Origin of the sequence: Thalassospira lucentensis (genome assembly GCF_011806425.1) — a bacterium.
In the GTDB taxonomy this organism is placed as follows: Bacteria; Pseudomonadota; Alphaproteobacteria; order Rhodospirillales; family Thalassospiraceae; genus Thalassospira; species Thalassospira lucentensis_B.
This window is the reverse complement of the sequence record NZ_JAATOV010000002.1, coordinates 863562-978904: the sequence shown is the minus strand read 5'-3', so window position 1 is coordinate 978904 and position 115343 is coordinate 863562. Positions and strand designations below refer to the sequence as shown.

The 115343-nt window shown below is 52.8% G+C and carries 101 protein-coding genes, 2 pseudogenes and 1 riboswitch (1 of these 104 only partly in view); of the genes and pseudogenes, 28 read left to right on the top strand and 75 right to left on the bottom strand.

All coding sequences use genetic code 11. From position 1 onward, the window contains the following. Positions 1 to 314: 314 nt before the first annotated feature. On the top strand, positions 315 to 476 hold the full coding sequence (locus tag HCZ99_RS20910) for a hypothetical protein (RefSeq protein ID WP_167446761.1): 162 nt from the start codon (positions 315 to 317) through the stop codon (positions 474 to 476). Between the two features lie 249 nt (positions 477 to 725). Further along, the gene (locus HCZ99_RS09965) at positions 726 to 2975 is read left to right on the top strand and encodes an ankyrin repeat domain-containing protein (RefSeq protein ID WP_167446760.1); all 2250 of its coding nucleotides are present in this window, start codon (positions 726 to 728) and stop codon (positions 2973 to 2975) included. 70 nt (positions 2976 to 3045) lie between these two features. Here HCZ99_RS09965 and HCZ99_RS09960 read toward each other — a convergent pair whose 3' ends face one another. Beyond that, complete coding sequence (locus HCZ99_RS09960) at positions 3046 to 4656, bottom strand: recombinase family protein (RefSeq protein WP_167446759.1); 1611 nt, start codon at positions 4654 to 4656, stop codon at positions 3046 to 3048. 488 nt (positions 4657 to 5144) lie between these two features. On the opposite strand from HCZ99_RS09960, the gene HCZ99_RS09955 reads away from it, so the two are divergent. From HCZ99_RS09955 to mcrC, 6 genes are read left to right on the top strand one after another with little or no spacing between them, the layout of a single operon-like run. Next, entirely contained in the window at positions 5145 to 7871 is a 2727-nt protein-coding gene (locus HCZ99_RS09955; protein WP_167446758.1) for a class I SAM-dependent DNA methyltransferase, read from the top strand. Beyond that, on the top strand, positions 7868 to 9160 hold the full coding sequence (locus HCZ99_RS09950; RefSeq protein ID WP_167446757.1) for a PD-(D/E)XK nuclease family protein: 1293 nt from the start codon (positions 7868 to 7870) through the stop codon (positions 9158 to 9160). The genes HCZ99_RS09955 and HCZ99_RS09950 overlap by 4 nt, the downstream gene beginning before the upstream one ends. Further along, on the top strand, positions 9161 to 11212 hold the full coding sequence (locus HCZ99_RS09945) for a DEAD/DEAH box helicase (RefSeq protein WP_167446756.1): 2052 nt from the start codon (positions 9161 to 9163) through the stop codon (positions 11210 to 11212). It abuts the gene before it with no gap. Then, positions 11205 to 12443, top strand: a complete 1239-nt coding sequence (locus HCZ99_RS09940; protein WP_167446755.1) for a GIY-YIG nuclease family protein — start codon at positions 11205 to 11207, stop codon at positions 12441 to 12443. Before HCZ99_RS09945 ends, HCZ99_RS09940 begins: the two co-directional genes overlap by 8 nt. Next, on the top strand, positions 12436 to 14295 hold the full coding sequence (locus HCZ99_RS09935) for an AAA family ATPase (RefSeq protein ID WP_167446754.1): 1860 nt from the start codon (positions 12436 to 12438) through the stop codon (positions 14293 to 14295). The genes HCZ99_RS09940 and HCZ99_RS09935 overlap by 8 nt, the downstream gene beginning before the upstream one ends. Before the next feature lie 11 nt (positions 14296 to 14306). Beyond that, positions 14307 to 15455, top strand: a complete 1149-nt coding sequence (gene mcrC / locus HCZ99_RS09930) for a 5-methylcytosine-specific restriction endonuclease system specificity protein McrC (RefSeq protein ID WP_167446753.1) — start codon at positions 14307 to 14309, stop codon at positions 15453 to 15455. A gap of 19 nt (positions 15456 to 15474) precedes the next feature. Here the strand turns inward: mcrC and HCZ99_RS09925 are convergent, their stop codons facing one another. The 19 genes and pseudogenes from HCZ99_RS09925 to HCZ99_RS09850 form a co-directional block, all read right to left on the bottom strand. After that, positions 15475 to 16329, bottom strand: coding sequence for a relaxase/mobilization nuclease domain-containing protein (locus tag HCZ99_RS09925; protein ID WP_254869541.1), 855 nt, complete (start codon positions 16327 to 16329; stop codon positions 15475 to 15477). After that, positions 16329 to 16601: a hypothetical protein gene (locus HCZ99_RS20690; protein ID WP_254869540.1), complete on the bottom strand. Its 273-nt coding sequence runs from the start codon at positions 16599 to 16601 to the stop codon at positions 16329 to 16331. Before HCZ99_RS20690 ends, HCZ99_RS09925 begins: the two co-directional genes overlap by 1 nt. Continuing rightward, positions 16598 to 16972 (bottom strand): plasmid mobilization protein, encoded by a 375-nt coding sequence (locus tag HCZ99_RS09920; RefSeq protein ID WP_167446752.1) that lies wholly within the window; start codon positions 16970 to 16972, stop codon positions 16598 to 16600. Before HCZ99_RS09920 ends, HCZ99_RS20690 begins: the two co-directional genes overlap by 4 nt. Positions 16973 to 16983: 11 nt before the next feature. Further along, on the bottom strand, positions 16984 to 17973 hold the full coding sequence (locus HCZ99_RS09915; protein WP_167446751.1) for a hypothetical protein: 990 nt from the start codon (positions 17971 to 17973) through the stop codon (positions 16984 to 16986). Then, a complete protein-coding gene (locus HCZ99_RS09910; protein WP_167446750.1) occupies positions 17960 to 18250 on the bottom strand; it encodes a hypothetical protein in 291 nt (96 codons plus the stop codon). The genes HCZ99_RS09915 and HCZ99_RS09910 overlap by 14 nt, the downstream gene beginning before the upstream one ends. Positions 18251 to 18325: 75 nt before the next feature. Then, positions 18326 to 18862 (bottom strand): toprim domain-containing protein, encoded by a 537-nt coding sequence (locus HCZ99_RS09905; RefSeq protein WP_167446749.1) that lies wholly within the window; start codon positions 18860 to 18862, stop codon positions 18326 to 18328. Positions 18863 to 18887: 25 nt separating this feature from the next. Beyond that, positions 18888 to 19361: a hypothetical protein gene (locus HCZ99_RS09900; RefSeq protein WP_167446748.1), complete on the bottom strand. Its 474-nt coding sequence runs from the start codon at positions 19359 to 19361 to the stop codon at positions 18888 to 18890. 37 nt (positions 19362 to 19398) lie between these two features. After that, a pseudogene (locus tag HCZ99_RS20905) lies at positions 19399 to 19521 on the bottom strand (DUF5710 domain-containing protein); the annotation flags it as partial. A 75-nt stretch (positions 19522 to 19596) separates the two neighbouring features. After that, positions 19597 to 20022: a zincin-like metallopeptidase domain-containing protein gene (locus tag HCZ99_RS09895; RefSeq protein ID WP_167446747.1), complete on the bottom strand. Its 426-nt coding sequence runs from the start codon at positions 20020 to 20022 to the stop codon at positions 19597 to 19599. A 216-nt stretch (positions 20023 to 20238) separates the two neighbouring features. Then, positions 20239 to 20886 carry a ThuA domain-containing protein gene (locus HCZ99_RS09890; protein ID WP_167446746.1) on the bottom strand — a complete coding sequence of 216 codons (648 nt, stop codon included), beginning with the start codon at positions 20884 to 20886 and terminating at the stop codon, positions 20239 to 20241. Between the two features lie 11 nt (positions 20887 to 20897). Beyond that, positions 20898 to 22007, bottom strand: a complete 1110-nt coding sequence (locus tag HCZ99_RS09885) for a Gfo/Idh/MocA family protein (RefSeq protein ID WP_167446745.1) — start codon at positions 22005 to 22007, stop codon at positions 20898 to 20900. Positions 22008 to 22022: 15 nt separating this feature from the next. Continuing rightward, a complete protein-coding gene (locus tag HCZ99_RS20975; protein ID WP_439654653.1) occupies positions 22023 to 22340 on the bottom strand; it encodes a TOBE domain-containing protein in 318 nt (105 codons plus the stop codon). 291 nt (positions 22341 to 22631) lie between these two features. Next, a pseudogene (locus tag HCZ99_RS20970) lies at positions 22632 to 22970 on the bottom strand (ABC transporter ATP-binding protein); the annotation flags it as partial. A 76-nt stretch (positions 22971 to 23046) separates the two neighbouring features. Then, a complete protein-coding gene (locus HCZ99_RS09875) occupies positions 23047 to 24669 on the bottom strand; it encodes a glycoside hydrolase family 43 protein (protein ID WP_254869538.1) in 1623 nt (540 codons plus the stop codon). Positions 24670 to 24673: 4 nt separating this feature from the next. Beyond that, positions 24674 to 25504 (bottom strand): carbohydrate ABC transporter permease, encoded by an 831-nt coding sequence (locus HCZ99_RS09870; protein ID WP_167446743.1) that lies wholly within the window; start codon positions 25502 to 25504, stop codon positions 24674 to 24676. After that, the gene (locus tag HCZ99_RS09865) at positions 25501 to 26445 is read right to left on the bottom strand and encodes a carbohydrate ABC transporter permease (RefSeq protein ID WP_167446742.1); all 945 of its coding nucleotides are present in this window, start codon (positions 26443 to 26445) and stop codon (positions 25501 to 25503) included. The genes HCZ99_RS09870 and HCZ99_RS09865 overlap by 4 nt, the downstream gene beginning before the upstream one ends. A 95-nt stretch (positions 26446 to 26540) precedes the next feature. Further along, positions 26541 to 27800, bottom strand: a complete 1260-nt coding sequence (locus HCZ99_RS09860; RefSeq protein ID WP_167446741.1) for an ABC transporter substrate-binding protein — start codon at positions 27798 to 27800, stop codon at positions 26541 to 26543. 148 nt (positions 27801 to 27948) lie between these two features. Further along, positions 27949 to 28980: a LacI family DNA-binding transcriptional regulator gene (locus tag HCZ99_RS09855; RefSeq protein WP_167446740.1), complete on the bottom strand. Its 1032-nt coding sequence runs from the start codon at positions 28978 to 28980 to the stop codon at positions 27949 to 27951. A gap of 184 nt (positions 28981 to 29164) precedes the next feature. Further along, positions 29165 to 30052: a hypothetical protein gene (locus tag HCZ99_RS09850; RefSeq protein ID WP_167446739.1), complete on the bottom strand. Its 888-nt coding sequence runs from the start codon at positions 30050 to 30052 to the stop codon at positions 29165 to 29167. Between the two features lie 302 nt (positions 30053 to 30354). Between HCZ99_RS09850 and HCZ99_RS09845 the strand changes: the two genes are divergently transcribed. Both HCZ99_RS09845 and HCZ99_RS09840 read left to right on the top strand, forming a co-directional pair. After that, positions 30355 to 31713, top strand: a complete 1359-nt coding sequence (locus HCZ99_RS09845; protein WP_167446738.1) for an RNA-directed DNA polymerase — start codon at positions 30355 to 30357, stop codon at positions 31711 to 31713. A 174-nt stretch (positions 31714 to 31887) separates the two neighbouring features. Then, on the top strand, positions 31888 to 32472 hold the full coding sequence (locus tag HCZ99_RS09840) for an SLATT domain-containing protein (RefSeq protein WP_167446737.1): 585 nt from the start codon (positions 31888 to 31890) through the stop codon (positions 32470 to 32472). A gap of 69 nt (positions 32473 to 32541) precedes the next feature. Here HCZ99_RS09840 and HCZ99_RS09835 read toward each other — a convergent pair whose 3' ends face one another. Beyond that, on the bottom strand, positions 32542 to 34554 hold the full coding sequence (locus HCZ99_RS09835; protein ID WP_167446736.1) for an SLC13 family permease: 2013 nt from the start codon (positions 34552 to 34554) through the stop codon (positions 32542 to 32544). 155 nt (positions 34555 to 34709) lie between these two features. On the opposite strand from HCZ99_RS09835, the gene HCZ99_RS09830 reads away from it, so the two are divergent. After that, positions 34710 to 35918: a winged helix-turn-helix domain-containing protein gene (locus HCZ99_RS09830; protein WP_167446735.1), complete on the top strand. Its 1209-nt coding sequence runs from the start codon at positions 34710 to 34712 to the stop codon at positions 35916 to 35918. A 103-nt stretch (positions 35919 to 36021) separates the two neighbouring features. Here the strand turns inward: HCZ99_RS09830 and HCZ99_RS09825 are convergent, their stop codons facing one another. From HCZ99_RS09825 to HCZ99_RS09795, 7 genes are all read right to left on the bottom strand, one after another. Beyond that, the gene (locus tag HCZ99_RS09825) at positions 36022 to 36792 is read right to left on the bottom strand and encodes an SDR family NAD(P)-dependent oxidoreductase (protein WP_167446734.1); all 771 of its coding nucleotides are present in this window, start codon (positions 36790 to 36792) and stop codon (positions 36022 to 36024) included. A gap of 71 nt (positions 36793 to 36863) precedes the next feature. Then, positions 36864 to 37880, bottom strand: a complete 1017-nt coding sequence (locus HCZ99_RS09820; protein ID WP_167446733.1) for an ABC transporter ATP-binding protein — start codon at positions 37878 to 37880, stop codon at positions 36864 to 36866. Positions 37881 to 37920: 40 nt separating this feature from the next. Continuing rightward, positions 37921 to 38751 carry a carbohydrate ABC transporter permease gene (locus HCZ99_RS09815; protein ID WP_167446732.1) on the bottom strand — a complete coding sequence of 277 codons (831 nt, stop codon included), beginning with the start codon at positions 38749 to 38751 and terminating at the stop codon, positions 37921 to 37923. 8 nt (positions 38752 to 38759) lie between these two features. Further along, complete coding sequence (locus tag HCZ99_RS09810; RefSeq protein ID WP_167446731.1) at positions 38760 to 39632, bottom strand: carbohydrate ABC transporter permease; 873 nt, start codon at positions 39630 to 39632, stop codon at positions 38760 to 38762. 162 nt (positions 39633 to 39794) lie between these two features. Further along, the gene (locus HCZ99_RS09805; protein WP_167446730.1) at positions 39795 to 41108 is read right to left on the bottom strand and encodes an ABC transporter substrate-binding protein; all 1314 of its coding nucleotides are present in this window, start codon (positions 41106 to 41108) and stop codon (positions 39795 to 39797) included. 197 nt (positions 41109 to 41305) lie between these two features. Further along, complete coding sequence (locus HCZ99_RS09800) at positions 41306 to 42256, bottom strand: sugar-binding transcriptional regulator (RefSeq protein WP_167446729.1); 951 nt, start codon at positions 42254 to 42256, stop codon at positions 41306 to 41308. Positions 42257 to 42451: 195 nt separating this feature from the next. Next, positions 42452 to 43477: an aspartate-semialdehyde dehydrogenase gene (locus HCZ99_RS09795; RefSeq protein WP_167446728.1), complete on the bottom strand. Its 1026-nt coding sequence runs from the start codon at positions 43475 to 43477 to the stop codon at positions 42452 to 42454. A gap of 462 nt (positions 43478 to 43939) precedes the next feature. Here HCZ99_RS09795 and HCZ99_RS09790 point away from each other — a divergent pair, with 462 nt between their 5' ends. The 4 genes from HCZ99_RS09790 to sigJ all read left to right on the top strand — a co-directional run bounded on the left by HCZ99_RS09790 (position 43940) and on the right by sigJ (position 47481). Beyond that, positions 43940 to 45175 (top strand): SAM-dependent methyltransferase, encoded by a 1236-nt coding sequence (locus HCZ99_RS09790; RefSeq protein ID WP_254869537.1) that lies wholly within the window; start codon positions 43940 to 43942, stop codon positions 45173 to 45175. A 239-nt stretch (positions 45176 to 45414) separates the two neighbouring features. Then, entirely contained in the window at positions 45415 to 45840 is a 426-nt protein-coding gene (locus tag HCZ99_RS09785; protein ID WP_175581445.1) for a hypothetical protein, read from the top strand. Between the two features lie 137 nt (positions 45841 to 45977). Further along, complete coding sequence (locus HCZ99_RS09780) at positions 45978 to 46412, top strand: carboxymuconolactone decarboxylase family protein (protein WP_167446727.1); 435 nt, start codon at positions 45978 to 45980, stop codon at positions 46410 to 46412. A gap of 130 nt (positions 46413 to 46542) precedes the next feature. After that, positions 46543 to 47481, top strand: coding sequence for an RNA polymerase sigma factor SigJ (gene sigJ, locus HCZ99_RS09775; protein WP_254869536.1), 939 nt, complete (start codon positions 46543 to 46545; stop codon positions 47479 to 47481). Between the two features lie 37 nt (positions 47482 to 47518). Here sigJ and HCZ99_RS09770 read toward each other — a convergent pair whose 3' ends face one another. The 5 genes from HCZ99_RS09770 to leuC form a co-directional block, all read right to left on the bottom strand. Next, positions 47519 to 49564: a hypothetical protein gene (locus HCZ99_RS09770; protein WP_167446725.1), complete on the bottom strand. Its 2046-nt coding sequence runs from the start codon at positions 49562 to 49564 to the stop codon at positions 47519 to 47521. A gap of 179 nt (positions 49565 to 49743) precedes the next feature. Then, entirely contained in the window at positions 49744 to 50847 is a 1104-nt protein-coding gene (gene leuB / locus HCZ99_RS09765; RefSeq protein WP_167446724.1) for a 3-isopropylmalate dehydrogenase, read from the bottom strand. A 91-nt stretch (positions 50848 to 50938) separates the two neighbouring features. Continuing rightward, entirely contained in the window at positions 50939 to 51550 is a 612-nt protein-coding gene (gene leuD, locus HCZ99_RS09760; RefSeq protein ID WP_167446723.1) for a 3-isopropylmalate dehydratase small subunit, read from the bottom strand. Between the two features lie 4 nt (positions 51551 to 51554). Further along, a complete protein-coding gene (locus tag HCZ99_RS09755) occupies positions 51555 to 51743 on the bottom strand; it encodes a hypothetical protein (protein ID WP_167446722.1) in 189 nt (62 codons plus the stop codon). Between the two features lie 11 nt (positions 51744 to 51754). Beyond that, positions 51755 to 53161 (bottom strand): 3-isopropylmalate dehydratase large subunit, encoded by a 1407-nt coding sequence (gene leuC / locus HCZ99_RS09750; RefSeq protein WP_167446721.1) that lies wholly within the window; start codon positions 53159 to 53161, stop codon positions 51755 to 51757. 673 nt (positions 53162 to 53834) lie between these two features. Here leuC and HCZ99_RS09745 point away from each other — a divergent pair. Next, on the top strand, positions 53835 to 55967 hold the full coding sequence (locus tag HCZ99_RS09745; protein ID WP_167446720.1) for a hypothetical protein: 2133 nt from the start codon (positions 53835 to 53837) through the stop codon (positions 55965 to 55967). An 88-nt stretch (positions 55968 to 56055) separates the two neighbouring features. Here HCZ99_RS09745 and rplS read toward each other — a convergent pair whose 3' ends face one another. The 12 genes from rplS to ccoG form a co-directional block, all read right to left on the bottom strand. After that, positions 56056 to 56466, bottom strand: coding sequence for a 50S ribosomal protein L19 (gene rplS, locus HCZ99_RS09740; RefSeq protein ID WP_175581444.1), 411 nt, complete (start codon positions 56464 to 56466; stop codon positions 56056 to 56058). A gap of 3 nt (positions 56467 to 56469) precedes the next feature. Beyond that, complete coding sequence (gene trmD / locus HCZ99_RS09735; RefSeq protein WP_167446719.1) at positions 56470 to 57186, bottom strand: tRNA (guanosine(37)-N1)-methyltransferase TrmD; 717 nt, start codon at positions 57184 to 57186, stop codon at positions 56470 to 56472. A 3-nt stretch (positions 57187 to 57189) separates the two neighbouring features. Continuing rightward, positions 57190 to 57864 carry a ribosome maturation factor RimM gene (gene rimM, locus HCZ99_RS09730; protein ID WP_167446718.1) on the bottom strand — a complete coding sequence of 225 codons (675 nt, stop codon included), beginning with the start codon at positions 57862 to 57864 and terminating at the stop codon, positions 57190 to 57192. 47 nt (positions 57865 to 57911) lie between these two features. Then, positions 57912 to 58322 (bottom strand): 30S ribosomal protein S16, encoded by a 411-nt coding sequence (gene rpsP / locus HCZ99_RS09725; RefSeq protein ID WP_167446717.1) that lies wholly within the window; start codon positions 58320 to 58322, stop codon positions 57912 to 57914. Positions 58323 to 58483: 161 nt separating this feature from the next. Continuing rightward, positions 58484 to 59971: a signal recognition particle protein gene (gene ffh / locus HCZ99_RS09720; RefSeq protein WP_167446716.1), complete on the bottom strand. Its 1488-nt coding sequence runs from the start codon at positions 59969 to 59971 to the stop codon at positions 58484 to 58486. Between the two features lie 231 nt (positions 59972 to 60202). Beyond that, positions 60203 to 61072, bottom strand: a complete 870-nt coding sequence (gene panC, locus HCZ99_RS09715) for a pantoate--beta-alanine ligase (protein ID WP_167446715.1) — start codon at positions 61070 to 61072, stop codon at positions 60203 to 60205. Between the two features lie 44 nt (positions 61073 to 61116). Next, complete coding sequence (gene panB, locus HCZ99_RS09710; protein WP_167446714.1) at positions 61117 to 61962, bottom strand: 3-methyl-2-oxobutanoate hydroxymethyltransferase; 846 nt, start codon at positions 61960 to 61962, stop codon at positions 61117 to 61119. Positions 61963 to 62210: 248 nt separating this feature from the next. Further along, positions 62211 to 62909: a cyclic nucleotide-binding domain-containing protein gene (locus HCZ99_RS09705; protein WP_167446713.1), complete on the bottom strand. Its 699-nt coding sequence runs from the start codon at positions 62907 to 62909 to the stop codon at positions 62211 to 62213. A 79-nt stretch (positions 62910 to 62988) separates the two neighbouring features. After that, positions 62989 to 63195 (bottom strand): cbb3-type cytochrome oxidase assembly protein CcoS, encoded by a 207-nt coding sequence (ccoS, locus tag HCZ99_RS09700; protein WP_167446712.1) that lies wholly within the window; start codon positions 63193 to 63195, stop codon positions 62989 to 62991. After that, positions 63192 to 65621, bottom strand: coding sequence for a heavy metal translocating P-type ATPase metal-binding domain-containing protein (locus HCZ99_RS09695; RefSeq protein WP_167446711.1), 2430 nt, complete (start codon positions 65619 to 65621; stop codon positions 63192 to 63194). Before HCZ99_RS09695 ends, ccoS begins: the two co-directional genes overlap by 4 nt. After that, on the bottom strand, positions 65618 to 66136 hold the full coding sequence (locus HCZ99_RS09690; RefSeq protein ID WP_167446710.1) for a FixH family protein: 519 nt from the start codon (positions 66134 to 66136) through the stop codon (positions 65618 to 65620). Before HCZ99_RS09690 ends, HCZ99_RS09695 begins: the two co-directional genes overlap by 4 nt. Before the next feature lie 36 nt (positions 66137 to 66172). After that, complete coding sequence (gene ccoG / locus HCZ99_RS09685) at positions 66173 to 67675, bottom strand: cytochrome c oxidase accessory protein CcoG (RefSeq protein WP_167446709.1); 1503 nt, start codon at positions 67673 to 67675, stop codon at positions 66173 to 66175. A gap of 354 nt (positions 67676 to 68029) precedes the next feature. Here ccoG and HCZ99_RS09680 point away from each other — a divergent pair, with 354 nt between their 5' ends. From HCZ99_RS09680 to HCZ99_RS09670, 3 genes are all read left to right on the top strand, one after another. Next, complete coding sequence (locus HCZ99_RS09680) at positions 68030 to 68575, top strand: RNA polymerase sigma factor (protein WP_167446708.1); 546 nt, start codon at positions 68030 to 68032, stop codon at positions 68573 to 68575. Between the two features lie 68 nt (positions 68576 to 68643). Further along, complete coding sequence (locus HCZ99_RS09675) at positions 68644 to 69579, top strand: FecR family protein (protein ID WP_167446707.1); 936 nt, start codon at positions 68644 to 68646, stop codon at positions 69577 to 69579. Positions 69580 to 69854: 275 nt separating this feature from the next. After that, positions 69855 to 72338, top strand: coding sequence for a TonB-dependent receptor (locus HCZ99_RS09670; RefSeq protein WP_167446706.1), 2484 nt, complete (start codon positions 69855 to 69857; stop codon positions 72336 to 72338). Between the two features lie 112 nt (positions 72339 to 72450). On the opposite strand, the gene ccoP is transcribed toward HCZ99_RS09670, so the two are convergent. From ccoP to ccoN, 4 genes are read right to left on the bottom strand one after another with little or no spacing between them, the layout of a single operon-like run. Beyond that, positions 72451 to 73323 carry a cytochrome-c oxidase, cbb3-type subunit III gene (ccoP, locus tag HCZ99_RS09665; protein ID WP_167446705.1) on the bottom strand — a complete coding sequence of 291 codons (873 nt, stop codon included), beginning with the start codon at positions 73321 to 73323 and terminating at the stop codon, positions 72451 to 72453. A 14-nt stretch (positions 73324 to 73337) separates the two neighbouring features. Beyond that, positions 73338 to 73499, bottom strand: a complete 162-nt coding sequence (locus HCZ99_RS09660; RefSeq protein WP_167446704.1) for a cbb3-type cytochrome c oxidase subunit 3 — start codon at positions 73497 to 73499, stop codon at positions 73338 to 73340. A gap of 12 nt (positions 73500 to 73511) precedes the next feature. Continuing rightward, positions 73512 to 74243 carry a cytochrome-c oxidase, cbb3-type subunit II gene (gene ccoO, locus HCZ99_RS09655; protein ID WP_167446703.1) on the bottom strand — a complete coding sequence of 244 codons (732 nt, stop codon included), beginning with the start codon at positions 74241 to 74243 and terminating at the stop codon, positions 73512 to 73514. A gap of 13 nt (positions 74244 to 74256) precedes the next feature. Beyond that, positions 74257 to 75714, bottom strand: a complete 1458-nt coding sequence (gene ccoN, locus HCZ99_RS09650; RefSeq protein ID WP_167446842.1) for a cytochrome-c oxidase, cbb3-type subunit I — start codon at positions 75712 to 75714, stop codon at positions 74257 to 74259. Positions 75715 to 76132: 418 nt separating this feature from the next. On the opposite strand from ccoN, the gene HCZ99_RS09645 reads away from it, so the two are divergent. From HCZ99_RS09645 to HCZ99_RS09635, 3 genes are all read left to right on the top strand, one after another. After that, entirely contained in the window at positions 76133 to 76669 is a 537-nt protein-coding gene (locus tag HCZ99_RS09645) for a hypothetical protein (protein ID WP_254869534.1), read from the top strand. A 230-nt stretch (positions 76670 to 76899) separates the two neighbouring features. Next, the gene (dapF, locus tag HCZ99_RS09640; RefSeq protein ID WP_167446702.1) at positions 76900 to 77745 is read left to right on the top strand and encodes a diaminopimelate epimerase; all 846 of its coding nucleotides are present in this window, start codon (positions 76900 to 76902) and stop codon (positions 77743 to 77745) included. A gap of 188 nt (positions 77746 to 77933) precedes the next feature. Then, the gene (locus HCZ99_RS09635) at positions 77934 to 79127 is read left to right on the top strand and encodes a phosphoglycerate kinase (RefSeq protein ID WP_167446701.1); all 1194 of its coding nucleotides are present in this window, start codon (positions 77934 to 77936) and stop codon (positions 79125 to 79127) included. A 90-nt stretch (positions 79128 to 79217) separates the two neighbouring features. Here HCZ99_RS09635 and HCZ99_RS09630 read toward each other — a convergent pair whose 3' ends face one another. The 9 genes from HCZ99_RS09630 to gpmI all read right to left on the bottom strand — a co-directional run bounded on the left by HCZ99_RS09630 (position 79218) and on the right by gpmI (position 88876). Next, positions 79218 to 80213, bottom strand: a complete 996-nt coding sequence (locus tag HCZ99_RS09630) for a phytoene/squalene synthase family protein (RefSeq protein WP_167446700.1) — start codon at positions 80211 to 80213, stop codon at positions 79218 to 79220. Positions 80214 to 80380: 167 nt separating this feature from the next. Continuing rightward, the gene (locus tag HCZ99_RS09625) at positions 80381 to 81226 is read right to left on the bottom strand and encodes an alpha/beta fold hydrolase (protein WP_167446699.1); all 846 of its coding nucleotides are present in this window, start codon (positions 81224 to 81226) and stop codon (positions 80381 to 80383) included. A 27-nt stretch (positions 81227 to 81253) separates the two neighbouring features. Next, positions 81254 to 82060, bottom strand: a complete 807-nt coding sequence (locus HCZ99_RS09620; protein WP_167446698.1) for a methyltransferase domain-containing protein — start codon at positions 82058 to 82060, stop codon at positions 81254 to 81256. A 76-nt stretch (positions 82061 to 82136) separates the two neighbouring features. Then, positions 82137 to 82328: a hypothetical protein gene (locus HCZ99_RS09615; RefSeq protein WP_167446697.1), complete on the bottom strand. Its 192-nt coding sequence runs from the start codon at positions 82326 to 82328 to the stop codon at positions 82137 to 82139. A gap of 84 nt (positions 82329 to 82412) precedes the next feature. Continuing rightward, positions 82413 to 82985, bottom strand: a complete 573-nt coding sequence (locus tag HCZ99_RS09610; RefSeq protein WP_167446696.1) for an RNA pyrophosphohydrolase — start codon at positions 82983 to 82985, stop codon at positions 82413 to 82415. Positions 82986 to 83034: 49 nt separating this feature from the next. After that, positions 83035 to 84600: a divergent polysaccharide deacetylase family protein gene (locus HCZ99_RS09605; protein ID WP_167446695.1), complete on the bottom strand. Its 1566-nt coding sequence runs from the start codon at positions 84598 to 84600 to the stop codon at positions 83035 to 83037. Positions 84601 to 84658: 58 nt separating this feature from the next. After that, complete coding sequence (locus HCZ99_RS09600) at positions 84659 to 85960, bottom strand: S41 family peptidase (protein ID WP_167446694.1); 1302 nt, start codon at positions 85958 to 85960, stop codon at positions 84659 to 84661. After that, positions 85957 to 87309 carry a murein hydrolase activator EnvC family protein gene (locus tag HCZ99_RS09595; RefSeq protein ID WP_254869562.1) on the bottom strand — a complete coding sequence of 451 codons (1353 nt, stop codon included), beginning with the start codon at positions 87307 to 87309 and terminating at the stop codon, positions 85957 to 85959. The genes HCZ99_RS09600 and HCZ99_RS09595 overlap by 4 nt, the downstream gene beginning before the upstream one ends. After that, positions 87287 to 88876: a 2,3-bisphosphoglycerate-independent phosphoglycerate mutase gene (gene gpmI, locus HCZ99_RS09590; RefSeq protein WP_368484248.1), complete on the bottom strand. Its 1590-nt coding sequence runs from the start codon at positions 88874 to 88876 to the stop codon at positions 87287 to 87289. Before gpmI ends, HCZ99_RS09595 begins: the two co-directional genes overlap by 23 nt. A gap of 292 nt (positions 88877 to 89168) precedes the next feature. Further along, a riboswitch (glycine riboswitch) is annotated at positions 89169 to 89263 on the top strand. A gap of 198 nt (positions 89264 to 89461) precedes the next feature. Between gpmI and HCZ99_RS09585 the strand changes: the two genes are divergently transcribed. Both HCZ99_RS09585 and HCZ99_RS09580 read left to right on the top strand, forming a co-directional pair. Next, a complete protein-coding gene (locus tag HCZ99_RS09585; RefSeq protein ID WP_167446692.1) occupies positions 89462 to 90904 on the top strand; it encodes an L-serine ammonia-lyase in 1443 nt (480 codons plus the stop codon). Between the two features lie 162 nt (positions 90905 to 91066). After that, a complete protein-coding gene (locus tag HCZ99_RS09580) occupies positions 91067 to 91603 on the top strand; it encodes a dihydrofolate reductase family protein (protein ID WP_167446691.1) in 537 nt (178 codons plus the stop codon). Positions 91604 to 91686: 83 nt separating this feature from the next. Here the strand turns inward: HCZ99_RS09580 and fabG are convergent, their stop codons facing one another. After that, positions 91687 to 92466 carry a 3-oxoacyl-ACP reductase FabG gene (gene fabG, locus HCZ99_RS09575; protein WP_167446690.1) on the bottom strand — a complete coding sequence of 260 codons (780 nt, stop codon included), beginning with the start codon at positions 92464 to 92466 and terminating at the stop codon, positions 91687 to 91689. A 278-nt stretch (positions 92467 to 92744) separates the two neighbouring features. Between fabG and HCZ99_RS09570 the strand changes: the two genes are divergently transcribed. Both HCZ99_RS09570 and HCZ99_RS09565 read left to right on the top strand, forming a co-directional pair. Beyond that, on the top strand, positions 92745 to 93746 hold the full coding sequence (locus HCZ99_RS09570) for a phosphotransferase enzyme family protein (protein WP_167446689.1): 1002 nt from the start codon (positions 92745 to 92747) through the stop codon (positions 93744 to 93746). Beyond that, entirely contained in the window at positions 93743 to 95092 is a 1350-nt protein-coding gene (locus tag HCZ99_RS09565) for an aspartate aminotransferase family protein (RefSeq protein WP_167446688.1), read from the top strand. Before HCZ99_RS09570 ends, HCZ99_RS09565 begins: the two co-directional genes overlap by 4 nt. Before the next feature lie 71 nt (positions 95093 to 95163). On the opposite strand, the gene HCZ99_RS09560 is transcribed toward HCZ99_RS09565, so the two are convergent. Continuing rightward, the gene (locus HCZ99_RS09560; RefSeq protein WP_167446687.1) at positions 95164 to 95934 is read right to left on the bottom strand and encodes a DeoR/GlpR family DNA-binding transcription regulator; all 771 of its coding nucleotides are present in this window, start codon (positions 95932 to 95934) and stop codon (positions 95164 to 95166) included. 40 nt (positions 95935 to 95974) lie between these two features. Next, positions 95975 to 97783: a methyl-accepting chemotaxis protein gene (locus tag HCZ99_RS09555; protein WP_167446686.1), complete on the bottom strand. Its 1809-nt coding sequence runs from the start codon at positions 97781 to 97783 to the stop codon at positions 95975 to 95977. Between the two features lie 421 nt (positions 97784 to 98204). Between HCZ99_RS09555 and HCZ99_RS09550 the strand changes: the two genes are divergently transcribed. Beyond that, entirely contained in the window at positions 98205 to 99140 is a 936-nt protein-coding gene (locus tag HCZ99_RS09550) for a TQO small subunit DoxD (RefSeq protein ID WP_167446685.1), read from the top strand. Between the two features lie 140 nt (positions 99141 to 99280). Here HCZ99_RS09550 and rlmH read toward each other — a convergent pair whose 3' ends face one another. The 4 genes from rlmH to HCZ99_RS09530 form a co-directional block, all read right to left on the bottom strand. Beyond that, the gene (gene rlmH, locus HCZ99_RS09545) at positions 99281 to 99739 is read right to left on the bottom strand and encodes a 23S rRNA (pseudouridine(1915)-N(3))-methyltransferase RlmH (protein WP_167446684.1); all 459 of its coding nucleotides are present in this window, start codon (positions 99737 to 99739) and stop codon (positions 99281 to 99283) included. A gap of 189 nt (positions 99740 to 99928) precedes the next feature. After that, positions 99929 to 100318: a ribosome silencing factor gene (gene rsfS / locus HCZ99_RS09540; protein ID WP_368484247.1), complete on the bottom strand. Its 390-nt coding sequence runs from the start codon at positions 100316 to 100318 to the stop codon at positions 99929 to 99931. Positions 100319 to 100375: 57 nt separating this feature from the next. Next, entirely contained in the window at positions 100376 to 100957 is a 582-nt protein-coding gene (locus HCZ99_RS09535) for a nicotinate-nucleotide adenylyltransferase (protein WP_368484246.1), read from the bottom strand. A 23-nt stretch (positions 100958 to 100980) separates the two neighbouring features. After that, positions 100981 to 102267: a glutamate-5-semialdehyde dehydrogenase gene (locus tag HCZ99_RS09530; RefSeq protein WP_167446682.1), complete on the bottom strand. Its 1287-nt coding sequence runs from the start codon at positions 102265 to 102267 to the stop codon at positions 100981 to 100983. Positions 102268 to 102512: 245 nt separating this feature from the next. Between HCZ99_RS09530 and HCZ99_RS09525 the strand changes: the two genes are divergently transcribed. Continuing rightward, entirely contained in the window at positions 102513 to 104378 is a 1866-nt protein-coding gene (locus HCZ99_RS09525; RefSeq protein ID WP_167446838.1) for an ABCB family ABC transporter ATP-binding protein/permease, read from the top strand. Positions 104379 to 104443: 65 nt separating this feature from the next. On the opposite strand, the gene HCZ99_RS09520 is transcribed toward HCZ99_RS09525, so the two are convergent. The 10 genes from HCZ99_RS09520 to HCZ99_RS09475 all read right to left on the bottom strand — a co-directional run. Beyond that, positions 104444 to 105400: an AEC family transporter gene (locus HCZ99_RS09520; RefSeq protein WP_167446681.1), complete on the bottom strand. Its 957-nt coding sequence runs from the start codon at positions 105398 to 105400 to the stop codon at positions 104444 to 104446. Positions 105401 to 105780: 380 nt separating this feature from the next. Beyond that, positions 105781 to 106887 (bottom strand): sensor domain-containing diguanylate cyclase, encoded by a 1107-nt coding sequence (locus HCZ99_RS09515; RefSeq protein WP_167446680.1) that lies wholly within the window; start codon positions 106885 to 106887, stop codon positions 105781 to 105783. Positions 106888 to 106998: 111 nt separating this feature from the next. Further along, complete coding sequence (locus HCZ99_RS09510; protein ID WP_167446679.1) at positions 106999 to 107451, bottom strand: MOSC domain-containing protein; 453 nt, start codon at positions 107449 to 107451, stop codon at positions 106999 to 107001. Between the two features lie 37 nt (positions 107452 to 107488). Then, on the bottom strand, positions 107489 to 109135 hold the full coding sequence (gene nadB / locus HCZ99_RS09505) for an L-aspartate oxidase (RefSeq protein ID WP_167446678.1): 1647 nt from the start codon (positions 109133 to 109135) through the stop codon (positions 107489 to 107491). A gap of 241 nt (positions 109136 to 109376) precedes the next feature. Next, entirely contained in the window at positions 109377 to 110351 is a 975-nt protein-coding gene (locus HCZ99_RS09500; protein WP_217701483.1) for an SAM-dependent methyltransferase, read from the bottom strand. A gap of 94 nt (positions 110352 to 110445) precedes the next feature. Beyond that, entirely contained in the window at positions 110446 to 111747 is a 1302-nt protein-coding gene (locus HCZ99_RS09495) for an esterase-like activity of phytase family protein (protein WP_167446677.1), read from the bottom strand. Positions 111748 to 111937: 190 nt separating this feature from the next. After that, complete coding sequence (locus HCZ99_RS09490) at positions 111938 to 112543, bottom strand: flavin reductase family protein (protein WP_167446676.1); 606 nt, start codon at positions 112541 to 112543, stop codon at positions 111938 to 111940. A gap of 106 nt (positions 112544 to 112649) precedes the next feature. Then, a complete protein-coding gene (locus HCZ99_RS09485) occupies positions 112650 to 113939 on the bottom strand; it encodes an amidohydrolase family protein (protein ID WP_167446675.1) in 1290 nt (429 codons plus the stop codon). A 90-nt stretch (positions 113940 to 114029) separates the two neighbouring features. Continuing rightward, positions 114030 to 114971, bottom strand: coding sequence for an ABC transporter permease (locus HCZ99_RS09480; RefSeq protein ID WP_167446674.1), 942 nt, complete (start codon positions 114969 to 114971; stop codon positions 114030 to 114032). Between the two features lie 11 nt (positions 114972 to 114982). Beyond that, positions 114983 to 115343 carry the 3' portion of an ABC transporter permease gene (locus HCZ99_RS09475; protein WP_167446673.1) on the bottom strand. Its footprint extends 710 nt past the window's final position, so 361 of the gene's 1071 nt are visible here — the last part of the coding sequence; its start codon lies beyond the right edge, outside the window; the stop codon is at positions 114983 to 114985.

The following is a 115343-nucleotide window of genomic DNA, read 5'->3' as shown; positions in this document are numbered from 1 at the left end:
TGGAAGCTAGCAATCGTTGTGTACAGGACGTAGCAAAGAACCATTTGTTGGTTGCGATCAGCCGACATGCCCTACAGTGGGGGCTCGTAACCGAAGGTATTTCCTGTCGAGCTATATAGCGAGCACACTTTCGGATAGCTAGAGAGCTATCTTTGTGAAACCAGTGCTTTATGGGTTCCAGGCAGGACAGTTTAGTCCGAAATACATTTTTCAGATTTTTTTTGCCATCGGCGCTGCCGAAAACATCGCGGATTGATGGCAAAAATATCAAGGTCGCAAAAAAATAGCGGCAAGTGAGAAAAATGGAGGACTAAATGGCAACGAAATCTACTTCAAAAAGTGCAAGCAAAAGCACGATGACCCAGAAGGATGCAGCGCGCATCCAGAGCTCTACAGCCAAAAATAGTGGCGGCCAGGTTTCCAAGGGTAGTTTCTCCAGTCGGGCTTCAAGTTCTGCAGCCAAAAACGGGAAATAGCGTTCGTGGGGTGGGAGTAAATGCTCCTGCCCCGTTGCGCAAGCGTTTATGAGGAGGCTAAATTGCTCTATTCAAATAACAAGGATCTCGCAAAAGTAGTAAAGCAATGTGTGCGAGTTGGCTGGAGCTTTCGGCGGAGGAAAAGACATGGAAAGCTGGTTGCCCCCAATGGGAAATGGGTTGTCGTTCCTTGCACTCCCAGTGATAGGCGCGCGTTGAAGAACTTTTTAGGGGATTTACGTCGCTGCCATGGATGAACAAGCAATCTCTTGCGAGCCCCCTTACCCGACGATAGGGGAAATCTGCCAACTGTTGTCTGCTGCTTTTGGTACTAAAGCGGCAGACCCTAGCGTCAGGAAGAAACTTGATCGTCTAGCCCGTGAGGGAGATTTCGATTGGAGCCTGCGGTCCGAAGTTATTGAAGCTCTTCTGGTTGGGCCGCTTAGGAATCTAGATCCTGAGTTTTCGGATGTTGTTTTGAGCTTTGCCAACTTTCACATTAACGAGCACATAAGTCTTCTTTCGAACGTTGGTCTTGATGCCCTGACAAGGAAGCATGCTTTTCCGGTCCTAATTGAAGCCGCTTATGCTGGGCGTTTAGCTAAGTTCATGATTTCAATTAAAGATCGTTTTGGAGGCCCTGAGCTGAATGGGTTTTTAATTGACGGCGTGAATCCCATCAATGTTGTTTTTACTTGGGCGGAGAAATCCCTCGGGCTCTCGGTAGCGAATACAGTTTATCCAGATGATAAAATTAAGCGTGACGAGATCGCTCGATGGCGACGTGGTTTCACCGTACCTGATTTCTTTGCATCAATCCTTCCGATAAAACGCGAACTGACTGCGAAGCTATCGAGCAACAAAAGGTCGAAGATTGACCTGTTTGTTAAATGGCTGGTTACTGCGCGTGCAATGGCGTGGCTTGATAGAGAAGCCAATAAGGCCGGGTATATACAGATACGTGCTCTAGTCCGTAAGGAGGTTTTGCTGGACTGTCCGATACGTGACATTGGCAAGGAGTTATCCCTTGCAAATATCGAGGCTGCAAAGGAACTGAGAGAATTATCGGAAACTGGATTGGCTCTTTTGCATGTTCAAATGGCACGGACTCATCACAAAGAAGCTAATGATCAAGTACATTCACGAATTGAACTTGATCGCTTTAAAGCACTGGCTACCAAGATGGATCCCGCCGGCAGAACGCAGTACTTCGTGAATTGGTGCGAGGGCAGATGGCATGTCCTTGCTGGTCAGGAAGAGGAGGCGCTGCCGTTTTATGAAAACGCAGCCAACCAATCTTTGTATCGAGCAGGAGAAAGCCAGAAACAGATTCTTGAGGAAGCTATTGTCCTAGCTGCGCATCTCAATGCCAAAACTGCGGTTAAGAGATTAAAACACCGAGGCTTGGCGATGAGGTTGTTTTCTGATGAGTTGTTGAGCGTAGTCGAGCATGCAGAAGTCGTGGCTGATTGGGAAATGGAGCAACTCGCGCAGACATATGGTTCGATGTTCCCCGTTTCTGCACGCTTTGAGGAAGTGCCGAAAACTAAGCTACTTATGAGCATTCCGTTTTTAGCCTTCGATCAGTCTGAAACAGATACAATGAAACCAGACTTGGTGAACCCTGATCGTGTTATCAGTGTTCGGATGAGCGATGGGTCGAAACTTCGTAAGCCGCAGCTTGTTTGGTTCGCATCTGAAGATAGGTCGGATGAAGTCGGCCAGCTTCTTGGTGCTGGTGCTGATGTGAATAAGCTAGACGCTCAAGGCGGGTCCGCATTGCTAAACTCTTTGCAGTGTGCCGAAGATGGGCGTGGTCGAGAGGTCTTGGATTTATTGATTCAGGAGCCGCATGATCGAAACACACTTAATAAGCTGACGGCAAAAAAACGTCTTTCACCACTTTATCTGGCTGTACAGCTAGGTGATCCGGAAGTTGTCGCGAAGCTCTTAGAAATGGGTGCTGACGCTAATATGAAATCAGGATATCCGCCTCAAAGTCCCTTGTATCAGTGTGTCTCTCGATTTTCTTACTATCGGGAGGGGTGGTTTGAGAAACAAATGTTGCGTCATATCGCTTCTCCCAGGCCTGCGGATCGAGAAGCATATCGCCGTTATTTAGGTGGGTTTGCAGGGGCAATGGGAGACAGGCTCTCTTTTTTAAAGGATTTGGACCCACAACACGCTGAAATAATGGCTGTTGTGGCTGAAGTTCACCTTGAAAATATCCGAGAAGTTCCGATTAAAAACTATCTGAGAATTGTCGATCTACTTCTTCAGACTGGTGCAGATCCAAATTTGAAGCATTCTTTACCAGGGCCGGGGCGAACGCCTCTTATGCTTGCCGCTGAAAATGATGCACTTGACGCATATCGCCTTATGATTGACGCGGGAGGAGATCCTTCAATAGCCGATGATCAAGGGAATGATTGCGAAACTCTTGCCGTTGGGTTTGGCAGTCAAAACGTGGTTCGCGAGTTAAAGCTGCGTTCTTGGTAAGGGGGGGCTGATTACATTCTGCGGCAAGCAAGATTAAATTTCTTACAACCGGCAGAACTCTGCCGGTAACTTAGGTAGTTTGGCTCTTTGCAATTATTGCGAGGAAATCGAAATCCGCATGGCAAGTTGGTTTACCAAGATCGTCCGGTGACGAGGTTAAGGTTAGCCGCTTAATGATTTGTCGCATCGGAATAACCGCCTCTGAATCACGGGACCACACAGCGAGTTTGGCAATCAGCTTTTGGTGGTGCTGAACAATGGCATCCAACTTACGTGGAGAAGCATTGTCTGCGAGTGCGCGTTTGTGGTGGGCAAGGTCGAGTTTTGTTCGTTGGATTTGTTCCGCTTTGTCGTCAAAAAATACACGTATCTCATTTGAACGGGCATCGGGACCAAGAGCGTCGATAACCTTGTTCATGCCAGCACGCAAATCTTCAAGTTGTGCCGTGAGGCGTGCTATTTCCTGTGTGTGATGAGCTCGAATGTTACGCAGTTCGTCGCCTTCAAAATGCTCGACAATCTTCGCTTCATCAAGGTTTGCTATGGCATCCAAAACAAGCTTGATGACTTCATCATAATGCAGGTTTCGGTTTGCGCATCCTTTGACTGGGCAGGAATAATGCTTTGCGTAAGTTGCAGTGATCTTTTGATCGTGCTCGCCGCAATAGAGCTTTCCACCGAAGACGGCATTGGCGCGTTTATTGCCGACTGCCTGATTGGGTCGCCATTCCCTAGAGCGACGAATTGATTTATCGCGCCTTTCCTCGTCGGTCATTACGGCGGGTATTAGCTTGCGCTGCATGTGCATGCTGGAGCGCTCATCCAGTGCCTTTTGAACCTTCAGGAAGGTCTCTTCTTTGAGGATGGCAAGTTCAGGAATTGGAACGGTTATCCATTCCTTTTCTGGGCGCACGATAGACAACCGTTTTCCGTTTTCAGGATGCTTTCGATACTGCAACTTGTTGAACGTGACGAAGCCGTTATAGAGCGTTTGGCGCAGCATTCCTGTTTGCCGGACGAACGATCCGACAAGGCTTGATGGTGCCCATTTCCCGCCTTTGGGAGAATCTATGCCCTGGCGGTTGAGGTCATCGCAAATGTGTTTGAGCTTCCGGCCTTCGGCATAGTATTCAAAAATTTCCCGGATGATTATGGCTTGTTCTTCATTGACTTTGCGCTTGCCGCGAATGGGTTCACCAAACTCATCGAGCGCGTGAACCAGGTCGTACCCGTAAAGCTGGCCACCAGGCACGCCGCCGCGTAAGACTGCGGCAACGACGCCTCTGTGTGTTTTGTCGGACAGGTCTTTGAGGTAGAGCGCATTCATGGTGCTTTTCAGATCAATATGCAGCTCATTGTTCAATCCATCGCTAACGGTTTCAACCGGCACACCGAGGAACACCATCTTTTTGAAGAAGTTGGCGGTGTCGGCTTGATCGCGGCTGATCCGGCTTAAGTCTTCGGCAATCACTCCTTCGAATTTCCCATCCAAAGCGGCGACCAAAAGCGCGCCAATACCAGGGCGGTTAGCAAGATGGGAGCCCGATATGCCTTCATCAAAGAATACATCAGCAACGTGATAGCCCTTTACGCTGCAATATTCGCGACAGCGCCGAATCTGGTCTTGCGTGCTGGTTTCCTGTTTGTCGGTGGAGTGGCGGGCGTAGATTGCTACATGCACTGATTGTGTCCTCGAAGGTTGAAACAAATTGATTACCGTTCGGGGTTGCTCATGCGCAAGGGTAAGACGCTGTCTTCTCGTAAGAATAGGTAATGAAAAAATGCTTCAAATACAAGGCACTGCATGTGATTGCATGAGAGTGCATAAGATTGCACGAAAATGCAGAAGAGTGCATGATGGTGCACGAGTTGGCACAACTTTCACCTGTCGTGCTGGGGGCAGGATAGGTTTGGTGGGCCCACCAAACAGCCCAAATGGGCTTCCTGCTTATTCGCATGGCGGTGACATGCTCAACGGACAAAGGAATAGGACAAACAGCATTCAGATTTGCTAGAACTCACGGGCATGATTCGTTGTGCGTGTTAAGGTTGGATAGGCGTCATTGAAATCGTGATGGGAATTAAGTTCTGTTGGTTGATCTGGGGGGAGAAGTTGCTGTTATCCCCCGCAAAAATAACAGACGTTAAAAAACGTCGGGGGAGAGGTGTATGAACGCGGTCGAGATTGAAGAAGCTATTTCCGCACTTGCGGCAGAACCGTTTGACGGTGATGAGTTTCCTTACGCCTTCCTTGAAGCCTTCGGGAACAAGGCCACGACCATCAAGCGCCTGCGCGCGGGCAGCTCGAACAAGTCGGACCTTGGTGGTGTCCTTCAGACCAGCAACATCCATATCAAGATCTGCGCCGCTGGCGAGGTAACTGAAACTCTGGCCGCGCTTCGGGCAAGCGGCGCGACCACCCGTGCAAAGGCCAAGTTTGTCCTTGCCACCGATGGCAACGAGTTTCAGGCGGAAGACTTGGCCAGCGGGGAAGTCGTTGTCTGCGGTTATCCCGACTTTCCCAATCATTTCGGCTTTTTCCTGCCGCTTGCGGGGATATCGACCGTTAAGCAAATCCGCGAAAGTGCGTTCGACATCCGCGCGACCAGCCGACTTAACCGGCTTTATGTCGAACTGCTAAAGGATAACCCCGATTGGGGAACTGCCGAACGCCGCCACGATATGAACCATTTTATGGCGCGTCTGATCTTCTGCTTCTTTGCAGAGGATACCGATATCCTTCATCCGAACTATGGCTTTACGCTGATGGTCGAACGGATGAGTGCCAGTGACTCGTCCAACACCCACGAGGTGATTGGCGAGATTTTCCGGGCAATGAACACCAAGACCGAGGATAAGGCGAAAGCAAATCTTCCGCGTTGGGTCGATGGCTTTCCTTATGTGAATGGTGGTCTATTCTCGGGCAGTACGGATGTTCCGCGCTTTTCCAGGATTGCACGATCCTACCTTTTGCATATAGGCAATCTTGACTGGAAACAGATCAACCCTGATATTTTCGGCTCGATGATCCAGGCCGTCGCCGATGATGATGAACGCGGTGCGCTCGGCATGCATTACACCAGCGTGCCGAACATCCTGAAGGTGCTGAACCCGCTTTTCCTCGATGATCTTCGCGAAAAGCTGGAGGAGGCTGACGACAACACCCGTAAGCTCCGCAACCTACGCAACCGCATGGCGCGGATCAGGGTTTTCGACCCTGCCTGTGGATCGGGCAACTTCCTTGTTATCGCATATAAGGAAATGCGGGCGATCGAAGCCGAAATCAACAAGCGTTGCGGTGATGCTGATCGTCGTACCGAAATCCCGTTGACGAACTTTCGCGGGATCGAGCTTCGCGACTTCCCCGCTGAAATCGCACGGTTAGCTCTGATCATTGCCGAGTATCAGTGCGACGTGCTTTATCGCGGCCAGAAGGAGGCACTTGCCGAGTTCCTGCCGCTTGATGCCATGAATTGGATTACCTGTGGAAATGCCCTCCGGCTGGACTGGCTGAGTATCTGTCCGCCCACAGGGACAGGTGTGAAGCATCATGCCGACGATCTCTTCATGTCGCCGCTCGACCAAGCGCAGATCGACTTTGAGAACGAGGGGGGAGAGACCTACATCTGCGGGAATCCGCCTTACAAGGGAAATGCAAGAAAGACAGAAGAGCAAAAGGACGATCTCAAGTTCCTTCTTGATGGAAAATTCGAGAAATGGGGGTTACTTGACTACGTTTGCGGATGGTTCGTAAAGGCCTATGAATTCTCTAAAATAACACCCACTAAGTTTGCCTTTGTTGCTACGAATAGTGTTGCGCAAGGTCAGCATGTCTCAAATTTTTGGAAGCCGCTGTTCGATGGTGGGTTACGATTTTTCTTTGCCGTAAGGTCCTTCAAGTGGGCGAATCTCGCTGCGCATGGCGCCGGTGTGACAGTTGTAATCATTGGCTGCGACCTTGAAAAAGGCGGGGCGATATTATTCGACGATGATGTCAAATTGGATACGGCCAACATTAACGGTTACTTGTTAGCCCAGCCTGACTTTTGGGTTACAGCTTCAACGAAACCTATTGCAGGCCTCCAGCCAATGATTAAAGGAAACTATTATGGGCTATCTGAGCATATTCTTATGGATCAGGCTAGGATGCTCGAGCTCAAACGAGACGGCTTGCCTGAGTGCTACATACGGAGATTTTATGGTTCTACTGAAGTAATTAACGCAAAGACAAGATATTGCCTTTGGTTCGTGGATGAGCCTGGAGAGGAAATCCTACAAATAGCGGACCTGCGAGAGCGAATACAGGCAGGGGTTGAAAAGCGTAAGAAATCAAAAGACGCAATCTCAAACGGAATGGTCAATAGACCGCATCAGTTTAGAGAGATGAATGCAGCTCGGTGTAACACAATTGCAATACCAGTGGTTTCTTCAGAAAATAGAGATTTTCTTCCGACGGATCTTCTTGGTAAAGGTGGCGTTCTCTCAAACAAATGCTTTGCGCTCTTTGACGCTCCGCTTTGGAACATGGCGTTGATCGCGTCGCGTCTTCATTGGGTGTGGATCGGAACAGTCTGTGTGCGGATGAGAACTGATTTCAGCTATTCCAACACCCTTGGCTGGAACACCTTCCCTGTCCCCAAGCTGACTGAGAAAAACAAGGAAGACCTGGCCCGCTGCGCTGAGGACATCCTCTTGGCGCGCGAGGCGCATTTCCCAGCGACTATCGCCGATCTCTACGACCCCGAAAAGATGCCCGACGACCTGCGCGCGGCCCATGATCGCAATGACGAGACCCTTGAGCGCATCTATATCGGACGCCGTTTCCGCAACGATACCGAACGCCTTGAGAAGCTTTTTGAGCTCTATACTAAGATGAGCAAGAAGGGGGCGGCATGACTGAGCACCCCTCCAATCCGAATGTTGAAGAGCTTGAAAGTCTGTTTGTAAACAATCCAGACCTTGATCAGCTTGACGCATATCTTAACCGTTTCAACCCAATCCGCATCATGCGGATGGAAGGTATGGAGCTCAGGCACTCAAACATTCTAGCATGGTTGCTTGATCCGCTTGAAAGCCACGGTTTGGGCGATCGGTTCCTTAAGGCTTTTCTTTCAGAAGCCTTGCGCGGTGAGAGTTCCAAGGGGAGCCCCACGGCGCTGGATATTACGCAAGCAGATATTCAAGACATCGAAGTGAGGCGAGAGTGGCTGCACATTGATATCTTCCTGCTTTCTCGTCGGAACAATTGGGCGTTTATCATCGAGAACAAGTTTCATGCGTCGCAATCCAAGGGGCAACTTCCGAAATATATCGAGAAAGCCCGTGCTGCATTCGAGGCAGAGGAAGGGGAACTCAATATTAGGGGTATCTTCCTGACGTTGCATGACGAGGAACCCGAAGATCTCAGCTACGCGACGATTGGCTATGATGCCATCTGTGACTTGCTGGGCCGTACCATGCAGGCCGAAGGTCAGTCTTTGGGCCGTGAGGTTCGTGTGTTTTTGGCGCACTATATCGAAATCATCAAGGAGGCTGCTGGTATGAGTGAAGAGCAAAAAAAACTCGAGCAACTTGCCCGATCACTCTATCGTCAGCATAAAAAAGTACTCGATTTCATTTCAGAGTATGGAGCATCGACCAACTTTTCGATGGCGTTAGACGATGCCTTTGGCGCGGGATGGGAGGGCAAAGAAGTCCTTGAAGTTGGCAAGCAGTCGATCATTTACTGTTGGAGTAGCGGGGACAAGTTCAGTTTTCTCCCGTCGGGTTGGTACGAAGCCTTGGGAAAGGATGACTACAATTGGCCAGGGTGCGAAAAGTGGTGGTCAGGCTACCCACTGATCTGTTGGATACAGATATTCATTGGTAACAAGGGAACTGAAGGTACGGTTCGTTTGTTTGCATCGGTTGGGCCACTCAACAATTTTGAAGCAAGAAAGACTTTGATTGAAGCGATTAAAGATATTGGTGCGCAGAAAAACTTTGAGTTCGGCTTTCAGAAGAAGGCAACGCAAGAGGGAACAAAATACTCAACGTTCTTGAAAAACAATACTGTCAAAATCAAGGATGTTCAGGATATTGACCAGATAAGCGAGGCCGTTTCCCTATTGGTAAGTAGATTTAAGCCTGTTTTCTCAGCACTTGTGCCGGTTCTGGAGCCTTTGACTGAATATGGTGAGAGATAGATGGCTGATCAACTGAACGTCCCGTCCGTATCCGTTACTTACGCGCAAACCGGCAATTCCACCAAGTCGAACGAGCTTGGGATGCGCCCGATGCAGGAGCGTGCCTATGAGAAACGGGGCGAGCCTTATCTCCTGATTAAGTCACCGCCTGCCTCGGGCAAGAGCCGTGCGTTGATGTTCATCGCGCTTGACAAGTTGCATAATCAGGGCCTTCGCAAGGCGATCATCACCGTGCCCGAAAAGTCGATCGGTTCCAGCTTTAATAATGAGCCGCTATCGAAGTTTGGTTTTTGGACGGATTGGCAGGTGGTGCCCAAATGGAACCTCTGCAATGCGCCGGGCGGCGACGAGGGCAAGGTGGGTGCGGTGAAGACCTTCCTTGCTAGCGAGGATCGCGTGCTTGTTTGCCCGCATGCCACATTTCGAAATGCTGTTGAAAAATTCGGGATAGAAGCCTTCGATGATTGCCTGATTGCGATTGATGAGTTCCATCATGTTTCTGCGAACCCTGCGAACAAGCTTGGCGTGCAGTTGGCAGAGCTGATCGCCCGTGACAAGATTCATGTCGTCGCGATGACAGGTAGCTATTTCAGGGGCGATTCAGAGCCTGTTTTGATGCCTCATGAGGAGGCAAAGTTCGATACCGTCACCTACACCTATTATGAGCAGCTCAATGGCTACAAATACCTGAAGGCGCTCGATATCGGGTATTTTTTCTATACGGGCGCTTATGCCAACGACATCCTGAAGGTGCTCGATCCGACCGAGAAGACCATCATCCATATTCCATCGGTCAATTCGCGCGAAAGCACGAAGGACAAGATCAGAGAAGTTGAGCACATCATCGAGGAGCTTGGCGAGTGGCAGGGCACCGACCCGACAACGGGTTTTCAGCTTGTCAAACGCGCTGACGGTTACGTGCTGCGCATTGCTGATTTGGTGGATGATGATGCTGGCAAGCGCGACAAGGTATCGGCAGCACTCAAAGACCCTGCCCAGAAGAACAACCGCGACCATGTTGACATTATCATTGCCCTTGGTATGGCCAAGGAGGGATTTGACTGGATTTGGTGCGAACACGCCCTGACAGTCGGTTATCGATCGAGTTTGACCGAGATCGTCCAGATCATCGGGCGCGCAACACGCGATGCCGAAGGCAAGACCCGCGCCAGGTTCACCAATCTGATTGCCGAACCGGATGCTTCCGAAGAAGCTGTGACCGAGGCGGTTAACGATACACTGAAGGCCATCGCCGCCAGCTTGCTGATGGAGCAGGTGCTCGCCCCGCGCTTCAACTTCACCCCGAAGGCGGCGGCCAATGGCCCGCAGGAGGGTTTCGACTACGGGGAAGGTGGGTATGATCCGAGCAAGTGTAATGTCGGTTTCAATGAAGATAGCGGCCAGTTCCAGATAGAGATCAAGGGGCTCGTGACGCCAAAGACCAAAGAAGGCGAACGGATTTGTCAGGAAGACCTGAATGAAGTGATCGCGACCTTCGTTCAAGATAAGCCAACAGTCGAGCGCGGGCTTTTTGACGAAGAACTGGTGCCAGAAGAGCTTACCCAGGTACGCATGGGCAAGATCATCAAGGACCGGTATCCTGAGCTCGACGATCACGATCAGGAAGCCGTGCGCCAGCACGCCATCGCCGCCCTCAACCTTACGCAGAAGGCAAAGGAAGCAGCACTCCAAGCTGATGTTTCTGACAAGGCTGGAAACAATGCTTTGATTCAGGGCGTGAGAAAATTCGCAATGGATGTGCGCGAACTCGATATTGATCTGATCGATCGTATTAACCCCTTTAGTGAAGCCTATGCGATCCTTGCCAAGGCAATGAGTGAAGAGAGTTTGAGGCAAGTTGCCGCCGTGATTTCAGCAAAGAAAGTTCAACTCACGCCAGAAGAGGCACGAGACTTGGCTAAACGCGCGCTGAAATTCAAGCAGGAGCGTGATCGGCTGCCATCCATCACGTCGCCGGATGCTTGGGAAAAGCGCATGGCCGAAGGTGTGGCATTCCTCGCTCGTATGAAGCAGGAAGCTTCCAATGGGTAAGACGTTTACTGATGACGATGATGCCCTTCTTGCCGAGCTCGGTGTTGAGGTCGAAACCAAGAAAGCGCCAAGCCGCACCCCGCGCGAAGAGCGTATTGTTGCTGGCTTCGAAGAAATCCAGCGCTTTGTTGAAGAAAATGGGCAGGCTCCGCAACACGGCGAAGACCGCGACATCTTTGAGCGTCTCTATGCTGTCCGTCTTGATCGTATCCGTGAGCAGGCTGATGCGCGTGCATTGGTCGAGGCGATTGATCATCAAGGGCTCTTGGCTGTTGGAGGTACTGCTTACGCCGTCGCCGAAGACGACCTCGATGATGATGCTCTTCTCGCGGAACTTGGTATCGACGTAGAAACGCCGCCGATCACCGAGCTCCGTCATGTTCGTTCGACCGCAGAGCGACGTGCTGCTGAGGAAGTCGCAAATCGGGACCGTTGCGAAGACTTCGACAAATTCAAACCCCTTTTTGAGCATGTTCAGAAGGAACTCGATACCGGTCTGCGTGAAACACGTCCTTTTGAGATGAAGGCCGAGATCGAAAAAGGTCGCTTTTTCATTGTTGGGGGCCAAAAAGCATATGTGGCCGAAAAGGGAGAAACGACGCTTACGGATCAGGGACGAACAGATGCACGCCTGCGGGTGATTTTCGATAATGGTACTGAAAGCAATATGCTTTTGCGCTCGCTTCAGCGTGCTCTTAACAAGGATGAGGCAGGCCGACGGATAACTGAGCCAACAGCGGGCCCCTTGTTCTCTGATCAGAAAATCGACGGTGATGAGGCAAGCGGTACAATCTATGTACTGAGGAGTAAGTCAGAGCACCCGCTTGTTGCTGAGAACCGCGACCTGGTTCACAAGATCGGCGTCACAAACATGAGTGTTGAGAAACGGATTGCAGGGGCTCAACTTCAACCGACATTCCTGATGGACAATGTAGAGATTGTTGCGACTTACGAGCTATACAATATCAACCGTACAAAGTTGGAAAACCTCATTCACCGCATCTTCGAGCCTGCCCGCCTTGAGATTGAGGTTAGGGACCGTTTTGGCAGGCCAGTGATCCCGCGTGAGTGGTTCCTTGTTCCGCTGTTTGTGATCGAGGAGGCTGTCGAGCGGATCAAGGATGGCACGATTTCAGGTTGCGTCTATGACCCGCAGCAGGCTTCTTTGATAAGGCGCGACACAAGCGCTTTAGCCGACGCCAAACCTAATGGAAAGGTCGGTCATGAATAAAACCTCTCAGGTGGATAAGCCTAGACAGAAAAAGCGTGGGCCGCGTTTCGTGCGGTTGCTAGGCCCTACACTCGATGCCCTACGTACATTCGGGGGCATAGCAGAACCCAAGCAGGTTTTCGAGGAGGTCGCAAAGAGTTCTGTCGTTTCAGAAGCTGATCTGAAGCTTACCAACAAAAACGGTCTGTCGAATTATGAGAACCAGGTTGGATGGGCGAAATTTTATCTGGGCAAGGCTGGACTGGTCACTAGTAAGAAGAGAGGCGTTTGGGAACTGACAAATGAGGGGCGAGAGACGCAGCTTGACCATGAGGCGGCGCTCGAACTGTTTGAGGATGTCCATGCTCGTTATAAAACCGCATCCGATGATGATGACGAGGATGCGCCTTCAGATGATTTAGGACACGATATCTTTGATGATCCGAAGCGACAATTTTGGTTTGTTGGCGCGGTTTGGAACGGTAGAGAGGATCAGCTGGAGCGTTTCCTCTCAGAAGGTGTTTGGCAAAACGGATATACGGACAGGCATGCTGGTCATGTCGCCCGCATGCGACCTGGCGATCGGATCGCGATCAAGTCCACCTATGTACAGAAATACAAGTTGCCATTCGTGAACCACGATAAGCCTGTCTCGTGTATGCGGATTAAGGCATTGGGCACCATTACGGAAGCCTCGACAGATCGCCGAACGGTTAAGGTTGATTGGCAACCTTTGGACCCGCCGCTCGAATGGTATTTCTTTACCTATCGCATCACTATTGTCAAAGCAGACGCATCAGATGAGTTTGCTCGCCGTTTGATCCTGTTTACCTTTGCCGGACATAAGCAGGACTATGAATTTTGGTTGCGGCAGCCTTATTGGGTAAAACGATATAGAAAGTCGGAATCTAGTCAGACAGAAATCGATCTTGAGCAAGAGGAAGTGGAGCTTGACAACGATACCGCCGAGCTCATTCCTTACGGGATCGAAGACATCGTTGCAGATGGTTGTTTCTTGCCTGAGCAAGATATTGATGACGCGCTTTCGCGTCTGGAATTGAAGAAGAATCTAATTCTTCAAGGCCCTCCAGGAACAGGAAAGACATGGCTGGCCAAACGATTAGGCTATGCGCTGATTGGTACTCGGGATCGTGCAATGATCCGTAAACGTATGCGGTCCATCCAGTTCCACCCTTCTTTGTCATATGAAGATTTTGTGAGGGGGTGGCGTCCTGATGGAGACGGGCATCTCGCATTGATTGATGGGATGTTTTTAGAGGCTATAGAAGCTGCTCGCGCCGAGCCTGATCTTCCCTTCGTTGTTATCATCGAGGAAATCAATCGCGGGAACCCAGCCCAGATCTTTGGAGAAATGCTTACCCTGCTGGAAAAGGACAAGCGTCGTGAGGAGGAGGCAATTGAATTGGCCTATTCGCGCGCCAAGGGGGAGCGAATCTTCATTCCGCAGAATCTCTTTGTCATCGGTACAATGAACATCGCCGACCGTTCGCTTGCTCTTGTCGACCTGGCTTTGCGCCGCCGGTTTGCCTTCGTGTCTCTCGATACTAATCTCAACGATATCTGGCGCCAATGGTGTTGCGACCAGACTGGTATGGACGTGGAGATTCTAGATCGCATTAAGATTGCGATGAAAGAGTTAAATGACGAGATTGCGGCAGATAAGTCACTTGGTGCGCAATTCTGCATTGGACATAGCTATGTCACTCCTGGCGCTGACGATGAAATTCGTGATGGAACCCTCTGGTTTAATGATATCGTCGAGACGGAAATCTATCCGCTTCTGGAAGAATATTGGTTTGATAATCTAGATAAGGCCGCTGCTTCGAGGGACCGATTGTTGCAGGCGATATGATGGTGGACGGGATGTTCACGTCTTCTGATACGAACGATATTCGTCTTGTTTACGACAAGATACCGGTGCGCAATGTTTGGTTCCTATTTCTCTATGCGCATGATTTGGTCAAGTTTCGGGGGAAATTTGATGCAGAGATCGAGACCTCACCCGACTTCAAATCGCTGATTGCTCGGTTACTTTGTTACACAGTAGAAAATCGTCTCCGGCGCAACCTCAGCTTCGGATATCGACACCGTGAGGACACGCTGCGGCGAGTGCGTGGGCGTATCGACATGCTACAGACTGAGACGCGTGCGTTGCTAAGTCGAGGTGAGATCGCGTGCCGGTTTGAAGAGCTTACCATCGACACTCCACGCAACCGTTTGGTTCGTGCAGCCCTGAGCGTCGTCGGTGGGGTGCTCGATAATGACCGTTTGAGACATCGTACAAAAATGCTAGCGGGGGCACTTGGCAGCTCTGGCGTTAGCGCAGTAAACCCGTCACGTGGGGATATGGCCACGGATCAAATCGGACGACATGAAGCCGAAGATCGGCTTATGGTTTCACTCGCTCGCGCGGTCTTCGATCTCGTGTTGCCGACAGAGGAAACGGGCACACGTTCTGTTTTGGATGCAGATCGAGCAGAGACAGAGTTTCGGAAGCTCTTTGAACGCGCTATCGGAAATTTCTTTAACGCTGAATTGTCTCGTGAAGATGGTTGGCGCGTTTACCCTGGTAAGAAATTTAAATGGCCTATTGATGCTGCTTCTTCGGGGATTCGGCATTTCCTGCCGATCATGGTTACAGACATTATTCTCGAAAATGAGAGAGAGGATCGGCGGATCATCATTGATACCAAGTTTACGAACGTGTTCATACGCTCACAGCATGGGGGGGCATTACGCTTTAAATCGGCACATATCTACCAGCTCTACGCCTATCTTCGTAGTCAGGAACGGCACGATGAGCCGCGTTCTTTGTCCTCGGAAGGCCTTCTTTTGTACCCGGCGATTGGTTCCAATATTGATGAGACGGCTGAGATACAGGGGCATCATATCCGTTTTGCGACTATCGACCTTATGCTGCCAGCTTTAGAACTGAGCCAGCGCCTGCGTGCCATTCCCATGGAAAGCCGCTTGTGCCGTCCTGTGTTGCCGTCTGCTTCTCATAGCGGATGACTCCGAACGGTAACGATTATCACGACAAGTCTTTGTGAAACTTCATTGAGTTGGGGTAGTTTTTCCGGTCTATGAAGGTTTTCGTCGTCAAGATGCTCAGCACTTGTCTGTGCGCCAAGATCAAGACCAAAGCTAACGGATCCTGATGAGCCTCCAACAGCAAAAACATCTTCCAATTTCGCAAAGCCCGTGCTGTCAGGCTGGGCTGCTGGGGCAAGATTTTGCGCTTGCCGAGGTAACGTCGCCAAAGAGCCGCCGTATTGCGATGTCGTACAAGTGGACGGGGCCTATAACGGCGTTTTGCTGTGCCTTGATGCTTGCCTTTGCCGCATTGTTTGACTTGTCGTGCTTCAAACATCCCAAACCGTTCTTCAAGCTTTTTCTTGCTGTACGATCGATCCAACTGGCTGGCTTTCATCGCCTGTCCGTCCAGGCTCATCAGGACCATACCGTTACCACGTAGCTTGATGCTGATGTCATATCCGGCCAGAACCTCATGCGCTTCCTGCCAGGTCTTAGCCTTCCCCAAACCTTCTAGCATCTCGCTTCTATGTTTTAACACATGCCGTTGGAATGACTCCTGCCATGTGTAGGCCTCATAGTTCCGTGCTGCAGGTGACAGCTTGTTTGGATTTCGCTCCTTACCATCTGTCATGCCAGGATCGATGGACAGCCCATATTTCTTCTCCATCTCACGTGAGACCTTGGCGAGAATTTTAAAATCCCGATGGGGTGTGATCACCTTGAGCGTTTCCGGATGCACTTTGTTAAAGGCGATGTGCATATGGAAATTATCGGTGTTGATATGCGTTCCGGCCACACGCTGATGGTCGGCATAGTCAAGTGCTCTGGCATATTCTGCCTCTATGGCCATCAGATCTCTTTGGTCAGCTTGTCTTGCTCGCCAGGGCGGAAAGAAACGACAAGGTGATAGGTTTTATAGACAATGTCGGGCTTTAGTCGTCGAACCGCTTCGATCTCCAGAAGGGCCAGATCTAGATCCTCGATATTTGTGCCGGCATCGCAATTGCGGATCCAGAACTGATGGAGCTTCTCGCCTTTTTCCTCGGCAGCGGCGATATATTGGCCAAGACGGGTATAGTTGTCCGGCGCACCAGATTTCTTGCCGATCCGGGTTGCAATCATGATTTGTCCTGCAGGTTCTTGCCGGGCTGAAGCTGCATCCGGATCTCACCAATGGCCGCTTTGAGTTCTTTCTGGGTTGCCTCGATATCGCGGTTCAGGTTGTCGAACTTCTTCAAGAGATCTGCAGAGAGCGGCTCATCGAGGGCGAGCTTGAAGAGATTGCCCAAGCGGGCCTGATCGGCATTGACCTTGAGTAGATCTCGAATGCCCTGCCATGCGGCAAAGTCTCTGGCACTGGGCAGTTTGGTATTCATCAGCAAGCGTTTGAGCAGTTCCGAGCGTGACAGGCGCAGCTGGCGGGCAAGCTGATCGATGCGGGCTTTCTCTTCGTCGTTGAGATAGGTTTTGATAACGTGACGTTCGGTGGCCATTTCTTGTTCCGCTATTGCCCGGAAGATCTTGTGGGAGAATCGCCCGGCAACATTTCGGCCCGGATACTCTCGGGAAGGGTGGCATCAAAACCGTCAACCAGATTGACGATACTGCGTGTAAAATCCGCGCCGAATTTGCGCTCATACACTTCCTTGGCCTTTGCGATGAGATGTGGCTCCCGCTTGTCGGGATTGCTGTAATTGATCAGGTTTGCAAAATACCTTGGATCAAAGGTGATGGTCTTGGCGAAGACCACGTTGCGATCCCTATCACAGACTTCAAACTCGACCATCTCGATTAGGCTGTCGTCTTCTGTCTTGCGGCGGTAATCAACAAAGCACCAGGTCACGTCATAGAACTGATCGCCCTTTGCAATACGACCATTTTCATCAAAACGGGCAAGGGGGATGCCTTCGATGATGGCCTGACGCAGTTCATCCTGACCCTTGCTGATTTTCTGACCGAAGATCGAGAGGCCTTTGGAGCGATAGGCAAACATCCAGGGGATGTTGCGCAGGGTCGCATCGTAGAAACGGTAGCCTTCTGCTTCAATCCAGTTTTCCAGCATGGCGAGTGCAATTTTGGGCGAGATCCAGATGCCGGTCTCTTTGCGGATAATGTAGATCACCCGGTCAAACTGGGTCAGTACGATGCCGAGGATCTTGAGAGAGATGCCCTCCATGCCGCGTTTGCGACTACTACCTTTGCTCTGGTTCTTGCGCACATAGGGACACCATTCAAAATTATCGGCGTTGAAATAATCAAACCCGGTAACCGGTTTGCCTGTGTGGCGACCATAGGGGCGATCCGTATGAGGAAGCTCCTCATACAGTCCTACCAGACGGATCGGGTTGTCACAGGCCGGACATACGGCATATTCGCGCTGTTTGTCGTCGGTGACCTGATACCAGGGCTCAAGTTTTCTGGTGTCGCGTTCAAAGGCGGTGCGCTCGATCTCTTTCTCGTCGACTGTCTGTGCCTGCAATTTATAGACGTGCATTATCTGATCTCCCGGCGACTGTCTCACGGATGGAAGAACCGATGTTATAATGGTTTATGACGCTGTTCCACCATGCAGCTCCCAACTTGGGGACGGAGGCTTTCTGCTCGGCAAGGTAGAGACATTGCAGTAGGGTTGGTAGATCAAGTGAGAAGGTATTCTCGCCTACCTGCAGTGCAAAGACCAATGCCGGGCCACAAGCGTTGCAATCAAGGTCGCGAGCCTCTTCAAGCTGGCCGCGCTTTTCAAAAATGTCCTTCACATGCTGTTCGGTCATGAGGTGTTCTCCGGGTTAAATGGCAAATAGGAAAGAGGTGCCGGTGGCGTGCATCGCGCCACCGGTATTCGGGGATCAGACCGCCAGGCTGGCAGTCTGCTGTTCGCGCCCCCGTGTTATGGCTTTGGCTTTCGGTTTGGTCAGGCCGAGCTGTTCGGTGACAAAGCGTTTCAACCCCTCAATTCCGCGTTCCCGATGGATGTCGTTAAAATCGGTCAGGCCTTTGGCTTTTTCATCCTCATTTAGATCAGGACGCAGGATCTTTGCCCCGGTCAGCTCAGATGCTCGCTCAGCCCCCTTGATCCCGGCATTAACTTGCTTGGCGTGATCATCATCGGCTGCAATCACCAGTGGCCGATCCGGATGCTTTTTGTGAAGGGCCTCGGCCACCGGTGTCAGATTGCCGGAATCAAGTGCAACCACAACGGTCAGCCCGCTGGCCATATGAAGACTTTGACCGGTGGAATAACCCTCTGAAATGATCATCGGGCCTTTGGGGTCACCTTCGATCACATGCATCAGGCCGCGCTTTTTGCCGTCGTTGACATATATCTTGGTGCCATCGGGGTGGATCGTCTGGATGTTCTCGATAAAGCCTTTGTCGTTGGCCATCGGCATAAGCAGGTTGCCCGACTGATCAATACGTAGATCGCCTGCCGGAACCTGCTTGTTTTGCAGATAGGGGGTGATTGGCGGGAGCTGGTTCGGCGTTATGGAAAATCCCGTAGGCCCGTTTGGCCACGGCGCGATATTGCGCACGGAGCTCCTGTTCCTGGGCTGCTTTGCGGGCTGCAGCTTCGGCTCTGGACTGTTCCAATTCTTTGGGATCGATCTTGGTGCCGGTCGCCACCCATTTGACGGGATATTGCCCGGACTTGTAATTGGTGATGTTGCCAGCCAGAATGCCTTCAAGAAGCCCGCGATAGGAACCGCTTTTCTGGCCCTTGCGATCTCCTTCGACCGCTACCCGATGCCATTTGCCATCCATGGTCGGCGGGGCATCGAGGATCAGACCGTTTTCTTTCAGCGCCAGGGCAAACTTGTCTTCTGGCTTGATCTTTCGGTTCAGGAGCTTTGGTTTTGGTCTCCTGCCAGCGTTTAAACGGTTCAAGCTCCATATCATCGCGAGCATACCACGCCTTGGCCCGACGATCCCATTTTGCCCCAAGTGCCTTGGCTTCATCCTTTTCACTGAACGGAACATTGAGATAGATGCGTTTGCGTTCGGTGTTGGTGTCTTGGTTGGGAGCCTGTGAGATTTCACATTTCATGGCATTTTCCTTCTGTCTTTCAACAGCCGGGGCAATGGTATTGGTTTGTTCTTTGATTTTCACCGGGATTCGGCTTTACCGCATCTCGGGCTCCATGATCCATGTACGGATGTTCTCTGCATCCCGCGCAGCGATGAACAGCGCATTGCGATCTTCCTTGATGGCTTTCATCCAGGAGCCGACATAGCTGGCATGGCGTTTCGGGTAATGACCAAGACCAAGCTCTGTGGTCAGCATGTAGCTGGCGATCTCGGCACGCAGTTCTTCTTTGGCGTAGACCTTAGAGCCAAACGCTCCGAACTCTCGCGCCATGCGTGATCCATGACCAGTAGCATGACTCAACTCATGCAAAGCCGTGGCGTAATATTCATATTGGCCTTTGAAGGCGGCTTGATAGGTCATGAGGATCTGATCTGTTGAGGATCGATAAAACGCCCGGTCATTCTGATTATGGAAGATCGGGACATTGCCCTGTTTGAGGATCTGTTTGGCCCGTTCCACCGGGCTGATGGTCCTTGCAGGTGCGATATAGGGAGGCAAGACCATCAATCTGGTCGGTCAAGGCGCACATCGCGGGTTTTCGCGACACCCTTGTCGTCCGGCACCGGCTTGCCGTTGTCATCCAGCGCGAATCGGAGCGTCCCCGCAACCAAACGATAAAACCCCGCCAATCCAATCGGTGGGGTTTTGTCGTTTAGGCTTGGTAAAACCCAAAATCTAGCGGGCCGCCCAAATTAGGCCGCGGCGGACGATTTCGTACATTTGCGGGACTTTGAATTCGTCGGCGACGTGACCGAGGGCGGAGAAAAAGACTCGTCCTTTGTCATAGTGGTGTTTCCAGACCACCGGCATTTTGACCCCGTCAATCCAATGGGCATGGTCGCCGGTGAAGGTGGTTTCGGCCAGCACGTTAATCGCAGGGTCGACATGCATGTAATATTGTTCGGAATGGTAATCGAAGTCGCCGATGCCCGCGACAATGGGATCATCGGGTTTGGTGATGTTGACGCGATAATCAATGATATCGCCCGGATGTGCGACCCACTGTCCGCCGACCATGAACTGATAAGCCGGTTCCATGCGGAACGTATCGCCCATGCCGCCATGAAAACCACCAAGCCCGGTGCCGGCCGCAATGGCGGCAACCAAATTATCGAGTGCTTCCTTTTCCACCGTGGTTTGGGTGCAAAGCGGCACAATCAGATCAAACTGATCAAGATCCTGGCGGGTGAGGCAATCTGTGCCTTCGACCCGTTCGGTGGTGAAGTTTTCTTTGCGCAGCATGTCGTCGATGACTTTGGCGCAGGCGTCAGGTTCGTGTCCTTCCCATCCGCCGTAGAAGATGAGTGCTGATTTTTGGGGCATGGTTTTATCCTTTATGCGTGAAGTTGACCGACAGACAGGTTTGGTGCGAGCCCGTCGGGACGGTCACAGGCGCTTTGGATGGCGACGGTGCGGTGTTCAAGCGTGGCGGTCAGGAGGCTTTCCATCACGTCAAGCGCATGCAGGGCGAGTTTGCCACTGGCGCGGTGCGGACGATTATTGAGAATGGCATCGGCCATATCGGCAATGCCGATCCCGCGATAGTTATCGTCTCCATAGCCATGGGTCATTGGCATGTCCTGCCAGTCTTCGCCGCGGCGATAGAGACTGACGGTGCCGTCAAACCGATTGGGATCGGGCACAAGCAGGGTGCCTTCGCTGCCATAGACTTCAAGCGGGGTGTGGCGGTGTGCTTCGACATCGAAGCTGGTTGTGATTTGCACCAGCGCACCGCTGGTAAATTCCATCACACCAGTAATATGGGTTGGCGTGGTGACAGGAATTTCCTGGCCCTTGCGGGGGCCCGATTCAATGACGCGGGTGGTGCGGCTCGACCGGCCCATGCCCGACACACGCGAAACCGGTCCGAGCATATTGATCATCGCGGTGATGTAATAAGGCCCCATATCAAGCAGTGGACCGCCGCCATCGCGGACATAATAGAAATCCGGGTTGGGATGCCACCGTTCGTGACCGGGCAGCATCAAGGTCGCGGTCCCGGCGAGCGGTTCGCCGATTTTGCCTTGGTCAATCAGGGCGCGGGCGGTTTGGTGGCTGCCGCCAAGGAAGGTATCGGGCGCGCAGCCAACACGCACACCTTTTTGGGTCGCCGCAGACAGCAGGGCACGGGCATCTGCGACCGTGCCGGTCAGCGGTTTTTCGGAATAGACATGTTTGCCGGCATTAACGGCGGCCATGCTGATTGCCATGTGGGCGGCGGGGATTGTTAGGTTCAGGACGATATCAATGTCATCGCGGGCGAGAAGGGCATCGACGGTTAGGGCTTCGACGTTGAATGCCTCGGCCCGGATGCGCGCCGCATCCGGGTTGAGATCGGCGACAGCTTTGACGTCGATCTGCGGGAAGGTTTGGGCACGTTGAAGGTATATTTCGCTGATGACACCGCATCCGATGATACCAACGCCAAGTGATGATGTTGTCATAACGCGTTTTTCCGTTCAGGTGGCGGGCGCAGAAAGGGGCTCTTTGGCGAGGATTTTGCGGCCATCCATGCCAAACAAATGCAGGTGTTTTTCATCCGGGGTCAGGAAAACACGATCCCCGGTCCGAAGGGGATGGTGGCCGGGCAGGCGCACGGTCACATGCCCGAAATCATCGGTTTCCATATAGACGACTGTGTCGCTGCCAAGGTTTTCAATCACCCCGACCCGGGCGGCCCATTTGCCAGTTTCCAGATGGGTTTCGAGATGTTCGGGACGGATGCCAACCGATTTGATGTCGTCGCGCCCGATGGCCTTGCCGGGCAGCAAGTTCATTTTGGGCGAGCCGATGAAGGAAGCGACAAATTCGGTTTGTGGATTGTCGTAAAGTTCCATTGGCGGGCCGACCTGTTCGATGCGCCCGCCATTCATGACCACGATCTGATCGGCCAGGGTCATGGCTTCGACCTGATCGTGGGTGACATACACCATGGTGGCACCAATGGATTGGTGCAGTTCGGCCAGTTCGACACGCATCTGGGTGCGCAGGGCGGCATCAAGGTTTGATAGCGGTTCGTCAAACAGGAACACCTTGGGATTGCGGACAATCGAACGCCCGATGGCAACGCGTTGACGTTGACCGCCGGAAAGTTCGGACGGTTTGCGGTCCAGCAATTGTTCAAGATGCAGGCGTTTGGCAGCATCCTTGACCCGTTCTTCGCGTTCGGCGGCGGGCATTTTCATCAGACGCAGGCCAAAATCGATATTTTGGGCCACGGTCATATGCGGATACAGCGCATAGGATTGGAACACCATCGAAATGCCGCGGGCGGAAGGCTCGAAATTGGTGACATCATCGCCATCGATTTCAATCGTTCCGGATGTCGGTTTTTCCAAACCAGCAATCATGCGAAGCAAGGTCGATTTGCCGCAACCCGATGGCCCGACCAATACGGTAAAGGAGCCATGCGGGATTTCGAGTTCGATATCAGGAATGACTTCGACGGCGCCAAAGCATTTATTGATATGTCTGAGATGAACGTCAGCCATTGTTGCGTTCCCCGTTGGCGTTATAGATGAAATGAGCAAAATCGGCGTGAATGCCACGCCCGCTGGTGTCATGCGCGGCCATGCCGATGAAGGCACCGGTGAAGTTTGTGCCTTCGCCGCTTCCGGCTTCGTCAGACAGGGCCGTGTGATCAAGGACCGCATCAATCATGGTCCAGTCCCCACCCGGAAGGGCATAGCGGAACCGTAATTCCGGCCCGGTCACATCGACGCCAAGGCGGATGACGCCGTCTTTGGGAAGGTCGATGGATGCGGGCAGCGGATAGGTCGTCCGGGCATAGGGGAAATCGCCGGGGCAGCTGTAAATATTGAGCTTGCGGTTGCCGTCTTGGTCAGCAGTGACGGCGAGATAGTGATACTGGAACCGGTTGTACCATGCCATCAGACCAGCCATTTGCTGGAAGTCGAACGGGGTAAATTCAACAACGGTTTCCGCACTGTAATTGATGTCGGTTTGGCGACGGGCGACAAGGGAATGGTCGAATGCCGACCCCGGCGCTTGGCGCCCGAACAGGCGTAAATGGCCCGGCCGTTCACCCAGTGAAAACAGGGTTTCAGGTTCGGGGGTGCGCAGCCATTGGAACACCGAAGGCAGATCGCCCGGCGTGAAATCAATACGCGCGGGTTCTGCGTCAAACGGATGGGGGGCAAGATCGGGGGCCGGGACCATTAGATCGGGTTGGTTGGTGCCGTTGGCCAAACGGGGCCAGTCGCCTTTTTCCCAAACAAGTTTCTGGATTGCGGTTTCACGCCCCAATGGTGATCTTTTGGTGCCGGGCAGCGGGCGGCTGCACAGATGCACCATATAAAATTCGCCATCCTGCGTTTGAACAATATCGGCGTGGCCCGCACGTTGCAGCGGATTTTCCGGATTGTCCTTTGACGTCAGGATATGTTTGGCCGGATCGGTTTCGTATGGGCCGGTCAAGTCGCGGGATCGCGCGATGGTGACGGCATGGTTATAGCCCGTGCCGCCCTCAGCCACGAGCAGATAGTAATAGCCATCGCGACGATATAAATGCGGGCCTTCGGTAAACAGGTGATCGGTCCCGCGATAGATGTTGCGGATCGGGCCGACCAGTTTCTTTTCGGTGGTTGAGTATTCCTGAAGCGCAATACCGACAAAGCGTTCACCAACCACCTGGTTGTGATCCCAGATCATGTTGATCAGCCATTTTCGGCCGTCCTCGTCATGGAACAGCGACGGATCAAAGCCCGATGCGTTGAGATAAACCGGTTCCGACCAAGGGCCATCAATGGCCGGGGCGGTCACAAGATAGTTTGGCGTGTCCTTAAAGGCGCCGTCCTTACGTTTGACGTCGGTATAAATCAGCCAAAACAGACCATCAGAATAGGTCAGGCAAGGGGCCCAGATGCCCCCGGAATCCGGATTGCCGCGCATATCAAGTTGCGATTTGCGGTTTAACGGGCGCGCGATCAGTGTCCAATTCACCAGATCACGGGAATGATGAATTTGAACGCCGGGGAACCATTCGAAGGTTGAGGTCGCGATGTAATAATCATCGCCAACGCGGCAGATTGACGGGTCCGGGTTGAAACCGGGAAGGATGGGGTTTGGGATCATTTCAGCAGACATGGCATCAACCTTTGACAGCACCACCGGTCAAACCGGCGACGATATATTTCTGGGCAGCGAGGAAGAAAACGATGGCGGGCATGATCGTCAGGGTGACGAAGGCCAGTGTGCGGTTCCATTCGGTTACGAATTCACCGCGGAACTGCATCATGCCAAGCGGCCATGTGAAGGCTTCACGCGAATTGAGCATGACCAGAGGCAGCAGGAAGTTGTTCCAGCTCTGGACAAAGACAAAGACGCCAACGGTGGCGAGGATCGGTGTGGAAAGCGGCAATGTGAACCGCCAGAAAAACCGGATATAGCCACAGCCATCGACATAGGCGGCTTCGAACAATTCACGCGGGAGCTGTTCGAAGAAGGTGCGGAAAAGCAAAATTGCCAAGGACAATCCAAAGGCAGTTTGCGGCAAAATGACCGACCAATAGGAATCCAGAAGGCCGATATCGCGCACCTGAATGAACAGCGGCAGGATGGCGGTTGCAAACGGGAACATCAGCCCCAGCAGCAGATAGGAAAACAGCATCCGCGATCCGAAAAAGCGGATTTGCGCGAACACATAGGCCGCCGCCGCCCCGACCAGAAGGGTCAGGATCACCGCAGCAATCGAAATCAGCAACGAATTGCCCAGATAGCGCCAGAAAGCCGGATCGGACACGATGGCGTTATAGAATTCGAAATTCCACGTTTCGGGCAGGCCAAAGGCGCTGGTGCGGATTTCAGCATTGGTTTTAAAGCCGCCAAGGGCGGTCGCAAGCAAGGGCGCGATGACGAAACTGGCGATGATGCACAGCACGGTCACACGCAAAAGATTGCGCAGGAAGACTTTGCTTATCATGGCTTTTTCCCCGGCGACATGGCCGCACGTTGATAGAAAATGGCAACGGCAACGGCCGTGATGAACAGAACAACCCCAATCGCACTGCCAAAACCGATGCGCAGGCGTGTCAGCCCGAAGGTGTAAAGATAGGTCACAATGGTATGGCTGGTGTTGGACGGGCCGCCATTGGTCAGCGGGATGATGACGTCAAAGACCTGCAGGGCGCCGATAATGGCGAAGAAGGCGCTGACGATGATGGCTGGCTTAATCAGGGGAATTTGCACATAGCGCACGATATCAAACGGTTTTGCGCCTTCGATGCGGGCGGCTTCGATCAGATCGCGTGGCACACCTTGCAGTGCGGCGATATAGATCATCATGTGGAAGCCGAAATACTTCCAGACGATCACGGTCATCACCGCGATAAAGGCCCAGTCGCGATCCGCCAGAATGAAGAAGGGTTCGAGCCCGAACGCGCCGCCGACCGATGCGGTAACGCCGTAATGGCCGTCGAAAACGAAGCTCCAGATCAGGCCAGCTGCGACTTCGGCCAGAATGTAGGGCACAAAGAAGATCAGCCGGAAAAGGGCGTTGGTCGGTGTTTTCTTATAGATCAGAAGGGCCAAAAACAGGGCCAGTGGCATCTGAACCAGAAGGGAGACCAGAATGATCTTGATCGTGTTCCAGATCGCCGAATGGAACACGGAATGCCCCATCATCTGTTCGAAATTCTTAAGCCCCACATAGTCGGTTGGCTGTCCATATCCGTTCCAGTTAAAGAACGCGAAATAGCCCGACTGAAGCAGGGGGAAAATCACAAACAGGCTAAAGAGAATAAGTGCTGGCGGGAGCAGCAGCACCAAGGCACCGAATTTTCCGTTCTGCAGTACGTTTTTGGCGCGCTGGGTCAGGGAAAGTCGTCGTTGCTGTTGCGATGACGCAAGGGGGATGGTCGGCATGGGCCGCCTCCGAAGCATGTATCATTGGAGAAGGTGAGGGCGTTGCCCAACCCGAAACCGGGTTGGGCCAAACATCCCCGCAAGCAGGTCAGAACTTATTGAAAGTCCCAAGCTTCCTGAATTTGCGCGGCGGCTTCTTCGGGGGTGATGACTTCCTGTGCCAGATCGGCAGAAATGTCATTCACCGTCGCCCCCACAGAGGCACCGAGATACTGATCAAGGAAGATCTGATGATAGGAAGACTGCGTCAGATCACGCGCAACCTGCTGGAAAAACGGGTTGTCGATTGCGTCGTCGGTTCCCTTGACGATCGGAATGAAAATTCCGGCCTTGGCAGCTTCGCGCTGGTATTTGGCGCTGATCATGTGGCGGAGGAAATCAGCAGCTTCGTCGGGGGCGTTATGGGAAACGGCCCAGCCATTGATGCCACCGAATGTGGCCTTGGCACCGGGTTCGTCGCCATCAATCATCGGGAAGGGCATGATGGCCAGCTGGTCATCAGACAGGCCCTTGCCACTTTGCGAGCGTGCACGCGATGGCAGGTAATCCCAGTCGCCCATCAGGTGGAAGGCAGCCGCGCCATCGCCGAACATGCCACTGGCTTGTTCGTAGCTTGTGCCCATCATGCCCGACTGGAAGGGTTCAAGCTTGACCAGTTCCTGGAAAGTCCGCCCGGCTTCGACGAAGGGTTCTGATTCGAAATTTTCGCCATCATTTTGCATGGCTTCGTTGATGGCATCGGACCCGCCATAGCGCAGCGCAAGATAAGCCCAATAGAAATGCAGCGGCCATTTATCCTTGCCCCCGGCGACAATCGGGGTGATGCCGGCATCCTTGATTGTCTGAACGGCTTTGAGGAAATCATCCCAGGTCTTGATTTGGGTGTGATCTACGCCAGCCTTGGCGGTCAGGTCGGTATTGACCCAAAAGACAACCTCGGTCGCATAAATTGGCAGACCGTAAATTTTGTCGTCAACCGAATAGGCATTGACGGCAGGTTGCGGAACCGTATCGAGAAATTCGCTGTTTAGCAGGCCGGAAATGTCTTTGAGGAAGCCGGCTTTTGCCTGATCGGCCAGCGTCTGACCGCCCCAGCTATAGAAAATATCGGGGGCTGCATCCGATTGCAGCAAGGTCGGCAGTTTGCTTTTATAAGCTTCGTTGGCGAGATATTCGAAATTGACTTTCACGCCGGGGTGGCTGGCTTCGTAATCCTTGCCAATCCCTGAAAGATACGCCTTTTGGGCTGGATCGCCGGTTTCAACGCGCAAGATATTGATGGTGGTGTCTGCCTGTGCAGCAAAGGTGCACAGACCGCATACGGCAATGCCGACAGCGCCAAGCATGTGTTTCATTTGTTCCTCCCGGGTGGTTGCTTTTGCAACCTTTGTTGATGCGTTTTAGGACGACACATTACCCCGGTTTATTTCCTGAGGTACGTACGTCTTTGATGAACGTACCTCAAAAAAGATGCGTTTAAAAGTGCATGTTTCAATTTTTGTTCTAGGGGAGGTTGTCACGCATGAAAATATCGATGCGGATGCGTTCCTGTGCATTCAAAAATGGACGGCCATCCACCAGTGCCTTAAGCACGCGCACGGCACTTCTGGCTTCGTGGCCGGGATCCTGATTGATGACGGCGTCAAAAATGCCGTTTTGCAATGCGGTTCGGGTATGTTCGGTCAGTTCGTGGGCGACCACCGGGATGGTTCCGGCCTTACCGGTTGTTTCAAGCGCGCGGATCACGCCGCGATTGCCTGCCCCCAGACTGTATAGCGCGACAATATCGGAATTTTGTTCGAGCATTTCGCGCAGCAACAGTTCCACCCGGTCGGAATTATCGAGACCCTCAATCGCGGGCAGGATCGAGAAATGTGGATATTCGTCACGGATGATCCGTTCAAAGCCGTTGCGCCGTTCCATATGGTCGCGCAGCAACATCGAGCCGGCGATGACCGCGATTTTGCCTGATGACGCGTGGCAAAAACGGCCAAGCAATCCGGCGGCAGTCCGCCCGGCGACTTCGTTATCGATGCCGATGAAATGGTCGCGTTGGGATGTCGGATGGTCACTGACCAAGGTCACGACATGGATATCGCGGTTGCGCAATCCTTCGATGGCCTGATGCACGGCCTGCGATTCTGTGGCGACAACGGCGATGCCGTCAAATTCCTGTTGTCCGACGGTATCAAGCACCTCGGCCAAGGCAACGCCATCAAAGGCCGGGACCATGATGGTTTCGATTTCGATGCGATCGAGTGGCCCACGTTCGGCAATTTTACCAACTTCCTGCTCCAGACCGCGCATGAAGGTATTTGGGCCTTTGGGCAGGATAAAGCAGAACCGGTAAAAGCGGTTTTTCGACAGATTGGCGGCGGCGATATCGCGTTCATATCGCAGTTTTGCCATGGCTTCTTCGACCTTGCGGGCCGTGGCCGGTCGGACGCCACTTCGCGCATTTAAAACTCGGTCAACGGTTGCCAGACTAACCCCGGCTTCGCGGGCAACGTCATGAACGGTCGGGCGCGACGCCATATTGGTCTCCGGGTTAGGTTTTTCGTTGATGAGAGTTTCAGGATAAGGACCTTAACTTATGAAACAGTTCTGACAAATCCAAGATTTTCGCAAGGTGTTTAATCCTGGGATTTGGCTTGGCGATATTTTCAAGGCTACGATATCGCCGGGATAGAGGCCCCAAAGCCGCCACTGATCAACATATCTATTCCGTCACAAGGACCTGATCAACAACACCCGCTTCGAGCAAATCCGCATGGCTTGGAAACCAAATACCGGAAGACGGCGCCAAGAAAACCTGTGCAAGGAAAGCTTCGGAGATGCCTTGTTGCCGGAAGAATTTTAGTTCTTTTTCTTGTTCGCCTTTGAGGTCGTAGGCAGGGACTTGGAATTGGGCATCCAGACGGTATTGGTGAAAGCCCAGTTGTGCTTTTGGCGCGAGGTAGCGTTTTGCCCCGCCGATGAAGGCCGTGGTGCAAGCCGATTTGCAGGTATCAAACACATAGGTGTTCAGCCCGCGATCCCGGATCAGGTAGGCGACACCGCGGCCTTCATAGATGTGGCCGCCTTCGCTATGCAGCACAATGCCGGTCACGGTTGGATTTTGATCAAGCTGTGCTGTTAGTTTTTTGGTGATGCCAAGGGCAAATATGCCGTCGATATACAGGCGTTTGCCATCTGAACTGAGGGTGAGCGTGTATTGCCGGTTGCGCGCATCTTCCAGCGCGGTTGGGTTAACCGGTTCAAACTTGGCCGGGGCCAAGGCGCGGTAAGCGCCAAAAATGCTTAGCAGCGTGAAAGCAAGGCAGGCGGCAATCGCGATATAGGTCGCGGTTGTCCATGTGCTGGCAAGTGCGCCAGTTTGGTGTTCGGTGGATCGGATGACCCCGGTTGCCTGCCAGACGAAGACAAGGCCGTGGCCCAACATGATGAAGATAATCGTCGCCACCATGGCATTGGCACGGTCGGGGATAAAGGGCGGCAAGGTGTATTGATCGGCAAACAGCATGACGGCGCGCAGCAGGATCAGATTGACACATAGCGCGTAACCAAGCGCATGCTTCCCCTGCCAGTGATCCCGGATATAGGACACGCGATCATCCCCTTAGACGTTCTGATCTTTGTGCCATGATACATTTTTCCTGCCGCCCCGAATAGGTCGTTGGCGTTCCCCGATGTTGCGATGGATTTGATGGCAAAGCGACCGGTATAAGTGAAATTTCGAAGGGCAGTAATTGGGTGCTCTTTTTTTTTGTTTATGAGCTCAGCGTAAAATTTCTGGCATTGGAACTTGAAGTGTCCCTAATATTCGATTGCGCGTTCTGCAATTAATGTTAGTTATGAATAGAAGATGTTCACTTTTTATCTGTCTAATAAGCCAAGTGGAGGGGATCTTTGGAAGATTCATTTGAGAGCGTTTTCAATGCTGAGAATCTCTCTGAGATATTTTGGAAACATATTCATCCCAAAAAAAGTAGCGGCGTTGATCGAGTATCTGTTGGTAAATTCGCTGAAAATCTCGACGAACACATCGATGTGATTGTCAGAAAATGTGAGCAACACAGCTATAGATTTACGCCTTACTTGCAATCTTTGAAGGCGAAAGGACCAAACAAACCTCCTCGTGAAATCTCAATTCCTTGTGTGAGGGATAGGCTGGTTCTTAAAGCGCTTACTATATACTTACATGAAGTGTGTTCTGACTGTGTTGCGAAGGATCTGCCAAATACTGTAGTTCGTAAAATAAAGAAGTCAGTTTCTGATGATAAAGATGGGTTGTCCTTTGTTAGATTGGACTTTTCCAATTTCTACGGTTCAATTAATCAGCAGAAATTAATCGAAAAATTAAAAGATAAATCTGTTTCATTTGAAGCTATTTCCCTGATTGTTAAAGCGATAAGTAACACTACAGTTCCTCCGATGTTCTCTAAGAAAGATCGACTGGTTAAAAATGAAAAGGGTGTGCCTCAGGGGTTGGCTATCTCAAATATTCTCGCAGAAATATATATGCAGGATTTTGATCGGGAGGTTTCCGAATTTTCGACCGTTTATCACAGGTTTGTGGATGACGTTTTTGTGTTGTGTGAGACCCGAAATAGTCCAAAAATTTGGGGCGCAATAGGTTCAGCAGCAAAACAAGAGTGTCTTTCACTTAACCTAGAAAAATCTACTGAAAAAGGAAACTTAGAGAGCTTGAGTACGGGGTTTGAGTTTTTGGGCTATCGTTTTTCTTCTCCGGAAAGTATCTCTGTAAGGTATAGTTCTTACTCAAGATTTCTCAATAGTTTGATAGGTCGAATAACTCGATACAGGAAAGAGAAAGAGCGTTCAGAAGGTGAGGATGAATTACGCAAGAAGTTGTTTGTCGAAGAGTTGAACGAGCGAATTACTGGGGCTATTGATGAAAATAAAAGGTATGGATGGGTGTTCTTTTTTTGTGAGGTTACAGATCAAACTCAGCTAAACCAGATTGACAGAGTAATTATTAAAATGATTTCTGGTCTTTCAGAGATAAATTTGGAGGAAATAAAGCGCGTTTCTAGAGCCAGATATGAAGCGATTTTTTCTCCCTCACGCGGGTACATTAGGGATTACAATAAGTTCAGCTTGCGCGATAAAATTGAATTCTTGAGGATCCGAGGAAAGTATTCCGAAGAAAGTGCTATGACAGAAGAACAAATAGTCAGTTTGTTTAATGATATAAAAAGAAAAAATCTGTCGAAATTGGAAGCTGATACTGCTACTATTAGTTGAGGGTGCCGTTCCATTTCGATGGAAAGCTTCTCTGGAAGCGTTTGTGATCTCCGCATTTATTGCTTATCCGCCTCATATGAAGCGTAGGCCTAGTGAGGATTGAGTAATCTTGATTCCTGAAGGTACCCTCATTCCTTTTTCCAAGTTCAGTTTGATCAATCTCTGAGATTTTTCATGAAAAAAGAAGAACTAAGCAATAAAGCATGGAAAACAGCTGGTGCTAGGTTTAATGCCTATCGGCGTTTAAAGGCGAAGAACGCAGCATCAATATTTTTTATATCTATGCTTTCATTGGTGTGTATTTTTATAAACTTATTTGAGGTATTTCCTGCAGACCATCGTGAGTCTGCGTCGCTAATTTTTTCCGTATTAGTTATTATCGTCTCTCTTGTGGAATCATCGAAAGATTACTCTTTAAAAGCAGACAGGCTTCATGCGAATGCTTTAGAGATAAACTCTTTTATTGATCGGCTGAAGTTTATGCAGTCCGTAGGAAAAGATGAAATCGAAGAGTACCACGGCATACTTCGATCTTGTCCAGAGAACCATGAGATTGATGATCTCAAAGTTTTTATGATGCAGCATCGAAAGGAGTTTTTTCCTGAAGATAGTTGCTTCATATGGTCGATTAGATTTCTATCGGTATGGGGGACGGCTAAATTCAAAGCTTATTCCTTGTATATAGCAATATGTTTTATTGTGACGGCAGTTTTGTCTTATAGCTACATGAGCGGGCTAATTCGCGATCTAGCCATGTAGTTAGGCACCATAGAATCTTATTAGTTTTCATGGTTGATGATGCTCAGTTGGATGCATGTAACCAGAAAATTATAACGGCCAAACCCATAGCAACATCGGCACCGCAACGGCGACGACGATGATTTCAATCGGAAGGCCAAGCCGCCAATAATCGCTAAAGCGGAAGCCGCCGGGCCCGAGGATCAGGGTGTTGTTCTGATGCCCAATCGGGGTCAGGAAGGCGCATGACGCCCCAATGGCCACCGCCATCAGGAACGGGTCGGAACTGGCATCCAATTGCGCCGCACTGCCAATCGCAATCGGACACATGACCGCCGCCGTCGCGGCATTGTTCATGAAATCTGAGAGCGTCATGGTAACGATAAGGATCAGGGCAAGGGCGAGTGGTGCGCTTCCCTGAGCGACGGTTTCAAGCAGGAAGCGCGCAATCAGATCGGCACTGCCGGTACTTTCCATGGCATTCGCGACCGGGATCAAGGCGGCAAGCAATACAACAACCGGCCAATCAACCGCGTCATAAAGGGTGCGCGGTGAAATCACGCCGACCAGAAGGGCGGCCAAAACGCCCAAGGCAAAGGAAATGGCGGCGGGCAAGATGCCAAAGGCGGCAAGCAGGATGGCAATTGCCATGATGCCAGTTGCCTTAAGCGCCTGGGTTTTATCGCCAAGATGAAGGGCGCGCTCGGCAAGCGGCGCACAGCCCATTTGATTGCTAAATTCGTAAATGCCTTCGGGCGGACCTTGCATGAGCAACACATCGCCAGCCTGCATTTTCATGGTCCGAAGGCGGCTCATGGAGCGTTGGCCGCGGCGTGAAATCGCCAGAAGATTGATGCCATATCGGCTGCGGATCCGAACATCGGCCGCCGAACGGCCCATGAAAGGCGCATTTGGCAGGACGGCAACCTCGATCAGGGAAATATCGTCCGATTGCACCGGCTTTTTGGTTTCAGGTTTGGTTGCGGCTTCTTCGGGGGCGACGGATTCAGCTTCTGCTTCTTCAACGTCGGTGGTCGTGTCGGTATCCTTGGATGCCGCGTCACCAGACTTGCCAGAGTTGCCATTGCTATCGGCATTATCGATATCAGCGGGATCGGCCCTAATTTCGGCGTTTTGTTCGCTTTCTTGGGCTTTGGCCTGCTGTTCGCGTTGTTTTTCACGCTCCTTTTCGGCCGCTTTAGCTTCGGCGTCGCGCCATTCGGCTTCTAGGGTCAGTTCAAGCCCGGATAGCGCCCCTGCGAGCCCTTCGGGTTCGGCTTCGATCAGAAGAACATCGTGCGGGCGAAGTTCGCGGTAGGGGCTTGGCGCGGGAATACGTCGTTCATTGCGGATCAGCCCGATGACCTGCGCGTCGTCTTTTTCGAGTTCACGGTTCATATCCCGCAGCAACATGCCGACCGATTTGCTGTCATCGGTGATGCGGGCTTCGGTCAGGTAGGAGCCGGTTTCAAACCCCTCAGCGCCGGCGCGTTCACGGGTGGGTACCAAGAACCGGCCAAACAGAATGACAAAGGCCAAACCCGCAACTGCAACGGCGATGCCGACCGGGCTGAAGTCAAACATCGAAAAGCCTGATCCGTTCAGATTGGCGCGAAAGCCCGATACAATCAGGTTGGGCGGCGTCCCGATCAGGGTCGTCATACCGCCCAAGATCGAACCGAATGCCAACGGCATCAGAATTTTGCCCGGTGGCAGGTCTTGCTTATTGGCCATCTGAAGGGCGACCGGCATCAAAAGGGCCAGCGCGCCAACGTTGTTCATGAAGGCAGACAGGATGGCGGCAAGCAAGCTGAGCGCGGCCATGGTGACAAATGGGCCCGCCGATTGCGGCAAGACCGCACGGGTCAGGGTATCAACCGCGCCCGATTTTTGCAGGGCCGATGACAGGATCAGAATACAGGCAACCGTGATCACAGCAGGGTGCCCAAAACCGACAAAGGCATTTTCGGTCGAAACCAGCCCCAAAACCACACAGACCAAAAGGGATGCCATCGCAACCATGTCATGACGCCAACGCCCCCACAAAAACAGGGCGACGGTTCCAAGCAGAACCGATAGGATCATGATTTGTGGTGTGTCCATGTAGGGGCATCCTGTTTTGTACTGAACGGGTTGATGTGCGGTGGTTTGTGTTGGGCGGATCATAGTCTGTTTTGCGCAAGAATGCTGCTGCCGTATTTGTCAGCAGGATGTGATAGCATCAAGCTTGTTTTAAGCACGTATTTAAATGTTGGATCATGTCCGTTTCGATTTCGATTAAACAGGCCCGCAATCTTGCCCTAAATGGGCAGGGATTTGATTTTGATCCCCGCCGACCGGTGACCAAACGCCGTATCCTTAAGGCGGTGCGCACCACAAATATGCTGCAAATTGACAGTGTCAATGTTTTGACCCGCGCACATTACATGCCGATTTTTAGCCGCCTTGGGATGTATGACCCCGCCATGTTGGATGCGGTTGTTTGGGGCAAGGATCGCCAGCGGGCATTGTTTGAATATTGGGGCCACGAAGCATCCATGATCCCGGTGGAGGATTATCCGTTTTATCGTTGGCGGATGGAGGATGCGCGCAATGGCAAAGGCATGTGGGGCCGCATCGCGCGGATCCAGCGCGAGAAACCTGATCTGATTGACCAAATCCTGAACCGGATTGCCGATGACGGCGCGGTTGCGGCCAGTGACCTTGATGAAAAACGGTCCAACCGGTCGGCTTGGTGGGGCTGGTCGGATACCAAAACAGTGATGGAATATCTGTTTTGGAGCGGGCAGGTCATGGCCCGGCACCGTCGCAACAGTTTTGAGCGGGTCTATGATTTGCCAGAACGCATCATTGGCGACGCGGCCAATCATCCGCCGATGGACCGATATGATGCGCAATCGGAATTGATCTGCAAGGGCATTGCCGCGATGGGGGTTGCGACCGAGGCGGACCTTCGTAAATATTTTCGGATTCCGACCGAGGATGCCAAGATCTGTCTGGCACGTCTGGTGGAAGAGGGACGTATTTTGCGCGCCGATGTGCAGGGCTGGAAACAAGCAGGGTATCTGTGCCCGCAGGTTAATCCGCGTGCACGGTCCAAACCGACCTGCCTGATGGTGCCGTTTGATCCGGTAATGTGGGAACGTGATCGGGTGGAGCGTATTTTCGGGTTTAATTACCGCATCGAGATATATGTTCCGGCGGAAAAGCGGCAATATGGCTATTACGTCCTGCCATTTATGCTAAACGGCGCATTTGTTGCGCGGGTCGATTTAAAGGCCGATCGGCAAGAAGGCGTGTTGCGCGTTCAGTCAGCCCATCTTGAGGAAGGCTGTTTGGCGGGTGATGTGGCGGGACCGTTAAAAGAAAACCTTGAACGTTTGGCGGCGTTTTTGGGCCTGTCGGGTGTGGTGGTGATGCCGGCCAATGACTTTTCGCGCTATTTGGCGGGTGTTTCTGTTTTTTAAAAAGTAAACGGGGCGCAGGTCCCACAACCGCGCCCCGTTTCACCAACGTTCCGGGAAGGCCGCAACAAGAATTTCGATATGCAGCCAACAGTTTCACCTGGCCTTACCAGCAGGTGTAACCCCCATCAGCCAGAACGATGGATCCTGTCATCAAGCTAGACGCGTCCGAGGCCAGGAACAGCACAACCGATCCGATTTCGTCGGTTTCGCCCAGACGTGCCATCGGGGTGCCGTTGATCCAGGCGTCATACATTTCCGGTTTGGATTTGACGAATTCATTTAGCGGGGTTGCGATATAGGTCGGTGCAACCGCGTTCACGCGCACACCGCGCGCGCCCCATTCAGCCGCCAGTGATTTGGTCAAGTGATGTACTGCGGCCTTTGATGCGTTGTAATAGGCCTGTTCCTGGGGCTTGTTGACGATAAAGCCCGACATCGACCCGACATTGACGATGACGCCATTTTTCTTGGCCAGCATCTGTTTGCCAAATTCGCGGCAGCACCAAAACGTGCCGTTCAGATTGACATCAACCACATTGAGCCAATGTTCATCGGTAACCGTTTCGGCCGGGGTTTCGGACCGTGCGATGCCGGCATTATTGACCAGAATATCAATGCCGCCTTGCTTGGCCATTTTTTCGGCACTGGCGCGGACCTGATCGGTGTTGGTGACATCCATGATATCGATATCGGCCGAGTAGCCCTTGGATTTGAGGTAATCGCGGCCTTCTTCGGCGACGGCGTCGCTGATGTCGCCGATGATGACATGTGCGCCAGCCTCAGCAAGCGCTTCGCAGCAGGAGAGGCCGATGGCGCGACCGCCGCCGGTGACATAGGCGCGGCGACCGGAAAGATCGAACTTTTTAAGATACATTTTTGTCTCGCAATTTTCTTGGTTTGGTGAGGCGCGACCGCACCGCGCGTGAGACGGTGCGATCCGGGGTTTTAAGCGTTGAGGGGATGACCAAGGGCCAAGCCGTTGGCATCAAAGCGATGGATGCGATCCTGTTCAGGGGTCAGGAAGATTTTGTCATTTCCGCTAAGCGGCATTTCGCCCGTCGCACGCACCGTCATCGGACCAAATTCATCCGAGTTGACATGAAGGTAGGTTTCCGCCCCCAAATGTTCGGCGATTTTCACCGTGGCGGGGATTTCGCCCTGCTCGGTGCTGACCACCAGATGTTCAGGGCGCACACCGATTTCATGACAGTCATATTTGGCCGCCTGTGTGCCGCCCAAGAAATTCATTTTGGGCGAGCCAATGAACCCTGCGACGAATTTGTTGGCCGGTTTGCTGTAAAGGTCCATCGGTTTGCCGACCTGTTCAACGCGACCTGCCTGCAACACCACGATTTTGTCGGCCATGGTCATGGCTTCGACCTGATCATGGGTGACGTAAATCATCGTGGTTTTGAGTTCCTGATGCAGGCCGGTAATTTCAAGACGCATGTTCACACGCAGTGCGGCATCAAGGTTTGAAAGTGGCTCGTCAAACAGGAAGGCGGCCGGGTTGCGCACAATCGCGCGCCCAATGGCAACACGTTGACGTTGCCCGCCCGAAAGTGCGCCGGGACGGCGATCAAGATAGTCCGTCAGATTCAGGATTTTTGCCGCGTTGTTCACTTTGTCATTAATGACATCCTTGCTTTCGCCCGCCATTTTCAGGCCAAAAGCAATGTTGTTAAACACGGTCATATGCGGATACAGCGCATAGGATTGGAAAACCATCGACAGGCCGCGCTTGGCCGGGGCTTCGTTGGCAACGTCGACCCCATTGATCTTGATTTTACCGTCGGTGACATCTTCAAGACCGGCGATCAAACGCAGCAAGGTGGATTTGCCACAGCCCGACGGGCCAACAAAGACGACGAATTCACCATCATTGATTTCAAGATCGACACCCGGAATAACATCGAGCGTTCCGAAGGTTTTCTTGACTTTCTCCAGTCGGATAGCACCCATTTCGGTGTTCCTTCTTTCTCGTTTTCAAAGCAACGGTTGGTTATTTGACCGCGCCAAATGTCAGACCACGAACCAGCTGTTTCTGAGAGAACCAGCCAATCACAAGAATAGGGGCAACTGCCAAGGTCGAAGCGGCTGAGAGCTTTGCCCAGAACAGCCCTTCGGGGCTGGAATAGGACGCAATAAAGGCTGTCAGCGGTGCGGCATCGGACGTTGTCAGATTGAGCGTCCAGAAGGCTTCATTCCATGCAAGGATGACATTAAGCAGCATGGTTGATGCAATGCCGGGCAGGGCCATGGGCAGCAGCACAAAGATGATTTCCTTGGGCAGGGTTGCCCCGTCCATGCGGGCGGCTTCGAGGATGTCGGTCGGGATTTCTTTGAAATAGGTGTAGAGCATCCAGACCATGATCGGCAGGTTCATCAAAAACAGAACCATGATCAGCCCAAACCGGGTATCAAGCAGCCCCCAGTCGCGAAACACCAGATAGATCGGCACCAAAACGCCAACAGGTGGCATCATCTTGGTCGAAAGCATCCAGAGAAGCGCGTCTTTGGTGCGTTTGGTCGGGTTAAACGCCATGGCCCATGCGCATGTCACGGCAAAGACCAAGCCAACCAAGGTGGAACCGACAGCGAGAATGACGGAGTTCATGGCGAACTTGAAATAGTTCGAGCGTTCTTGAACCTCGGCGTAGTTTTCAAGCGTCCAGTCAAAGGAGATGAAGCTTGGTGGGATGCTGACGGCTTCGAGTTCGGTTTTGAAACTGGTTAAAACCATCCAGAAGATCGGAAAGAAAATCAGCAGACCGACAACCCATGCAAAGGCAGAGAAGCTGAGATAGCTAAGTGGTGTTTGTTTCTTTTCCATGTCGCCCCCTATTTATCCAAGTTCTTGCCAATGAGGCGGATCAGGAAGATCGCCACGATATTGGCCAGGATGACGGCGACAATGCCGCCTGCTGACGCGCCACCAACATCGAACTGCAACAGCGCCTGGGTATAGACAAGGAAGGCGATGTTGGTCGTTGCCAAGCCTGGGCCACCACCAGTGGTGACAAAGATTTCGGCAAAGACGGTCAGCAAGAAAATGGTTTCGATCAGAACAACCACGGTGATCGCGCGGCTGAGATGGGGAAGCGTGATATAGAAAAAGATCGACAGGGGACCGGCACCATCCATCTGGGCGGCTTCTTTTTGATCGCGGTCAAGCGATTGCAGGGCGGTCAAAAGAATAAGCACGGCAAAGGGCAACCATTGCCAGGCGACCATGATGATGATCGATGTCAGCGGTGCGTTGGTAAACCAGTCAATGGCGGGCAAGCCCAGCAAACTGGCAAGCCATGCAAACATCCCCGAAACTGGGTCCATCAACAGGTTTTTCCAAACCAGCGCATTCACGGTCGGCATGATGAAAAACGGTGCGATCACCAAAAGCCGTAAGATACCGCGCCCAAAGATCGGCTGATCAAGCATCAGTCCCAGCAAAATGCCGCCAACGATGGTGATGACCAGAACGGAACCGACAAGGATAAGTGTGTTTGCAAGGGACGCAAAAAACGCCGGATCGGTGAGGAAGAATTCGTAATTAAGTGTGCCAATCCATTCTTCTGTTCCGGGGGCTAACAGGTTGTAGCGCAGGAAGGAAAAATAGATTGTCATGCCGAGTGGGACGGCCATCCATAAAAACAGGACGATGATCGACGGCGCAGACATAATGCGCCCGGTAAGGGTCGAGGCACGTGTCGACATGATGTGCTCCGCAAGATTGACGGTGATGTCCTGACCGGATGGAAAGAGGGTGGCGGATTAAACGCCATGTGCGCCGCCGCCACCCCAAGTTCATCAGATCAAGGAGGTCAGGCCGGATGTTGGATCATGAGGTGCGATGATCCGAAACCCGGCCGTCGTGCATCAGTAGTAACCAGCTTTGCGCATGGTACGGTCGGTGCTGGCCTGTGCGGCAGAAAGCGCCTGCTCGACAGTCATCTGACCGGCCAAGGCGGCCGAGAACTGCTGACCAACCGTGGTGCCAATCCCCTGGAATTCCGGGATGGCTGCGAACTGAACGCCAACATACGGTTTTGGTTTCAGCGTCGAGTTGATCGGATCGGCACTGTCGATGGCCAAAAGTGTCTCGTCAGCAAACGGTGCTGCGTCGAGGTATTTTGGGTTTTCGTACAGGGACATCCGGGTGCCCGGTGGGACGTTTGCCCAACCTTCTTTGGAGGCAACCAGTTCGAGATAGGCCTTAGACGTTGCCCAAGAAATGAATTTCTGAGCGGCGTCAACTTTTTGCGAGCCCATCGGAATGCCAAGGTTCCAAGCCCAGAGCCAGTTGGCACCGGTGCAGGTTACAGCGCAGGGAGCCTCGGTAAAGGCGACCTGATCGGCAACTTTGGATTCTTTGGGGTTGGTGACAAAGGATGCGGCGACGGTTGCGTCAATCCACATGCCACATTTGCCAGAGTTAAACAGCGACAGGTTTTCGTTAAACCCGTTCGATGTTGCACCGGGAGGACCATAGTTGCCAAGGATGTTGGTATACATGTCCAAGGCGGCTTTCCATTCCGGGCCGTCGAAGGTTGGTTTCCATTCTTCATCGAACAGGCGTGCGCCATAGGCATTGCCCATGGTGGTCACCAGCGCCATGTTCTCGCCCCAGCCCGCTTTGCCGCGCAGGCAGATGCCATACACGCCGTTATCGGGATCATGGAGTTTTTCGGCGATCTCAAGGGTTTTATCCCAAGTCAGGCGGCCATCGATTGTGATGCCTGCTTTGTCGAACAGATCCTTGCGGTACATCATCATCGAGCTTTCGCCGTAGAACGGTGCGGCATAAAGCGTGTCGTCCTTGGAAACGGCAGAGCGGATGGCGGGCATCAGATCGTCAACGTCATAGTCGTCGCCCAAGTTATCGAGCGGTGCGAGCCAGCCTTTTTCAGCCCAGATCGGCACTTCGTAGGTGCCAATGGTCATGATGTCATACTGACCGCCTTTGGTGGCGATGTCGGTGGTGACACGTTGACGCAGGGTATTTTCTTCGAGTGTGACCCACTCAAGCGAAATGTCTGGATTTTTGCTGGTGAAATCATCCGTCAGCTTCTGCATGCGGATCATGTCACCATTATTTACGGTTGCGATGGTCAGTTTGGTTTCGGCATGTGCGGTGAATGCAACACCGCCTGCTAGTAGCGCGCAAAGCGCGGCTCCCATGACGCGTTTCATGTTTCCTCCCTAAAGGACTATGTACCCGATGGGCAATTTGGCGTGCCCGGATTGATCATTTGTTCAGGTAGTGAGCATTCACTCAATTTCAGGGCGGCTTGTCAAAGAAAATCGTTTTTGCGGCGCACAACAACAAACCCCGCCACACGGGGTGACGGGGTTGGAAATAGTTGGTTCTGCTGGGATTGTTGCAGGTGTTACTGCAGCAACGATTTTGCCGTGGCTTCGTCAGTAACCAGGGTTGAAATGAGGTTGCCCTTCATTGCGCCGCGAATCGCCGCGACCTTTTTCTTGCCCTTGGCGACAGCAATCGTATTGGTCGTTGGTGCCTGAACCGGGGCGCTTGTGACGCAATGATTGACCGGGTGATCGAGGATCGCGCCATTCTGGTCAAAGGACCAACTTATGACCTCGCCAATGCCGCCACTGCCGCGCAGCGATGCCAGTTCGTCCTTGCTGATGAAGCCATCAATATGAAGCGGCGCATCGTCGCCGAGATGCCCGACCCCGATAAAGCGAATATCGGCCTCGGCTGCGAGTTTGAGGATGTTATCCATCGGGGGCTGCTGTTGCATGGTGTGGCGCATGTTACGGTCTGCGATCATGACCGGGACCGGAAGCGGATAATGCGGGGCGCGGGTGCGGTCGGCCAGATCGCTGACGGCGTCATAAAAACTGGCCGCACCGTCATGAGCAATGTTGCCAACCAACGAGACGATTTTATGGTGGCGGCCATCAATACGCCCGACCTCGTCAACCATGGCACGCATGGCCCGCCCGGTGCCAAGGGCGATGATTTTGGGATCAGATGATTGCAGTGCGCGTTCAAGATAGGCGGCTGCAGCCTGTGCGATGCCAAACATTTCTTCGGGGGCGGCGGGATCGGTCGGGACGACGTCACATCCGGCAAGGCCATATTTTTCGCAAATGGCCTTACCCAATTCCATGCATTGGGCAATCGGGTGATCAAGACGGACTTTGACCAGTCCTTCGCTGATGGCAGCAGAAACAAGACGTTGTGCGGTGGGGCGAGAGACGCCCAGTTTTGTTGCGATTTCGTCTTGTGTGTTGCCAGCACAGTAATAAAGCCAGCCCGCCCGGGCTGCTTCATCAAGGCGTGCGGCTTCCTTGCGCGTGCGTTTAACCATCCGATTTCCTCAGTATTCTTTTTGTTCGTAACGGGTCGTACCGGTATCAGGTTTCCATCCCTTGGTCTGATTGCCTAGCGCCTTTTTGGGTGTCTGACCAGTCTGTTTGATCGATTAAACAACAAAACCCGCCTTGGGAAAGGCGGGTTTTGCATCGTGGTACGATCATAAAAATATCTGGGAAAAGACCCGGAATTATTTTTTGGGCAGGTATTCAGCCACAAGCATTTCAGCAATCTGAACCGCGTTAAGGGCCGCCCCTTTGCGCAGGTTATCGCCGACACACCACAGTGAAAGACCGTTTTCAACGGTCGGGTCTTTGCGCACGCGCGAGACAAAGACATTGTCTTCGCCCTGAACTTCCTGCGGGGTGACGTATCCTTCGTCCTGACGGTAATCGACAACCGAAACACCCGGGAAGGCCTTCATGGCTTTGCGGGCGTCTTCGACGGAGACCGGGCCATCAAATTCGATATTTACCGCTTCGCCGTGACCGACAAAGACCGGCACACGCACACAGGTTGCATGGACGGAAATTTCGGCAGGGGCCATGATTTTGCGGGTTTCGACCGCCATTTTCCATTCTTCGCGGGTCGCACCGTCATCCATGAAGGTATCGATATGGGGAATGACGTTAAAGGCGATCTGTTTGGTGAATTCTTCCTTTTTCGGAAGGTCGTTCACATAGATGCCCTTGGTTTGGTTAAACAGCTCGTCCATGGCAGCACGGCCTGCACCCGATACCGACTGATAGGTCGATACGACAATGCGTTTGATTGGTGCGATGTCCTGCAATGGTTTAAGCGCCATGACCATCTGAATGGTCGAGCAGTTCGGGTTGGCGATGATGTTCTTTTTGGCATAGCCCGAAAGTGCCGCGCCGTTGACTTCTGGCACCACAAGCGGAACGCCCGGTTCCATGCGCCAGTAGCTTGAATTGTCAATAACGACACATCCTGCTTCGGCAGCTTTTGGGGCCAGCTTTTTGGCGGCTTCGCCACCCGCAGAAAACAGCGCGAGATCAACCTTGGAAAAATCAAAGGTCGCGGAATCGAGAACGCTGAGATCGTTGTCATCGCCATAAGAAACCGTGCGGCCGATTGATTTTGAAGATGCCAGCGCAAAGATTTCGTCAGCCGGGAAGTTGCGTTCGGCAAGGGTGTTGAGCATTTCACGCCCGACATTGCCTGTCGCACCGACAACAGCGATTTTATAGCCCATCAGATGCCTCTTTTCAGTCTGTTTGGCATGTCAGGCCGTCCGTGCCGTGGCCCCGATGTAAACCATGGGATCAAGCCGGATGGCACAGGAAACATGCCTGTGGATAATTGATGATAATCTGGGGCGAGATGTAAGGGTTTCCGAGCCATTGCGCAAGCGTATCCTTGGGACGGCCTTGTCAGGATAGCACCAAAGATGGATGCGGATTGCTATTTGCGATTGTGTGAATTTATGGCAATATCGTTTTCGGGGTTCATGCACCGAACCCTAAATCAGAATCGTTTGGCGTCCTGCTTGGGTGATTTCTGCTTTGTGGCATCGGGCACATTATATCGCCCAATTCAAACCCGGCCTTCCCAGAACGATTTTATCAAACGGTCCTGATTTAGGGTCCGGTGCATATACGTGGGTTCACCGCGTATGGGGCGATCAAAAATTCCGACTTTGAAAGAAGGACGGCCGATGACGTACCCGATGAAATTGGATTGGACACAGAAAAAGGTTCTCGATTTTTTTCGGGAGCATATTACGCGCGGTACATTGATTTTCCGCGTTGATGACAGGCATGAAGTGGTTCTGGGTGACGGCCAAGAACCAAAAGCCGCCATGACCATACCCGACTGGGCCAATACGCTTAAAATGGCGCTTAGCCCCGATCCCGGTTTTGGCGAAGCCTATATGCGCAAGGGGTTTGACCTTGTGTCTGGGGAGTTGGAAGACCTGATTAAGGTTCTGCGCCTTAATTTTGAAGGTGGGCATTCCGCCAACGGGTTTGGCAGCTTTATTGAAAAACTTCAGGCCCTTAAATTCCAGATTGGTCAGTTTACCAGTGTGAAGGCTGCCCTGCGCCGGGTGCGCCATCACTATGATATTGGCAATGACCTTTATACCCGGTTCCTTGATCCGGAAATGCAGTATTCCTGCGCGTTTTGGGATGACGGGGCGCACACCCTTGAAGAAGCCCAACACCGTAAAATGAGCCTGACGACCAAGCGTCTTAAGATCAATGAGCCCGGATTGCGGGTTGTTGATGTCGGGTGCGGCTGGGGTGGGCTTAGCCGATTTATTCGTCGTGAAACCGGGGCCGAGGTCCATGGGATTACCCTGTCGACGGAGCAATTTACTTGGGCACAAGAAAAACGGTCCGAAATCGGGGACAATGCGGCCAAGGGCCTTGATTACCATTTGCTAGATTATCGGGTGTTTGCCGATGCCAATGCGGGCAAGTATGACCGGGTGGTGTCGGTTGGCATGTTTGAACATGTTGGCCGCCACCAGTTTGATACCTATTTCGAAAAGGTCAGCGAGCTTCTTAAGGCCGGGGGACGGGCGGTTATTCACACGATCATTAAACCGCGCGCAGAATTCACATCGCCCTGGATTGATCGATATATTTTCCCCGGCGGGTATATTCCCGCGGTGCATGAAGTGATCGAAGCGGCCGAGCACGCCAATTTGACCGTCGAAGAATCACATTTTCATGCCGGGCGAAACTATGCCGAGACATTGATTGCCTGGCGAGATCGGTTCCGTGCGGTGGCCGATCAGCTTGATCCGGAAAAGTACGACACGGAATTCAAACGCATGTGGGAATTCTATTTGGCCGGATGCATCAACGCATTTGAAGATGCGGAGGGCGGCGGCGGCATGCGTGTTGGCCAGTTCGTCTTTACCAAGCCGGGTTTTGAATACGCATAAAATTTAAAAGTATCGGGCGGGGAGCAAAAGTTTCCCGCCCTTTTTGATTTTGATCCCCATATGCAAAAGACGGGCGTTTGGCCGCCAAAATGGTTGGGCGAGCATAGGCCCCGTAAAACAACACGCCGTGATTAAAAGACCCAAAGCCGCATCGCGTGATCGACCGGCGCACGTGATGTCAGAATCAAAAGCAAATAAAGCAAAACAGATGAACCGGTCACTTTGTCGGAGGAAACGACATGTTGAGCCATGTAAGCCGGGACATCGAACCGGCACCGGTGATGAGTGAATTAGGCGGTGGCGCAAATACCCCGCATATCGGGCAGGTGGGCGATTACGTCAGTGCACTGACCTCAGTCGAGCTTTCAAGCTGTGAACGCGATATGCTGCGGGCCCATGCGATGGCCCCGGGGCGGGAAATAAGCGGTTTAGACTTGGCCCATGCCGCCGGGCATTTTGGTGCGCGGATTGGTCATAAGAAATATGGTCGTTTGGCGCGCAAAATTTCACAAGCTGCCGGACTTCCGATGTGTGACACCGATGTCAGCGACTATTTGGCGGCGATCTTTACCCTTGCCGAGGGGCAGCCGTCAGACGGCGAAGATTGGACATGGGTGATGCATGCGCCGCTGGTCGATGCGTTAAAAGAAGTCCGTATTCTTTAAGCCCGACAGGTTTTAAACGGTGTTATTTGAAATTTATCGCGCGGGTCGTGTAACGCGGCCTGCTGCTGGTTCGTCCTTGTTTACAGAAAGGGCCTTTTGCCCATCAAAATCCCTGCTGTTTTCAAGGAGTAAGCCCCATGAGCCGTTTCACTTTTCCCAACGCCAGCCCGAAGCTGTTTGAAGCAATGGTTTCGCTTGCGACCGTGCTTGGCGATAATGCGCACATTGCACCGGTCTTGCGAGATTTGATCGAATGCCGGGTATCGCAGATTAATCACTGTGCCTATTGCTTGCGGAGGCATTCACAAAGCTTTGCCGATCATGGTGGTGATCCGGTCAAGCTTACAATGTTGCCCTTGTGGCGCAGTGCGGAAGGGTTTAGCGAGGCAGAACGCGCAGCGCTTGATTGGGCGGAATGTCTGACCAAGGTCGAAAGTCAGGCCCGCCTGTCCCAAAGCCATCGTCAACTGCGCGAACATTTCCAAGAGGTCGAGATTTCAGAGCTTAGTTGCATTATCTCGACCATGAATGCGTGGAACCGGTTGGGCATTGCGCAACATGAATTTGCCTAAACCGCGCAGTGGGGCGGGGGCTTTGCCCGCCCTTGCGTCTTTGCATCAGTAATCCCATTCGGGCAAAATGGCCGACATATCAGCGATACGGGAAAATCCCGTATCGCTTCATGCGTTTGACGGACCCAAAATGGCAGATCATATTTTTGAGGCACATCGACCCCGTTTGACCGCATTGGCGTATCGCATGCTGGGCAGTCATGCGGATGCCCAAGATGCGGTGCAGGACGTCTGGTTACGTTGGCGCGGGCAGGATCATGACGGCATCAAGGATGCGACCGGATGGCTGGTGCGGGTTTGCAGCAATATCTGTCTGGATGTTTTGAAGTCAGCGCGTCGTCAACGCGAAAACTATGTGGGGCAATGGCTGCCTGAACCTTGGTTGGCACCTGACCATCCTCAGCATCCCCTGCAAGCCGATGCGGAAACACGCCTGATGGAACAAGATGGTCTTGGGCAGGCTTATTTATTGATGCTGGAACGTTTGGGGCCGGTGGAACGTGTTACGCTGGTTCTTCATGATGTCCTTGACTGGAGCCATGACGACATCGCGCCGGTGATTGGGCGAACCGAAAATAATACCCGTCAAATTTTGTTTCGCGCGCGACGCAAAATGCCGCGTGAAAGCGACCGCGATGCGACGCCGGTGGTCGCGGCAAAGCCGTGCGATGCTTCTCGAATTCAGGCTTTTATGCGTGCGCTTAGCACGGGTGATGCGGGGGAATTGGTAAACCAGCTGGCACCTGATGTGATTATGCATTCTGATGGCGGGGGCAAAGCGTCGGCGGCTGTTAATCCGGTGTTTGGCCGTGACAATGTTGCGCGTTTCTTTGCTGGTATCTGGCGCAAACGCAGTACCAGTTCCAGCGTTTATTTTGTTTCCAATACTACGGAATGCTGGCTTGTCATGTGCGAAGGCGCGGTGGTGACGACAGGGCTTTGCGCGTCGGAGCATGATGGTCGGATCGTTGATGTTTTCCTTCATCGTAATCCGGATAAATTGGCCTTGTTTGCGCCGATGATGCGTGATGCGGTCGAACTTGACGTTAATCACAAAAAGGCCGGGTGAAAAACCCGGCCTTTTGCAGTGTTTAGATTGCCAAAGATTATTGCGCGGCGTCATTGGCCTGAATGGTCAGGCCAAACGTATCGGCGGCGGTTTGCGGATCGATATCGCGCTGGGCAAATTTGCTCATTTGTACTGGTTCCTCGGGATCCAGCGTGATCACAAGATGCTTTGGATTATTGAACCAGTCGACAAGTTCGGTCAGCGCATCGGACAGACGTTCATGTTGCGCGAATTTTTCCTGCATTTGCATGAGAATCATCGCGACAGCCATTTGAAGGTCTTCTGGGCTTTGGCCGTTACCGGTTGAGATTAGTCTGAGTGCGACTTTAAGAAGCTGGTCGCCGGTGACTTCAAGTTTGGCATTTCTTAAGCTGGTGTTGCCCAGCGCAATGTCTTTCAGCGCGTCGGTTTCACCAAGATGGGTTGCGTGCAACTTTGCCATGATTTCAGGCGTCAGATTGCCGAACTTTGCCATGAGGCTGATGCTGCCAATGTCATCAATTGATGTGTCTTCGAGATCATAGGTATAGATACCGCTTTGATCATCCCAGGCGACATTAAGTTTGGCATTCATGCTTAGGCGTTTGAAATCGTCGACGCCAAGAACCGATGAGATGATCGGCTTAAGCGGCGATTGGTCGTCGAGTTCAAGATACATTCCCCGATAAGAACTCACCGCCGTTTTGGCAAAGGTCGTTCCTGATCCTTCAAGGCGGATGGGATCAGACAGGGTGCTGCTGGCTTCATCGATGCCGAACGTAAAGTTTCGGATGTCCCGGTTTTGGGCAGATAAGGAAAGGTCTTTGAGCAAGAAGCTTTCATAGGCCATCGGTGCCAGGATCAGGCCAATATCACCGATCGTTTCATCTTCGAATTCTTCGATTGGTGCGGTTGGATCGGCACTTTTCGTCTGGACGTTATAAAGGTCTGCGATCTGTTTCAGACGGCCGAGCGACAGGTTCGACATTTCAAAACTGGTAATGTTCAAAACCGGCTTGTCTTCGTTGTTCGGCAATTGGAATTTAAGGCCAGACAAAGTTATTTTGCCAAGTGCACCGTCTTTTAAGTCGCTGATAGCGAAGTTTTTGATCGTGCCAGAAACTTCGTTGTCGCCGGCGGACATGTCGGTGACAGAAAAAGCACCGATCGACAGGTTATCAATCAGGTGTTGCCATTCGCGGTCATCCAACTTTTGATCGCCGTTAAATTCATCCGCACGCAGGCTTTGATGAAGGCCGGTCAGGTTGACTTCACCGGCCGAGAAAATCGGTTGGTCATTTTCGACCGCTTTGATGTCGGTGATAACCGCGTCCTGCACCCCGGCCGTGGACAGTTTGGTCACGCCGAAGCTTGCGATGGTGACGTCGGTTTTACGCGGGAGTTTTGCTTCAAACCCGGTTCCCGACACGGCAGAGCAGAACTCAAACGGTTCATCGGGCATTTGCAGGATGGCCTGAAGAGACTGGGTCACTTCGCAGTTGCTTAATGATGCGGTTTCAACTGACAGGCTTTGGTTTTCGGGGGCGATATCCACATTAAGGTTTTGCAGCGTCATGCCGTCAAAGCGTGTTTCCGTCACGTTTTCAAGCGCGACCAGATCGGCGGTGGCGGTTGTGCCCGCACCGTCATTGGCCTTGATATCGGACAGTTCGCCTGATTGGGCGGCATAGGTGATCCGGCCATCCTTTTCGATCATGCGAACATCGCTTAGGGAGACGGCCGGGGATGTGACCGTTGCGCCGTTATAGGTGATTTCGGCGTTTTCAACCAAGGCGAGCCCGGCCAATGTATCGCTAAACGGGTTGGCATTAAGCAGGGTAAACCAATTGACCTGTTCCAGCACGACGCCAACACCAGTCATGGTCGCGCCATCGCGGGTGCGCAGCGACACGTTGGTGGCGGACATGGTGCCTTCAAGCAGCGACAGGTGGAAATTATCAAACTCGCCCCGCAAATCCGATTTCGGATTGGTCAGATAGGCGCGGAATTGATTTTCAAAGAATGTCGGTGCGGCAAAATGCGCGGCCGTTGCGGCGATGGCAACGACAGCAACGCCGCCAATGATGATTTTTGCTTTGCTCATGTGGACCTGCTTGGTGGCGTTTTAAAACGCGTTCCTTGTTGATTTTACCCTCACACCTTCTTGTGTGTGTCGCGCAGTGTCAACCCAATCCCGGAAACAAACAGGGTGCAAAACAAAAACAGGCCGGGCGATAAAGCCGCCCGGCCTGCATATTTCGAAATGGCTGGCTGATCCGAAGATCAGGCCATTTTGTCGAGTTCGCTGATCAGGGCTTCGCCCATGACCGTGGTCGAAACTTTGGCCATGCCGTCCTGCATGATGTCGGCGGTCCGCAGACCCCCTTTCAGCACGTTCTGAACACCGGTTTCGATCAAGGTTGCTTCGTCACCCATATCAAACGAGTAACGCAGCATCATTGCGAAGGACAGGATGGTTGCCAACGGGTTGGCGATGTCCTGACCGGCAATGTCTGGGGCGGAGCCGTGTACCGGCTCGTAAAGCGCTTTGCGGGCACCATTTTCGTCGGCGGCACCAAGCGACGCCGATGGCAGCATGCCAAGGGATCCGGTCAGCATCGCGGCACAATCAGACAGGATGTCGCCAAACATGTTGGTGGTGACCATCACGTCAAACTGTTTCGGGTTACGGACCAACTGCATGGAGGCGTTATCAACATACATGTGGCTGAGATCGACTTCCGGGAAGTCTTTGGCAACGCGTTCGACAACTTCGCGCCACAGAACGGTGGATTCCAGAACGTTGGCTTTGTCGACCGAGCACAGACGCTTGTCACGTTTCATCGCCATATCAAAGGCAACGCGCGCAATACGTTCGACTTCCGGCTCGGAATACACAAGGGTGTTAAAGCCAAAGCGAACGCCGTCGCGTTCTTCGATGCCGCGCGGCTGACCGAAATAGATACCACCGGTCAATTCGCGCAGGATCATGATGTCCAGACCCTTGACGATGTCTTCTTTAAGTGAAGACGCACCGGCCAGCGCATCAAACACAAGGGCTGGACGCAGGTTGGCAAAAAGGCCCATTTCCTTGCGGATTTTCAAAAGGCCGCGTTCCGGTTTGATATCGAACGGAAGGTCATCCCATTTCGGACCACCAACAGCGCCCAAAAGAACCGCATCCGCCGCCATGGCATCGGCCAAGGTTTCGTCGGTTAGCGGATTGTTATGGGCATCAATTGACGCGCCGCCAATCAGGCCTTCGGTAACGTCAAATTTAACGTTCCGCTTTTTTTCCATCCAGTCCATGACACGGCGAACCTGACGGGTGACTTCTGGGCCAATTCCGTCGCCCGGCAGCATCAAAACTTTTTTGGTGATGGTCATAAATGAATCCTTCCCGGTATTTATCGGGGAATTTCACCCCGCAAAGATGAAAAAGGGGCGGCCGGCATTGAACCAGCCACCCCTTTTTGACTTAAAGCGACAGCCAAGGCTGACTTGCAGCGCGTTTGGCTTCGAATTCATTGATGGCGTCGCCCTTTTGCAGGGTCAGTCCGATGTCATCAAGGCCGTTCAGCAGGCAATGCTTGCGGAAGGCTTCGACTTCGAACTTGATGCAACCGCCATCCGGGCCGGTGATTTCCTGTTTTTCCAGGTCAATCGTCACGGTGGCGTTGGAGCCACGTTCGGCATCAGACATCAGCTTGTCGACATCTTCCTGCGGCAGACGGATCGGAAGGATGCCGTTCTTAAAGCAGTTGTTATAGAAAATGTCGGCAAAGCTTGGTGCGATCACGCAGCGAATGCCAAAATCAAGCAGCGACCAAGGTGCGTGTTCACGCGAAGAACCGCAGCCAAAGTTGTCACCCGAAACCAAGATCTGCGCGTTACGATAAGCTGGCTTGTTCAGAACGAAATCAGGGATTTCGTTGCCATTGTCATCATAGCGCATTTCATCAAACAGGTTCTTGCCAAGGCCGGACCGTTTGATGGTTTTGAGGAACTGTTTGGGAATGATCATGTCGGTATCGACATTGATCATCGGCAGCGGAGCTGCGACGCCGGTCAGTGTGTTGAATTTATCCATTGTCTTATCCCTTGCTTCCGGTTTCCCAAGCGAGACCAAGTGCTTCGATCAATTCTTCGGTTGCGTCGAGATCCTGCGCAACAAAGTCAGGCAGGTTAATGCCCGTCAGTTGCGGCAAAAGCTGTTCGAGCACCGGAGCGCGCCCCATGCGTGGGGCCGCTTCGCGAAAATTGATGTGAGCCTGTTCTGCCATGGGAACCTGTCTTAACCGAGTTTACGAATGTCGGTCAGATGACCGGTGATCGCAGCAGCTGCTGCCATGGCCGGGCTGACCAAGTGGGTACGTCCCCCACGGCCCTGACGGCCTTCGAAGTTACGGTTCGAGGTTGATGCGCAACGCTCGCCCGGTTCCAGACGGTCTGGGTTCATCGCCAGACACATTGAGCAACCCGGTTCACGCCAATCAAAACCAGCTTCGATAAAGATTTCGTGCAGGCCTTCGGCCTCGGCCTGTTCTTTCACAAGACCAGAACCCGGAACAATCATCGCATTGACGGTTTCGGAGACTTTGCGACCTTTGGCGACTTCGGCAACGGCGCGCAGATCTTCGATACGGCCATTGGTGCACGAACCGATGAAGACACGATCAATTTTGATCTCTTCGATCGGGGTGCCTGCGGTCAGGCCCATATATTCGAGCGAACGCTCGATGGCTTTCTGCTTGCCAGCGTCCTTGCCATCTTTTGGGAATGGCACGGTGCCGGTGACCGGAACGACGTCTTCCGGGCTCGTGCCCCAGGTAACCTGCGGGACGATGTCGGCGGCATCAAGTTCGACAACCTTGTCGTAATGCGCACCTTCGTCAGACGGAAGGGTCTTCCAGTATTCAACAGCCTGTTCAAAGGCGGCACCTTTGGGTGCCATCGGACGGCCTTTGATATATTCAAAGGTTTTCTCATCCGGTGCGATCAGGCCAGCGCGTGCGCCACCTTCGATCGACATATTACAAACGGTCATACGGCCTTCGACCGACAGGGCGCGAATGGCCGAACCGGCATATTCGATAACATAGCCAGTACCACCGGCGGTGCCGATGCGTCCGATGATCGCAAGGGTGATGTCCTTGGCGGTAACACCCGGGTGCAGGTCGCCTTCGACCTTAACCAGCATGTTTTTCGCAGGCTTCTGAACCAGGGTCTGGGTGGCAAGAACGTGTTCGACTTCGGACGTGCCAATGCCAAATGCCAGCGCACCAAACGCCCCGTGGGTGGAGGTATGCGAATCACCGCAAACCATGGTCACACCCGGAAGGGTAAAGCCTTCTTCGGGGCCGACAATGTGCACAATGCCCTGACGCAGGTCAGACATCGGGAAGTAATGAATGCCGGTGTCTTTGGCGTTCTGATCAAGGGTTTCAACCTGAATGCGGCTGTCTTCTTCCTTGATGCCCTGGGAACGATCAGACGTCGGAACGTTGTGATCAGGAACCGCAAGGGTCAATTCCGGATGGCGGACTTTACGGCCCGAATTGCGAAGGCCTTCAAAGGCCTGCGGGCTGGTCACTTCATGGACGAGATGACGGTCAATATAAATCAGGCAGGTTCCATCATCCTGCGTGTCGACCACATGACTTTCCCAAATCTTGTCAAAAAGGGTTTTAGGCGCACCCATCTCGACCTCCTCTTAAAATCGATCTTTTATGCAGCGACGAGCAAACTCATAAGCGCAGATCGGACATGAACCGGGGGAAATATGGGCGAAGTCCCATAAAGGGATGACAGCCCCAATTGGCGCACGTTGTCGCCTGTTCCTCCGGGCATCCGGGTTTGTCCCGGCTTGCGAAATTTTATTATCCAGAACCACACGGGTTTGTTCGTTTTTGCCGCGGGAGTGCCTTTATACACCTCGTCCCTTAAATCGCAAGCCAAGGGGCGGGTGTTTTTCAATCCACCACATCCTTAAATAGAACCACGCGAAAAACAGCATCCCATAGTAGTCAAATGGCCGGAAATATCAGTAAGTTACAGATATCTGATATAATAGAATCTGATGATTGTATCCCGCAGTTTCTGGGGAGATTGCAGAAACGCAAGGAAATCGTGCGATTCGGTATAATGCACGTAATGAGTGTATTTCTTTTCAGTCTGTCACCTGACTTTAGGGCCGGGACGGGCTGTAAAACGACCAGGTAATGCGTGGCACGATTAGTCAAATGGGAGACTGATATGTCGCGGAAGTGCTGTGATATATGGAGATATTCTTAATGAAATCAATCATTGATGGATAGTGATGCAGGATATATCAATTGTGGGTAGTTCATGGTCTGTTTCAATAAGGAGGGTGTATGACCACTTCGCTGACAAGATCTGCGGTGCGTGTTTATGGCGCATTGAGCGGACTAGGAAATGGTTCCAATAACATATTTGAAAAGCTTATTCCTTTCTTTGAGCCTATTCTGCGGCCAAAACAAGGTTCGCTCCTTAATATTGAGGAATTTGCACAAGAAGTTAGGGAGGCGTATCGCTGGAATTTCACAGCTGACATCGTTGAGGTTTTTGTTCCTTTCCTACTTGAAGTGAATTGGATTTATCCTGAGTCCGAAAAGCTTCCTCAAGGGCCGTATGTAGTAAATTTGCCTGAAGAAATTGGTGACACATCAAATGAAACCTCTGCAAGTGAGGCACTACGAACAATTGCGTTAGAGTTCAAAGAATTTTCAGAGGCTTTGTCGCCATTAACTGCCATTCCTAGGGAGGTTGAGGAATTTGAAGACATTCTGATTGAATGGCTTCTTTACGTTGAAGCGTTTAGCGAAAAGAACGTTGAGTTCGAAACCCGAACAGGAAAAGACGAAAACGGTACACTTCGGCAATTTACCGAAATTCCAAAAGTTTCTCGAATTAGTGATGAAGAAGAATTTCTTTGTGCCCGATTTGTTCGGTACGCTATTGAAAATAAGCCGCAAACTGCGGAAATTCTGTCTAAAATAGCATCAATCGGCTTGCTGACAGAGGTGGTGCAAGATTTTGTGAAACCTTCGCAATCTGTTCAGCAGTCAAATTTGGTGGTGTATCTTGATGCTCCAGTTGCGATGGAGCTTCTGGGTGTTTCAGGTGCTGCCGCAAGGCAAAATACACAGCATATTATTCAAGAGTTGCAAAGAGTAGGTGTCACTGTACGTGTTTTTGGTCAAAGTATCGCCGAAATTCAGCATAGCCTTTTAGCAGTCCTAAAAAATCCTAGGCCAACTGGTCCCACTGCTCAGGCCTTAGCAAGGGGCGAAGTAATGAGGGAGTTTGTCGAGCAGGTGGCGCGAGAACCTGCTCGTATTCTACTGACAGAAGATGTTCAAACTAGATATCGAGACCTAGAGCAATTCCCCGGTGAGACCAAATATTTCGACCGAGATGCGAGGAATGAGATATATGCAGCGCTAAGTTTTCAAAACAATATACATGCGAGAGAGCACGATTCTGACATTACAACACTGGTAATGCGTCAGCGCAGTGGGCATGAAAGCCCTGATATTTTCCAGTCTAAGTTTCTCATCATAACGCGTAACGGTCTGTTGGCACAGGTTGTTCAAAAGAGGTGTATTGAAAATGGCTTCCTGTCTGTAGGTCATGTGCCGCCTGTCATTCACCGCAAGCTTCTAGCTGCGACTATGTGGTTTCGTACAGGATTTGGAGACGAACAGTTAGAAGTCCCGAAGCGCATGTTGCTTTCAAACTGTGAGCGTGTACTAGCAATTCGACCCAGTGTAGTCGAAGCGGTAGCGAGAGTGACCAGAGATTTGGGTGACGAAGAGAAAATGAGGCAACTTGACCTATTGATTTCTCATAGTCGCGCCGCAGAAGTCTTGATGGATAAGACGCTTGGGGTGCCAAGCACGCTTACAGAAAATAATATATCGGAGTTATTTGATGAGATGTTGCACCCTTACCTCGAAGAGGAGAGAGCTAAGGGTCAGGAAAATGTGAAAAAAATAACGAAAGAAAAATCTTCAGAGATAAAAAAGATAAAATCAGATTTGGAGCATGCAGAAAACGAAATCTTTGAGAGCAAAGGTGCACTAGAGCTCATTAAGGAAGAAGATAGGGAGGCGCTAGATGCATTGTTTTTTGATGTTTCTCGAAGACTGGATAATAATAAAAAATCAAAGACATATTTGGCATACGCTGTTTCAGTATGTTTATTTGCGCCGGCATTTTTCACGCAATCTAATATTTTTTCGTGGCTCTCATTTGGGATCGGATGCTTTCTAACGTATCTGTCGATTACAGGATCGAAAGTAATTGGGTTAGACGTATCTGAACAGGATGCCGCTAGAATGCTTGAAAAAAGAGCGGCATTCCGAGGCCTTAAAAGCAAACTTAGCCGTGTGGAAGTCATTTGGGATGGAAAGACACACAGGCTAACTGTTGACCATCATGATACTTTGTCTGCAAGCGACTTATTTGGCGGAGAAGGTAAGTAGTTCAAATCTTGGGGCGTCGCAAATAAGCAAAACGGGCCCACCCGAAGGTGAGCCCGCTTATCAGTCCGACAGATCGGAACGCCAAGAATTACTTCTTGCTTTTGGTGCGTTCTGCTGCGGTCAGTTTGCCTTTGTGGCCGGTGGTCTGCTCGGCGATACGTGCAGATTTACCGGTACGACCACGAAGGTAGTAAAGTTTCGCGCGACGAACGTCACCGCGGCGAACGACTTCGATTTTGTCGATGGCCGGGGAGTAGTTCTGGAATACACGCTCAACGCCTTCACCCGATGCGATTTTACGCACGGTGAAAGAAGAGTTCAGGCCGCGGTTCTTACGCGCAATGCATACGCCTTCGAACATCTGGATACGCTCACGGGTACCTTCAACGACTTTCAGGTGTACACGAATGGTATCACCTGCGTCGAATTCCGGGACTTCGCGCTTTGCAGCGATTTTGTCGAGCTGCTCGGTCTCGAGCTGCTGGATGATATTGGTCATGGTTTAACCCTCTTTGATGTGCCCGTTTGCAACATACGCGTCCCAAAGGTCGGGTCGTCGCTCGCGGGTGATTTCTTCTGCCTGAGCATGCCGCCAGGCTTGTACCTTGGCATGATGACCGGAAAGCAAAATCTCCGGCACGTCACGCCCGTTCCAATTGGCCGGGCGCGTGTAATGCGGATATTCAAGCAACCCGGTTTCAAAGCTTTCCTCATCAACGGAGGCGGTCGTATTGACCGTTCCTTCGATCAGGCGAATGCACGATTCAATCAGGACCATGGCCGGCAGTTCGCCGCCCATGAGGATGTAATCACCGATGCTGACCTCTTCGGCCTGATGTGCATCCAGAACCCGTTGGTCGATACCTTCGTAACGACCGCAAAGCAGGATGGCACCCGGACCCATTGCCAATTCACGGCAACGTTTCTGGTTCAGCACTTTTCCCCGCGGGCTGAGATAAATCAGCGGTAACTGCGGTGCAGATGCACGCAATTCACACAGGGCGGCGTCGACAATATCTGGGCGCATGACCATACCGGCCCCACCCCCAAAAGGATTGTCGTCTACAGTGCGGTGGCGGTCGGTTGCATGATCGCGGATGTCTTTGACATCAAGCGACCAGATCCCGTTTTCGAGCGCCCGACCAGCCAAAGACTGACCGAGAACGCCCGGAAACATTTCCGGGAACAAAGTTGCAACTTTTGCCTGCCACACAGACATCGATCAGGCCTCCTTCCCGCTGCCGGTCGCGTTTTCCGCGCCTACTGCATCAGCAGAGACGGCATCAGAATCGCGGTCGGCCTGAGAGTCTTTGCGGGATTTGTTGGGACGACGGGGACGATTGCCCGGTCCTTCCTCATCCTGCAGTAGCCCCTCGGGCGGATTTACCACCAGTTTGTTTTCCGAAAGAACCACTTCTGGCACGGCTTCTTTGGTAAACGGAAGAACAACAACCTTGCCCCGGACTTCTTCGAGCGCGACTTCGATAACGTCGCCAGCGCCAAAATCGGCCACACCCCGTACGGTTCCAAACAGCGAACCATCAATGTGGTAAGCTTTAAGGCCGACAAGGTCAGCAAGGTAAAATTCGTCTTCGTCGACCGTTTCAGGCAGTGCCGCCCGCGGTACATGCAGCTTGGTTCCCCGCAGCCGTTCGGCAGCGTCCCGGTCGTCCACGCCTTCGATCTTGGCGATCAGCTGGTCGCGGACATGTCCGACAGGTGACAGCTTGTATTTCAAGTGCCCCTTGGCGTCGAACAACGGGCCGTAACCGACAAGGTTATCCGGGTCGACGGTATAGCTTTTGACGCGCACAGCACCACGTACCCCGTGCGGGGCCGTGATCATGCCAACGCAGACATAAGCTTCGTCGTTTTTGGATTTGCGGGTATCAGCCATTTCGGTTCACAAGTTTCCGGTATCTGATCAAAGCGTACGTTCAGCGATTACTCGCTTGCAGCTTCTTCAGCAGGTGCTGATGCTTCGGCAGCGGCTTCCGCAGCAGCGGCAGCAGCAGCTTCAGCTTTTTCAGCTTTTTCACGAATACGTTCCTGAGCTTTCGCTTTCGGAGCGGATTTCTTCGGCTGTTCGGTCGGTTTGAACGCGTCAGCAAGGCCAGCTTTGCCAAGGAAACGTGCAACACGCTCGGTCGGCTGTGCGCCAACTGAAAGCCAATATTTGATGCGTTCTTCTTTGAAGGTCACGCGGGTGTCAGAATCCTTCGGGAGCATCGGGTCGTAAGTACCGACACGCTCGATGAAGCTGCCGTCACGCGGAGCACGAACGTCAGCAACTACGATACGGTAGTACGGACGCTTTTTGGCACCGCCACGGGAAAGACGAATCTTAACAGCCATTCGGATAAGTTCCTTTCAGCTTGGGTTTGTAGTCTTCTACATCATGGCCCCTAAGGGCCTATTCATTTAGTCTTGGGCGCCGGCTTTATGGGCCGGTTTGGTTTTTGATCGGTCTTCTATGAGAGGGCCTTCAAAAACGCGTTCGAGTATCTGGGGATTGGCTATTTCTTTTTGCCGAACCCCGGAAATCCAGGAGGCATGCCACCGCCGCCCCCTAATCCCGGAAGGCCGGGCGGTAAACCGCCGCCGCCGCCGGTTAAACCTTTTGGCAAGTTGTTCAGGTCGGGCATTTCCCCACCTTCAAGCATTGCCGGATCCATTTGTGGCATGCCGCCAAACAGACCTTTTTTGCCCATTTTGCCCATCTTTTTAATCATGGTGGACATGGTCTGATATTGTTTCAGAAGCTTGTTCACATCCTGAACCGTAAGACCGCAACCCGCCGCAATACGCTTTTTGCGTGATGCTTTGATCAGGGCCGGGTTTTCACGTTCCTTTGGCGTCATCGACAGGATGATCGCTTCTTGGTGTGTGATCAGCTTGGGATCGATCTTGGTCTGCGACATCTGTTTTTTCAGCGCGCCCATGCCCGGCAGCATCCCCATGATGCCAGACAGATCACCCATTTTCTGAAGCTGTTTCAGCTGGGACAGAAGATCGTTCAGGTCAAACTGACCTTTACGAAGCTTCTTGGCCATCTTTTCGGCGTCTTCGGCTTTGATGTTTTCAGCAGCTTTTTCAACAAGGCTGACAACATCGCCCATGCCAAGAATACGGTTGGCAATACGATCAGGATGGAAGGCTTCCATCTCGTCGATTTTTTCGCCAACACCGAGCATCTTGATCGGGCAGCCAGTGATCTGACGCATCGAAAGGGCCGCACCACCACGTGCATCACCGTCAACACGGGTCAGAACGATACCGGTGATACCGACTTTTTCAGCAAATTCCTTGGCAACATTGACCGAGTCTTGACCGGTCATCGCATCGGTTACGAGCAGCGTTTCAACCGGGTTGACTGCATCACGGACCTGGGCGACTTCGCTCATCAGTTCCATGTCGATATGCAGGCGACCAGCGGTATCAAGGATCACCGCGTCATAGCCTTCTTTGCGGCCGGTATCCATGGCGCGTTTGGCAATCGAAACCGGCTTTTCGCCCATGACGATTGGCAGAACACCAAGACCGTTGTCGTCGGCCAGAACTTTCAACTGTTGCTGAGCGGCCGGACGGTAAATATCAAGCGATGCCAGAAGGACTTTTTTGTTGCGCTTTTTGGTCAGGTGCAGCGCAATTTTGGCGGAACTGGTTGTTTTACCCGAACCCTGCAAACCGACCATCAGGATCGGAACAGGCGGGGTGGCGGACAAATTGATGTCTTCGCCGTCGCCGAGCATGTTTTTAAGTTCGTCATGGACGATCTTAACAACCATCTGGCCCGGTGTAACCGAGCGCAGAACATCGGCACCAATTGCACGTTCGGTCGCATTGGAAATAAAGGTTTTTACGACCGGCAGCGCCACGTCAGCCTCAAGCAAGGCGACGCGTACTTCGCGCATGGCTTCCTTGACGTCAGATTCCTTGAGCGCGCCACGTTTGCGCAGCTTATCAAGAACTCCGCCAAGGCGATCGCTTAGTCCTTCAAACATTCCAAATCCCGTCTGTGTTGCTGGTGTTTCCACCGTGTGCGCACAAAAAACTAAAACCCAGTGCTCGAAACTCGAGGACTGGGGGAGTCACCCCTTGGGCGACCTTTGGTAGGCAGGGTTTATGGTATTGGCTGTCGGGAGTCAAGCGCAATTGGGCGCAAAAGCGCAGAACATAGCGCTTTTTGAGTCAATTCCATCCCAATCGGCGATTCCGCCAATATGATCGGGTATTTAACCGGCAATATTGGCCGGCAGGATCGCCTGATTATCAATCAAACGGGCCTTGCCCAGCCGGGCAGCCACGAAGATTCGCGCCGGTTTCATCACGGTTTGGGTGACAAGGTCAAGCGTATGCGCATCGCGGATTTCAAGATATTCAATCGGATCAAACCCAGCGCTAAGGATATCTTCGCGGCCCTTGGTCAGAAGCGGTCCGATATCGGCGCCGTTGGCAGCGTTTTGGGTGATGTCGGTTAATACGCGGTTCAGGGTTGGCGCAATTTCGCGTTCACGCGGTGTCAGGTAGCGGTTGCGCGATGACATGGCCAGCCCGTCATCTTCGCGCATGATGTCAGCACCGATGACCTCAACCGGGATATTCAAATCCGCGCAGAAGCGGTGAATGACCATCAGTTGTTGGTAATCCTTTTGGCCGAAAATGGCGCAATCGGGCAGGGCTTGCAGCAACAGCTTGGTCACGACTTGTGCGACGCCGTCAAAATGACCCGGGCGCGCAGCACCACATAAAACGTTGGTCATCGCACCGTCGACATGGACCTTGGTGGCAAAGCCGTCGGGGTACATTTCTTCGACGGACGGGGCAAAGCACAGATCAACCCCGGCTTCGTCCAGAAGCTTTTGATCTTTGGGCAGGGTGCGCGGATAGGCGCTGAAATCTTCGTTCGGGCCAAATTGGGTCGGATTGACAAAGACGGACACAATCACACGGTCGGCGTGGGTGCGGGCCAGTTTGGTCAGGCTGATATGCCCATCATGAAGTGCGCCCATGGTCGGGACCAAGGCAACGCGAAGGCCATCGGCCCGCCATTTGGCGACAGTCGCACGCAAATCCGCGACAGTATGAACAGTCGTAAGGGGCATCTTTGTCGTCGTACCGAAAGTTTCCAAAAGGTCGGTGGTCTGGATCAGACCGCGCGCAACTTACCTTTTTTTGGAATGCCAAAGCAATGTTCATCGGCCGGGAATTTCCGGTTGCGAACATCGTCGGCATATTGGCCAACGGCCTCGGAAACAGCGTCCCCAAGATTGGCGTAACGCTTTACGAATTTCGGGGTGAAATCGGAAAACAGGCCAAGAATATCTTCGGTGACAAGGACCTGACCATCGCAGGCAACCGAGGCCCCAATGCCAATGGTTGGTACATCAATCGCTTTGGTAATGCGCCGGGCGACGGCTTCGACGGTTCCTTCGACCACGACACTAAAGGCGCCCGCCTTGGCGACGGCCTTGGCATCGTTGATCATTTTAATCGCGGCGTCATCGTCGCGGCCTTGGCTTTTAAAGCCCCCCATGGTGTTTACCTGCTGGGGCATCAGGCCGATATGTGCCATGACAGGCACGCCGCGCGCACTGAGAAATTCGATGGTGTCCGCCATTTCAGCGCCACCTTCCAGCTTAACCGCAGCACAGCCGGTTTCAGCAAGGATATGCGACGCGGTGCGGAAGGCTTGTTCCTTGGATTCCTGATAGCTGCCAAAGGGCAGGTCAACAACCACGCAGGCATTTTTCGCGCCGCGCATAACCGCCTTGCCATGATTGACCATCATATCGACCGTGACCGAAAGGGTGCTGTCCATGCCATAAACAACCATGCCCAATGAATCGCCAACCAAAAGAAGGTCGCAATGATCATCAAGGCGCTGTGCCATCGGCGTTGTATAGGCTGTAAGGCAGACAATTGGTTCGCCACCCTTACGGGCGCGAAGGTCAGGAACGGAAATCCGTCCGGTCTTTTTGTTGGTGGTACTCATAACGTTTCTCCCCCCGGGTGATACCGGAATGAACTGCCCCGTCAGTGGCAGGCGTGGGGACATGTTTACAGTATGATGACCGGTGGCGAGAACAGTTTTTTCGCAATCGCGAAATAGGCAATTGGATCAATTGCTTTTGAGCGCGTGGGGTTTTCCGGTGTGGTCCGGCCTATTTTACGTGCAGGGCAACCGTTGTTAAAAGTTGCCCGATGCACGCGGTCGCGGTGCTGTAACTGCGTTGATCGCGATTACAGGCCTTCGGCCAAATCCTCAAGCATATCAAGGCCGACGGCTTCGATATGGCGGTTGTCTTTGAGCGAGATTGTCGAGTCTTTACGCAGCTGGGTCAGGGTGCGTGACACGGTTTCAATCGTCAGGCCGAGATAATCTGCAATGTCAGAACGGCTCATAGGGACATTGATCGTGCTGGTTTCTTCGCCGCGCAACTCCTGCCGACGGGCCAGCATCAACAGGAAGGATGCGACTTTTTCCTTGGCGGTTTTACGTCCAAGCAAAAGCATCTGGTCCTGTGCAGCGGCCAATTCATCGACCGCCATGCCAAGCATGCGTTTTTCAAGTTGCGGGAACTGATCAAACAGCTTTTCGAGCTTTTGACGCGGGAAACGGCAGGCCGTAACCGGTTCAACTGCCTCGGCGGTGTAGCTGTAATTGGTGTTAAGGGCCAATCCAAGAAAATCACCGGCAAACAAGAAGCCCGTGATTTGACGGCGGCCATCACCAAGAAGTTTGTAAAGCTTTACACATCCCGATGTGATGTTGAAAACGTAATCAGCGTCTTCGGTCTCGTGGAAGATGGTGTTGTGGCTTTCAAACTGAACATGGGTCAGCAGCTGGCGCAGCTGATCGTGTTCTGAACCGTGCAAAGACGAGCAGAACGTTAAGTCCTTGATAGAACAGGCTTCGCAAAGTTGGGGGCGAACCGCCATTACAGACTCCGTTGCGCATAATCTTGAACGTTTAGACAAGAACAATCTATGCGAACAGGAGGGTGTGTTTCAAGCTATTCTAACTATTGTTTCGTGTGATCTCGTTCTCAGTGCTTGATTTTGGCGGGTTTGTGCGGGCAGGGGCATCGTCGTCGTCAAACAAAATACGGTTTGCCGCCCCTTCCATATCGTCGAACTGCCCGGATTTAAGCGACCAAAGAAATGCTGCGAGGCCAAGAAGGCCAAGAAACAGGGCGATCGGGATCAGCAGCAATAGGTTGCTCATGCCAGGGGGGCTCCGGCTTGTTGAGGTGTGGATGCAGCAAAACCTTGCGATTTCGGGCCTGCTTTTTTGGCATTTGCATGCAGGCGCAAGGCATTGGCGATCACCACCAAGGAAGAGGACGACATCGCAATCGCTGCAATTAACGGGGTCACCATGCCCGACACCGCAAGCGGGATCGTGATCAAGTTATAGGTAAAGGAAATGGCAAAATTTTGCCGCACTAGGCGATCAGCTTTACGTGCAATATCAAGGGCCTCGGTCACGGCGGAAAGACGGTCGCCCTGAAATACGATATCAGCGGCGTTTTGGCTGATTTCAGCGGCACTGGCAGGTGACATGGATGCGTGTGCGGCGGCCAAGGCGGGCGCATCATTGATGCCATCGCCCACCATCAGATCAACCATGCCGTCATCGCGGCGGTTTTGAATATGGCTGGCCTTATCGGTCGGAGTCAGGCGGGCCTGCCATTTTGTAATGCCGACCGTTTGCGCAAATTGCTGGACTGTTTGTTCACGGTCGCCCGACAGCAGGCAGATGTCATAGCCATCATTTTGCAATTGTTCGATGACGGTGTTGGCGTCAAGGCGCGGCGTATCACGAAAGGCAAAGCGTATCGGGCTGCTGCCCGGTTGGGTCATCCAGATTTCAGGGCCATAAATGTCGCTGGGCAGGTCTGCCTGTTCGGCAACGCCACAGAAACTGCGGCTGCCAAGGCGGATTTCACCGGCCATCGTTTGGGCGATCAGGCCCATGCCGGGTTTTTCCACCACATTGTTCAGGGGCGATATATCACCCGCAGCGCGGACAAGCGCCTTTGAAAGCGGATGGTTGCTGTTGGCGGCAATTTGTGCGGCCAAGTTCAAGGCATCTGCGTCAGGCTCGCCGTAAAGCTCTGGCTTGCCGGTGGTCAGCGTGCCGGTTTTATCAAAAATAACCCCGGTAATTTTTGTCAGACGTTCAAGTGCCGTGGCCGATTTCACAAGAATACCCGCACGCAATAGCCGACCCGTCGCAATCACCTGAACGACGGGAACGGCCAAGGCCAGCGCACAGGGGCAGGTGATGATTAAAACCGCAATGGCATTCATCAGCGCGTCATTCCACGCCACCCCGCCAATCAGCCACCAGCCGACAAAGGTCAACAAGGACAACATATGCACAACCGGGGCATAGGCCTTGGCGACGCGATCCGCAATGGTGACGTATTTCGCCCGGCCCTGTTCGGCATTTTCCATCAGCCGCACGATTTCAGACAGCAATGTGCTGTTGCCAGTTGCGGTCACACGGATGCGCAAAGGGGCGGATATGTTTGTGGTGCCTGCAAAAACCGTCGAGCCGGGCTTGATTTGGGCAGGGATGCTTTCGCCGGTAATCACGCTGGTATCGACATCGGATTTGCCATCGGAAACTTCGCCGTCGATGCCAATCCGTTCCCCCGCCGCAACAAGGACGGTCATGCCCGGTGTTGCCTTTTCAGGGGACACAAGGCGTCTGGTGCCATCATCTTCGATAATTGTGATGGAACGCGCCCCCAGCGAGAGCAGATGTTCCGCGGCCGAGCGTGCCTGACCGCGTGCGCGGCCATCAAGGTAACGGCCAATCAGCAAAAAGAACAAAAGCGTAATCGCGGAGTCGTAATAGGCGTGCGGTTGGCTTTGGATGGTTTGGGCCAAGCTCATGCCAAGGGCAAGAATAACGCCCAAGCTGATCGGCACATCCATATTAACCCGGTGATGGCGCAAGGCCCCCAAGGCGGATCGATAAAATGGCATCCCGGCATAAATCGCGGCAGGCAATGCGATCAGGGCCGAAATCCAGTGAAACAGATCGCGGGTTGCCCCGCCCATGCCCTGAAAATAACCGGCCCAAACAGACACGGACAGCAACATGACGTTGCTGGCGGCAAACCCGGCAACCGCCAGACAGCGCAGCAATTCCTTGTTGCGGGTCTGGGTGGCCTGTTCAAGGATTTGCGGATCAAACGGGATAACCCGATACCCCATTTGGATGACGGGCAGCAGGATCGCATCGACGTCTTCGACCTTGCCGGTCCAAGATAAACGCAGCCGACGTGTGGTCATATTGACCCGGGCGGCCGTTACGGCATCGTTTCGTTGTAACAGTGTTTCGATCAACCAGACGCACGCCGCACAGTGAATGCCATCAACCATCAAATGCAGGTGATGAACGCCATTCGAATCGGTGCTGGCAAGGTCGGTAAAATCAAACCGGCTGACATCGTCGGTATCGGGGCGCAGGGCGCGAATTTTGGGATCAATCGCGCGCCTGCGATAATAGGATGAAAGTCCAAGTTCGCCCAGAAGCTCATATGCGCCGGCACAGCCCGTACAGCAAAAATCGGGTGCTGCGGGGGACATGGCGGTTACCGGTTCACCGCAATGGAGGCAATGGGCAGTTTGGGTCATGGCTTAACGACGACGTACTCGACCGTTTGATAATCATCGCCCATCGCATGCGCGATTGTGCGCAACTGCCAACGACCATAGACCGGGAACTGCGCACTGGCGCGATATTCACCCGGTGCGATTTCGACCATCGGCACCGTTTGGTCAAGGTCGTCACGATCTGAGCGTTTCAGAACGACCGACATTTTGGCACCCGTAATCGGATTGGAATCGCGATCACGAAACAGCACAGAAATGGTCGCATTTTGATTGATAACACCGGCAACGGTCAGCTTGCTGCGCCAGCCCAGTTCCTGCTGGCGGGCGGCACCGGACATGGCGGCGTTGTAGTTGTTCCCTTCTTCAAAGGCATGTTGGGTGACAAGGCCATTCCAACTGGTCATCGAGAAGGCAATCAACGAGATATTGGCAATCAGCATCACGGCAAAACCGCCAACGAAGTACCATGGAATCCAGCGATCTGATTTACGCGGGCCGTTCGGTCCTGACATATGTGACGTCATGTTAGTAGCCATTGGTTTGTTTCCTGTCGCCAAGATCGAGGTGATGGTTTAGCGCCCGGTCTTGGGACCGGCGAATACTGTATCATAGGTTACGACGTTGGTGTCTTCTTCATCGGTTACCTTGAATTCAAACGGTGTTGCTGCGCCGTCCAGCGTTTTCGGAGATGCGGCAATAAACACCCGGAAACTGCCAACCCGATCCGGAGCAACATCAAGATCGAAACTGCCATCCTGGTTGGGTTCAAGGCCGATAACCTGCATCTGTGTCGGTTCAATCCCGGTTACGGTCAGGCTATAGGTTTTTTCTGCCCGTTCCTTATTGAGGATCTTAAGCGTATATCCATTACGAACGTCGCCATCAGACAGCGGCACGAACAGCGGATTACGATCGCGCAACACGTTCATTTCAAGGACAGAACGGTTGGCCAAACCAAACGTCATGACCGAGGCCACGACCACCAAGATCACAGCATAGAAAATCGTACGTGGACGCACGATGCGGGTGTGCGTTGCTTTGCCTTGGGCACGAAGCTGCGTGTTTTGAATGGAGTCAAAGCGCACCAGATCGCGTGGGAAGCTGACCTTGTCCATCATTTCGTTACACGCATCGATACACAGACCACAGCCGATGCATTCCATCTGCAACCCATTACGAATATCGATCCCGGTTGGGCAGACATTCACGCAGGCATGGCAATCAATGCAGTGACCGACTTCGGGAACTTCGCCGCGCACAAGGTTTTTGCGTTTGATCGGTCCGCGTGGTTCGCCGCGCCAGTCTTCATAGGTGACGATCATGCTTTCATCATCAAGCATGGCCGACTGAAAACGGGGCCACGGGCACATATAGGTGCAAACCTGTTCACGTGCCCAACCCGCCAAAAGATAGGTGGAGAAGGTCAGGAACGCGATGGTGACATACACCGCAAGCGACGCATTGCCGGTAAAGACATCCACAACCACCTGTGGCGCGTCATTGAAATACAGAACAAACGCCCCGCCAGTTGCCATAGCAATGGCGATCCAGGCCAGATGTGTCGCGCCGATTTTCCAGATTTTTTCCAATGTCCATTTGGATTTATCCAGACGCACGCGGGCATTTCGGTCGCCCTGAATGTGACGTTCGACCAGCATGAACAGGTCGGTCCAGACGGTTTGTGGGCAACCATAGCCGCACCAGATGCGGCCAAATAGTGAGGTTGCCAAAAACAACCCGATTGCAGCCAAAATCAAAAGGCCGGTGATGTAATAGACTTCCTGCGGCCAGATTTCGATAAAGAAGAAATAAGCACGGCCCATATCCATATCGATCAAGACCGCTTGGTCCGGCGCACCCGGCCCACGGTCCCAACGCAACCATGGCACAACCCAGTAGATCGCCAGAAGGGTGACCAAGGCAAACCATTTCAGGTTTCTAAACCGCCCCGAAACGCGTTTCGGATAGACCTTGTCGCGCGTTTTATATAACGGCTGATCAATGTCTTCCTCATCATAGGCGTTTTCAGACTGAGAAGCGGTTGTTTTGGGATCGCTATGTTGCAAATTGGACATGCCCATTTTGGCTACCTAGTTGTTGTCCCCATAACAAAAGGCAGCTTTCGCGCGGGTACGAACCAAGCTGCTTATTATGGTGCCTGCCCAGAGTTTCAGCAGGCGTTTTAGGATTATTCAAATCATAACGACAAGATAGCTTGGAACCACGACCGGCAACCATGACACATGTCAATTTTCCGAGTGATCATTGGTCAAAATGGTCACCGTATTGTGGGGGAGGCTGTGTAAGAGGCCCTCAGATGTCTATTTATGATAATGATTATTAATTTCATTGATTTGTTGGGGATGGATTGATAGGAAGTGCTTTCTGTTTTCTCAGATGTTTCCAAATCCAATTCACTGGCTTTTAGAATGCCTATCCCCAAAAAAGTGCATCAGCTTTTTACCAAGCGGCGCAAAGCGCTGGTTGCTCTTGCGTATCAGCGATGTCGTTCATATTCGGATGCTGAGGATTTCGTTCAGGAATGCTTTGCCCGTGCGATGAACGTTCACTGGGATGAGGTGGAAAAGCCAGATGCGATGTTGGCGACGATATTGCTTAACGTGATCCGCGATAGCAAACGGCGCAGCCGCCATTCCGCAGTGGTTTTTATAGATGACTACGCCGATACCATTAAGGCATCGCCAGATTTGACCCCGTCACCAGAACAGCATCTTGTTCACAAAGAAGCATTGTCACAGGCCTTTGATGCGATTGCGACATTGCCCTCAAAGCGCCAACAGATATTTCGTATGCGCCGCATCCAAGGCATGAGCCGCAGTGCGATTGCCAACGCAACGGGAATGACAATCGGGGCGATCGAAAAGCATATCGAGCGCGGCTTACAAGATATTCGGTGGGCGGTTGATAAGAAGGTCAAATCGGCCAAGCGGGCACTAAAGGACAGTGAAACGTAAGCAAACGGTTTACGCGCACGCCATACTTCGCCTAGAAAAAGACAGAACTTCACGCTCGGATTGCACGGATGACGCAACAAGGCCCACGCAAAAGCGATACGGAAATCGCAGCCCTACATTGGTGGCGGATCATGTCAGATGATCAGCTGGCTGCTGATCATTTTGATGGGTTTGCGCAATGGATGGATCAGGACCCAGCGCATAAAGAAGCGTTCGATCAAATCAGCAGTCGTCATCACAAATCCAATAAAAACACCCAGGCAACGCAAACCAAAGCACGGGCATCCCGCCAGACAACGTCACGGTTTGGTTGGGCAAAGGTTTGTTTTGGCGGTGGGGCCGCAGTTGCGGCTGTTGCGTTGGTGTTTTTGACCATCGCGACGTTCATGCCGTCATCCCCAGCGTGGCAAGATATGACGTTGCCGGACGGGTCAGTGGCGCAATTTGCACCGGGCAGCACCTTTGAGGTGGCATATTCAGACAATCAGCGCACTGTTCACTTATCCAATGGCAGCGTCATCATCGATGCCGCCAAAGATCGGGTGCATCCCCTTCGTGTGGTGACGGATCTTGGCATTGTAAGTGTTGTCGGCACGCGGTTTGCCGTTTCTGTCATGGAGACGTCGATGGAAACATCTGTGCAAGAAGGCGTTGTTCGTGTTGATGCCGATATATCGGGTGCCAAATATGTTTTGAAACCCGGCGATCGATTGTGGACCGGAAATGCGGACGGGCAAATTCGCCGCGAAGCCCTGCCGCCGCAGCATGCATTGGAATTGCGCGAAGGCTGGCAAACGTTTTGGCACGCATCGGTCTCTGATGTGTTGGACGCGCTTTCGCGTCATAGCGGACAGCAATTCATTGTTTTGCCGACCGATCATACCAACGCCTTGGTCAGTGGGCGGTTTCAACTGACCGCAGCAGACCAAACCCTGTCGGCATTAAAAATGGTTTCTGGCCTGCATGTGCGCCGCGTAACCGACGTCGTGTCGGTGATTTACTGACCTTGCGCATCAGCAACATTTCAAAGCGTTTTTGGCTTTGACCCGACAGCCGGGTTTTTACGGCATCCTCATTTCAGATTTGTTTTTTTGGCCGCCCATCTGCGCATGTGAGACGGGTTTGTGTGCCTTGTTTTAGGGGAAATATGCTGGCGAGAACATTACCTTAAAATTAATTGCGACTGATTGTCATTTTCTTTGTCGGGCATCGTCGTTCTTTTGCGTCCTTTCCTATCACACCTCTTTTTTGAGCCACCAAGATAGCAAGGACCGCAGATATGACGTTTCCCTCATCGCTGAAAACAGCATTGAAATCATTGCTGTTGATGAGCACGGCTTTGTTCCCCTTAAGCATTGATCCTGCATATGCCCAAGCATCGCCTCAGGCATCTACCCCCACGGATGCAGATGTGAAAATGCAGTTTGATATTAAACGCAGCAACCTTGATGCGGCGATTGTCGGTTTTTCCCGGCAGATCGGCCGTTCTGTCGTCTATAGCGACAATGTCGACGGCACGCGCATGATTGGCCCGGTCAAGGGCGCGTTCCGACTTGAAGAAGCGCTGGCGCAATTGCTGGCAGGGACGGGGCTGTCTTATCGCGTGACGATGGAAAGTATTGTTATTTTCCCGACGGTAACGACCAAGGCATCGTCTACGGGGACGGGCCAACAATTGACGCAAACCGACCCGGTTGTTGTTCTTGCCGAAGAAACAAATCGCGAGAATATTGCATCGTCCTATGTCAGCAGTGAAGTGATCGACCGCATGCAGGCGACGTCCGTACCGGAGCTTTTGGATGATCTTCCGGGGACGGACATGAACGGAACGGCCCGCCCGCAAGGTCAGTCGATTAACATCTGGGGCTTTGCCGATCAGGAAGATATCAAAATCACCCTGGATGGGGCGCGTAAGGATTTTGAGAAATACCGCCAAGGTACGATTTTTATCGAGCCCGAATTGGTCAAGAAGATCACGGTGAACAAGGGATCGTTTTCGCCGCAAACTTATGGGGCCTTTGGTGGTTCGGTTGAACTGGAAACCAAATCAGCATCCGATATGCTGCGCCCCGGCGAGCGTTTTGGTGCCTTTGGTAAATATGGCTATGCAACGAATGGGAATGAAAATACCCAAACCGGTGCCGTCTATGGCCGTGATGATGACACCGGCATTGAGCTTTTGGTGTCGGGCACACGCCGGGACAACAGAAAGTTTCGAACCAGTGATGGGCTGCGGTTGAACCTGTCGTCGGGGACCTTACATAGCGGACACTTCAAAGGCAGCATCGAGCGCGATGATCATTTTCTGGAACTGAGCGGGGCCATTTCGGAAAGCGACCGATTGGCACCTTATGCCGCAAAGCGTGGGCAGATCCTTCCGACGGCGTATCTTATCGGGCGTTATGGGTATGAACGTGCACTCGCCCGTTTGACGGTGGACCGCGAAACAGCCGATCGGTCGTTGGGGGCAAAGTATCGGTATAATCCGTTTAATGACATGGTCGACCTTACCGCCCAATTGAACTGGTCCCGGACCGAGCAACATGATGAACGCGTGGATCAGGACAGAAATGTCAGCCTTAGTCTTGGTGGCAATAAGAGTTGGCTGACCTATGACACCTATCAGGCGGAACTTTCCAACAGGTCGCGGTTCGATGTCTTGGGGCTTCAAAATACGGCGGCATATGGTGTGCAGTTTAGCCGTCAGGATCGTGAAAGCTGGGCATTTGCCAAGGGTTATGTCGGCAAGCCGGAATATAATAATGGCTATCTGCAGCCCTATAACATCCCCGAGGGCCGACAGGATATGTCATCGGTTTGGGGGGAATATACAGTTGATTTTGGAAATGGATTGGAAGTCACGCCCGGCCTGAGATACGATTTCATCAGATCGGTTGGCGTGCCGAATGCGGGCCCCAAATACAACAATCCCAGTCAGGGGCATGATTACAGTGAGGTAACCCATCAGGGCCTTTCACCGTCACTGAACCTGCACTATGAGGTTAATCGCAATTATACTGTGTTTGCCGACTGGGCCTATAAACTGCGCGCCCCGGTGATTGACGAAATTTATACGGTTGGCAGCACGACGTCCACGTCACAGCAGCTTGATGTGGAGCGCGTGAACGCAAAGCGGATCGGGGTGGTCGCGCAGTTTAATAACGTTCTGCAAGGACGCGACGCGATCAAAACCCGCCTGTCTTTGTATCGCAATGACGTCGACAAAAACATTCACACATTGTTTGGCAGCGACAACGTTGCATTGTGGGATGATCCGCGACCGAACTATGCCAACCTTACGGGCTATTACACCAAAGGCCTCGAAGCTGAACTGTATTACGACAGCGGTAATGTGTTTGGCGGGGCGAGTTTTTCGTACATGAAGGGGGAGCATAACGGCTCTTTGCGCAACATTCATGGCGCAGATCAGCCGGTTTATGACGTTTCGCCGATGAAGCTTGTCACCACGCTTGGCTATAAAGTTGCGCAGCACGATATTGCGTTTGGCTGGAAGGGGAAGTTCGTTGGTCGGCAGCACGATGTGCCTGATGACGCGGTGTTCCCATATTCACCTTATCCGACAACAGATGGTTACGCGCTGCATGACCTATTTGTCAGTTGGGAGCCAGATTCGGGCCCGTTTGACGGGATGAAGGCAAACTTTGCGGTTCAGAACGTGTTTGATCGTTATCACGTTCCTTACCTTGGCGTTTTCCCAGGCAAAGGCCGAAACATCAAGTTCTCACTCAGCAAGAAGTTCTAGCAGCTGGCGTTAAATTTTTAGCAGAGCAGAAATAGAAAAACCGGGACCATAAAGGCCCCGGTTTTTTTGATGTTTAAACCATAAAGGTCAGATGTCTAAACCAGCAAGTTGGTTACTGACCACCACCGAGTGAGTGGACATAAACGGTCAGCATTTTGATGGTTTCTTCATCCAGGCGACCTTCCCAAGCTGGCATGACGCCGCCACGTGAATTGGTCACGGTATCGGTCAGGGTTGCCTGATCGCCACCATAAAGCCAGATCGCGTCGGTCAGGTTCGGCGCGCCGAGATCCTGAATGCCTTTGCCATTTTCGCCATGACAAGCAACGCAGTTTTCTTCGAAAACAACAGCGCCGCGTTTGGCTGCATCCGCATCGGTTGCCCGATCGGTGAAGCTCATGACGTACTGGACGACATCATTGATGTCTTCGCGTTCGAGCAACTCGTCACGGCCAAATGCAGGCATGTCATTAAAGCGCGTGTCTTCGTTTGCATCCCAGCGAACACCGACATGAAGCGTTTCGTTGATCGCATCAAGCGAACCGCCCCAAAGCCATGCATCATCCTGAAGCGATGGGAAACCAGGGTTACCTGATCCGCCCGTGCCATGACATGGTGCACAGTTATCGGCGAAGATTGCTTTACCACCGGCCATCGAGAAATTCAGGAGTTCCGGATCGTTAACAATTTCACTGACATCAACTGCTGCCAGACGTTCCATATATGGGGCACGTTCGGCGGCAACTTGGTTCATGGTTTCGTGTAGTTGGGTACGGTTGGTCGTGCCAAACATCCCCTTCAGATAGTCGTTTGCGGTTGGCCAAGATGGGTAAACCACCCAGTAACCAATAGACCAAATGACAGTTACCCAGAAAACGTAAACCCACCAGGATGGAAGGGGCGTATTAAGCTCCTTAATTCCATCCCACTCATGGCCGGTTGTCTCACGCCCGGATACTTGGTCTTTTTCGACGTTTGTCGACATCTCTCTGTCTCCCCTTAATCCTGATCCCGCAGGGGGATCTCGGCGTGCGCTTCCATTTCTTTGTTGCGCTTTTTGCTCGGCCACATGACCCAGGCAATAATCGCGCTAAACAGCAGCATCAGCCACAACCCCCAGAGAGGTCGGAAAAAGTCAGCAAGTTGCGAAAAGAATTCCATGACTTACTTCCCCTAGCGCAGGTTCATCTGCGGGTTGTAGGTGGTGAAGTCGACCATCCGGCCCAAGACCTGCAGATACGCAATCAACGCATCCATTTCGGTCAGTTTTTCCGGATCGCCGTCAAAATCACCTGTCGCCGCATTTGGATAGCGTGCAAGGAAATCGTCGTCATACTCGGCGTCTTCGCTTGCTTGCAGGTAAAGGTCTGCCTTGGCGGCTTCGATCATCTCGTCGGTATAGGGAACCCCAACCATTTTGAGCGTTTCGAGGTGCGCCTGAGCGTCATCAAATTCCAACTCACGTTTTGCAAGGAACGGGTAACCCGGCATGATCGATTCCGGCACGACAGAGCGCGGATCGGTCATATGGGCCACATGCCAAGCGTTGGAATATTTCTTGCCGACACGTGCCAGGTCAGGACCCGTACGTTTTGACCCCCACTGGAACGGATGGTCATACATCGATTCTGCGGCAAGGCTGTAATGGCCATAACGTTCGACCTCGTCACGGAACGGACGGATCTGCTGTGAATGGCAGTTATAGCAGCCTTCGCGGATATAGATGTTACGTCCAGCCTGCTCGAGAGGTGAGTAAGGACGCACCCCTTCGACCTTTTCGATTGTCTGTTCCATCGTAAACAGTGGCACAATTTCAACAATGCCGCCGATGATGATGGTCAGGAAAATGCCAAGGATCAGAACAAAGACGTTCTTTTCAACAATATGGTGTTTCTTAAGAAGCATTTTTCATTCCCCCTTATTCGGCTGCAGCCGTTGCCGGTGTGCCAATCGGAGCTTCGTTACGAAGATCGCCGCGGATCGTTTTGTAAACGTTCCAGACCATCAAGAACGAACCGAGTAAGAACAGCGCGCCACCGGTTGCACGAATGATGTAATAGGGATGCATTGCCTCGACAGTTTCGATGAAGGAATACTGAAGGAAACCAAGTTCATCGTAAGCGCGCCACATCAGACCTTGCATGATCCCCGATACCCACATCGAGGTGATGTAAAGAACGATGCCGATCGTGCCCAACCAGAAGTGATGAGACACAAGACGCATTGAGTAAAGGCGTTCGCGGTTCCACAGGACCGGGATCAAGTGGTAGATCGCGCCGAAGGAAACGAAGGCAACCCAACCAAGTGCACCGGAGTGAACGTGACCAATGGTCCAGTCGGTGTAGTGTGAAAGACCGTTAACCGCTTTGATCGACATAACCGGACCTTCGAAGGTCGACATGCCATAGAAGCCAACAGCTGCCACCATGAACCGCAAGACCGGGTCGGTGCGCAATTTGTCCCAAGCCCCAGAAAGGGTCATCAGGCCGTTGATCATCCCGCCCCAAGACGGCATCCACAACATGATCGAGAAGGTCATGCCAAGGGTCTGTGCCCAGTCAGGAAGAGCGGTGTAGTGCAAGTGGTGCGGACCAGCCCAGATATACAGGAAGATCAGCGCCCAGAAGTGAATGATCGACAGGCGATAGGAATAAACCGGACGCTCGGCACGTTTCGGCACGAAGTAGTACATCATGCCAAGGAAGCCAGCCGTCAGGAAGAAGCCCACTGCGTTATGGCCGTACCACCACTGGGTCAGCGCATCCTGCACGCCAGAGAACATCGAATAGGATTTGGTGCCAAACAGCGAAACCGGGATTGCAAGGTTGTTGCCCAAATGGAGCATCGCAATCGTGACGATGAACGCCAGATAGAACCAGTTTGCCACATAGATATGCGGCTCGCGGCGTTTCAGCAGCGTTCCGACAAACATTGCCAGATAAGCCACCCAAACGACGGTCAGCCAAAGGTCGACAAACCATTCTGGTTCAGCATATTCGCGGCCCTGGGTAACGCCCGTGACATAGCCGATTGCGGCCATGACGATAAAGAGCTGATAGCCCCAGAACACAAATGCCGGAAGCGCCTTACCACCGTAAAGCGGCGTGCGGCAGGTGCGCTGTACCACATAGAAGGATGTCGCCAGAAGCGCGTTACCGCCAAAGGCAAAAATCACTGCGGATGTATGCAACGGGCGCAAACGCCCGAAGTTGAGAAAATCTGTATCAAAGTTGAGGACCGGAAACGCCAATTGCCAAGCGATAACATCGCCCACCAAAAATCCGACTACGCCCCAAAATACGGTCGCAAGTGCGGCCCAGCGCACAACGTCCATATTGTAATTAACAGCAACAGATGATGGTGCTGTCTGTGCCATGCTCCCCTGGCTCATGCTCGACTCCCGTTCAAGGTATTCGGGGGACCGGACAACACGCGGTTGGCCGGTTCCAATCTGTCCCGGTAATGGCAAACCGTTTCCAATAAGCCATTCCCCTGCACCAAAAGCCCCACTCGTGCGATGTTATCCTTTGTCGGATGCATCATTACGGGCGAGGTTTTCTGACATCGTTTGGCAACTATGCGGTTTTGTGGCCGTGATGCCATTGACCTGCATCAAGTTTGGCGCATAAAGCCGCGTTGCCATGCAATCATAAGAAAACAAGACGTCCGTAAAAATAAGACTCTTGGTACTGAGGATGGTTATGCGTGAGCTGCGTTTGAAAGGTGTTGATGCACATCAAGGTTGCCCCGAATTATTTCAGCCATGATCACCGAAATTCCAAAAGGGCAGGGTCATGGCTTCTACATATTTCGCACGACCACTTACATCGCATACCGCCGACATGACATTTCCGCTGGTGCAGATGTTGCAGGCTGATTTGACACTGGAACGGTGGCGTGAATTCGTATCTGAATTTTGCGCATCAACTTCACAGGTTAAACCGGGTGAAGGTTGCGAAGATATTCTTTGGCTGCGTCCGCGCGGCGTTATCGTGGCGGCCAATGAACGTGGCTATATCCATGGTCTGTTTTCATATCAGGTGCGCGACGACATGGCCGATGGCCGTGTTTTGCATCTTGATAATGTGATGGCGGTGGAAATTGTGTCACGGGCATATGTGTTTGATACGCTGCGTGACGCGATGAGCCGACTGGCAACCGATCATGAATGCGCAAACGTGTATGTGTCACTTTCCGAGATGGACCAACGCCAACGCGAATATTTTGGCGCGGCCGGTTTCACCCCGCGGAAAGTACGCTATTGCGCACCGGCGGTGCCGTCCAATCGTTACAAACCGTCCAGTCCGTCCAAGCCTGCGATTCCGATGTAAATCAGCTGTTCGGTTTTACCGGGCAAAGCAGATTGCGGGTATTGTGGTTATGCGGGTTTACGGCCCTTGGCCGGTTTTGGGGCGATTAAAGGTTGGCAGATGACATTGATCAGATCGTTGAAGGGCGGGTACCGTCCTTTGCGATCTGATTTTATTTCTGGACTAAACCTGCGTGATATCTGCCGCATCCGCCTGTGGACGCAAGGGGAAATCACGATTATAAGGCAGGTATGAACGGTATTCCTTTTGTCAAAATGCATGGTCTGGGAAATGATTTCGTTGTCTTTGACGGACGACGCGATCCCGCTGTGCTTGATCTTGATCACGCGACTGCCGCCCGGATTGCCGACCGCAAAACCGGTGTGGGCTGCGACCAATTGATTGTGATTGAACCCGCCCGTGATGAGTTGGCCGATGCGTTTATGCGTATCCGTAACAATGACGGTGGCGAAGTTCAGGCCTGTGGCAATGCAACGCGCTGTGTGGCGAACATCGTCATGGATGAGTTGGGCCGCAAAGACGTCATCATCGAAACTGTGGTTGGGTTGCTTGATGCCAATGGATTGGCAGATGGCCGTGTCACGGTTGATATGGGCCAGGTTCAGCTTGATTGGCGTGATATTCCGCTGGGCAGTGCGGTTGATACCAATCATATCCCGCTGTCCTTGGGGCCGCTTTCGGATCCGGTCGGTATCAATGTTGGTAATCCGCACGCCGTTTTCTTTGTCGATGACGCCGAGGCGGTTGATATCGAAAAGCTCGGACCGGTCCTTGAACATCATGAAATGTTCCCCGAACGCGCCAATATCGAAGTGTGCAGCCTGATTGGTGAAGACAAATTGCGCATGCGTGTTTGGGAGCGCGGCGTCGGTGTGACGCGCGCTTGTGGTACCGGGGCATGTGCCGCCGGTGTTGCCGCCGCACGGCGTGGCCTGACCGGACGGAAAACCGAAATTATTCTTGATGGTGGCAATTTGACCATCGAATGGCTGCCCGATGATCATGTTTTAATGACCGGGCCGGTGGCGACCAGCTTTTCCGGTTTTGTGCATGCGTCCCTTTTGGGGCGGCACTGATCAGAATTTAAAACCGGGCTGACACATTCTGCGCTGCCCGGTTTTCTTTACGCGCAAGGTTCTGTTTGCGCCCCATATGACCGCCGATCCATGATCCGGCAAAACAGGGCGAAACATCAGGATCTGGTGCAATCCATGTCGGGACACCCCCTCCCGTCTTTTGTGAAACTCAAAAGCAGGTTCAGATAATGGCTGACTTCAATACGCTTGACGGTGTCGATGTTACAGGCAAGCGCGTTTTGTTGCGCGCGGATCTTAACGTTCCGATGAAAGACGGTGTTGTCGGTGATACGACTCGTATCGACCGCACCGCACCCGGACTGATTGAATTGGCAGATGCCGGTGCAAAAGTGGTTGTGATCACGCATTTTGGCCGCCCAAAGGGCGAACGTGTGCCGGAAATGTCCCTCAAACCGGTTGCCGACGCCCTTGCCAAGCAGCTTGGCCGTCCGGTGAAATTTGCCGATGATTGCATTGGCGATGCCGCCGCAGGTGTTGTGAACAGCCTTGAAAACGGTGAAATCGCGCTTTTGGAAAACCTGCGTTATCACGCCGAGGAAGAAAAAAACGATCCGGCCTTTGCCGCCGAACTGGCCAAACTTGGCGATATCTACGTCAATGATGCGTTTTCGTGCGCGCACCGTGCCCATGCCTCGACCGAGGGTCTTGCACGGGCATTGCCAGCTTATGCCGGCCGTTTGATGCAGGTCGAGCTTGAAGCACTGGGCAATGCGCTGGAAGCACCGAAACATCCGGTGATGGCGATTGTCGGTGGCGCAAAAATTTCCACCAAACTGGATCTGTTGGGCAATCTGGTTGCCAAGGTCGATCAGTTGGTGATTGGCGGTGGTATGGCCAATACGTTCTTGGCTGCCAAGGGTGTGAATGTTGGCAAATCCCTGTGCGAGCATGATTTGCTGGAAACCGCGCGTGAGATTTTCAAAAAAGCCGAAGCCGCCAATTGCGAGATTGTTTTGCCGGTTGATGGTTTGGTCGCCAAGGAGTTTGCCGCCAATGCGCCCCATGATGTTTCTGACATCAATGATGTCGCCGATGACGGCATGATTTTGGATGCCGGTCCAAAAACCATCGAAGATTTGAATAAACGGCTTCAGTCATGTGAAACGCTGGTGTGGAACGGCCCCCTTGGCGCGTTTGAAATTGAACCGTTTGATACGGCAACCGTTTCGGTCGCACAGCATGCCGCCAAATTGACCCGTGAAGGCAAACTTCTGTCGGTCGCAGGTGGTGGCGATACCGTTGCAGCGCTGCGTCATGCCGAGTCTGATCAGGACTTCTCATATGTTTCGACCGCTGGCGGTGCGTTTCTTGAGTGGCTTGAAGGCAAGGTTCTGCCAGGTGTTGCCGCCCTTCGCGGATAAGGCTTTGGCGGATACGCCCCAAAACAACAAACCCCGCCAATTTGGCGGGGTTTTCTTTTGGCAGGTGGCGGCCGATAGGTGCCGCGGATTTTAATCCTGCGTGTCGTCTTTGACATCCGGCAGGCTTGATTGCGCGGTGATCTGCATGATTTCTTCGCGGTCCGACAAAAACGCGGCATAGCCGTTTTCCATCATCGCCCCGGCCAATTCGATATAGACCGTAAACAGACGCGATAGGGTGTCTGCCTCGTCCGCATCAAGAACCGAAAGCAATTCACCCGATCGGGCTTGGCCGGTTTCAAAATGCTCCCACGCGTGCTCCATCAAGATTGATCCTAAAAGATCAAGGTCCTGATAGCGGCCCTGGCCGATGGCATTGCGAATTTCGCCAATGGTAATATCTGCCGCGATGAGGACTTCGGCCGGGATAGTGACAAGGCGGTCCGGGCCTTTGATATCCTCGGGAAGGTCGCGCAGGATATGAATGATATAGCAAAAAATCGCCATATCACGCGCATGATACAGCGGCGTATTGGTCAAGGGCGAGGTATAGCCGATCTCGTCATCATACCGGGCCGAGAGCAAATAAACGAAGATTGAGGCCGGGGCTGCGGTCGCACCTTCGCAATAGGAAATGAAGTCTTCCCATTCATCCATCGGGTCTTCGGCGACGTCGCGGCGTAGGGCATCTGCCAATTCGATCCACGGATCGGGATCAAGGTCGCTGCGGCCCAATGTTTCACGCAGGGCATCATAGACATCCGAATCCAGCGGCCCGATTTCAGGCAATGGATTTGGCGCGCCGGATTTGGCAGCGATGATTTGTGCCTGCCAGTGATCCAGAGTCGCAAGAACATTTTCTCGGTCCAAGTGACGTTCGGTATCGGGAAGCTCGAGAAAACCGTCATCGACAATATCGTCAATCACCCGCATCGAGGCATAGCTTGCCAAGAAGAACTTTTGACGTTCCGGGCTAAGACGCATGGCTGCGCGGTATAGATTGGCATTCTTGGCCGAAGCAAGCGCATTGCAGGCGTCAAACGGCGCGCCAAGGGTGACGGGTTCTGGCTGGTTCGAAGTGCTCATGCGTGTTTTTCTGTCCCAAGATGATCTGCCTTCAGTCATACAGGACAGACGTGTCGGCGCAAAAGGGTATTTGGGCCAGATAGCCAAAAGCCCAAACCCAAGAAGGGATTAAACCGCCAGGAACCGTGTTTAGGGCTTAACGGTTTTGCAAGATGACGGCGAATGGCTCATTGCGATGAGGCGGTTAAAAACGCCCGGATGGCATTTATCTGGGCCGCGTCATTTAAATGCGGGGCATGCCCGCAATTGGCGACCGGGAAGACGGGCATTTGCGGTTTTCGTTGCTTCATCTTATCGACGATCCTGCGCGGTATCAGGTCTGACTGTTCGCCACTGATCAGCATGACCGGGCAGGGAAGGGCATCAAAAATGTCCCAGGCATCAAATTCATCGATTTGTTCTGCAAAGACCCGCATGACTTCGGGATCGTAATGCATCATGAAATTGCCATTGGGCAGGCGCCGCACAGATCGGGATGCCAAAAATGACCATGTCGCATCATCCTTAACCCCGAAGGACGCATAGATTGTGCGAACGATCTTTTCGACTTCGTCGATGGTTTCAAATTCAGGTGACGCGCCGACATAGGATTTAATGCGTTCGACAGCACTTGGGTCCAGTTCCGGGCCGATATCATTTAAGACCAGTTTTTCAATGCGTCCGGCGACTTCGGCGGTGGCGAACAGGCCAATCAGCCCGCCCATGGATGTCCCAATCCAGTCGCAGGTATCGATCCGAAAATGATCAAGCATTTCAAATATCTGGGCGACGTAAAACGGCACGGTATATTCGCGGTCGGGATCCTTGGCCCAGCTGGAAAAACCCCGTCCGATCATGGATGGGCACAGCACATAATATTGATCGGTGAAATGCGGGGCGACATGATCAAAATCATCGGCCAGTCGCGCAAGCCCGTGGCACATGATCAAGGGACGATTGGCCGGATTGCCCCAGCTTCTGACATGCATTTCATAGCCGCATGCTTTGACGAAATGTTCGCGAAAGTCAGCCATGTCATGCTCCTTATCAGCAGGTTTGGATTATTCCGGGCGTTTGCGCGCGATCATGAAAAGCCGGTTGAACGGAAACAGGGTGCGACCGTCATCACGCGGCGGATAAACCTGCAACAAACGCGTTTTGTATTTTTCGGTAAATTTTGCGCGCGCTTCGTCATCGGGCAGGGCGGCTATGACCGGGCGAAGGGCGGTTGAACTGACCCAATGATACACCGGATCACTGCCCGACAGGACATGGCAATATTGGGTTTGCCACAGATCGATGTCGTCACATGCCGGTGCCATGGCATCAAAATAGTCACCCGGACGCATAATGCGCGCCGCATGCATTGCTTTCGCCACTTCTTTGGGCCAATCAAGGCCGGCTTCGCCCATTAATTGATGGCTTGGCGCCAAGAAATTGTTGGGTACCTGAATGGCAAGCAAGCCACCGGGCCGCACGAAACGAAGAAGACGCGGAAACAGTTTTGAATGATCGGGCACCCAATGAAGGGCGGCGTTGGAAAACAACAGATCGACTTGTTCGTCGGGTTCCCAACTGGCGATATCGTCCGTTTGCCATTCGATGGCCTCGGGGCGTTTTTTCGCCGTTTCAATCATTTCAGCAGATGAATCGACCCCGACAACTTTAACCGGATCGGCCGACGTTCCCGGATAAGCATTCGCAAGAAGCGACGTCACATTGCCTGGGCCACAGCCCAAATCAACGATGTGGCGCGGGGCAAAACCATCGGCTGCCTTGGGCAGGCGGGCAATCAGGTCGATGGCTGGTCGTTGGCGTTCATTGCCAAACAGCCCGTAACGGGTAGGATCCCAATGTGTATTGCTCATAGACTATCCCTAACCCGCATCGACCTTGATTGAAACCTGTTACTTTTGCCGTGATAAAACCGGTTTCGCGGTTTCCTTAGGAGTGATCGGCTGCGTCAATCTGGTCATAGTGGCCTTTGATCAATTGGAACATAAACAAGATTGCACCAATGAACAGGGTCAGGCCGACAAAGTAGGAATATCCATCATGCGAACCCGATGCATAAAACAGTCCCAAAAGACCAACCACGATGGTCAGCACACCAAAGATAATCCGATCCATTCCCATGTTTGAACTCCTTTAAACCACAGCTGTTTGATATTTCATGAAATTGAGCGAAAACCGCGTCGCAATCAACCTGCGACGGTCGTTTTATAATGACTTCATTTCACGGATTCTTTGCGGTACATCACGAAATGCCTCTGCGATTTGCAAATAAACAGGTCGTTTGAACGGCACAATCAGATCGGGCAGGGTGACAAAATCCGTCCAGCGCCACGAATCAAATTCTGGATTGGGCACATCAATTTTGATGTGTTTATCCTTGCCGGTAAAGCGCATGGCGAACCATTTTTGTTTCTGGCCGCGATACTTGCCACCAAAAGCCTTGCCGATCAGGTGATCGGGCAGATCATAGGTCAACCAGTCCGGGGTTTCTGCAACAAGTTCGGCCTTGTTGGTGCCGATTTCTTCTTTGAGTTCGCGCATGGCGGCATCAATGGCGGTTTCATCGTCATCAATGCCCCCTTGTGGCAATTGCCACGCCCCTTCAAAGCCAAGCCGGTTGCCCATCCACACCAGACCATCCGCATTAAACAGCGCAATCCCGACACAGGGGCGGTAAGGCAGGTCTTCGGCCTGAACCTTGGCACTTTTTTTTGCGGAGGGCTCTGTGCCGGTGTCGTTATCGGCGATCAAAGAGGTGGATTTGGTCTTGCGCGCCATGATGGCTCCTGACTTTGGAAGTACCAGATCAGACTGGCACTTTTCCCAGCTAGTTTTCAATGGTTTCGGTGGGTTCTGATGGCGTGTTGTCGGTTTCTTCTGGCGTGTCTTCTTCTGTCGTGACGCGATTGGCGTTTTCAAGTTCCTGGGCCTTAAGGCGTGCGGCTTCTGCTTCGTCGGCGGATTGCGGTGTCACCTGAATATTGGCAAGCGCACTGACCGGGGCCAAGACAACGCCTTGGCGGCGCAGGCGGAAGGCCCAGTTTTTCAGGCGCTGGATCGTCACCGGATAGGATTGCGCGAACCCGATGGCGGCACCTTCGGTTTTGGCGATCTTAACAAGATCAGCCAGTCGGGCGTCAATCTGTCGGCGGCTTGGCACTTCATCGATGATGACGTTGCCAACGGCATTGGGGGATTCGGCATTGGCGGCCAATTGCGCGCCGTAGCTTGCGACACCGCTGTTCGATCCTTCGACATACATCAGGCCCGAACGGGAAATAAATTCAATCACCGGACGGATGGCGCTGTCCATACTGCCAAATTTGGAGCCCTCATGGCTGACAAGCCCGGCATATCCCGGGAACCGCGCAAGCAGCCATTCCAGTCGCACAAGGTTTTCACCCTCTGACAAGGACGTCAAAAGCGCACGTGGCCCTGGATCGGATAGCGGGAAGTTTTTCGGCTCCATCGGCAACTGTAAAAAGACTTCGTGGCCCATCTCGCGTGCTTCGCGGGCAACGGTGCTGATGTCGCGAGCATAGGGGGAGATACCCAGCGAAATATTAAGCGGCAGATCATTAATCGCGGCTTCTGTGCGCGCCTGATTTAATCCAACACCGGTCAAAATAATCGCGACATAGGGCTGGTCTTCGACGGTTTCAAACGGGCGTTTATAAGCATCAAACGGTGTGGTGCCATCATCGCCAATACGCGGGATACGGCCAAAGCTGCCTTCTTCGTCAAGGCCCGGTATCGGCGCAGGACGCAGGGGATCGGGTTCAATCGGATCGTCAACCGACCCTTCTTCTTCGATCTGGGCGGCTAATTCTTCGGGGGTTGGTTCGCCGCTGTCTTCTATCGCACCATTTTGATCGGGGTCGCCAATCAGGTCTGAGACACCGTCAAGCTGATCGGTTGGATCATCCGAAGATTGCGCGTTTTTTTCTTTGTCGGCTTGGTTTGCTGCCTGTGCCGCGCGGTCGCGGTCCTGCACATCCTGAACGCCGCGCGCAATTTCTTCTTGCAGTTCGCGTTCGGACCCGGGCACGGCAACAGCGACCCTTGGCCCATTTAGGTGAAACAGCCGCCATCCCGTTTCAGGATCAAGCACAGGGATCAGCGCTATACCTGTAAGGATAAACGGAAAAACAAAAAGAGTGATGATCAGGAATTTAGATAACCAGCTTCGCCGCGACAGCGGACGTTTTGGCATCTTTTTGAACTGAACTTCGATTGGCAGTTCATGAAACGGAAGGTCGTCTTCGTCGACGGTGTCGGATGCGGGGGTTTCCGCATCCGACATGGCGTCGTTCATCCCATCGTCAAGGTCATTGGCCATATCATCGGCCGTGTCCTCGTCGAAACTGTCGTTCTTTTTCTTACCGAAGGGCAAGAAATTTAGGATTTTCCTGAACACGACTTGTCAGTCTCTCACGATGGCATTCTGGTCTTTAACCTTGCGGGCGCGGACCGAAAAGCGAAATGCCTCTGATCATGTCAAGCGCACGCGACAGCTGATAATCATCAATCGCAAGCTGTTCGGCATCATCACGTCGGGTGTTCGCATCTTCTTCGGCGTTTGACGTGTTGGCGTCTTCGTTGCGCAATGCGCCACTCAAAGATGCTTCTGACCGACGAACATCACTTTCAAGGCTTTCAAGGCGGGCCTGCGGTACGATGATGTCCGGCACGATGCCGACTTCCTGAATGGATTTTCCAGATGGGGTGTAATAACGCGCGGTGGTCAGGCGCAGGGCCACATTACCCGGCATTGGCAGAATGGTCTGAACCGATCCCTTGCCAAAGCTGCGCGTCCCCATGATCACGGCACGACGATGATCCTGAAGGGCACCGGCGACAATTTCCGACGCCGAAGCAGAACCATCATTGATCAGAACAACGATTGGCATTCCTTCGGCCAGATCACCTTCGCGGGCGTTATAACGATCAGTATTTTCCGTATCGCGCGGACGGGTCGAAACAATTTCACCCTTATCAAGGAATGCGTCCGAAACCGAAATCGCCTGATCCAGCAATCCGCCAGGATTGTTACGCAGGTCAAGGACCAGACCCTTCATTTCCGGGCCGATTTCATCGCGCATGTCATTGATTGCGCGCTGCAGGCCGCTAAAGGTCTGTTCGTTGAATTTGGTAATCCGGATATAGCCGACGTCTTCTTTCGCTTCGGCGCGCACGGATTGAACTTTGATCACGGCACGGGTCAGGGTGACATCAAACGGTGCTTGTTCGCCCTTGCGCACGATGGTCAAAACGATGTCGGTATTTACCTTGCCGCGCATCATGTCGACTGCATCGTTCAGCGTCTTGCCGCGAATGGCGGTGCCATCAATATGTGTGATGAAGTCGCCCGGCTGCAGCCCGGCTTTTTCAGCCGGCGTGTCATAGATTGGCGAGATGACTTTGACAAAGCCTTCTTCCATCGTGACTTCGATGCCAAGCCCGCCAAATTCACCGCGGGTATCGACCTGCATTTCCTCGAAATTATCCATGTTCAGATAAGAGGAATGCGGATCAAGTGACGTCAGCATGCCGTTGATGGCTGCTTCGATCAGTTCCTTGTCATCTACTTTTTCGACATACTTTGACTTTACCTGTTCAAATACATCACCAAACAGGTTGAGCAGGCGATAGGTCTCTGCCGAGGAACTTGAAGATTGCGCCAAACTTGGCGACGCAAGGCCGAAAGTCATGCCGGTCGCGAGAGCGAGTACTGCCAATCGAGAGCTTTTCATCCACTTACCTTGCCGTTTTTAGAGGCCAGCCACGGAAGCGGGTTAATCGCTTCTCCGTCCTGACGCATCTCCAGATATAGTTTTGGCGCCGTTTGACCCATAATACCAACAGGTTCACCAGCCAACACATATTGTCCTACCACACTGTTGAGCCGATCAAAACCAGCTATCAAGCTATGGTATCCTTCGCCGTGTTCGATAATCAATAGTTCGCCGTACCCACGAAATGGACCAGCAAAGACCACTTTACCGTCAAACGGCGAAACAACCTGCGCATTTTCGCGTGTGGTGATCTCAATACCCTTTGACCGGGCGACGGTCAAACCATCTGGGCCACGTGATTTTTCACCAAATAGTGTGACGACCTTGCCACTGACTGGCATGCGCAAATGACCGTGTGCCGACGTAATCGAACTGCCTACCGCAAATTTTTCTTCGTCACTTGGTTCAATACGGCTTTTTTCGGCCGGCGGTTTTGGCGGTTCGCTTTTGGCGATCGTCGAAGACCCCAGCGTATCACTATCGGGTTCGGTGCGCTTGGCCAATTGTGGTTCAGGTTGTTTTTCTGGACGCATACGCGGTTTTGGCAGGCCTTCTGCACGGTTGCGAAGGGTTGCCAACAGATCGCCCAGCGACTTTGCCTTGTCGGCAAGTTCATTGACGGCTTTGGCCGCTTCGCGGGCTTCTGCCTCGGTTTCGGAGCGCAGGCGTCGTTTTTCGTCAAGCAATGCCGCAAGGGAATTGCGTTCTTCTTGCAGGGATGCGGTTGCGGTGGCCATTTCCGCACGACGGTCGCGGATATCGGTGCGCAATGTCGCGATGTCTTGCAATTCTTTGCGAAGATCGCGCGCATGTTGTTCAACGCCGGGCAAAGCCGCCTTTAACAGCACCGCAGATCGCAGCGTATCTTGCGGCGAGGTCGGCAGGGCAATGACGGCTTCTGGCGGGGTGGTCGACAGCCGCTGTAACGCCATCAGAATGCGCGCATACTGACCTGCCTTGTCTTCAAGGCTGGTATTGGCGCGTTTTTCGCGCTTTTCAAGTTCCGCAAGCTGATCTTCGAGCTCTGTCAGGGTGGTTTCAAGACGCTGGGTACGTCGGGCGACTGAAATCGCCTCTGATTGCAGGGCTTGTTCTTCGGTCCAAAGTTCACGCGATTTGCGCGACAGGAATTCTTCCTGCTTTTGTTGCTCGGAAAGCTGGTCTTCAAGCTGATCCAGTTTGCGATCAACCTTTTGCAGTGATTGGGCAAAAGAAGGCGCAACCCCGCCTGCAAGCAGAACCGCGAGGGCAGTCAGTGCAGGCAGGGTGTTCTTTAAAGCCGATTTACGAGCTTGCAAGACGCGCATCATTTCCTTTCAAACCTTTAAGCAAAGGTTTGCCGGTCATTTCTTTTGGTTGGTCAACGCCCAGCAGTTTCAACAATGTCGGTGCGACATCGGCAAGACGCCCATTTTCAAGGGTGACACCTTCTGGACCGTTCACAAGAATGGTCGGCACCAGATTAAGCGTATGGGCGGTGTGTGGTTCACCGGTTTCAGGATCGACCATGACTTCGCAATTGCCGTGATCGGCAGTCACGAATGCAACGCCGCCAACCGATTTGATCGCGTCAATAACCTTCCCAAGGCAGGTGTCGACGGCTTCGGCGGCTTGCATGGCAGCTTTTAAGATGCCGCTATGTCCAACCATATCCGGGTTGGCAAAGTTCAGGATGATCGCGTCATAGGTTTCGTCTTTGATCGCGGCAACCAGTTTTTCGGTTACTTCGGGCGCCGACATTTCCGGCTGCAGGTCATAGGTCGCGACTTTTGGGGATGCGACAAGAATGCGGTCTTCGCCTTCGAAGACCTGTTCTTCGCCACCGTTAAAGAAGAACGATACGTGTGGGTATTTTTCGGTTTCGGCAATGCGCAGCTGTTTAAGGCCAGCCTTGGAAACCACTTCGCCAAAGATGTTTGGCAAAACCTGCGGCGGGTAGATGGCATCCATGTATTTTGCGTGCTCGGACGAATATTCGACCATGCCTGCTGCGATGGCGAACTTCACCGGGGTGCCCCGATCAAAACCGTCAAATTCCGGGGCGCAAAGTGCGGCCAAAATTTCACGCGCACGGTCTGCGCGGAAATTGGTCATGAGCAAACCATCGCCGGCCTTGATCCCGTCAAAGTCGCCAATCACGGTTGGCAAAACAAATTCGTCGGTCAGATCGGCGTCATAGGCGGCCTTGATGGCGTCTTCGGCGCTGTTTGCGGTGCGGCCATCGGCGTAATTTTTGCCCTGAACCATGGTGAAGTAAGCTTGGCTGACGCGTTCCCAGCGATTGTCACGGTCCATTGCATAATAACGACCCGTAACCGTCGCGATTTCGACATTCGCATCGCCAATCAGGTCACGGAATTTCGCAAGGAATTTGGCGGCACTTTTGGGGGCGGTGTCACGCCCATCAAGATAGGCATGGACTTTTACCGGAACGCCGGCCTTGGCGATGATCTTGGCCAAGGCCGCCATGTGGGCCTGATGGGAATGCACGCCACCTTCTGACAGAAGGCCTGCGATGTGGCAGACGCCTTTGCTGTCGGTCAGTTTGGCGATTAGTTTTTTGACGGTGTCGGTATCGGCAATGGAACCGGTTTTGACGGCTTCGTCAATTTTCGGCAGTTCCTGCATGACGACGCGACCGGCACCCAAATTCATGTGACCGACTTCCGAATTGCCCATCTGCCCTTCGGGCAGGCCGACATCCAGACCGCAGGCCTTTAAAAACCCGGTCGGATAGGTGGCATAAAGTTCATCCCAGACAGGCGTGTTGGCCAAGGCAACAGCGTTGTTCTTGGTTTCTTCACGATATCCCCAGCCGTCCAGAATGCACAGCACCACAGGACGCGGACGCTTTTCGGAATTCAAGTCAGTCACGTTTAAAAACCCCACAGATAAGAATACTGATAAAGATAAAGGCTAAATTTCCCGTAAATATGGTGCGTTACAGGAATTTTCGCCATCCGTCCTGTTGTGCGCGCTGGGTGGGACAGCCATCTATCACATCAGGAAAATGTTCGATGACGGTAATTTAGCACGAATACCTAAGGATAACAGCCACCCGAGAGGGTAAATTTTTGCAAGCGCAAAGCTGCCTTTTGACAGGCGTGCAGCGCGCAGATACTCTTGGGTATAACGGTGATCCTCAGAGATGCCATTTATGGCATTTCGTACCGTGACGGGAGAGACCGGCCATTCACGTGGCTGGCGCCGAAGGAGCAATCGCCCCAGAAAACTCTCAGGCAGATGGACCGTCGCGGATTGAGGCTCTGGAGAGAGAAAAAGAAAGTCGCACCGTTATTTGGGGCGGCATTCCGATTCCACCGAAGGATGAAATCTTGTTGGCAGGCAAACTGTTGGTCAGCAGGGGCACAATCTCAGGTCAAGGGACAGAGGGGGCAAGACACCGGTTCGTAAACGGCGCGACTTTTCGCGCGTTCAAGAGCCGTGAAGGAGGCCCTGATGACCGATGCTGCTGGTACCGATCCGTCTTTGGAATCGCACGACCAATCTGCACAAGACGTAAACCTGTCCGTTGTTGATCTTTATACCATCGGCATTGGCCCATCGAGTTCCCACACCGTCGGTCCCATGCGGGCCGGATATCGTTTTTGTCTGGAGCTTGAAGCGCGTAACCTTTTGACCAAAACTGGCAGTGTTGTGGTTGACCTTTATGGGTCGCTCGCACTGACGGGGAAGGGGCATGCCACCGATACCGCCGTGATCATGGGCCTTTGCGGGCAACGCCCGCGCAGCATTGATCCCGACCAAATCCCCCCAACCATTGCCGCGATTGATGCCAGTATGCAGCTTTCGCTATATGGGCAGCATATGGTTTCGTTTAATCGTGACACCAATCTGGTGTTTCATTTCACCGAAACCCTGCCGCAGCATCCCAATGGCATGCGGATTACGGCCTTTGATCCCGATGGCGTGAAAATCCACGCACAGGAATATTTTTCGGTTGGCGGTGGCTTTATCGTGTCGGGCGATGATCGCGGGGCGGAATATTCCGGCGATAACATCATCCTGCCATTCCCGTTTTCATCGGCAGATGAACTGATGGAAATCTGCAAACGCGAAGGCCAGTCGATTTCCGATATCATGATGGCCAACGAGAAAAGCTGGCGGGTCGAAGAAGAAACCATTGAGTTTCTGGACCGGGTGCATGGTGCGATGATGTCGTGCATTGATCGTGGCTGCAAAGCTGATGGTATTTTGCCCGGGGGGCTCAATGTCAAACGCCGGGCAAATCACCTGTATCACGAACTAACCGACAAACCAGAGGCTGGCCTGCGTGATCCGCTGACGGTGATTGACTGGGTCAATCTTTATGCGCTTGCCGTGAACGAAGAAAATGCAGCGGGTGGCCGCGTCGTGACCGCGCCAACCAATGGGGCTGCGGGGGTAATCCCGGCGGTGCTGCGCTATTACGAGCGGTTTGTCGCCAATGTCAGCCAGGTCAAAATTCGCGAGTTTCTTCTGACGGCGGCGGCGATCGGGTCGATCTATAAAAAACGTGCCTCAATTTCGGCGGCTGAGGTTGGTTGTCAGGGTGAAGTTGGCGTTGCTTGTTCGATGGCGGCAGGCGCGTTATGCGCTGTTATGGGCGGCACGCCAGAACAGGTCGAAAATGCCGCCGAGATTGGCATGGAGCATAATCTGGGCCTGACTTGTGATCCGATTGGTGGTCTTGTGCAGGTTCCCTGTATCGAACGCAACACGATGGGCGCTGTTAAGGCGATCAATGCCGCCCGGTTGGCTTTGCGCGGCGATGGGCAGCATACCGTGTCACTGGACAAGGTGATCGAAACCATGCGCCAGACGGGACTCGACATGCAAAGTAAGTACAAAGAAACCAGCCAGGGCGGCCTTGCTGTCAATGTGAACGTGGTGGAGTGCTAAAAGCTAATCGTAAGAATAGGTCGTTAAATCAATGCCTTCGGGCGAAAATTTTCTGCCTTTTGACGTGTTCGACCTCTTTCTTGCCATCGTTGGTTGCCAATCTGCTATGCTTGGTTGAGCAAAAAAGGGGCAAAGACCCCGTTAAAGGTTGGACATAGACACATGAGCAAAAAGCTGTTCCGCATTTATATCGCGGTCAGTCTGGATGGCTTTATCGCGCGCGCCAATGGTGCGGTCGACTGGTTGGATCATTACGATCCGGCAGAGTTCGGTTTTGAAGGCTTTCTAGACACCGTCGGGACTTTGATCATTGGCCGAAAGACTTTTGATCAGGTCATGCAATTTGGCGATTGGCCCTATGAAGCCCGTCGCACCATCGTTCTGACATCACGCGAACTTCCGCAGGATCGCCCAGCCAATACAGAGGCGTATGGCGGCAGCATCGTCGAGCTTGTTAACCAACTTCGCAATAACCGGTCGGATGATGGTGACATCTGGATCGTTGGTGGGGGCAGTGTTGTCACACAGTTCCTGTTGGGCGGATTTGCTGATCAGCTTGATATCTTTACGGTGCCAGAAGTGCTGGGTGATGGAATTTCCCTGTTTGGCCAGGATTCTGGTGGGTTAAAGCCGAAATTGCTTGCGACCGAGCATTACAATTCCGGGGTTGTTAGATCCCAATACGGATTGGCTGGATAGACAAAATCGCGCCAACGCCGCCCGGGCTTAGCCCCAAAGGCGTTGGCGCGATTTTCTGATGTCTGTGGCGACATTCGGCTGCTTTAAATCTCGGCAATCGCATCAAGTGATTCGGGCAGAATTTGACCGCCATCCACCACAATTGATTGCCCCGTGATATAGGCGGCCTCGTCTGAGGCAAAGAAAAGTGCGGCATTAGCAATGTCATCAGCACTGCCCAAGCGTTTCAGCGGAATTGAGCTTGCCATGGCGTCCAGATAATCCTGGCCCAAATCAGCCAATCCTTCGGTCATGATATTGCCCGGCATCACCGCATTAATCGTCGTGTTATAGCGCGCCAATTCCATCGCGGCAGTGCGGATAAAACCAAGTTGCCCCGCCTTGGACGCACCATAATGTGCCCAGCCCGGGAACCCGGTGACGGGGCCTGTGATGGATGAGGTAATAACAACCCGCCCGGATGATGACTTTTCGAAATGCGGGATGCAGGCCTTTACGCACAAAAAGCTGCTTTTAAGGTTGATATCTATCACATTGTCCCAGTCATCGGCCGACATATCGACCATTTTGACCTGTGGGAAGATCCCCGCATTGGCGCACAGGATATCGATGCCACCAAATGTTTTGGCGGTGTATTCGGTCATGTGTTGCACCTGATCCCAGTCAGACACATCACACAAAACCATATCGGCTGTGCCACCGTCACGCCGGATTTCCTCGACCGTGGCCATGGCTTCTTTTTCGGATCGGGCGGCAACCATCACCTTTGCGCCCTGTGCAGCAAAAACCTTGGAAATGCCCTTGCCGATCCCCTTTGATCCGCCGGTAACGATGCAGTTTTTGCCAGAAATAGAAGTCAGCATGGTCGATCCTTTCGTGAAAACCCCGTCTGAATGATGCGTAAAACCGTGATCCGGTTCTGTGCGCATCAAGCGAAAACCCTGATTGTGCGGTGCGTTATGTTTTGACGATGATTGGCCTAATTTTTCCGTGATGCAACAAAAAATGTTGCAAGTTTCACATTTTAAGGCACGATAACATCAAAACAAGGATGTGCTTGGCCGGGTGTCCCGGCACGGGCCGCGTTAAGGGCAGGGAATGGCGATTATTTGCGGCCGTGCAGTGTGTCAGGGGGATCGGGGTGAGCGGAATTTACGATGATGGAATGATCGAAGCATTGCGTAACGGGGCGGCCTCAGTGTTGCCGGGTTGGGGCATGGGGCCCAATGCAAGCGTGTCGTTGTTGACCGTTTCAGAAAACGCGACGTTTCTTGCGTCCGATCCGGTCACGGGGGAAAAGCTGATATTGCGGGTGCATCGGCCGGGCTATCACACGCGCAACGAAATTGAATCCGAACTGGCATGGATTAACGCGCTTCGGGCCAGTGATATTGTTGATACGCCAAAACCCTGCCTTCGCCGCGATGGCACCCTAGTTGCCGAATTTGATCAAGACGGGGTTTGTCGCCATGTCGTCGCATTTGAATTTATGCCCGGCGCTGAACCGTCGGCCGACGAGGCCCTTGTAGATGGTTTTTTTAAGCTTGGGGCGATCAGTGCGCGTTTGCATGACCATGCGCGTCAATGGAAACGATCAGTCAATTTTGTTCGCAAAAGCTGGACCTTTGATACCACATTGGGGGCCAATCCCCATTGGGGCGACTGGCGTGCAGCAGCGGGTCTGGATGGGGAAAACACCGCGTTGCTTGAAAAAGTTTGTGCCCATCTGGATCGTAAGCTTTCTGAATTTGGGATGGACAATGAGCGGTTTGGCCTGATCCATGCGGATTTACGCTTGGCCAATCTTTTGGTCGATGGCCAGCGTCTTGGCGTGATCGACTTTGATGATTGTGGCTTTGGTTGGTTTGGCTATGACTTTGCGGCGGCGATCAGTTTCATCGAACTTGATCCAATTGTTCCGGCGCTTAAAGAAGCATGGATCGAAGGATACCGGACGATTTCGCCGTTTTCGACCGCCGATGCCGATATGCTTGATCGCTTCGTTATGCTGCGTCGTTTGCTCCTGACTGCATGGATCGCGAGCCACCCGGAAACGCCGACCGCACAGGAAATGGGGACCGATTTTACCGCCGGAACCATCGCAATGGCGCAAAGCTATTTACAGGCGGAGGGCATGCAATGAGTGCGCATCGTTCGAAACGGACGACGCGCCCCATTCTGGATATGAATGCCTATGACGCGCGTGACGCCAAGCCAGATGATCCGAAAAATGATCTTTTGGCGCGCCGCCAACGCAATTTCGGTGCGGCATCGGTTTTGTTTTACCGTGACCCGATTGAAATGGTGTCGGCATCCGGATGCTGGATGACGGCGGCAGACGGCACAAGTTATCTTGATTTCTATAATAACGTGCCCTCGGTCGGGCATTGCCATCCGCGTGTGGTGGCGGCGATGACCAATCAGGCAAAAAAGCTGAACATCAACAGCCGGTATTTACATCAAACAACCGAAGAATATCTTGATCGGTTAAAGGCAACATTTCCGGACCATCTGGAAAATATCGTTCTGACATGCAGCGGCAGCGAGGCCAATGACCTTGCGCTTCGGATTGCGCAGCGCGCATCTGGCGCGCGGGGGATCATCGTTACCGAAAGCGCCTATCACGGTAATACCGCCACTGTGACCGAGATTTCACCATCTGCGCATAAACGCGGCGATCTGCCCGATCACGTGATTGCGGTTCCGCCGCCGGGAAGCCTGGCCTATGGCGATGATATTGCCGCCGGGTTTGCCGATGCGGTGCATGACGCGGCGAGAACATTGATTGATCGCGGGCATGGTGTGGCAGCCCTGATCGTCGACAGCATCTTTTCAAGCGACGGCGTGTTTTCCAACCCACGCGGATTTTTACGATTGGCAGTGGCGGTGGTGCATCGTGCCGGTGGGGTTTTTATTGCCGATGAAGTTCAACCGGGATTTGGCCGCACCGCAGATGCGTTTTGGGGATTTCAGCGCCACGACGTGATGCCCGACATCGTTAGCATGGGAAAACCGATGGGCAACGGATTTCCGATGGCCGGGATCGCTGTCAGGTCCGATATGTTGGCCGAATTTTGCGAAGATGTTGGGTACTTCAATACCTTTGCCGCAAGCCCGGTGGCATCGGCGACGGGGCTGGCTGTTTTAAACGTCATTGCCGATGAAAACCTGCAAGCCAATGCAGCTGTCTGCGGCGGTTATTTGCGCGACGGCCTGCAACATCTTGCCGATCAGGATGGCCGCATTAGTGATATTCGCGGGGCCGGATTATTTTTGGGCGTTGATCTATCCGCAGACGGAAACCCGGAAAACCCAAGCGGCCAACTTGTGGCCGATGTGATTAATGCGATGCGTCGCCATCGCGTCTTGATTGGGGCGGCGGGCAAGTATGGCCAAACCTTAAAAATCCGCCCGCCCTTATGCCTCAGCCACAATGAAGTGGATTTCTTTATCGATGCGCTGGGGAAATCTTTAAGGGCGTGTGGCTAGGGAGGGATAGGTATGAACACGCTATTTCGCGCCCGGTAACACCTTAATAGCCGTTAGCAACCAGTCTGTTCCTATTTGGAGGCGGATTTCATCATGCACCCGGCGTCGCGGATGGTTTCGCCCAGTGCGCCTTGTGGGGCTTGGTTGCTGACCAGCACATCAACGGTGTCCCAGTCGCAATAGCGTGCGGGAAAGGCCTGATTAAACTTGGTGTGATCGGCAACGATCATGGTGCGTGTTGCGCGTTCCATCATCACCGAATAAACGTCCGCGGCCTCGATCAATGCGTCGCTGGCACCATCTTGGTCCAGACCGCTTGCACCAAGGATCGACCATTCCACACGGTAGTTTTCCAAAAAACGTATGGTCTGCGCGCCGTGCATCGATCCTTCTTGGGCGTGATAAAGGCCCGGCGCCATGATGACGCGAATGGTCGGGTTGATCGCAAGAACCGTTGCCACGCCAAATGAATGGGTGATCACGGTAAGATCGTTCATCGTGATGGCAAGACGTTTGGCAACATGGACGGTGGTGGCCCCCGATCCGATCATGATGTGGCGCGCACCGGCCAAAACAGGAACCGATTGCCGCGCGATGGCTTCGCGTTCGGGGACATGAAATTGATGGCGTTCATTTAGGCCCGGTTCACTGGCATGACGACGGACCGCCCCACCATAGGTCCGGTTGATCAGACCCTGTTCGGTGAGTTCATCAAAGTCACGGCGAATGGTTTCGGTCGAGACGCTTAAACGTTCGGCCAAATCGGCGATCCGCAAAGACGGTTCGAGTTCCAGTTCGCGCAGAATGCGTTGGTGTCGCAGGGTTTTTTTGTTTGCTGCCATGGCGTGATGATAGTGCGCTGACCATCATCACGCCACCAGTTTATGACGCCGTTTGCGTTCCATGGTTCGATGCATCAAGGCCAAATTTCCGGCGATGCGCGTGATATACTTGGGCCAGTTCATCCGCACCAATCAGGTCGCCTGCCTCGTCCTTATAGGTCAGATGATGATTGATCGCCTGCCCCTGCCAAAGCGTTTCAATTTCGGCCCGTTCCGGGGTGTCGCGGAATGCGCGGATAAACTCGTTGATCTTACACAGCAACGTCCATGAAGACGGTTCTGCGGCAACAGCGGCTGTATAGTAATAGGGTAGGGGCAAAATACTGCCCGGCAAGACTTCGATTTTATTGTGCCACGGGCTTTCGGGGTTGCTGGCCGCCCAATGGAAAATCGGCTGATCGACGGCAAAGGCATCGACCGCCCCATCTGCCAAGGCATCATGCAAACGGGTCTGATCACTATACGCGATCAGGTTGGATAGTTTGGCGATGCCGCCCGGTTTGTTTTCATTTCCAGCCCAGCGCAGACCTTGTTCTTCCAGCATAATGAAAGCAACCGGATCATTAATAATCCCCAACACCTTTCCATTAAGGTCAGAAAGCCGGTTGATATCGGTGTTACCGGCCCGTCGACACAGGGCGAAATTCAAATAGGTGTATGTGTCGGAATAGGCCACACCCTTGTAAAAGTCGCTGGGCGGAAGAGCGCTCCAGACCACGTCGGCGGTGGGGGTTCCCGGTTCCTTGCCAACAAACAGAAGTTCGGTCAACAAATCCCAAGGATGTTCGACAAATTCACATTCCACGCCAAGCCATTTGGCCAAGGCACGGGCGTAATCGGCATCAAGACCGCGCAACGGATCGTTTGGTTTTAACCGGAAGGACAACCCTACAAAGGCTGGTTCAATGGCGATGCGGATTTTGCCGCGTGCCTTAATGTCTGCCAGCCGGTCAAAGGTCGGATCATCATGCACATGGTTGGTTTTAAGGAAGTTTTGCAGTTTTTGCGGCGCAGATTTGGCATTCACCAGCCCATCAGCAAGGGCCTTGGTGTCGTCGCGCGCCCATGTGACCTTGTTGCGCGTGCGCGACGATGCATCTTTGCTGCCCGCAAGAAGTTCAAACACAACCTGATTATGTTCGGAAATGTCGTTAAGGCGGCCCGACATGCTGGTAAATCTGGCTTGCAACGCGCCAAGAGATTCTTCGATCTGCCCGCCAAGGCTATCAAGATCGGTTCCGATGCTTGCCATGCTTTGGCGAAGGGACCGGGTAACGTCCGATAGATCAATCAGGTCGACCGCCTCGTTGGTGCGCTGCATGGTGCTTTGCGCCAGATTGCCGACTTCCTTGGCAACAACAGCAAAGCCACGCCCATGATCGCCAGCGCGGGCGGCTTCGATTGCGGCATTTAGCGCCAGAAGCTTGATCCCCTTACCGATATCCTCAATCGCGCCCAAAACCTTATTGGCACCTTCGGCCTTTGTTTCAAGATCAGCACTAATGCGTTCAAGGTCCACACGGATGGCGTCGGTTTTGTTGCTGACGGTTTCGCGGGTGGTGGTTTGAACGTCGCGTGCGACGTTGGTGCTGTTTTCAATTTCGCGGCGGGTTTCATCAAGTCCGGTGCGCAGGTTCCCCGACCGTACATCAATTTCGCGCATCAGACTGTCTTGGCTTTCGCCCGCTGTGTTGGCGAAGTCCAAAAGGTGCTGAATATATTCCAGGCCAGCCGAAATGCCGCGCATCAATGCATCAATGTCTTCGGTGACATCGGGGGCACTGTGATCGCGTGTGCTGCGACCTTCCCAGGGTTTACGGCCATTTTGCGTTCGGATGGTTTCTTCCATGGGGGATGCCTGCCACTGATGATTAAATGAATAATTATTTCTTATAAAGAAACTTTAGCGGCAGCGAAATTATGTTGCAAGGCAGCAATTTGGGTTCTGACCTCAGGCGTTAGCCGAGCGGGTCGATTTTGCTCAGCAGTCTATTTTGCGTTTCACCCACCTTGCCCGTGAAAGCTGAACCATGCTCATCCAAGGTAGCGCAATCCGGTCGGGATGAACGCGTAAATAATCGATAAATATCAGATATTTGTGATCTGATCGGCGCTTTGTGGCTATCACGGAAATTCGGTTTGATATGTTGTTTTGGTGACGTTGATTCACCTCAACGTAATGGTGCGGAATGGGGTTTAGGCAGGACATGGATTAAACGAGATTAAAGCGGATCATGCGCATCAAAGTGCGCCTTCTTGGAAGAAAAACAATGACCGACCAAACAAGCAAAACGACGTTGAGGCCTCAATTCGCAGCAGATTTTGCGCTGCGCGCATCGGCCATCACCATGGGGTTCGTCTTCTTGATGGGCGGATGGCGACGATTTTTCAACATGCCAGCCAAGCATGACATTACAAGTCCTGCGCATTTGGCGAATAAGCTTGTTGAAGCTGCGCCGGGGTCACCGATTGAATCCATTATTCACTGGATGCTGTATCATCCGTTCCTGACCGAATGGTCGGTCTATCTGATGTCCTCGGCAGAGGTGATTGTTGGTCTGTGCCTGATCTTTGGTATTTTGACGCGTCTGACGGCGTTGGGATCAGGGCTTATCAATGTTGCATTGATGCTGATCTTTGGGTGGATGGGCTTTGAATGCCTTGATGAATGGACAATGGCGGCGTTGGGCTTTGCCATTTCGGTCAGTGTTATGCTGTATGGCCCGGGTGCCATTTCAGTTGATCGGCGCTTGAACCTGGATCTGTTTGCGCGTTGCTTTGGCAAGCAGGTGGCCTTGGGCCTGACGGTTGTTTCGGTTCTGATGACGGTTGGTTTCTATTCCTACTTCTTTGGGATCTTTGATTTCCACAAACGCACCAGCACCGGCAAATTCTCGATCATCGCGGAAGAGGTTATTGGAAACGACCAAGCGGCAACCTTGTATGTCAATGCCGGCCCATCTGGCGGCGCTGCGTATCTGAAATCAATTACCTTTACGCTGGCAGATGGCACGACAGTGGTTGAGCAGGCCCAAGAAGTTAACATTCTGCGCGATCATTTCGCACCTTGGTCGCATTCCGGTAAGGTTGTTGATGGTGTTTTGAAGATGCGGCTTGGCGCGAAGCTTGATATCGCACTGCCTGAAAATGCTGTGTCTGCTGTTATTGATCTGATTGATCACAAAGACCCGCAACTGACGTTCTAATCGACGTTACCAGATAGCGGAAAATCGAAAGGCCCTCTTCACATCAAGAAGGGGGCCTTTTTCTTTTGGGCGCAGACCATTTAGGGCACAGTGCGGATCGTTTTTCAAACCGACTCTTTCGCAGCCTCAATACAGGCCGGCTATTCGCGGTGGTAAGGATGGTTGGTTTGTATGGCGTGGGCGCGGAAAAGCTGTTCGGCGATCAGGGCGCGCACCAGCATATGCGGCCAAGTGGCCTTGCCCAATGACCACAGCGTATTGGCCCGCGATTTTATGGCATCGCCATGCCCATCGGCCCCGCCAATGACAAAGGCGATGTTGCCAGCATATTGATCGATCCAGCCATCCAGCTTTTTGGAAAATGCGATCGATCCGTATTCATGGCCGCGTTCATCAAGGGCGATGACAAAAGCATTATCGGGAATGACGCCAAGCAACAATTCGGCTTCGCGGTCTTTGAGCTGATTTGGTGGGAGTTTTTTCTTTTCTTCGACTTCGCGCAGCACGAAAGGCCAGCGAATGCGGCCCGCATAATGGTCAAACAGGTCTTTTTCCGGGCCAGATTTCATGCGGCCCACAGCAGCAAGGGTAATTTGCATGGGGTGATTACGACCTTTGACCGGGCTGTTTTCGTTTATGCGGTGGGGAATGCGGATTGTCCCATTGCCGGTGCATGTGCGGGATGAGCCGTATTTGGGCACCGGGTTGGGTTCACGCGGCCGATACTGCGTGCAACCCAATGATTGCACGCAGGCCAGCAAAATAGCCCAAACAAATGGCGCCGACTGTTAGTACAGTCGTGCAGCCTGCTGTTTGAGAGCCGGGTTTTCAACGCCCCACATCTCTTCGATGTTGTAGAACGCGCGTACTTCCGAACGGAAAAGGTGCACGATGACGTCGCCGGTATCAACCAGCACCCAGTCACCCTGTTCTTTGCCTTCGGCAGCGGCACGGCCCTGTCCGGCTTCTTTCAATGCTTCGACGATATGTTCTGCCATGGCAGCCACGCGACGGGATGAAGACCCGGTTGCGATCAGCATATAGTCGGCCATCGAGGTTTTGTCGGTCAGTTCAATGGTGACAAGGTCTTCGGCCTTGTCTTCTTCGAGGGTACTCTTGACCAGCGAAAGCATTTCGCTCGGGCTGAGAGTTTTTTTTGCGGTACCTATGGTCGCCACCTTAATTTTCCGCGGGATGCCTTGGCAAAACGTCCAAAGCAGAAGTCGCCGCGTTGCTTACACCTGCCATCTGCCTTCGGCGCGAATTGCGGTCGAAGAAGCCGGATGGCGCTTGATTGGCAGGTATACCCAGGCCGGAACATTTTGATCGGCCAGCAAACCCGCCTTGTCCATTGGGATGCGCCAACGTTCCATACGGCGCGCAGCGGTCCCGGACAATGCCTTGTTAGAATACCCTTCACGGTCGATAACCGCAATGGGAGCACGCAAAATCAACCTGTCCCACCATTTCCATTTGTGAAACTGGGCCAAGTTGTCTGCCCCCATCAGCCATACGAACCGCGTTTGAGTAAAACGACGTTGCAAAGCTGCAAGAGTGTCCGCCGTATAGCGGGTTCCAAGCTCAGTTTCAATTGCAGAAACCACAATGCGGGGATGCTTTGCGATCAGGCGGGCAGATTCCACCCGATCTGCAAGGCTTGCCATGCCATCGCGTGATTTCAATGGGTTCTGCGGGGAGACAAGCCACCAGACCGCATCAAGCTGAAGGCGTTTTAACGCCTCAAGCGAGATATGCAGGTGCCCTTCGTGGGCGGGATTAAATGACCCGCCCAGTAAGCCGACCCGGGGTGGGGCCAAGTGTGATCTGGGTGTCGCCCCATTCATGGGCGGGTTTGGCCTGTGCCGCGCACGATATATTTATAGCTGGTGAGCTGTTCAACGCCGACCGGGCCACGCGCATGCAATTTACCCGTCGAAATACCGATTTCGGCCCCCATACCAAATTCACCGCCATCGGCGAACTGGGTCGATGCATTGGCGATGACGATGCCCGAATCAACCCCGTTCATAAAGGTTTCGATGGCTGCGGCATTTTCGGCAATGATCGCATCGGTATGGTGGGAGCCATATGTGTTGATGTGATTAACTGCTTCGCCAACGCCATTCACGACTTTGATCGACACTATCGCATCAAGATATTCGGTCACCCAATCTTCGTCGGTTGCCGGTTTAATATGGCCATCAATCGATTGGGCGTCTTTATCACCGCGCAGCTCACATCCCTTGGCAACCAATGCCTCGGAGATGCGGGGCAACAAACGCCCGGCAACGGAACTGTCGATCAGAATGGTTTCCGTCGAGCCGCACACACCCACACGGCGCATCTTGGCATTGACGACAATCTCGACAGCTTTTTGCGGATTGGCACTGGCATGCACATAGGTATGGCACAGCCCTTCAAGGTGCTTGAACAGGGGAATGCGGCTTTCATCGGTAATACGTGAAATCAGCGATTTGCCCCCACGCGGCACGATTACATCGATGTAATCTGAAAGTTTCAGCATCTCGCCAACAGCGGCACGATCCGTGGTCGGGATCATCTGAATGGCATTTTCGGGCAAGCCAGCGTCATTCATTGCCTCTGTCATGCAGTCAAAAATCGCGCGTGACGAATGAAAACTTTCTGAGCCGCCGCGCAAGATCGCGGCATTACCTGATTTGATGCACATGGCACTGGCATCTGCCGTCACGTTCGGGCGGCTTTCATAAATGATGCCGATAACACCGAGCGGCACAGATACGCGTGCGATATCAAGGCCATTGCCCTCGGGGCTCCAGCGGGCCAGTTCGCGACCGACCGGATCGGGCAGGTTGGCAACCGTTTCAATACCTGCGGCCATGCCTTCAATGCGGCCAGCATCAAGGGCCAAGCGATCCAAAAGCGCATCGGTCAGGCCCTTTGCCCGGCCTGCTTCCATATCTTTTTCGTTGGCTGCCAGAATGGTATTGGCATTGGCGCGCAATTTTTCCGCCGCAGCAAGCAATGCAGATTTTTTTGGTTCGGACGGGACCTGCGCAAGTTCCAGCGCTGCTTTGCGTGCCTTGATGCCCATATCGCGCATGAATGCGGCGATATCCTGGTTTTCGATACTGGCAAGAGCCGTCATGGTCCTGTTTCCGTTCCTTAAAGCATATGCGAACCGTCGCGTGGATCGGTCTTTTTGTGATTTTATCAACGAATTGACAAAATAGCCCGCAAACCGTCCGTTCGCAATGGCGTTAAGTCGTTCAAGTGCCTTGTGTGCTTGCCAAAACAGGTTCGCCGGTCCATTTGTTGGGGATAGAATGAAAAGATGCACCGTGCGCAGTCCAATGCTGCTGGTGATCGATTGGGGATAAGATTTTGAAAAATATGGGTTCCGGCCAGCCAACTGCGCGCGCAGAGTTTGGCGTTGTTAAGAACTTTTTGCCGTATCTATGGCCACGCGGCGAGTTCGAACTGCGCGCGCGCGTCGTAATTGCCTTGCTGTTCCTGGTCGGGGCAAAGGTCGCCAATGTCTATATGCCGGTGCTGTACAAATATGCCGTCGATGCCCTTGGCGGGGCGGGCGAAAAAACCGGCGAAGCAGCAACAAGTGGCGCGACAGACACAACATCCCTGATCGTTTTGCCGGTCGCGCTGATTGTTGGCTATGGCTTGGTCCGAATTTTGGTATCGGCCTTTGGCGAATTGCGTGACGCGGTCTTTGCCAAGGTGGCACAGCGCGCCATTCGGACATCGGCGCTGGGCGTGTTTAAGCACCTGCATGGTTTGTCCTTGCGGTTTCATCTGGATCGGCAGATGGGCGGGCTTTCGCGTGCAATTGAACGTGGGGTCAAGGGGATTGAATTCCTGTTGTCCTTCATGCTGTTCAACATTCTGCCGACCCTGCTTGAAATTTTCATGGTCTCGGCCATTTTGTGGGCGCTGTATGATTTCTGGTTTGCGCTGATCACGTTTGTGACCATCGTGATTTACATCGCCTTTACCTTGGTCGTGACCGAATGGCGGATGAAATTCCGCCGCGAAATGAACAAGCGCGATGACGAAGCAAACACCAAGGCCATCGACAGCCTGATCAATTACGAAACGGTCAAATATTTCAACAACGAACCCCACGAAGCAAAACGCTATGACGCGGCCCTTCGCGGGTATGAAACTGCGGCTGTTTTGTCGCAGGTGTCCTTGTCCAAACTTAATATCGGGCAGGGTGCGATTATTGCGGTTGGGCTTGTATTGAACATGTTGCTGGCGGCCAAGGGCGTTCAGGAAGGCAATATGACGGTGGGGGACTTTGTTTTGGTCAATACCTACCTGTTGCAGCTTTATATGCCGTTGAACTTCCTTGGATTTGTATATCGTCAGATCAAGCAGTCACTGACCGATATGGAACGGATGTTTTCGTTGCTTGATGTCGATAAGGAAGTCGAAGACAAGGCAGATGCCACGCCACTAACCTGCCGCGAAGCCGCCGTTCGGTTCGAGAACGTCAAGTTTTCCTATAACGAGGATCGCGAGATTCTTAAAGGTGTCAGCTTTGACGTTCCGGCGGGCAAAACGGTTGCCGTTGTTGGGCCAAGTGGGGCGGGTAAATCCACGTTAACCCGGTTGATGTTCCGGTTTTATGACGTGTCAGAAGGTAAGATCACGATTGACGGGCAGGACATCCGCGATGTGACGCAAAACTCGCTGCGTCAGGAAATTGGGATCGTGCCCCAAGACACCGTGCTGTTTAACGATACGATTGCCTATAACATTTCGTATGGCCGCCCAGGGGCGGAGCAATCCGAAATCGAAGACGTGACCAAGCTTGCCAGTATTGACCGGTTTATCGAAGGCCTTCCTGACGGGTTTAAAACCATGGTTGGGGAACGCGGGCTTAAGCTTTCTGGCGGCGAGAAACAGCGTGTATCGATCGCACGTATGTTGCTGAAACGTCCGAAAATCATGATTTTCGACGAGGCAACTTCGGCGCTTGATACCCGCACGGAAAAAGACATCCAGCAGGCATTACGTGATGTGTCGCGCGGGCACACGACATTGATCATCGCCCACCGTCTATCCACCGTGATTGATGCGGATGAGATCATTGTCCTGCGTGATGGTCAGGTGGCCGAACGCGGCCGCCATCAGGATCTGTTGGCGCATGATGGTCTTTATGCCGAAATGTGGGCCCAACAGCAGGAAATCCGCCAAGCCGAGGAAATTCTGGAACAGGCAGGTGAAAAGCCGAACTAAGCCAAACGCGATTTGGTCTGAGCTTTTGGAAATTCGGGCGCTACCCCTTGGGGCCTTTTGGGTTGTCAGGGCAGCGGCCCGAAAACCTGTGTCATGTCGAGCAGCCAAAGCACGGTACTGATGGTGATGAAGGACAAGGCCGTCGCAACCATAAGTGACGCGGCACATAGTCCTTCATGGCCATAGCGTTGGCCCAGGATCGGAAAGATACTGAGCATCGGGGAGCAAGCAAACGACACACAGGCGATTTGCATAATGGGATCAATGTCGGGCAGCAGCCAGACCATCGTAAAAACGGCGAGTGGATGCAAAAGCAGCTTGCCGGTGACGACGCGGGCAAGATCGGCCCGAAGGCCTTTTAGCTTAAGCCCAACCAATCCGGCCCCGATAACAAACAGGGCAACCGGGCCGGATGCCGATGCCAACATATCAACAGCGGTAAAAAGCGGCCGCGGCAGGTTGATGCCCGACAGCGAAATAATCAGGCCGGCGACAATACCGAGAATGATTGGGGATTTAGCAAGATTAAGGAACGCCTTGCGCAGGACCCGTCCCTTGCTGAGCCCTTCGTTTTCACCGCTGTCGCCCAGAACCAGCGCCAGTGGCATCATCACAAGGGTTTCGATCATCACACACAAGGCCAAGCCGACTTCTGCGGCGGGGCCTAAAAGCTGCAAGGCAATGGGATAGCCGATAAAGCCGCTGTTGCAAAACGACATGCCGGTGCCCTGAAGCGTTGCATTTGGCTGTTTCTTCTTGGCGATTTTAAGCGCGTAAAAATACCCGATTGCAAAAACGATAAGCGAGCCGCCGCCATAGGCCAGCACGAAAACCGGTTCGATGACTTCGGAAATATCGCGTTGCGCCATTGCCCGGATCAAAAGGCAGGGTAGGGCAAAATTCATGACAAACGCGCCCATGCCACGTGCAACGTTTTGTGGCACGATATTGCTGTACACAGCAAAGTAGCCAAGCCCGATAATCAGGAAAATCGGGGTTGTGATGGCAAGAATGTTCAGCATGCGGCGCAGGAGCCCGTTAAGTTGGTTGCCAAGAATTGGTTTGGAAAAATCCATTGCAACCAATGGATTGGAAGGAAGCAGCCATTTAGGTATCACCTGTGAATACCGAAGCGTCAAGCACGGCGATAGAGTTGATCATGAACGACACAACCGCCACGTGGCCCGATCCATTGCAGGGCCAAGCATTTTTCGGGCTGGAAAAATTGAAACTTGCGTCTGCCACGGGCGAAAAAGCCGCGTCTGTTTTGATGCGTCATATGTTCTGGGGGCTTTCGGTGGGATCCGTATATTGCAGTGGCCGAGCTTGCTCAGCTATCGATGCCTGAAATGCGTGCATTTTTAATCGGCAAGGGACTGTCGCCATCTGCTGGGAAGATGGATTAAACGGCGGGACTTTCTGGTGGGGCTTCGTCGAGGACCTCAAGACTGCCATGAGCGTCAAGGGGCAGGTAACGCACAGTGTTGCGGCCTGCTTGTTTGGCTTTGTAAAGGGCGTCGTCAGCCATTTGCAAAATCTGTTCTGAGCCATAAAGTTCGGTTGTTTGCGGGGAAACCCACGTCGCGCCGACACTGACGGTTACGGAAATCTGCTCACCGTCTTTGTTGGGAACTTTGCACTGCTCGGCGATGGTTTCGCATATCTTGTAGCCAAGATACATCATTCGCTCCAGCCGCAGGCCAGGAAGGATACAGACGAATTCTTCGCCACCGAAACGTCCGGTGATATCCTGATCGCGCAGGCTCGATGACATGATTTCGGAAATCGATTGGATGACTTTGTCACCGATTAGATGGCCATTGGTGTCATTGATGCTTTTGAAGTGGTCGATATCAAGCATGAAGATACCAACGGGTGTCTTTTTCATTTGTGCGGCCGAAATTTCACGGCTTAGCAGCTCTTCAAGGCCGCGCCGGTTCCATATGCCGGTCAAGGTATCGATCAAAAGTTCACGCTGTGCTGTATCAAGGTCCTTCAGAAGCTGTTGTTGGCTGCGCTCTGTATAGCGCAGGGCCAGCACCGTTTCGACCCAGCGTGCAAGGTCCTGAAGCGTTTGGATTTCTTCCTTGGTGAAATTGCGCTGATTGCCATCAATCACGCAAAGCGTGCCAAGTTTGTATCCCTGCTGATTTGAAATCGGTACGCCCAGATAAGACCGAATTTCCGGCCCGCCGGTTACCAGCGGATTGTCGTGAAAACGTTCATCCTCCAGCGCATTGGGCACAACAAGTGGTGCATCATACATCACCGCATGGCCGCAAAACGAAATGTCACGGCTTGTTTCTGAGACGCTCAGATTGACACGGGATTTGAAAAACTGCCGATCATTGTCGAGCAACGAAATCGCCACGATATCGCTGCCAAACAATCGCTCTGCCAGTCGCGTAATCCGATCAAGCTCCGGATCGCGCGGCGTTGAGAGCACGCTCATAGCCTCAAGCGATTTTTGGCGCTCAACTTCGTTCGAAGGAATGGGGGCGGGTTTCACAACAATGCTCTCCGAGCGTGGTCGTATGAAAGATTATCCCCTTCCAAGTTGGGCGCAGATGCGCATTTTTAAAGATGTCTGCTTAACTTAATCTACCATAGGTATCGTGTTTTATGGCGTCATCATCTTAACGGCGTCACCGCATTGAAGATTCCCGTCTTCGATGACCCGGCAGGTGACCCCGCCGCGCCAATCTGGGCGGAGTGCGTCTTCAAGACCGGGGGCTGCATCCTCCATTCGGCGACAGGGATCGGTTTCACCGGTGACCTTAAAAACCGAAGTACCAATTAAGATTTTTGACCCAATTTCACGCGGCAGTTTGAAGCCACTGACAAGAAGGTTTGCTCGTCGGGTCGTCCACGGCAGGTCATCACGGCCAATCGCGTCGCACGCGGCCTTCCAATCCTCAAGTGCAAGAATGGTGACCTGCCGTTTGCGCAACTTTCCGCGAAAGTCACCCTCCACACCCAAGGCTCTCGTGCAGGCCGCCTGCTCGAGGGTTTCCATCGGCGCACGCGATTTTGCACGGCGAGCGATACCGATCAGTTTTGCCGTTTCGGTCATACTGTTTTCGCCCAATTGTGTGGTGCAAATGGATGGATCAGGTTTTCCACTGACCCGACATCACCCAGCGCCCTGCGAAGTTTTCCGGTACCAGAACTGTTTGGCGCGGAGAGCCGCTTTCATCAAGTTCGGGGTAATCGGTGGTGTAATGCAGGCCACGGCTTTCACGGCGCCACAAGGCCGACTGAATAATCAGCTTAGCAACAACTGAAAGATTACGCAGTTCAAGCAAGTCATTGGTCACGCGGAAGTTGCCGTAATATTCGTCAATTTCTGACAGCAACAAATCCACCCGGTGCTGGGCGCGTTGAACGCGTTTGGTGGTGCGGACAATGCCGACAAAATCCCACATGACGTTGCGCAACTGCTCCCAGTTATGAGCAACAAGGACTTCTTCGTCTGAATCGGTAATGCCGGTTTCATCCCATTCTGGGATCGGTTTGAAGTGATCTTCGACCGGCAGGGCTTCGACAATGTCCTTTGACGCAGCATCACCAAACACCAGACATTCCAAAAGTGAATTGGATGCCAAACGGTTGGCACCATGCAATCCGGTGCCGGCACATTCGCCAATCGCATAAAGACCGGTCAAATCGGTTCGACCGCGCAAATCGGTCAAAACCCCGCCGCATGTGTAATGGGCGGCGGGCACCACCGGGATGGCTTCTTTGGTCATGTCGATGCCATAAGACAGGCACGTTTCATAGATGGTCGGGAAGTGTTCGCGTATGAAATCAGCCCCCTTGTGGGTGATATCAAGATACACGCAATCCGCACCCAGACGTTTCATTTCATGGTCAATCGCGCGTGCGACAATGTCGCGCGGGGCAAGTTCGCCGCGCTCGTCAAACCGGTCCATGAAACGGGTGCCATCGGGCAATAACAACCTGCCCCCTTCACCGCGAAGCGCCTCGGAAATCAGGAATGATTTGGCTTGCGGGTGATAAAGACACGTTGGGTGGAATTGGCTAAATTCCATATTCATCACACGACAACCCGCACGCCATGCCATGGCAATACCATCACCGGTCGAACCATCCGGGTTGGATGTGAAACGATACACCTTGCTGGCCCCACCGGTGGCCAGAACCACGGTACGTGCATTAAACGATTTCACCTGACCGGTTGCCAGATCAAGTGCATAGGCCCCGATACACCGCCGTCCTTCACCGCCAAATTTACGGTCGGTGACAAGATCAATCGCCAGATAGTTTTCAAAAATCGTGATGTTTGGATGATTGGCAGCCTGGCCCTGCAAGGTTGTTTGAACTGCGCGTCCCGTGGCGTCCGCAGCATGAACAATGCGCCGGTGGCTATGCCCGCCTTCACGGGTTAAATGAAATGGCTGATCGTTTCCGCCTGCCGGGTCGCGGGTCAATTGAATGCCAAGATCATCAAGCCATTTGATCGCACTTGGGGCGTTGGTGGCGACAAATTCGACCGTTTCGCGCTTACACAGATCAGCACCGGCAATCAGCGTGTCGCGTACATGGTTTTCGATACTGTCAGCGGCATCCAACACGGCGGCAATGCCACCCTGCGCCCAATTGGTCGAGCCATCATCGATCTTTCCCTTAGAAAGAACGGCGACTTTTACATGCGGGGCAAGTTTAAGCGCTGTGGAAAGTCCGGCAGCGCCACTGCCGATAACGAGCACGTCATAATTAAAAGAGTTTTCGGACATGGTATCCCATCACAATTGGGCGGGACTGGATGGCGGGTATTGGCGCGGTGGCGTCATCATCCTGACCCGATCAGAACGCGCAGAATAGGACTGCTTTTGCGTAATCTCAAACATATTTGTCTGAAACATCAGGCGTATTTTGACGAAGCCGCCCCTTTGAACTCCCCGACATCATAGAAAATGCGGCGTCCTGACAGGATCGCCGCATTCTTAAATATCGCCAATTACGGTGTTTGGATGATCAATCCTGATCGGTCACACCGGGGACTTTCATCCAGGTCAGTTCGTGTTTGTTGTTGTACAAATGCACGACCTTTGATCCGGGGATATCTGCGAATTGGGTGATGGCGGAATAATCGGTATCACCCTGTAACTTGATGGTGCAGATAAAGTTGGTTGCCATGGCGGCATCCATCCACTGATTGACCAATTGATACAGGCGATCAGGGTAACAAATCACGTCCGAGCACAGCCAATCGATATAGCCGACTTCTTCGGGATTAAGCCCAAAGGCACTTTCCTGACGGAAATCAACGCGCGGCAACTTGGCGATCTTGGCGTCAAGGCGGGCTTTGTCGATGGAAATGACATCGGTGCCAAATTCATGCAAAACCCACGTCCAGCCACCGGGACTTCCGCCCAAATCCATGGTGCGGTCGCCCGCTTGTGGATAGGCACCAAGTCGGGTGAAGGCTTCCCAAAGTTTCAAATAGGCACGGTTGGGCGGTGTTACTTTGTCTTCTTCAAACTCGACCTCGCCGTTTTTCCAGGGGCTGGAACAATCAGCAGATGCGATAATGGTATCGGGATCAATCAAGGTCCACGACCCAAGTGGCGCGGTCGGTGCCGGTTCGCCAAACACCTGACGTTTGGCCGAGACATGCGGCAGATTTGCCTCGATCAATTTGGCCCGTGAAAAATGGTCAAACTTAAACATCGCCCAATTGCGCTGATTAAATTTCAGGATTTTGGCCGCACCTTTGATCGACGGAATGGCAATCCGCACCGGGTTGCGCCAGACATTCTGCGCCCAGAACACGCGCCGTTCCGGGCCGGGCGCGAACATCAAACGGTCATGGCGTTCGGTAACGTCGCCAAGTTCCTTATATAACTGGTCCTCAAACCCGACAGGGGCGAGGTAACCGGTCTGATCCATCGGTTCGATCACGGCGGTGATGCCGTCCGGGGTGTCGAATATCTGTTTTTCTGTCATCATGGGCCTGCTTTTACGCCCATTTTACGCAATAAAAAAGCGGGAAAGCCACATAGCAGCTTTCCCGCACGATCAAACCCATTTCAGGGCGTCTAAATCAGTATTTGTCGGCCTTAACCAAACCGTCAATCACGATGACTTTGGTCGGGTCGCCCTTAATGCCAAAGTCATTGTCGTTGATCATGGCAAGTGATCCATCGCCCAGAATGGCAAGGCCTTCGAGCTTGTTGGGGGCCATCGGATAATCGGCACTGTCAAACCGCAAAGTCTTGGACACAGCTTTCAGCTCAATGCTGGCAAGATCGTTTTGCTGCTCAAGTGTCGGGCTGGTTGACATATCATCCCAGCGTGTCGCCAAAATATTGGTCGCACCATCAAGTTTGACTTCGTGCAGCTTGGTGGTTTTGTCTGTGCGTTCAAGCACGAGAAGACGGTCATTACCCAATGCCAGAACTTCCGAAACGCGCGGTGCGTTTTGCTTTTTCGATGGGTCATTGCGGAAGGACTGGGGATCATCAAGCTGATAGATATATTCTCCAGTTAGCTTTTCCGACGCACGGTCGAAAACAAAAAGACGCGTGTTTTTGGCTGCTTTGTAGGCATCGGCATTTGGGTTGGCCAACGGGTTTTGAACCATGAAATACAGTTTGGTTTCATCTGGCGAAACCGCCATCGATTCAATACCGCGGTTTGTTTGGCGTTTGACCAAAATCGCCGGAAGTCCGCCGGTAACTTTATAGCCAGCTTCTTTGAAATCATCTTGCGAACCAAAAGGAACGATCCGTTCAATCACTGTTCCATCGGCGGCCACACGCAGTATCGAAGGACCGTTTTCTTCGCCCAACCAATAGGAGCCGTCGCTTAGGCGAATGATGCCTTCGGAATCGATGGACGATACGGATTGTGCAAGTTCATTGCCATTTGCGTCGACCGGCTTTTCGGTTTTCGCAACGGTCAGCTTATTGGTAAGACCGGTAAGCGGCACACCGTTTTGATCCTTGATGGTGATCACATCCTTGATGTCAAAGCTGCCATCGTCGCCGAGGAAAATGGTGTAGATCGACGGGGAATAATCCGGGGTCGGATAAACGCGGACTTTGTTGCCGTGGCAAACGGATTCTTCGGAAACCCCCAGAATCGTCTCAACATCACGACATACAAAGTTCGGACCACGGTCAGAAACGGCGTAAAACATGTTGGCCGGATCACCGGGACGGCGATAGGCACCTGACCCCAATCCAATGGTCAGGTCACGGGCCTTGCCGCCATCAACCATGACGGTCGAAAGATTGTTGATCGCACTTTTGGTTTCAAAAACCTTGGCGTCGCCCGCCATTACCGTATTGGCCAACAGCATCGCTGCAATGCCGGTAAGACCGGCTGCAATCGTCCGTTTCATAATAGAAACCCCTGAAATATGTACAAAAACATGCAGGCTCAAGCGCGTAAGATGGTCGCGCGAACCTGTGTTCCCATTCACATTAAAGGGTGTGTGTGACAGTTTGTTTGCGTTTGCACGTCGGTTTTATGAAACAAATCAGACACTTAAGTCGGCATAAGGTCGCTTTTGTTTGTATCAAGTGCGCTGGTTACTTCCAGAAATCTTCGCGTCGGACGGTAAAGGTTTCCGAAATGCTGGCATATTCCTGATATCCCAGCCGGGCAAGCGGTTCAAACAGGGTAATATCGACCATCCCGTCGCGAATGATCGCATCATCAATATGCAACCCAACCACGGTGCCAATTACCATCGCACACGGTTTTTCGGGATTTTCACTGGGCAGATCGACGATCTGAAATACTTCGCATTCCATGTGGATCGGCACACCCTTGATCAGGTGCGGTTTGACGCACTTGGCAGGAAGCTTTTCAAGGCCGGCATATTCAAATTCATCTTCGCCGTGCGGAAGCGGTGATGAACAGAAATTAATTTCGCGCAGCATGGATTTTGGGGCGACGGCGGCGACAAATTCACCGGTCGCACGCGCATTTGCCAAACTGTCCATTGATCCGGCGGACGAAAACATCACCATCGGCGGTTTGCCATGTACCGCATTGAAAAACGAATAGGGCGCAAGATTGGGGCGTCCATCGGTATCAACCGTTGAAATCCAGCCAATCGGACGCGGTGCGACGCAGGCCTTAAATGGATCATGCGGAAGATTATGGGCCGTTTTTCCAGGTTCGTAGAACATGATGAAATCCGTCTATTGGGTGATGGTTTCTATTCGATCAGGGGCCGGATATGGATCACTTTTGATCGGACCATATCCGGTGGTCCTGTTTCACCAACCGATCAAATCAAACAGTTGGGGCATATTCATGTTCACGGACATGGTCCGGGCGGTCAGACAGATGCAGACGCGTTTGGGTCATCGGGGTTTCGGCAATGATTTTGCCACGCCGGATAACAAACAGGCGGTTGGCCCGAACGCGAATGGCTTCAATCGTGTCACGGGCTTGCAGGACAACGAAATCGGCGTTATTGCCAACCTCAATACCGTATCCTTCGATACCCATGATTTTCGCCGGTTCGCTGGTCACGGCGTTAAAGCACGCCCGGATATCGTCGCGCGAAGTCATTTGCGCAACATGAAGCCCCATGGATGCAACTTCAAGCATGTCGCCAGATCCCATCGAATACCAAGGGTCCATCACGCAATCATGCCCAAAGGCCACGGTCAGGCCCGCATCACGCAATTCTGGCACACGGGTCATGCCACGGCGTTTGGGATATGTATCGTGACGGCCTTGAATTGTGATGTTGATCAGCGGGTTGGCAATGGCGGCTATTTCGGCCTCTGCCATCAGGGCGATAAGTTTTGATACGTAGTAATTATCCATCGAATGCATCGATGTCAGGTGCGATCCAGCAACCCGGCCCTGAAGCCCAAGACGCTGGGTTTCGTAAGCCAGCATTTCGATGTGGCGTGACATCGGATCGTCGGTCTCATCGCAATGCATGTCAACGCGCAAACCGCGGTCTGCGGCCATTTCACACAGTTCGGTGACGCTTGACGAGCCATCGGCCATGGTGCGTTCGAAATGCGGAATACCACCAACGACGTCCACACCCTTATCAAGGGCGCGGATGACGTTTTGTTTGGCCGTCGGGCTTCGCAGATAGCCATCCTGTGGGAAAGCGACCAATTGCAGGTCGATATAAGGTGCGACTTGCTTTTTGACTTCAAGCAACGCATCGACCGCCAGTAAACGATCATCGCACACATCAACGTGGGTTCGGATCGCAAGCAGGCCTTTGGATACGGCAAGATCACAATATTTAAGTGCGCGCTCAATGACGGCTTCCGGTGTCAAAAGCGGTTTAAGCTCCCCCCAAAGAGAAATGCCTTCCAAAAGGGTGCCCGATTCATTCATGCGCGGCAGGCCAAGCGACAGGGTCGCATCCATGTGGAAGTGGCTGTCGACGAACGGTGGGCTGACCAGCATGCCACCGCAATCGATTTCCTCAACCGCAGCAACCGACAATTTTTCGCCGATCTCGATGATTTTTCCATCCTTACAGACGATATCAACGCCCATGCGGCCATCAGGAAGGTTGGCATTTTTCAAAATCAGGTCGGCTTGCATGACAGCATCCTTGGTGTGGTGGTGGCGACGTAACAGATCGTGATAACCGGACTTTTGATACGGCAAACTTTAGGTGGTTAAACGCTTAGCTTAGCGCTGACCTTTGAACCAAGGCACCAAAAGGGCCTTGGGATAATCAGCTTTGCGGGCAACCACGATCAAGGCGATGATCGACAGAATATAAGGCATCATCAGGAACACTTGCGATGGCAAAAATGCCCCGACTTCAGTTTGCAGGCGGACCTGAAACGCATCAAATGCCCCAAATAACAGTGCGCCAATAAGCGCCTTACCGGGCCGCCAGCTGGCAAAGACAGTCAGTGCAATACAGACCCAGCCACGTCCATTAATCATCCCAAAGAAGAACGCGTCAAAGGCCGACATGGTCAAAAACGCACCGCCCAATGCCATCATGGACGAACCAACGACAACAGCGCCAATGCGCAATCCGTAAACCGAAAGTCCCTGCGCCTCGACCGAGGATGGGTTGTCACCCACCGCACGGATGGCAAGACCAAGGGGCGTGCGATACAAAACCCAGCCGGTAACCAACACCAGAACAAGGGCGAGCATCGTCATCGCAGTTTGCGAAAACAGTGCTTGGCCAATAAACGGAAGGTCGGACAAAAACGGAATATCAAGCGGCTGAAACGGTGTGATGCGTGGTGGGGACGATACATCGGGCAATGCGGTGCGATAGGTAAAATACGACAAACTGGTCGCAAGCAACGTCACCCCAATACCCGATACATGCTGTGACAGGCCCAGCGGAACAGTCAGGATCGCGTGGATCAGGCCGAAAAATCCGCCAGCAAGGGCGGCAACCAAAACGCCCCCCCAAAGTCCAGCCCCCAGCCAAACCGCCATCCAACCTGCCATGGCACCAGCGGTAAAGATGCCTTCGATACCAAGGTTAAGCACACCGGCGCGTTCGCACACAAGTGCACCCAAAACGCCGAAAATAAGCGGGGTGGCGATGCGAATGGCCGCTTCCCAAAAACTGGCGGCCAAAAGGATATCAACGATTTCCATGTCTTTTCCCCTTAACCGGCTGTCTTTTTGCGGTCAAACCGCACTTTAAACCGGGTCAAAAATCCGCCGATCAAAACGCACAGCAATGACATCGCAACAATCAAATCCGCCAAATAGCTTGAGACACCAATCGCGCGGCTCATGGAATCTGCACCGACAAATACCGATGCCACAAATAGGGCCGATATGATCACGCCCACCGGCGAAAGACGGGCCAACATGGCAACCACAATCCCGGCATAGCCATATCCCGGTGACAGATCGGTCGCCAGATATCCACGCGTCCCGGCAACTTCGGAAACACCGGCCAACCCGGCCAAGCCACCCGAAAGGGCGGCAACCAGGATCATGGTTTTGGTGACTGAAATGCCG

What these genes read in the sequence shown, in the direction of transcription:
- HCZ99_RS09835 (WP_167446736.1), bottom strand. Translation starts at nt 34,554, where the DNA reads ATGGACACACCACAAATCATGATCCTATCGGTTCTGCTTGGAACCGTC.
- HCZ99_RS09670 (WP_167446706.1), top strand. Translation starts at nt 69,855, where the DNA reads ATGACGTTTCCCTCATCGCTGAAAACAGCATTGAAATCATTGCTGTTG.
- HCZ99_RS09610 (WP_167446696.1), bottom strand. Translation starts at nt 82,985, where the DNA reads ATGGCGCGCAAGACCAAATCCACCTCTTTGATCGCCGATAACGACACC.
- HCZ99_RS20690 (WP_254869540.1), bottom strand. Translation starts at nt 16,601, where the DNA reads ATGATTGCAACCCGGATCGGCAAGAAATCTGGTGCGCCGGACAACTAT.
- HCZ99_RS09860 (WP_167446741.1), bottom strand. Translation starts at nt 27,800, where the DNA reads ATGAAACACATGCTTGGCGCTGTCGGCATTGCCGTATGCGGTCTGTGC.
- HCZ99_RS09885 (WP_167446745.1), bottom strand. Translation starts at nt 22,007, where the DNA reads ATGACAACATCATCACTTGGCGTTGGTATCATCGGATGCGGTGTCATC.
- HCZ99_RS09910 (WP_167446750.1), bottom strand. Translation starts at nt 18,250, where the DNA reads ATGACCGAACAGCATGTGAAGGACATTTTTGAAAAGCGCGGCCAGCTT.
- HCZ99_RS09825 (WP_167446734.1), bottom strand. Translation starts at nt 36,792, where the DNA reads ATGTATCTTAAAAAGTTCGATCTTTCCGGTCGCCGCGCCTATGTCACC.
- HCZ99_RS09595 (WP_254869562.1), bottom strand. Translation starts at nt 87,309, where the DNA reads ATGCGCGTCTTGCAAGCTCGTAAATCGGCTTTAAAGAACACCCTGCCT.
- HCZ99_RS09865 (WP_167446742.1), bottom strand. Translation starts at nt 26,445, where the DNA reads ATGCCGACCATCCCCCTTGCGTCATCGCAACAGCAACGACGACTTTCC.
- HCZ99_RS09935 (WP_167446754.1), top strand. Translation starts at nt 12,436, where the DNA reads ATGAATAAAACCTCTCAGGTGGATAAGCCTAGACAGAAAAAGCGTGGG.
- HCZ99_RS09965 (WP_167446760.1), top strand. Translation starts at nt 726, where the DNA reads ATGGATGAACAAGCAATCTCTTGCGAGCCCCCTTACCCGACGATAGGG.
- HCZ99_RS09565 (WP_167446688.1), top strand. Translation starts at nt 93,743, where the DNA reads ATGAGTGCGCATCGTTCGAAACGGACGACGCGCCCCATTCTGGATATG.
- HCZ99_RS09785 (WP_175581445.1), top strand. Translation starts at nt 45,415, where the DNA reads ATGTTGAGCCATGTAAGCCGGGACATCGAACCGGCACCGGTGATGAGT.
- HCZ99_RS09890 (WP_167446746.1), bottom strand. Translation starts at nt 20,886, where the DNA reads ATGCCCCAAAAATCAGCACTCATCTTCTACGGCGGATGGGAAGGACAC.
- HCZ99_RS09945 (WP_167446756.1), top strand. Translation starts at nt 9,161, where the DNA reads ATGGCTGATCAACTGAACGTCCCGTCCGTATCCGTTACTTACGCGCAA.
- HCZ99_RS09530 (WP_167446682.1), bottom strand. Translation starts at nt 102,267, where the DNA reads ATGACGGCTCTTGCCAGTATCGAAAACCAGGATATCGCCGCATTCATG.
- HCZ99_RS09770 (WP_167446725.1), bottom strand. Translation starts at nt 49,564, where the DNA reads ATGAGCAAAGCAAAAATCATCATTGGCGGCGTTGCTGTCGTTGCCATC.
- HCZ99_RS09660 (WP_167446704.1), bottom strand. Translation starts at nt 73,499, where the DNA reads ATGGAATTCTTTTCGCAACTTGCTGACTTTTTCCGACCTCTCTGGGGG.
- dapF (WP_167446702.1), top strand. Translation starts at nt 76,900, where the DNA reads ATGAACGGTATTCCTTTTGTCAAAATGCATGGTCTGGGAAATGATTTC.
- HCZ99_RS09615 (WP_167446697.1), bottom strand. Translation starts at nt 82,328, where the DNA reads ATGGGAATGGATCGGATTATCTTTGGTGTGCTGACCATCGTGGTTGGT.
- HCZ99_RS20975 (WP_439654653.1), bottom strand. Translation starts at nt 22,340, where the DNA reads ATGAACTTGCTGCCCGGCAAGGCCATCGGGCGCGACGACATCAAATCG.
- leuC (WP_167446721.1), bottom strand. Translation starts at nt 53,161, where the DNA reads ATGGGTGCGCCTAAAACCCTTTTTGACAAGATTTGGGAAAGTCATGTG.
- HCZ99_RS09580 (WP_167446691.1), top strand. Translation starts at nt 91,067, where the DNA reads ATGAGCAAAAAGCTGTTCCGCATTTATATCGCGGTCAGTCTGGATGGC.
- HCZ99_RS09800 (WP_167446729.1), bottom strand. Translation starts at nt 42,256, where the DNA reads ATGGTTAAACGCACGCGCAAGGAAGCCGCACGCCTTGATGAAGCAGCC.
- HCZ99_RS09625 (WP_167446699.1), bottom strand. Translation starts at nt 81,226, where the DNA reads ATGGCTGACTTTCGCGAACATTTCGTCAAAGCATGCGGCTATGAAATG.
- mcrC (WP_167446753.1), top strand. Translation starts at nt 14,307, where the DNA reads ATGTTCACGTCTTCTGATACGAACGATATTCGTCTTGTTTACGACAAG.
- HCZ99_RS09690 (WP_167446710.1), bottom strand. Translation starts at nt 66,136, where the DNA reads ATGGCTACTAACATGACGTCACATATGTCAGGACCGAACGGCCCGCGT.
- rpsP (WP_167446717.1), bottom strand. Translation starts at nt 58,322, where the DNA reads ATGGCTGTTAAGATTCGTCTTTCCCGTGGCGGTGCCAAAAAGCGTCCG.
- HCZ99_RS20910 (WP_167446761.1), top strand. Translation starts at nt 315, where the DNA reads ATGGCAACGAAATCTACTTCAAAAAGTGCAAGCAAAAGCACGATGACC.
- HCZ99_RS09905 (WP_167446749.1), bottom strand. Translation starts at nt 18,862, where the DNA reads ATGGCCAACGACAAAGGCTTTATCGAGAACATCCAGACGATCCACCCC.
- HCZ99_RS09635 (WP_167446701.1), top strand. Translation starts at nt 77,934, where the DNA reads ATGGCTGACTTCAATACGCTTGACGGTGTCGATGTTACAGGCAAGCGC.
- HCZ99_RS09680 (WP_167446708.1), top strand. Translation starts at nt 68,030, where the DNA reads ATGCCTATCCCCAAAAAAGTGCATCAGCTTTTTACCAAGCGGCGCAAA.
- HCZ99_RS09525 (WP_167446838.1), top strand. Translation starts at nt 102,513, where the DNA reads ATGGGTTCCGGCCAGCCAACTGCGCGCGCAGAGTTTGGCGTTGTTAAG.
- HCZ99_RS09675 (WP_167446707.1), top strand. Translation starts at nt 68,644, where the DNA reads ATGACGCAACAAGGCCCACGCAAAAGCGATACGGAAATCGCAGCCCTA.
- leuB (WP_167446724.1), bottom strand. Translation starts at nt 50,847, where the DNA reads ATGACCATCACCAAAAAAGTTTTGATGCTGCCGGGCGACGGAATTGGC.
- HCZ99_RS09780 (WP_167446727.1), top strand. Translation starts at nt 45,978, where the DNA reads ATGAGCCGTTTCACTTTTCCCAACGCCAGCCCGAAGCTGTTTGAAGCA.
- fabG (WP_167446690.1), bottom strand. Translation starts at nt 92,466, where the DNA reads ATGCTGACTTCTATTTCTGGCAAAAACTGCATCGTTACCGGCGGATCA.
- HCZ99_RS09830 (WP_167446735.1), top strand. Translation starts at nt 34,710, where the DNA reads ATGTCCGTTTCGATTTCGATTAAACAGGCCCGCAATCTTGCCCTAAAT.
- ccoN (WP_167446842.1), bottom strand. Translation starts at nt 75,714, where the DNA reads ATGGCACAGACAGCACCATCATCTGTTGCTGTTAATTACAATATGGAC.
- HCZ99_RS09630 (WP_167446700.1), bottom strand. Translation starts at nt 80,213, where the DNA reads ATGAGCACTTCGAACCAGCCAGAACCCGTCACCCTTGGCGCGCCGTTT.
- HCZ99_RS09500 (WP_217701483.1), bottom strand. Translation starts at nt 110,351, where the DNA reads ATGATGACAGAAAAACAGATATTCGACACCCCGGACGGCATCACCGCC.
- HCZ99_RS09820 (WP_167446733.1), bottom strand. Translation starts at nt 37,880, where the DNA reads ATGGGTGCTATCCGACTGGAGAAAGTCAAGAAAACCTTCGGAACGCTC.
- ccoS (WP_167446712.1), bottom strand. Translation starts at nt 63,195, where the DNA reads ATGAGCAACCTATTGCTGCTGATCCCGATCGCCCTGTTTCTTGGCCTT.
- HCZ99_RS09705 (WP_167446713.1), bottom strand. Translation starts at nt 62,909, where the DNA reads ATGGCGGTTCGCCCCCAACTTTGCGAAGCCTGTTCTATCAAGGACTTA.
- HCZ99_RS09870 (WP_167446743.1), bottom strand. Translation starts at nt 25,504, where the DNA reads ATGATAAGCAAAGTCTTCCTGCGCAATCTTTTGCGTGTGACCGTGCTG.
- panB (WP_167446714.1), bottom strand. Translation starts at nt 61,962, where the DNA reads ATGAGTACCACCAACAAAAAGACCGGACGGATTTCCGTTCCTGACCTT.
- nadB (WP_167446678.1), bottom strand. Translation starts at nt 109,135, where the DNA reads ATGTCCGAAAACTCTTTTAATTATGACGTGCTCGTTATCGGCAGTGGC.
- HCZ99_RS09645 (WP_254869534.1), top strand. Translation starts at nt 76,133, where the DNA reads ATGGCTTCTACATATTTCGCACGACCACTTACATCGCATACCGCCGAC.
- HCZ99_RS09555 (WP_167446686.1), bottom strand. Translation starts at nt 97,783, where the DNA reads ATGGAAGAAACCATCCGAACGCAAAATGGCCGTAAACCCTGGGAAGGT.
- HCZ99_RS09920 (WP_167446752.1), bottom strand. Translation starts at nt 16,972, where the DNA reads ATGGCCACCGAACGTCACGTTATCAAAACCTATCTCAACGACGAAGAG.
- HCZ99_RS09855 (WP_167446740.1), bottom strand. Translation starts at nt 28,980, where the DNA reads ATGGCGTCGCGCCCGACCGTTCATGACGTTGCCCGCGAAGCCGGGGTT.
- ccoG (WP_167446709.1), bottom strand. Translation starts at nt 67,675, where the DNA reads ATGTCCAATTTGCAACATAGCGATCCCAAAACAACCGCTTCTCAGTCT.
- panC (WP_167446715.1), bottom strand. Translation starts at nt 61,072, where the DNA reads ATGCCCCTTACGACTGTTCATACTGTCGCGGATTTGCGTGCGACTGTC.
- HCZ99_RS09745 (WP_167446720.1), top strand. Translation starts at nt 53,835, where the DNA reads ATGACCACTTCGCTGACAAGATCTGCGGTGCGTGTTTATGGCGCATTG.
- ccoO (WP_167446703.1), bottom strand. Translation starts at nt 74,243, where the DNA reads ATGCTTCTTAAGAAACACCATATTGTTGAAAAGAACGTCTTTGTTCTG.
- ccoP (WP_167446705.1), bottom strand. Translation starts at nt 73,323, where the DNA reads ATGTCGACAAACGTCGAAAAAGACCAAGTATCCGGGCGTGAGACAACC.
- HCZ99_RS09840 (WP_167446737.1), top strand. Translation starts at nt 31,888, where the DNA reads ATGAAAAAAGAAGAACTAAGCAATAAAGCATGGAAAACAGCTGGTGCT.
- leuD (WP_167446723.1), bottom strand. Translation starts at nt 51,550, where the DNA reads ATGGATAAATTCAACACACTGACCGGCGTCGCAGCTCCGCTGCCGATG.
- HCZ99_RS09480 (WP_167446674.1), bottom strand. Translation starts at nt 114,971, where the DNA reads ATGGAAATCGTTGATATCCTTTTGGCCGCCAGTTTTTGGGAAGCGGCC.
- trmD (WP_167446719.1), bottom strand. Translation starts at nt 57,186, where the DNA reads ATGTCTGTGTGGCAGGCAAAAGTTGCAACTTTGTTCCCGGAAATGTTT.
- HCZ99_RS09510 (WP_167446679.1), bottom strand. Translation starts at nt 107,451, where the DNA reads ATGACCGAAACGGCAAAACTGATCGGTATCGCTCGCCGTGCAAAATCG.
- HCZ99_RS09795 (WP_167446728.1), bottom strand. Translation starts at nt 43,477, where the DNA reads ATGGGCTATAAAATCGCTGTTGTCGGTGCGACAGGCAATGTCGGGCGT.
- sigJ (WP_254869536.1), top strand. Translation starts at nt 46,543, where the DNA reads ATGGCAGATCATATTTTTGAGGCACATCGACCCCGTTTGACCGCATTG.
- HCZ99_RS09950 (WP_167446757.1), top strand. Translation starts at nt 7,868, where the DNA reads ATGACTGAGCACCCCTCCAATCCGAATGTTGAAGAGCTTGAAAGTCTG.
- HCZ99_RS09495 (WP_167446677.1), bottom strand. Translation starts at nt 111,747, where the DNA reads ATGAAACGGACGATTGCAGCCGGTCTTACCGGCATTGCAGCGATGCTG.
- HCZ99_RS09790 (WP_254869537.1), top strand. Translation starts at nt 43,940, where the DNA reads ATGACGTACCCGATGAAATTGGATTGGACACAGAAAAAGGTTCTCGAT.
- HCZ99_RS09520 (WP_167446681.1), bottom strand. Translation starts at nt 105,400, where the DNA reads ATGCTGAACATTCTTGCCATCACAACCCCGATTTTCCTGATTATCGGG.
- HCZ99_RS09940 (WP_167446755.1), top strand. Translation starts at nt 11,205, where the DNA reads ATGGGTAAGACGTTTACTGATGACGATGATGCCCTTCTTGCCGAGCTC.
- rplS (WP_175581444.1), bottom strand. Translation starts at nt 56,466, where the DNA reads ATGACCAATATCATCCAGCAGCTCGAGACCGAGCAGCTCGACAAAATC.
- HCZ99_RS09915 (WP_167446751.1), bottom strand. Translation starts at nt 17,973, where the DNA reads ATGCACGTCTATAAATTGCAGGCACAGACAGTCGACGAGAAAGAGATC.
- HCZ99_RS09875 (WP_254869538.1), bottom strand. Translation starts at nt 24,669, where the DNA reads ATGTCTGCTGAAATGATCCCAAACCCCATCCTTCCCGGTTTCAACCCG.
- HCZ99_RS09755 (WP_167446722.1), bottom strand. Translation starts at nt 51,743, where the DNA reads ATGGCAGAACAGGCTCACATCAATTTTCGCGAAGCGGCCCCACGCATG.
- HCZ99_RS09810 (WP_167446731.1), bottom strand. Translation starts at nt 39,632, where the DNA reads ATGTCGACACGTGCCTCGACCCTTACCGGGCGCATTATGTCTGCGCCG.
- HCZ99_RS09485 (WP_167446675.1), bottom strand. Translation starts at nt 113,939, where the DNA reads ATGCAAGCCGACCTGATTTTGAAAAATGCCAACCTTCCTGATGGCCGC.
- HCZ99_RS09550 (WP_167446685.1), top strand. Translation starts at nt 98,205, where the DNA reads ATGACCGACCAAACAAGCAAAACGACGTTGAGGCCTCAATTCGCAGCA.
- HCZ99_RS09560 (WP_167446687.1), bottom strand. Translation starts at nt 95,934, where the DNA reads ATGGCAGCAAACAAAAAAACCCTGCGACACCAACGCATTCTGCGCGAA.
- rimM (WP_167446718.1), bottom strand. Translation starts at nt 57,864, where the DNA reads ATGGCTGATACCCGCAAATCCAAAAACGACGAAGCTTATGTCTGCGTT.
- HCZ99_RS09805 (WP_167446730.1), bottom strand. Translation starts at nt 41,108, where the DNA reads ATGAAACGCGTCATGGGAGCCGCGCTTTGCGCGCTACTAGCAGGCGGT.
- HCZ99_RS09620 (WP_167446698.1), bottom strand. Translation starts at nt 82,060, where the DNA reads ATGAGCAATACACATTGGGATCCTACCCGTTACGGGCTGTTTGGCAAT.
- rlmH (WP_167446684.1), bottom strand. Translation starts at nt 99,739, where the DNA reads ATGCAAATTACCCTTGCTGCTGTGGGCCGCATGAAATCTGGCCCGGAA.
- HCZ99_RS09925 (WP_254869541.1), bottom strand. Translation starts at nt 16,329, where the DNA reads ATGGCCATAGAGGCAGAATATGCCAGAGCACTTGACTATGCCGACCAT.
- HCZ99_RS09490 (WP_167446676.1), bottom strand. Translation starts at nt 112,543, where the DNA reads ATGTTCTACGAACCTGGAAAAACGGCCCATAATCTTCCGCATGATCCA.
- HCZ99_RS09600 (WP_167446694.1), bottom strand. Translation starts at nt 85,960, where the DNA reads ATGAAAAGCTCTCGATTGGCAGTACTCGCTCTCGCGACCGGCATGACT.
- HCZ99_RS09585 (WP_167446692.1), top strand. Translation starts at nt 89,462, where the DNA reads ATGACCGATGCTGCTGGTACCGATCCGTCTTTGGAATCGCACGACCAA.
- ffh (WP_167446716.1), bottom strand. Translation starts at nt 59,971, where the DNA reads ATGTTTGAAGGACTAAGCGATCGCCTTGGCGGAGTTCTTGATAAGCTG.
- HCZ99_RS09955 (WP_167446758.1), top strand. Translation starts at nt 5,145, where the DNA reads ATGAACGCGGTCGAGATTGAAGAAGCTATTTCCGCACTTGCGGCAGAA.
- HCZ99_RS09695 (WP_167446711.1), bottom strand. Translation starts at nt 65,621, where the DNA reads ATGACCCAAACTGCCCATTGCCTCCATTGCGGTGAACCGGTAACCGCC.
- HCZ99_RS09815 (WP_167446732.1), bottom strand. Translation starts at nt 38,751, where the DNA reads ATGGAAAAGAAACAAACACCACTTAGCTATCTCAGCTTCTCTGCCTTT.